Source organism: Marinobacterium marinum (assembly GCF_013868415.1).
GTDB lineage: Bacteria > Pseudomonadota > Gammaproteobacteria > Pseudomonadales > Balneatricaceae > Marinobacterium > Marinobacterium marinum.
In genome coordinates, this window is record NZ_JACEMT010000050.1 from 1 (window position 1) to 113022 (window position 113022).

Sequence of the window (113022 nt, forward strand, 5' to 3'; positions counted from 1 at the left end):
GCTGTCCGCGAATGTAAGTTGCTGATCCATCTTATGCGTCCTCGATCATGTTCAGTCAGCATTATCCCATGACGCGGACTTGATCACACCTTCCCAAGCCGCGTATGGACACTCTGCAGACACTTGGAACCAGACCGATCAGGGTGTGTCATACCCAACATTGAACTATGCTGACCTCAGGGCAAATTTGCTCCTCCCCGGTATCCCTTCATCCCCCGACAACCGAGAACATAACCATGAAGCTGGCCATACTCTCTCGATCTCTAAAATCCTACAGCACCCGTCGTTTGAAAGAGGCGGCGTTAGACCGGGGAATCAATGTAAAAGTACTGGATACTTTAAAGTTTGCCATCGACTTAAAGCGGGGTGCCCCGGATTTATATTTCCGAGGTAAACAGCTCAGTGACTATGATGCCGTGTTGCCCAGAATCGGCGCTTCCATTACCTACTATGGTACAGCGGTCGTCCGGCAGTTTCAGGAGATGGACGTCTTTTGCGCCAATACGGCTCATGGCATTGCCAACTCCCGCGACAAATTGCGCAGCCTTCAAATTCTTGCACGTCACCATATTGGTATACCCGAAACCACCTTTGTACGGGATAAACGGGATGTACTGCCGGCTATCGAACGCGTGGGGGGAGCCCCCGTCATTATCAAGCTCATCGAAGGTACACAGGGCATAGGCGTTTTACTGGCCGATACCGTTAAGGCAGCCGAGTCAATTATCGAGCTATTACAGAGCCAGAAACAAAACGTCTTGATTCAGAAATTTGTCGCAGAAAGCCGTGGCAGGGATATTCGTGCCCTGGTGGTGGGTGATCGCGTCGTTGCAGCGATGAGGCGTGTTGCCCAAGGCCAGGAGTTCCGCAGCAACGTCCACCGCGGCGGTGTCGCCGAACCCGTTGATCTTCCGGAAGAATATGTGGAAGCAGCCATTCGCTCAGCGCAGATCCTGGGCTTGCGAGTCGCGGGCGTAGATATGCTGGAGAGCGCCACCGGGCCACAAATCATGGAGGTCAATTCCTCCCCCGGACTGGAAGGTATTGAAAGCTGTACGCAGCTGGACGTCGCGGGCGCCATTATTGACTATATAGTGGCGCAGGTTGAATTCCCTGAAATTGACATTCGACAGCGACTGACAGTGAGCAAAGGCTACGGGGTCAGCGAAATCCTTGTTCCTGACGGCTCGGAATATGTGGGCAAGACCATATCCGATATCGACTTGTCAGCAAAAGACCTGAACGTTTTGACGCTTTACCGCGGGAACAAGGTAATACCCAACCCCAAGGCGGAGCGGCTTTTGGAGCCTGGGGATAAATTGCTGTGTTTTGGCAAGCTCGAGTCCATGCGCGGCATGGTTCCGGCTCGTACACAGCGCAGGCGCCGACCAAAAATTATGGACCTTCCGGATACCGAAGTAACCAACCCTGACTCTAACGGGAATGACGGGAATGACTAAAACTCTTGGATGGCGAGAATGGGTTTCGCTACCTGATCTGGGAATCGCCAAGATCAAGGCAAAGGTCGACACCGGCGCGAGAACCTCTGCTTTACATGCCTTTGATGTCAGCCTGGCAGAGGTTCGTGGCGTGAAGATGGTACGTTTTAAGCTCCACCCGCTGCAGCGGGACTCAGAAACGGTAATCGAGTGCGAAGCACCCTTGCTGGATGAACGTGAGGTGCGTGATTCCGGTGGACACAGCGAGATGCGCTACGTCATCGAGACCCGAATTGCCATAGGCACAGCCACCCACATCGCAGAAGTGACATTGACCAACCGCGATTCAATGGGGTTTCGCATGCTGATCGGTCGCACCACCATGAAGGGACATTACCTGGTTGATCCCGGCAGGTCCTATCTATTGTCCAGGCATTGATCAGCGCCTGTGACGGCGCCAGCCCCAATCACTTTGTGTGAACCTATATCTGTTCATGACAGATCGAGCGCCACTTTCTTGTACAACCGGTGGCGCTCGGCCATTAACGCTTCAATTCTGCCGGCGGCATTGAGCAGAGAGCTTTGAAAGTTGAAGTTCGGCTTCCTTCTGACCCGGGCGGCATCCCAATAAAGACTCAACGCAGCTACGGTCTGCCTTTCAAACCGCACCGGAACAGCAATCGCGGCAATGGCAAAAGGCTTGTCGAAACCATACTCCCAGGAATGGTCGACTCTCGCGCACACACCCTGCTGTTTCTCACTCTGCAGCGAATCAATCAGCAGGGCAGCAACGTCATCCAGCTCCTGCAAGTCATCCATGATGCGCTTGATGGTGGATGTGGGATAACCCGACAGAATATGCAGCGTTTCAAGACCAGCCGCATCCATATCCGTGGATGACAGCACCTCGCATTTAACCGGCGTGAACACCCTCCTTAGCATATAAAGTCTGTTGCGCCCAAGAAACTTATAAAAATGTAATTCCGGTAGTTTCAGTGAGCGGACGATCCGCTGCAACGCGCCTCCCGTTTTTAAGCTTGATATCAGCTACGCCCTGCAGAATAGCTCCATCTACGGAGGAACTTCTGCATGGCGAATCGATACCTGATTACGAGTCTCTTGGCGCTCCTGGCCCTGCAACTGGGCGTCTGGCAATGGAGTCTCAGTTATGAGCACTTTCTAACGCTCAGCGGCTTTCTGGCCATCAACTTCATGTCCATTACCATGTTCCTGGCCCTGCGGTCGCGATGGCTGGAGATCCCCTTGGGTGGGCTGGACAAGCAGTACCACCTACACAAGTGGACCGGTATTCTGGGGACCGTGTTTGCACTGACTCACTGGCTGATTGAAATGGCAGATGATGTCATCAAGGCCCTGTTTGGCAAGGACCGCAGTCTACGTGAAGCCGACTTTTCAGGCTTGCTTGGCAGCCTTCAGGGCCTGGTTGAAGACCTGGGAGAACCCGGCCTGTATCTTCTGCTGGCGCTGGTCGCCATAACACTGATTCGCTGGGTACCTTACCGCTTCTGGCGCTACCTGCACCGCCTCATGCCAGCGATCTACCTTGCCTTGGCCGCCCATTCCCTGTTGCTGGCACCGCTGACCTGGTGGCAACAGCCTACGGGCGGGTTGATGGCCGTTTTGATCGGCGCAGGTAGCACCGCCAGCCTGCTGTCACTGAGCGGCCGGATTGGCAAAGCCCGCCGCTGGCAGGGACTGGTACACAGAGTACGGCAACTCTCCCATACCACTACGGAAGTCGTGTGCGAGATGGGCCGGCGCTGGCCCGGCCATCGCGCCGGGCAGTTTGCCCTGGTGACCTTCAATCGCACCGAAGGCGCACACCCTTTCACACTGACAACAGCAGACCGACAGGATGGCCAACTCGGTTTTCACATTAAAGCACTGGGGGATTACACCCGCACTCTGCCAAACCGGCTGCAGACGGGTAATACTGTCACCGTTGAGGGACCCTACGGGTGCTTTAATCCCGAGAAAGGGCGTACCTGCGCCCAGCAAATCTGGATCGCCGGTGGCGTCGGAATCACGCCGTTTCTTGCCGCTCTGGAAAACCGCCTGATCCAGGCAAACCACCTTTTTCCCTCCGTCACACTGCACTACTGCACGCAAAGCACGGTCGATGACCCGAATGTGGAACGCCTACAGGCGCTGGCGCAACAGCTGCCCTCAGTCAGCGTACAAGTACATGCCAGCCAACAGGGAGAACGCCTGAGCGCTGATCGATTGCAGATTCAGGCAGCAAAAGTGGACATCTGGTTCTGTGGGCCTAAGGGCCTGGCCACGGCGCTGCGGCAAGGGCTGAAAAACCGAGCATTCTCCCTCCGCTTTCATCAGGAACATTTTGAATTCCGCTGAACATTCTGCATCCGGGCATTAATCAGTAGCCGATCCACCGCCCAGCCCTTGCATCCAGAGTTCATTGAGCTGCTCGGCAGACGGGCTCGGCATCACCGCCCGGACCTCGCCCGGCTGCGAAAAAAGACTCTCCGCTATCCGGCGCCCAATGGCCTGAGCCATGGTTGTCTTGCTGATGCGCTGTTGATAAAACATTTGCAAAACCCTTGCCGTCTCCTGTTGCTCTGCCAACAAACGCACCAGATGCCAGGCATCTTCCAACGCCTGGCAAGCCCCCTGCCCTGAAGTTGGCAAAGGTGCGTGCGCCGCATCGCCCAAAATCAGCACATTGTCCCGATGCCAATAGGGCAGAGGATCAAGATCATGTACGAAAATGCGATTGAGTGATGCCGACTCATGAGAAGCCAGCACCTGCCGTACCGGATCTGGCCAATGCATGAACCGCTGCCGCAGCTCTCGATACCAGTCCGCCAGAGGCCGTTCCCTATCGACAGGGGCTGCCCAGGCTCCAGCCCAATAACACAGCCCCGCGTGTACCGGCACAATACCAAAACGCTCTCCGGCACCACGGTATTCATGAATGGCAGGCTCGATGCCGCTCTCTTCCCGTCGGCTGATTCCGATAATATTGATGAAGCCCTGATAGACAGGGTGCACCCTGTCTCCGTACAAAGCCTGACGCACAACCGAGTTCATGCGACCATCGGCACCCACCACCAGATCATGCGTCTGCTTCAGACGGTCGATGCACTCCAGGGACACATTCTGACCGAAGCGGATTTCGACACCCAGTTTACTCAAACGACCAGCCAGCAACCGCATCAGGTCACGACGCAAAATCGTGATGCTGGGAAAGCCACTCAACGCATTGACCGCCTTGATGTCGAACTCGCCCTGCTGCCTGCCCTGTGAATCAAACTGCCGCATGAACCGCGGTGCACCTCCCTCCTGTCTGACCGCCTGTTCCAGCCCCATTTGTCGCATAACCCACATGGCATTGGGCCACAAGGTCACGCCGGCACCGATAGAAGATACTTCAGTGCCGCGCTCATACAAACTGACCTTATACCCCTGCCGGCTGGCCAGTATCGCCAGCGCCATCCCGGCGACTCCCGCCCCGACAATAGCTATTCGATACGGATCACACATGAACTCTGCCTCAACTGAATTTTATCGTTGAGGCGATTGTCACAAATCCATTATTCAGGATAAATTGGCCAATATTGCGTTATTAATCCCATTTAACGAATGAATACATGATTCATAACATCGAATTACGCTGGTTACTGAGCTTTCAGGCCGTCTACGAACAGTTGAGCTTCAAACGAGCCGCAGAGCAGCTCCAGGTGCCAACCTCCAATGTCAGCCGTCACGTCGCGCTACTGGAGCAACAGCTCAAGGTGCGTTTGCTGGAGCGCACGACACGCAAGATGATTCCGACAGCCGGGGGCAAGCAGCTGTATGCTTCCATCACGCCGCTTATTCAGGCCATGAAGGATTCGCTGGAGGAGGTTTCACTGCATGGCGACAGCCTGTCCGGGCATCTGAAAATCATAACCCCTGACCTCCCTTTCCTGGCCGACATCATCGCGGACTTCTGCCTCACCCATCCGCATGTGCAGCTCAGCTGCGATACTCAATTGAATCCAACGGAAGGACTGCTGGACGGGTTCGATCTGGTGCTGCGCTTTGGACGAGGTCCACTGGACGATTCAGGCTGGGTTGCCCGTGAGATTCTGCGCTGGCCCAGCTGCGTAGTCGCCGCCCCGGGACTGCTGGAGCGCCAACCCTTGCCAGCCTCTCTGGCGGACTTGAGCAAAGCCCCCTGCATTACCAGCCTGTCGGTGTTGCAGGGCATGCCCTGGCGATTCAAGCGGACACCAACTCTGCCCGTACGCTCCGGCTACAAGGTCAACAGCGGTCATATGGCCAAGGCTGCCGCCTTGAAAGGACTGGGATTTGCCCTGCTCCCCGTACATGCCTGTCAAACCGAACTGGACGCGGGAACACTGATTCGTGTTGTACTCGATGACGAACCCGAAGACCTGGTGCTGTATGCGTTCTACTCGGGTCGAAAATACCCGCTGGAGAAGGTGAAGGCGTTTCTGGAGCACCTGCAGGCACATCTGGCCAAACCGCCTCCCAAGGAGGAGCAGCCTGATCAGTCGTAATCGCATGCCAGGAGTACCTGATCAGAAGTTGAAATGATTTTTGCAATACAGTGTTGACTATTGATTCAACAATTGATCCCTCTTTGGGGGCTATGTATAATACTAAGGTCTAACACACATATTGGGGAGTGTTGTTATGAACAAAAAGCACTATACCGGTTTTCCAAACGAGGATCGTCGTATCCACCTGGAACTGGTCGCTATGGGCTATACCGAATGCTCTCAGGAGCAAGGCCCCGGTGCTTTTGCCCGCTGGTTCAAACAGGTTGGTGATTTGCTGACCTGGATGCGCTGGAAGGGCGAGATTGCTGTCAGTGGTCACCGTGTCGGTGCCCATGTGATTCGTCATATGGGAACGGTCAAGACCGTTTGACGCTTTCAGGTGTTGATGCCTAATCTGTTGTTTGTTGTTTAGACCCGCAAGGCCTTCCTTGCGGGTTTTTTTATACCCACTGGCTCAACATTATCGCAACAGAACTCCCAGACTGCCTGCTGGCAAGCTGTCTACAGGCTGAGCCAGGAAGGCCTCCAGCTGGCTCTGACGCAAGGATTCGGCCGTATCCAACGGCAGTCGTGCCGTCAGGTGCAAATAGCGCTCCACCATTTTCAAACGCTGTTCGCGTCGTTTCTCGCTATCACGCGCTGCTTCAAGGAAGAGTTGCGCCAGATTCAGCAGTGCCGCTGCATTACCCGGATTGTATTCGATGGCCAAACCGAAATACCGGGTGGCCTGTGGCATCTTGCCAGCCAGATAATGCTTGACCCCCAGCCGGTTAACCTTGTCACTCATGTTATGGTCACGCTGAACCGGTGACTTGCCACTCTCCGGAGTCCTTGCGACTGGCACCATCTGATCGCCGGACAGTATCCGCGCTTCGTGCTCCAGTTCAAGCGGCTGGTCCAGCGCCGCGTTGTAACGCTGGGCATCCTGCCGATATCGGTTTTCCTCTGCCTGCTCGCCCTGGTCCCGGCACACCCTGGCACGTAACAGCGCCGTCCTCACCTTCAGGCCCGCATCACTGGGAAAATCGTGCTCGGCCCTGTTCAGCTGCATGTCCAGGTCATTGCGCAGCTCAATCTGTCGGCGCGAGTCGGCTCCCTGCATCTCCAGGCGACGGATATTGGCCAACCTAAGATAGGGGTCCGGTGAACGGTAACAACTGTGCCGCCCCAGATTTATCGACTTGCGATAGGCTCCTTCCGCCAGTTCAAGCACATGGGTTCGCGTGGCCACCCGGCCCAGTTCCATTTGGCGCGGAATACCCAAGGGAGCCTTGCTGGTCGCCTGTTGCAGGATATCGCGTGCGCCCTCAAGGTCACCACTCAGCTCGCAGACCTGAGCAAGCAGATCGTGGGCTGCTATCAACAGAGGGTACTGTTCGATCAGGCTTTCCAGTACATCTTGTGCCTCCGCCAGACGCTGCATCGCGATTAACGCCTGCGCCATGCACAGTCCCAGCTCCTTGTCCGGCGTCTGCCAAAATGCGGGTTCAAGCACCGCGTAGGCCTCCTCGGGCCGCCCCAACCGCAGCAACAGATCGGCTTTCAGACAGCGCGCATCATCACGATTGGCATCCTGACGCGGCAGGTCATCACACGCCTGCACCGCCGCTTCCAGATCCCCCGCCTCCATCGCCTGCTCGACAGGCGCCAAAGCGATCTTGCGCAATATCAATTGGTCCAGCCGGCTCTTCAGCTCGTCAATGCTGAATGGCCTCGTCAACACATCATCCGGACGGCTGTCGATCGCATGCAACACCACGGCCTGTGAGGCATCGCTGGTCATGAAAATCCAGCCTGCCGTAGGCCGCATAAAACCGCGAAAACGTGCTTCTTCCAGCAGTTGCAGGCCGGTTACGGCATCACTGCTGTTGTGCCCCATCAGAATGACATCGAAAGCTTCTTCCCGAATCAGACTCAAAACCTTGTCGTTAACCGTTACCGCCTTGACGTTGCGTACACCCAGCTCGCGCAGCATATAAAAAATGGTCGAGCGCAAGTTACCGCTGCTGTCGATCAGCAGAACCTTTTTGTGGGAGTAGTCAATCGTGCGAGAAGCCACTGTGGCCGGTCCACCCTGAAGTCTGATACTGTTATAGGTTATATCCAGTATACAGAGCATGGAAAGCGGCAAGAAGAACAAGAAGGGGATAAAAAAACACCGGATATCGGGAGAGAGATCCGGTGCCAAAGACAGTTCTATGCTGTGCCGACCACTATAAAAGACCCCGTCTTCAAAGTTCATGACCGGGGTCAAATACCAATACACTGATCAGGGTTTTATGGCATTTAAGACCTTCGCCTAAGCCTCGGTCAGCCTTTTTTCCTCTAGAATGTCGACAATAGAGGAGCAGGCTAGCGCTATGACTACGGCATTTATCACGCACAAGGACTGTATGCTTCACAACATGGGGCCGGAGCATCCGGAAAGCCCCATTCGGCTGGCGGCCATCAACAAGGTGCTGCAACGCACCGGCCTGATCGATCAGCTGGATCAGGTCACGGCTGTTCCCGTCACAGAAGAGCAGATCAGTCTGGCTCATCACAAGCTGCATCAGAAACGCCTGGAAGCCAAACTGCCTCAGGAAGGGGTGGTCTATACCGATGACGACACCGCCATGTGTCCGGAATCACTGCATGCAGCCAGCCTGGCAGCCGGCAGCGTGATTCTCGCCACCAACCGGGTTCTGTCCGGCAAGGCCGACAACGCTTTCTGCGCCGTACGCCCGCCGGGTCATCATGCCGAATACAACTTGGCCATGGGCTTTTGCCTGTACAACAATATCGCAATCGGCGCGGCACACGCCTTGATGCAACCCGGCATTCAGCGCGTCGCCATCCTCGACTTCGATGTGCACCACTGCAACGGCACTGTGGATATCTTCAAGGACCGCCCCGAGGTACTGGTTTGCTCGACCTTCCAGCATCCCTACTACCCGGAGCGCTACCACGAGATTGACCGCCCCAATATCGTCAACTGCCCGATTGCGGCTCATACCGAGCCGCATATTTTCCATCGCGCCATTGAGGAACAATGGCTGCCCGCTCTACATGAACACAAGCCGGACATGATTTTCATTTCGGCCGGGTTCGATGCTCACAAGGAAGACCCCATGGCCGACCTGAATCTGGAAGAAGAAGATTTCCGCCAGGTGACTCAGGTTATCAAGACCTTTGCCGATCAATACTGCCAGGGGCGCATCGTGTCAGTGCTGGAGGGCGGCTATAACCCGGTTCCTCTGGCATTCAGCGTGCAAGCCCACCTGGAGGTTCTGGCCGGTTTCTAAACCGCCCAGAACCACTTCCCTCAGATCAGCGGTACTTCAGGAAAATCGATTTTCGGCTGGATCAAATTGTTGATCCAATTGCTGTAGTTGTTGATTCCCACCCAGCTGGTAATTTCCACCAGGGTCGCATCATCCAGCCCAAGAGTGCGAGCCGCAGTCAGGCTTTCATCCGATAAGTGTCCCTTCTGTTCCAACAGATCCATTGCAAAGTCCAGAATGGCCTGATCCTTCGGCTCAACGGCCTTGCCCTGCTGAGCCAGCCGTGCGGCCTCTGCATCAACGCCGACATGCTTCGCCGACAGGGTATGCCCACTGACGCAGTAGTGACAGCCATTGGCGTTGGCTACGGCCAGGGAAATCATTTCACGCTGAGCCGGACTCAGACGACTGTTTTCGGACAGCTGCTCTTCAAACGCCAGATAGCCATTCAATGAAGCGCCATGGTTGGCCAGGCCGGCAAAGAAGTTGGGCAGCATACCCAGTTGTTTACGAATCTGCGCCAGCGTGGGAGCCCCTTGCTCACAAGCGGTATCCGGGCAAAGCATAGGCATGCGTGACATCGTGAATATCCTCATCTCTCAATAAAAAAACAGATCTGTACACCCCTTAATAATAAGTGTACAGATCTGTAGCGTCAATCATTTTACCGAAACTGGTAAGATGTCTGCCTTTACCTTTAGCCATATTCACACCCGGATGCCCAGTACCATGCCTACGCCCAGACGCGACCTCCTCCTGGACACCGCCGAACAGCTGTTCTATCGAGGCGGCTTCCACGCAACCGGAATCGACCTCATCCAGGCCGAATCCGGTGTGGCCAAGACAACTTTATACAAACATTTTCCCTCCAAGGACGCCCTGATTCTTGCTGTTCTGGAACGCTCCAGCCTGCGTGTACGTCAGGCACTCGAAGCCCAGGCCCAGGCACTGGCCGGCACCGGGGTCGAGCGTATCCTTGCCCTTTTCAGAGACCTGCGCGGAATGTGCGAAGAAAGTGACTTTAACGGCTGCCTGTTCAATAACGCGGCGGCCGAATTCATGTACTCCAACCCGCCCATCCGGGCACTGGCTGCCGAACACATGCAATGGATGCTGGAATTTCTGGAGCGCTTGCTTGCAGAGGAGGGCTTTGAAACCGAAGCCGCGCTGGCCCTGCTGCCCATGTATGAAGGCCTGCTGACTCTGGGACGGGTTCAGGACAGCCACACGGCCATCAAGCACTGCCTGGGTGCCATTACTGCCCTGTTGAACCGCTAACGAAAAACGGAGCCATCAGGCTCCGTTTTGTTGGATCGGCGGGGAGTTAACCCACAAACTTGATCATCACGCCTGCCGCGACTGCCGAACCGATAACACCGGCCACGTTGGGCCCCATGGCATGCATCAGCAGGAAGTTCTGCGGGTTGGCTTCCAGCCCCAGCTTGTTGGAAACACGTGCCGCCATTGGTACGGCCGAGACCCCGGCCGAACCGATCAACGGGTTGATCGCATTGCCACCCTGCATCTTGTTCATCATTTTGGCCATCAGCACGCCACAAGCGGTACCGATACCGAAAGCCACAATGCCCAGTACCAGAATACCCAGCGTCTGAACATCCAGGAACTTGTCTGCAGACAGCTTGGAACCCACGGACAGGCCCAGGAAAATGGTCACCACGTTGATCAACGCATTCTGAGCCGTATCGCTCAAACGATCAACCACGCCACACTCACGCATCAGGTTACCAAAGCAGAACATGCCCAGCAGCGGTGCGGCATCCGGCAGCAACAGCGCCACCAGTACCAGCAACAGGATCGGGAACAGGATCTTCTCGGTCTTGGACACATGACGCAGCTGACTCATGCTGATCTTGCGCTCGGACTCAGTGGTCAGAGCACGCATGATCGGCGGCTGAATCAGCGGTACCAAGGCCATGTAAGAGTAGGCCGCTACCGCGATCGCACCCAGCAGGTGCGGTGCCAACAGACTGGCAACATAAATTGCCGTCGGGCCGTCGGCTCCACCAATGATCCCGATCGCGGCCGCATCCTGAATGCTGAAGTCCATCAGGCCGAAACTGCTCAGCGCCACGGCGCCCAACACAGTGGCAAAGATACCGAACTGTGCCGCCGCCCCCAGAAACAGAGTCTTCGGGTTAGCCAGCAACGGACCGAAGTCCGTCATGGCTCCCACACCCATGAAAATGATCAGCGGTGCGGCGCCCGAGGCAATGGCAACAGTATAAAAGTTATACAACATGCCATTGCTGTAACCGGCATCCTGAGCGGCCAAACCCGCCGCCGCATGCATGCTGGCATTTGAGTTGTTGTAGGCATGTGCCAGCTCCTGCACGTCGGTGCTGTTGACACCCAGCACACCAGCCAGACTCTGCAACACTTCTGGCTTGGCGAAATGCAGCGCATTTTCCACCGCCGACATGGCCAGCCCCGCTTCAGGGATGTTGGCCAAAATACCGCCGAAACCGATCGGAACCAGCAGGAGCGGCTCAAAGTTCTTGCGAATTGCAAGGTAGAGCAGCACCATGCCGATGATCATCATGGTCAGCTGGCCGAAGGAGATATTGTAAATCCCCGACGCCTGCCATAGATCAAGTAGCTTATCCATGCGGCTTTACCTTAGGCTAGAGTCACCAGGGCATCGCCGACCTGTACGGCGTCACCCTCTTTAACATCGACCGACACGATGGTACCCGCACGTGCAGCACGCACTTCGGTTTCCATCTTCATCGCTTCCAGGATCACCAATACATCACCTTCCTGAACCGCCTGACCGGCCGCTACCGGAACCTTCCAGATATTACCGGCCAGGGGAGCCGGGACCGGCTCACCGGAACCTGCCGCCGGAGCAGCTGCCGGTGCTGCAGCAGGCGCAGACTGAATGGAGGACACATCACCACCCTCGGTTACCTGAACCACATAGTTCTGGCCGTTTACATTGATGGTGTAGACTTCCGGTCCGTTGTTTTTCTTGGCTGTCATGGATTGTGCGTCCTCAAGCGTCGGTACAGGTTCAAAGGCGTCGGGGTTACCGCGGTTTTGCAGGAATTTCAGGCCGATCTGCGGGAACAGAGCGTAGGTCAGAACGTCGTCAATTTCGAGCTCATCCTGCTCCAGTTTGATTCCCTTTTCGGTTGCCAGCTGCTTCAGCTCAGTCGTCAGCTTATCCACTTCGGGCTGCAGCTGGTCTGCCGGACGGCAGGTCAGAGGCTCCTTGCCTGCCAGGACTCGAGCCTGGAGTTCGGCATTGTAAGGCGCCGGCGCTGCACCGTATTCACCTTTCAGAATGCCCTGTACTTCCTTGGAAATGGTCTTGTAACGTTCGCCCATCAGGACGTTGATCACCGCTTGGGTACCCACGATCTGAGAAGTCGGCGTTACCAGCGGGATATAGCCAAGATCTTCACGCACACGCGGAATCTCGGCCAGTACTTCATCAAACTTGTCCGCAGCGCCCTGCTCTTTCAGCTGGCTTTCCATATTGGTCAGCATGCCGCCCGGGACCTGAGCGACCAGGATACGGGAGTCGGTACCACGCAGAGAACCTTCGAAACGGGCGTACTTTTTCCGTACCTCACGGAAGTAGGCGGCAATTTCTTCCAGCGCATTCAAGTCCAGACCGGTATCACGGTCGGTGCCCGCAAGCGCCGCCACAACAGATTCGGTCGCGGTATGACCATAGGTCATGGACATGGAAGAAATGGCCGTATCGACACGATCCACACCGGCTTCAACAGCCTTCAGAATGGTCATATCAGACAAACCCGCAGTGGCGTGGGCGTGGAGCTGAACTTCCAGACCGGTCTGCGCCTTCAGGCGGGAGATCAGATCAAAGGCGTTGTACGGCGTCAGAATACCTGACATATCCTTGATGGCGATGGAGTCCGCCCCCAGGTCTTCCAGTGCCTTGGCGTAATCGACCCAGGTTTCAATGGTATGCACCGGGCTGGTGGTATAGGAGATGGTACCCTGAGCATGCTTGCCACAGTTTTTCACCGCCTTGATGGCACGATCCAGGTTACGCGGGTCGTTCATCGCATCAAAGATGCGGAACACATCCACCCCATTGGTCGCGGCGCGCTCAACAAATTTGTCGACAACATCATCGGCGTAATGACGGTAGCCCAGCAGGTTCTGACCGCGCAACAGCATCTGCTGACGCGTATTCGGCATAACCGCCTTCAGCTCGCGAATGCGAGTCCAGGGATCTTCGCCCAGATAGCGAATGCAGGAGTCGAAGGTAGCCCCCCCCCAGCTTTCCAGAGACCAGAAACCAACCTGGTCCAGTTTCTCGGCAATCGGCAGCATATCATCGAGCCGCAAGCGGGTCGCAAACAGAGACTGATGCGCATCACGCAGGACGACGTCGGTAATGCCTAGCGGTTTTTTTACGTCGGACATGAGTTAGCCTTTCCTATCAGAAGTTCTTGTTGTACACCGCGTCACTTGGCTCGGTACTTGTGCACCGCTGCAGTGATGACTGCAACCAGTTCATCATTGTTGTCTGCTGGTGCGCCGGCAACGGGTTGGGGACGAGACTTGGGTGCTGCAGCAACCGGCTCCGGGAAATAACGGGTAACCAGCCGCGACATGATGCCGGTGACAAACACCAGCAACGTCAGAAAGACGAAGACGAAACCCATGCCGAAAGCCATGAGAGTAAGGCCTTCCGAGAACAGATTATCCATCTTGTGGGTGCTCCTGTTGTAAATCGAAACCTGGGGTCTGCCAGCGGCTTTTGGCCGCACTCAACTCTCCTGGTATCAGAGCCGGGAGACAGACAAGCGATCAGACTAAACCAGTCCCCAACAAAAGCTATCAGTCGGAGCGGCATAATCGAACGAATCTATTCTACCGCAAACTCAGGGGGCGATTGCAAGATTGTCGACAATCTGTAATTTTTTTACATTTTGCCAATCAGACAACGCCAACTGCGACAATAGTGTCGACATTAGCACAGATAGGGATGATTAAAACAACAATTAGACATTAGCCTTTTGGCTAATTTACAAAGAGTGGGCATAAAAAAGCCACTCAAAGAGTGGCTGGACGGAACACTTTCACATTTTCATAGCCGAGCTCATGCAGATGCTGGGCATGCATTTGCGACATGACTCCCTTGTCGCAATACAGCAGATACTCGCGCTCCTGCGGCAATACCGGGAATTCGGACGCCAACTGATAAAAGGGCATAACCCGAATATCACACCCCGGCAGATTCAGCGGCTTGCGCTCCTGCTCACGCGGAGAGCGGATGTCGATCAGAGTCTGGTGTCCACCCACCCGCGTCATCGCTTCAATCTCGGAATTGATATTTTGATTTTCCACAATCTCATCAATCCGCATTACTTCCGTCTGCTCCAGAGCACGCTCCAAAACATCAAAGTCAAAGTGGCTTTCCTCTTCCTCGACACGCTCACGACGGGCACAGGTTGTCGGCTTGTCGGAAATGACACCGCAAAACTCGGGCATGGCGCTGGCAAACTCAAATGCACCAATCTGACGAGTGATGTCGATAATATCCGGCTTATCCATCGTCACCAGTGGACGCAGCACCAGATGCTCACAGCTCTCGTCAATCAGGCGCAGGTTCGGCAGCGTCTGGCTTGATACCTGAGCCACGCTTTCACCGGTCACCAGCGCATTCAGCTGCATACGATCGGCCACCTTATCGGCGGCTCGCATCATCATCCGCTTCAACACCACCCCCATGTGAGAATGATGTACCGACTGCAGAATCTCGCCCACAACTTCTTCAAAGGGCACCGTGATGAATTTGACTCGAGCCGAAGCGCCGTAACGCTTCCACAGGTACAGTGCCACCTGCTTCACGCCAATTTCATGCGCATGCCCACCCAAATTGAAAAACAGGAAATGCGTTTTACAGCCACGACGCATCGTCATGTAGGAGGCCACTATCGAGTCAAAGCCGCCCGAAATCAGTGACAGCACGTCTTCCTGTGTACCCAGCGGATAGCCGCCCAGGCCCTTATGGTTCGCAGTCACGACAAACAGCTTGTTGTCACGCACTTCCAGATCAACCCAGACTTCCGGCTGGCGCACATCCACACCGGCCGCTTCCGTGTGCTGACGCAGACCGCCACCGATATAGCGCTCCATCTCGACCGAGGTGAAGTCATGCTGTCCTGTCCGCTTTACACGCACTTTGAAGGTCTTTCCCTTCAGCCGCTCGGCATAGGCCTCGCGGGTCAACTGGAAAGCCTCGTCAAAGTTGCCCAACGGGTACTCCTGCACTTCCAGAAAGTTCTGGATACCGGGCACTCGGCGCATTTCATCAACGATCTGCCGGCTCAGTTCATCATTCTGTCCGGCAAAGCTGACTTCCACCTTGTCCCAGAAACCGCTGACCTTGATATCGGCATCCAGACGCTTCAACAGAATTTGCAGGTTACTTTGCAGACGCTGAATTAAACGGCGACGCACAGGACGACTTTTGATCGTGATTTCAGGAAACAGCTTGGCAATGAATTTCATGGTAGTTCCGGAATATTAAGAATCAGACGAAAGGTCCGGCTTGCGATGACGATATAAATCTGAGGAGGGAGGATGGCGCGCCCGAGAGGATTCGAACCTCTGACCGCCTGGTTCGTAGCCAGGTACTCTATCCAGCTGAGCTACGGGCGCACATCAAAATGGCGGTGAGTGAGGGATTCGAACCCTCGATACCTTGCGGTATACGCCCTTAGCAGGGGCGCGCCTTCAGCCACTCGGCCAACTCACCTTGTCAACAACGGCGCATATGTTACAAGACTGATTTTCAAAAGGAAAGAGAAATTTTAAAAAAATTAATCTTGTTCGTTGTCTTGTGACTTTTCACGCTGAATGCGCTGATAGATCTCTTCGCGATGCACAGATACATCCTTGGGCGCATTCACGCCGATGCGGACCTGATTACCTTTGACACCGAGTACAGTAACGGTGACGTCGTCACCAACCATGAGTGTCTCACCGACACGACGGGTTAGAATCAGCATGTGTGGCTCTCCTTAAGTTATCCTGTTGGGCGCTGAATTCCTGATTACTGAAGTACTCTTCTACCCACACCACCCTACGTCCTCAGAACATCCAGGTTACCACGGGCGGATAAAAAGCACCTCAAAACCGCTTTGAGGGGGCCTTCGACGGTACTATAGAACAGTTGTTAGCCCCCGTCATCCAATACCGTCGTTACTCGCTGACTGTATCAGATGCATCCAGGTCAAACGCCGAATGCAGCGCGCGCACTGCCAGCTCCAGATACTTTTCGGCAATCACCACCGATACCTTGATTTCGGAGGTGGAAATCATCTGGATATTGATGTTTTCCGCTGCCAGGGCGTCAAACATCTTACTGGCCACTCCCGCATGAGAACGCATTCCCACACCCACAATCGACACTTTGGCGATCTTATTGTTCCCGACCGACTCACGTGCGCCCAGTTCTTTTACGACCTGCTGCAGCACGCCTTGTGCCTTATCATAATCGTTCCTGTGCACGGTAAAAGTAAAGTCTGTTGTGTGATCGGCTGCGATATTTTGCACTATCATGTCGACTTCAATATTGGCACGGCTGATTGGCCCCAGTATTCGTGAAGCCACACCCGGAATATCCGGGACTCCCATGACGGTCAGTTTGGCCTCGTCACGGTTGAACGCAATACCTGAGATAACCGGCTTTTCCACGGCTTCATCATCCTCTATCGTAATCAGTGTGCCGGGGCCATCCTTGAAGCTGGACAACACCCGCAGCGGGACCTTGTACTTGCCTGCAAATTCAACGGCGCGAATCTGCAGTACCTTCGAACCCAGGCTGGCCATTTCCAGCATCTCTTCGAAGGTAATCTTTTCCAGGCGCCGAGCCCCCTCAACCACCCGTGGGTCGGTTGTGTACACACCGTCCACATCGGTATAGATCTGACACTCGTCCGCCTTCAGAGCTGCTGCCAGCGCCACACCGGTGGTGTCGGAGCCGCCACGTCCCAGTGTGGTGATATTGCCGTCGGTATCCACCCCCTGGAAACCCGCCACTACCACGACACGCCCCTGGTCCAGGTCCGTGCGTACTCGCTCAGTCTCAATATCCTGAATGCGGGCCTTGGTGTGGTACTTGTCGGTCAGTACACGTACCTGGGCACCGGTGTAGGAACGCGCGTCCACGCCGATTTTTTTCAAAGCCATGCACAACAGCGCAATGGTCACCTGCTCTCCGGTGGAGACCAGCGCATCCATTTCCCGTGGATCGGGCTGTGTTTGCATATCTTGAGCCAGGGCAATCAGACGGTTGGTCTCTCCGCTCATGGCCGACACCACCACTACAACATCATGTCCCTGCTGACGAAAGCCTTTCACTTTCTCGGCAACCGCCTGGATACGCTCCACCGAGCCTACCGAGGTGCCACCGTACTTTTGCACGTATAACGCCATTTTTCAGCTTCCATTCGGCTGCCGACACCAGAAGCATCGGCAGCGTCCGTCTCACTTACAGGCTTGCCGCAACCAATTCGGGCACCGCCTCCAACGCTGCAGGAACCGCAGCCGCATCGGTGCCGCCCCCCTGAGCCATGTCAGGGCGTCCACCGCCTTTTCCGCCCAGCCGTGCTGCCAGTTCACGTACCAGATCGCCAGCCTTCACCTGACCGGTCAAATCCTTGGTCACACCGGCAATCACGCTGACTTTCTCGCCCTGAGCGGTCATCAGTACCACAATCCCGCTGCCCAGCTTGCTCTTCAGCTGGTCCAGCGTGTCGCGCAGCGCCTTGGGTTCGATTCCTTCCAGACGGGCTGCCAGGACCTTGACGCCCTTCACGTCCTGAACCTGGCTCAGCAGGTCACCGCTCTGAGCACTCGCCAGCTTGGCCGTCAGGCGCTCAATCTCTTTTTCCAGCTGACGGGTACGCTCGTTCAGGCCCCGTACCTTGTCCAGAACCGTGTCACGCCCCCCCTTCACCAGGACCGCGATCTCACCCAATGCGCGCTCGCTGCCATTCACCCAGCTGAGTGCCCCGGCTCCGGTCACCGCCTCGATACGACGTACACCGGATGCAATGCCGCTTTCGGCCACAACCTTCAGCAAGCCGATATCGCCGGTACGCTTGGCATGAGTACCGCCACACAGCTCGACCGAGAAACCGTCGCCCATGCTCAGGACGCGAACTTCGTCATCGTACTTTTCACCGAACAGCGCCATGGCGCCTCGGGTTTTGGCCTCTTCCAGCTCCATCAGCTCGGTTTCAACCGCCGAGTTGGCACGAATCAGGTCGTTCACCCGCGTTTCAACAGCGGCAACCTGCTCATCGGTCATCGCTTCAAAATGCGCGAAGTCAAAACGCAGGCGCTCGGCATTGACCAAAGAGCCCTTCTGCTGAACGTGATCGCCCAGTACTTCACGCAACGCCGCATGCAACAGGTGAGTCGCCGAGTGGTTCAGGGCTGTTGCCTGACGGTTGGCCAAATCCACTTCGGTTACGACCTGATCGCCAACCTGCAGCAGGCCCTCGCTCATACAACCATGATGCAGGTGGTGGCCGCTTTCCTTGGTACAGTCGGTCACGTCAAACTGACCACGGTCCCAGCGCAGCGCGCCCTTGTCACCGGCCTGTCCACCCGACTCGGCGTAAAAGGCCGTGTTCTTCAACACGATGACACCGCTTTCGCCCGCCGACAGCTGATTCACCTGCTCGCCCGCGCGGTACAGGGCCACCACTTTCGAACGGTCTTCCAGATGCTCATAGCCGGTAAAGGCCGTGCGGCCTTCCAGCTTGATCTGTTCGTTGTAATCAACCGCAAACTGGCCAGAGGCGCGTGCACGCTGACGCTGCGCTTCCATCGCCTGTTCGAAACCGTCCATATCCAGCGTCAATTCATGTTCACGCGCCACGTCCGCCGTCAAATCCACCGGAAAACCGTAGGTATCGTACAGACGAAAAACGGTTTCACCCGGAATGACCTTGTCGTCCAACTCGGCAATGGCCTGGGTCAGCAACTGCATGCCGTGGTCCAGAGTCTTGGCAAACTGCTGCTCTTCTTTCAGCAGAATACGCTCAATCTGGGCCTGGGTTTTGGCCAACTCGGGATAGGCATCGCCCATTTCCTTCACCAGCGGTGCCACCAGCTGGTGGAAGAACGGCGCTTTGGCACCCAGCTTGTTGCCGTGGCGAATGGCACGACGCATGATGCGACGCAGTACATAGCCGCGGCCTTCATTCGACGGCACCACACCATCCGTGATCAGGAAGGCGCTGGAACGAATATGGTCGGCAATGACACGCAACGACTTGCTGTCGATGTTATCCAGTTCAAGTACGCTGGCCGTGGCTTTGAGCAGATTCTGGAACAGATCGATTTCGTAGTTGCTGTGCACGCCCTGCATGACAGCCGCTACACGCTCCAGCCCCATGCCGGTATCGATGCTCGGACGCTCCAACGGCTCCATGGTGCCATCGGCGGAACGGTTGTACTGCATGAATACCAGGTTCCAGATTTCGATGTAGCGGTCGCCATCTTCATCCGGACTGCCGGGAGGACCACCAGCCACATCAGGCCCGTGATCAAAGAAAATTTCGGTACAGGGGCCGCAGGGACCAGTATCTCCCATGGCCCAGAAGTTATCTTCATCCAGTTTGGAGAAACGCTCGGGGCTGACCCCCATCTCCTCTTTCCAGATTTTCTCGGCTTCGTCATCGGTGTAATGCACGGTCACCCAGAGACGCTCTTCCGGCAGTCCCAGGCGCTGAGTCAGAAACTCCCAGGCAAACTTGATCGCTTCGCGCTTGAAGTAGTCTCCGAAACTGAAATTGCCCAGCATTTCAAAGAAGGTGTGATGACGTGCGGTGTAGCCGACATTTTCCAGGTCATTATGCTTGCCGCCGGCACGTACGCAGCGCTGAGAGGTCGTGGCGCGGCTGTAAGGGCGCTTGTCCGATCCCAGAAAGACGTCCTTGAACTGCACCATCCCCGCGTTGGTGAACAGCAGCGTCGGATCATTGCCCGGAATCAGCGGGCTGGAGGCGACAATTTCATGTCCCTGCCGATTGAAATAGTCGAGAAATGCCTGGCGGATCTCCGCACTTGTCATGTAGTTCATATAAGGTCCGTTGCGTCTGTACTGATTGGCACGACAGACCGCTTTTTGGCTGTTAAAAAGCGGACATTTGTACGCAAAAATTAGCCGACAAGTATATAACGCGGGCAAAAAATGTACGATAGCTTTTGCGCGCGCGTTTGCCGCCGGCCACTTGCTTCAATCGGGCGCTTCCGCACCGTGGATAATGGCATAACGGGCATCCTCGAATGAAAACCCCCTGTTCACCAGAAAACGCATGCGTCTGGCATAGTCTTTAGGGTTACTCGATGTGGTCTCTCCGAAGCGGCGCTGATGACACTCACAGGCCAATTGGCGGCTATCCATTTCCTGCTCTTCCAGCACGCGTTCAATGCTGTCACGGTCAATGCCCTTGCGCTGCAGTTCCTGACGAATACGCATCTGTCCATATCCCGATCCCAGCCGACTGCGCACAAATACCTCGGTGAAACGCCGATCGCTCTGGTAGCCATCGTCCTGCAATTGATCCAGCGCCTGTTCCAGCATCCGAGGGTCGGCCACTCGCCCCCCCAGCTTTCGTTCCAGCTCGGCGCGACTGTATTCTCGCCGGGCCAGTAACGCGATGGCCGCGCTGCGTATTTCGGTCGATGTTTCCAGTTCTCTGGCCATTGCTCTCCCTCTGAAACAAAACAGGGGCCCCTGAGGCCCCTGTGGATAAAACATGCCGGATCAGAGATCCAGCTGTCCCGCTTCGTCGGTTTGTGCCGCATTCTCTTTAGGCTTGGGCACATTCAACAACCGGGCACGAATTTCGTTTTCAATCTCTTCCGCCACCTCCGGATGATCTTCCAGATACTTGGCAGCATTGGCCTTGCCCTGGCCGATCTTGTCACCCTTGTAGGCATACCAGGCACCGGACTTGTCCACCAGCCCCTGCTGCACGCCCAGGTCCACCACTTCGCCCATGTGGTAGATGCCCTGTCCATACAGAATCTGGAATTCGGCCTGACGGAACGGCGGAGAGACCTTGTTCTTGACCACTTTCACACGGGTCTCGTTACCGACCACTTCGTCACCCTGCTTGACTGCACCGGTACGACGAATATCCAGACGCACAGAGGCGTAGAACTTGAGCGCGTTACCGCCAGTGGTGGTTTCAGGGTTGCCGAACATGACGCCGATCTTCATACGGATCTGGTTGATGAATACCAGCAGGCAGTTGGACTGCTTGACGCTCCCCGTCAGTTTGCGCAGAGCCTGGGACATCAGACGTGCCTGCAGACCCACGTGGGAATCCCCCATCTCCCCTTCGATTTCGGCCTTGGGCACCAGGGCCGCTACCGAGTCAACGATGATGACATCCACCGCCCCCGAGCGCGTCAGCATGTCGGTGATTTCCAGTGCCTGTTCACCGGTATCCGGCTGGGACACCAACAGCGCGTCGACATCAACCCCCAGCTTTTCGGCATAGACCGGGTCCAGCGCGTGCTCGGCATCCACAAACGCACAGGTTTTACCCTGTTTCTGTGCTTCGGCGATCACCTGCAGCGTCAACGTGGTTTTACCGGAGGATTCCGGACCGTAGATTTCGACGACTCGACCAAACGGCAGGCCGCCAATACCCAACGCAATATCCAGACCCAGAGAACCGGTTGAAACGGCGGGAATCGCTTCACGGGGCTGATCCCCCATGCGCATGACGGCACCCTTGCCGAACTGACGTTCAATCTGTGACAGTGCTGCATCCAGCGCTTTTTTTCTGTTTGCGTCCATCGGGAAACCTTTCATTGGCCGAGGGTTATATACTGTATATCTGGACAGTATTATTCCACACCCTGATCAGATTGCAACCTCCTGTCAGGATTAACCCGGCAGGTAAGCCATAACCCCTTCCAGCGCCTGTTCCACAGCCTGCAGACGAATATCGTCACGATCGCCGGTAAAGAAACTCAGGCAGGTCACCGTTGGATGTCCGGTAATGGCCCAGGCAAGCCAGACCGTCCCGACCGGCTTGTCTTCACTGCCGCCTTCCGGGCCGGCATAGCCGCTGATGGCAACCGCAATATCGGCCTCGCTGTTACGCAGCGCACCCTCCGCCATTTGAGCAACAACCGGCTCGCTGACCGCACCACTGGTGTTAAGCGCCTCCGCATCGACCCCCAGCATCTTCTGTTTGGCCGTATTCGAATAGGAGACAAAACCACAATCAAACCAGTCTGAACTGCCAGGCACGGCCGTCACGGCCTGAGCCACCCAGCCGCCGGTACAGGACTCCGCCGTTGCCAGCTTCATTCCCTTGGCCGCCAACGTTTCTCCCACCTTCTGTGCCAGATTTTTCATTGTATTACTCCAAAGCCGCGAGTACGCAGGCTGTCATCTATTGACCAATCACATCTCCATTAGACCCTCGCGGCATCACGGCGGCAAGAGCCCAAAGTAAACGGGGGCGCCTAAGCGCCCCCGTTGAATCATCAGTCGATGATGATAATGCTGCTGGATACCTCCAGATACACGTCCCCTGCGCTGCTTGTTCCCGTATAGGTTGTATAGCCGTTTGCCGTACTACCTTCGGTCCAGGTACTACCGTCATCCAGGAGACTCAGCGAGTCCTCGGCATCGCCCGCAATACGAAGCGTGTTGTTGTCGTCCGTGATCGACAACACATCTTCGATCGTCAGCGAGGTAATCGCATTCGCGCCTTCCGTGCCAAGATCAATCACCTCGACATTGCTGAGGTAACCCCAATCGCTGTCACCCAGATTCTCCGTATAACGAAGCTGAATGGTGTCACTGCCCTCGCGGCCATCAACGGCTTTCCCCGTCCACAACAGGGCGTCATCGCCGTTGGTCGGCAGCTTGTCCGACACATTAATTTTGATTGTGCCGGTTGTTTCAGCCGAAACATCACCCACCGGGGTTCCATCCACAGCCGAGACTTCCTGAGTCCAGGCCGTTACCTCAACATCATTGATGCCCTCTGTTCCCAGATGCAGCATGCCCAGGTTATCCAACTCATCCTGAGTCAAGCCGGTCAGCGTATGGGCACCATCGGCAAAGGTTACTCGCCCGGCATCCAGTTCCACATCTCCGATGTAGAACACAACCTTTTCACCATCCGGCAAACCGGTCAGCTGCAGCGTGGTCTGCTCGACATGCGCATCAGCCACGGCACCCAAGTCGTTGGCTACCGGGTCCTTCATGGCCGCGTTCAGGTTCAGCTTGATCACATCCCCTGCATCACCAAAGCTCAGGGTCGGATTCAGGGTAATGCCGTCCGCAACCGGGTTGACCACCAGGTCAAAATCGATTTCGGTTGGCGTGGGCGCAAGACCGTTTTCACCGCTCATCACCGTCAGCTTCAAACCATCCAGTGTACCGCTCCAGTTTTTCGGCGGCACCACGGCAATGTAACCGGGCAGGCCACTTGGGTCGGTAATAGGCAGCGACCAGATGTTATTGCCATTTGCGTCTTTACCGGCGTTATTGGCAAGACCGGCAGTGGCTGCATCGGCACCCACATACACCACAAAACCCGGGGGCAGACCGTTAATAAAGGCGGCATCAATGACTTCATCGGTATCCACCAGCCCCTGACCTGCCAGATTGAGCTCAATGGGTGCAGGCGTTGTCAGATCCTGTGTCTGTTCATCACCTTCAGCGGTAATGGTCGCTTCAAAACCACTGTTACTCTTTTCAATAATGAGGGTGCCATTACCTTCTGACTTGATGATATTACTGGCACCGGTTTCCTGGTTATTTACCCAGGCATTGACTGTCAGGCTGCCGGTCTGATGGGGCTGATTAGAGTCCGGACGGAACGTCAGCGCCGGCGGCTGGCCGTTGGCCTCCAGCGGGATTTCATACACACCGGTAACATCATTCGGTTTCAGCGTGTTGCCATCGGCATCCAGTAACTCACCGGCAAGGCCGGTATCACCCAGCTGCACATACAGAATATCCCCCTCAACGTTGGAGAAACCGCCATCAGGCAGGTTTTCCAGGCTGATATTCAGGCTGATATCTTCACCTTCGCCTGCCGGAGCCGCTGCCACCGTAACCGTTGTTTCGTCGGTTGCCGGCGTCAGGCTGACACTGGGTTTCAGCTCCTCCTGCTTGCTCAGGCCATCGGCATGCACCGATACAGTGACATCCAGCGGCAGGCCACCGGGCAGGTTATTGTTGTTGGCATGTTCCGGTGCCAGTACCTTGATCTCATCCAGCAAACCAGCCAGTTTGGTGTCAGCATTGTCACCGGATGCCACATCCACAGACTTGGTCCAGAGCACCACGGTTTCACCGTTTTCAGTGACTTCTGTACGCGTCAGCAGATCACCAGAGGTATCCGTGAAGACGGTATCATCATCCGGGCTGGTACGCAGGGTCACCGTTATCTGATAACTATCCACATTTCCGCCGGTGATGGTACCAACCACCTGCTCAGCCAGTGAGAACCCTGAGTCCTCTGTTTGCACCGTGTTTTTATCACTCAGCTCAACATCAGGCAGTTCGGTATCCGGACCAGGTCCTTGATTAATATCGAGGTTAAAGCTGATTTCCGCCTGTTTCTGGCTGCTGGCACCGGTATCCTTGCTGTAACCGGTCACTGTAATGGCACTGGTGCCAGTACCCGCCAGGCCGGTCACGTTAAACACCAGATCCTTGGTGAGCGTATCGGCATTAAAGCTGTCACTGGTATTTATCAGCCACTGACCCGGAGCGGTTTGCACCGCACCTTCCACATTCACCCCCTGCGGCACGCCATCAATGACAATATGAGTGAGCTGCTCACTGCCGTCGGTATCGGTCTTGTTACCGGCATTGGCATCGGCCTGCTGGCTGATATCCACTTTAACCGTGACCTTGCCGGTGCCGTTAACAGTGGCAGTACCGGTTGTGTCATCAAAATTGAAACTGTCTTCACCACTTACTACCGCGGTAATGGTATTTAGCTCAGCTCCAATATTATCGGTAACCGCGCCGACAATCAGATCATGAGTCGCTGTACCCTTTTGCACCGTTACTTCATCAACATTGCCATCAGTGGACGGATCGGTCACCTTGTAATACTCAACCTCAAGTCGTTGAGTTCCGCTGAAGTTGGCATCAGCCTTGACATACACGCTGTTCACATCCGCGCCAGAGAACACATAGTAACCATCTGCACCGGGAATCAGCTCGGTCGTACCATCAGCATCGCTGTAGAAGGTAAAGCCATCCACCGCCTTGATTTTAGCTTCGGTAATAAACTCGTCGGTATCACCGTTCTGATGCACAGCACTCAGATCCAACTTGCCGATGGTGTCTTCTGTCAGATTGGAGCTGACACTAAGATCCGCCTCAGGCGAAGGCGTAACGGTAAAACCAATGTTTTCCGGATCAAAGAAGGTTTCCGAGTCATTATCGTTTTCGGTGACCACCGGCTGGGCGGTAAAGCTCACGCTGCCGCTGTAGTTGGGCGGCAGGGTAATTTTTACATTACCCAGCTGGTTTTCATCAATTACCCACACCCGGTCTGGGCCGCTGCCCCCCAGCACACTGCCGGCCCCGACCAGATTAAACCCTTCCGGCAGACCGCTCAGGCGCAGGGTAACGGTTTCAGAGCCATCACCGGTTGTTTCACCGCTGCCAAAGGAGGTGATCAAGTCACTCAGAGCAACCTGGTTGGGCTCGTCGGCATCGTCGAGATCCTGTTCGACATAAACCTTATCTTGAACAAGTTCCAACTTCGGCTCATCGGGTACCCCCTGCACCGTGATATTGATATCCAGCTCCTGAGAGAGTGATTCATCAACCGGGCTGTGGACCTCAACTCCATTTTTATCAATGTAAGTCAATGTATCCACGGAAACCGCTTCGACTTTCAGGTTGATCGACTCGTTGCTGTCTTTGGGCGGTGTCAGCGTAGGCTGCTTGCTGGCGTCAAAGTCCTCAATGATCAGGGAACCACCGGTGATATTGCCGTTGGCCTCACTATATTCCACCCCGTTATAAGTGATGGTGGCACCGGCAGGAATACCACTGATAGTGACATTAAAAGTTTCATCGCTGTCACTGCTGGTGGGGTTGATATTCAGCGCAACCGGCACATCTTCATCAGTGGTGATACGGGCATTTACCTTCAGGGTGACCTGATCCGCTACAGGGTGCACAATCACGTTGGTCAGCCAGGACTCACCGGATACGGCCATGTTCGTTGCTGCACCGGTATCCTCGTCGTAATCGACAGTACCTGCCTCAACCTTGATTTTGACCACGCCGCTGAAGTTAGCCGGCCCTTTAAACTCAAGGCTATCCAGATATTCCACCGGAATCTTCACCGGCTCGCCATTAAAGACCACTTCAAAGGTGTTGGTACCATCTGAATACCTGAAGACAGAACCATCCAGCGGGTTGCCGGTTTCGTTGATCTGGGCATTGTTGCCAACCACGTCATAAGGCGTTAACAGCGCAAAGGTCTCTTCGCTGCCGTCACCACCGGTGACACCGGTCCCCTCTCCGTTCGGAGCTTTTCCATCTTCGTTGCTCCAGCCAGTTTCGAGACTGAAACCCGCATCCTTGCCAAGCAACATAAACTCATCTTCGTTGCCCGCGGTGGTGTATTCATGACTCGGGTTAATGGTGACATCAACACCATTACTGCCATCAGAATCGGTGTTCGCATCCTCGGCAACCGGAGTCACCGTTATGTTCAAGTCATGTGCCCACTCCTGGCTTTCCGGGTTACCGGACGCGGTATTGGCTCCATCCTCTTCGGTGGTGATATACACCTTGATGGTGCCATCAGAAGAGCTGTGCGCCGGAGGCTGCAGGGTGAATTCCTTGATTTGATCCAGCGTGTACTCACCACCAGTACCTACAGTCAGTATCAGGCCGCCGCCAGACGCATCCCCACCGGCAGGTACAGTTACCGGGGCACCATTGTGGTCGTACAATGTCCAGGTACCACCCTCGGTCGGTAGTTCGGTAATACGTACCTGCGTAATGCTCTCGCTGCCGTCGGTATCGTTCAGCCCAAGTTTGTCGAGGAAAGCGACCGCCGTATCTTCCGGCGTTGCATCAGGGTTCTGGAGTTTAACGTCATCCGGCTTGGCATAAACACGCAGCTCCAGATCTACACTCACCGACTCGGTTGCGATCGTACCCGAACTGTCATTATCACTGTCTTGGGTGTTCAGCGTGATGGTGACCTTATCCGCAGTGCTGTTTGAGTAATCCTTCGGCAGCTTGATGCTGAAGCCCGGATTACCGCCGTTATTGGTGTTCATGTAATCCGCTTCCGGCATACTGATGTTACCTTCAGAGTCAGCGGTATATTTTTTGCCATTAATAGTGACAACCGTGCCTGCCGGCAGTCCGGAAATGTCGTACCAATAAGACTCGGAGCCGTCGGTATCCTTGAGGGTTTCTCCCAGCACGTCCTGCAAGTTCAGGGTGCCGTCTTCTTCCATGGATACGGTGATTTTGCCGTTATTTCCGCCAGATGCTTCAGTCACTGCGATGCTGGTCGCCCCGGTATTTCCGGCCTCAGTCAGTGAAATCTCAGGCGCGTCAGTCACCGCCTGCACATCCACGGTAATAGTCTGGGTGTTGTTGGCACCCGGCACACCGCTAAGCTGGACGCCGCTGTCATCCACCTCAAAGCTGTCGACGCTGACCACCACATCGAAGTTTTCATGGCGATCGGCCTCAGGACTGGCCTGAATAGCTTCATATTCAGCCCGGGTCAGGTAGTTGATAGTCGAATCACCCGATGGGAGGTCGCTGACATGTAAGCTGGTATCAATAGCGCCGGAAGCGTCCACAATCACGATGGTGTAGCCACCACTGCCATTCGGAATCAGGTCCGTGTACGAAACGCTATCACTCGTTGTACTCAGGGTCGGTACTGCAGCCGGTGTCCCTGACGACTGTACCGTCAGCGTAATCGCCCCCAGACGTTCCGGGTTGTCACCGGTGTCAACGGCACTGCCGTTTTGGTCCGTAGCGTCCGTAATCACCGGCGTTTTCAGCTCAAGCTTAACCGGAGTATCTTCCAGCGTATTGACCGACGCCGCATCCACATCCCCGGTATTGCTGCCATGTGGAATATCCGGCGCGTCGGAAACTGGCAGCACATTAACGGTCACATTGGTAACAGTGTCAGTTCCATCATCGTTAGACACTGTGACCTTAAAGCTATCCTCACTGCCGTCGTTACTGTAGTCCTTGTTCGGGTGATAGATAACCTTGCCGTTTTCATCCACCACCACAACACCATGACCAACGTTGTAGCCTGCGGTGCCAGCTGGGATCGCCGTCACTCCATCGGGCAAAGTGTTAGTGGTAATCGCATCAGTGCCATCGGCATTCTGAAGGCTGACATTATCCTTAGTGGAGTCGGCAGAGGTAGTAAAGGGCCCGAAGGGGGTATCTTCCGGTGTAGTAATGGAAATGTCCGATTTCGGCGCATCATCAATCACATTCACCTCAAACTTGCCTGGTGCGGTATCGCCGTCAGCGTCTTTGATCTCATAGTTAAAACTAAGATCAAAATTACCGCTAACCGCCGACGGGTGAGTCAAGGCCCCTTTCAGTTCAAAGGTATATTCGCCTGTGTCTTTATCCAAGGTAACGGTAAAGACCTCTTGACCATCGGCTCTGGTTGCCGTCAGTACATGACCATTAACAGAAATGGTAATACCGGTATTGCCTGTAGCATCGAGTGCATCTTGCAGGGCAGTCTGATCAGCAGCAAAGGTCAGGCTGCCGATACCGTCTTCACCCGCATCTACCGGCAGTGTTGCTGTGACAGTGGTTGAACCCTGCCCGGCCTCACTACCGGTGGACAGATATTTTTCATCCACAGTTGTTTTATCGGGCTCGCCGTTAACCGAAGGGCCATCGTCCTTGAACTCAAACTTGCCGCCAATATTAATGGATGCTGAAGCATTGTCGCCGTCTTTATCTTCAACTGTAGCGGTCAACTTGATGCTGTCTGACGGCAGGGTAAATGAATCATCTGGATCACTAGCATCGCTATGCTTCATGGGACGCTGCTGAGTCAGAGTGACCTTGCCATTTGCATCTACAGTGATGGTAAAGACGGTTTCACCGTTATCAGCGCCGCCTTCATTATCGACTAAGCCTTTAACCGTTCCGTTCTCAAGCACCAGCTTGATGGGTTTTCCGGTAGCAATGTCGATAACGTTGGTTAGATTAACAGTGCCTATTTCAAGGCTATATACAACGCTGTTGGCAGCTGCAGGGCCATCTGCACCAAAATCAGGCTTAAAGGCATTTGCGAACTCGCCTGTTGCCTCCGTACCAAGTGCCGTTTCATCCACAGTTACACTGCCCAGCTGCGTGTTATCAGCCGTGATGTCAGGAGTGTCATCAATGATGTTCACAACCAGCTGTCCCGTGCCGGTCTCGCCGCCCGCATCCGTGACTTCAAGCTCCAGCACTTCGCTGTTCTGACGCCCGACACTCGGGTCATTCGGATCGGCAGGGGTATTCTGCACGTTCTGCAGTTCATAACGGAACGTCAACGAGCCACCGGTCGGCACGCCGCCCACGTCTGCATCAGGCGTAAATCCGGTCAGGGTCAGCTCACCTTCGGGCGTCTCAATCGTGATCGGCTGGGAGCCAAGGTTCTGCAACTCGGACAGACTGACCACACGACCATGAACGGTTATGCTGGCGAGGCCATCTTCCGCGCTGATGGCGATGCTGCCGGTGTTGATCTGACTCTGATCACCGTCGACCAGTCCCTTTTCATACACGGTCACCTGGCCAAGCGTGGTGTTGTTGCCCGGATTATCGGTGCCATTGCCATCGTCGGGGGTAATGGTCGGCTCACCATCGGTTTTGCCATTGACGGTGATGGTGACCGTGGTGGTGCTCCAGTCGCCATCGGCATCCTTGATGGTATAGCTGAAGGTATCGGTCAGCGTCTGGCCGTCCTTCAGGGCATTCACATCTGCGTTGTCGCTGTCCAGGTTGTAGGTGTACGTACCATCCGCATTCAGTGTCAGGCTGCCGTACTGGCCGTTGACACTGCTGCCCACCTGACCGACCACTTCGCCGTTTTCGGTACCGGCAACCACACCGGTCACACTGGTTTCATCCGCACCCAGCTCATCCTGCCCCGTACCTGCATCGAGGATTACGTTGCCGCCTACACTCGCATCATTTTCGGTCAGGCTGTTGGTATCGGGGTTGGCAACAGGCGCTGTATCGGTGATCTCAACGGTCAGACTGCTGTCAGCAAAGTCACCACTTTTGTCGGTTACCGTGATGGCAAAGCTGTCCTGCACGCTGTTATCGCCGGAGGTGTGATCTTTGCTGGTACCGTTTTGCTGATATTCGTAGGTGATGGTACCGGTGACCGGGTCGTAACCGGTCAGGGTCAGAAGCCCCTCACTGCCGTTGATCGTAACCGGATTGCTGGCCAGATTTTCCAGCTGCTCAGGTGTCAGGGTTTCTGCGCCCAATTGCAGGCTTTTCAAACCGTCAGGGGCGGTGATCGTGAACTCACCATTCACTGGCACGGTCGCGTTCTCGGCAATACTGTGCTCGCCGCCATCGACCCCATTGTGATCCTTGACATCCACCCCCGGCGCCCCATCGGTGTTGCCATCAATGGTGATCGTCAGATCGGCTGTGCTGCGGTCATTGTCGGCGTCGGTGAGGGTGTAATTAAACACCTCTTCCAGCGTATCGTTATCCTTGAGCCCGTTAACCTCTGTGTTGGCATTGTCCAACTCATAGGTGTAGCGACCGTCAGGCATGATGGTCAAAGTACCGTACTGACCTTTGATGACCAGATTACCGTTCTCTTCATTCGCGGTATTACCGGCCATGTTGGTGCTGGTAATACCGGTGACAGTGGCACCATCCGCGCCCTGTATATCGGCCACATCATCGCTCGAACCGTTGGCAATCACGTTGCCTGTCACCAAAACTTCGTCTTCAGTGATGCGGTTGGCGTCGTCTTTGGCCAACGGCGCATCGTCCACGATTTTGATGTTCAAATCGGCACTGCTGTTGTCACCGTCAGCATCAGTGGCGGTAAAGGTGAAGCTGTCCTGAGTAGCATCACCCTCAATACCCGGAGCCTGCTGCAGGACATAGTCATAAGCAATGGTGACTTCACCCCCCTCGCCGAGGGTATAACCATTCAGCACCAGCTCGCCATACTGAGTCGCAATGGTTTTACCGACCGTACCCAGTGCTTCCACGTCCGCCTTACTCAGTACTTCAGTCTGCGCAACACCACTGGCATCGGTGTAACTGATGGTCAAGGCGCCGTCATCCGCCAAACCATCGGGTGCAGTCAGAGTAAAGTCACTTTTCACCTGAGTATCGGCGGGATTGGGGGCCGAGCCTGTGCTCAAACCGCTTTCGAAGACAACCTGATCCGCAATATTGCCATCCGGCTGATCAACAAGCTGCTCAACCGGAACATCAACCGTTACCGGCCAATCAATCGGCTTGTTGTCGGTATCGTCATCCGTGTTGCCGGCCGGGTCGGTCACTTTTGCGTTAACAGTGACATCCGCATCGCCCGGCTTAACCGGAACTTCAACCAGAACACCGTTGGTCAGATCATCTTCGGTGACCTGACGTTCCAGCAAAATCTCACCGTCCTTGTCGGTCACTCTGAGGGTATCCCCCACTTCGGTGCCCGGTTCCAGCGTCACCTGAGCCGTCACCGTGCCGTCCGGACCGATTTCGGCTTCGTTGTAGATACCGTCGTCACCGCTGCCTTGCAATTCAACGCTGACGGCAGGCGGCACCATATCGATGGGTTTGATATCGGTATCATCATCGGTATTGCCGGCCGGATCGCTCACCTTGGCGTTCACGGTCACATCCTCATCGCCCGGTGATACCGGCACGTCAACCAGAACACCGTTGGTCAGATCATCTTCGGTGACCTGACGTTCCAGCAAAACCTCACCGTCCTTGTCGGTCACTGTGAGGGTATCCCCCACTTCGGTGCCCGGCTCCAGTGTGACCTTAGCAGTGACACTGTTGTCCGGACCGATTTCATCAGCGTTATAGATCCCATCATCACCGGCACCCTGCAGTTCGACGCTGACGGCGGGCGGCACGTTGTCGATCGGTTTAGTATCGCTGTCGTCATCCGTGTTGCCGGCCGGATCGGTCACCTTGGCGTTCACGGTCACGTCTGTATCCCCCGGTTTAACGGGGACTTCAACGGAAACGCCGTAACGCAGGTCATTTTCGGTGACCGGACGTTCCAGCAAAACCTTACCGTCCTTGTCAGTCACTTTGAGGGTATCGCCCACTTCGGTGCCCGGCTCCAGCGTCACCTGAGCCGTCACCGTGCCGTCCGGACCGATTTCGGCTTCGTTGTAGATGCCGTCGTCACCGGTTCCCTGCAGCTCGACGCTGACGGCGGGCGGCACGTTGTCGATCGGTTTGGTATCGCTGTCGTCATCCGTGTTGCCGGCCGGATCGGTCACCTTGGCGTGAACGGTCACATCTTCGTCGTTCGGTGACACCGGCACTTCAACCCGTACGCCATTGCTCAGGTCTTCTTCGGTTACCGGGCGCTCCAACAGAACATTGCCGTCCTTGTCAGTCACCTTGAGGGTATCACCCACTTCAGTACCCGGTTCCAGTGTGACCTTGGCAGTGACACTGTTGTCCGGACCGATTTCCGATGCAACATAAATGCCGTCATCGCCGGCGCCTTCCAGCTCGACGCTGACGGCAGGGATGTTGCCGTCGATCGGCTTGGTATCGGTGTCATCATCCGTGTTACCGGCCGGGTCGGTCACCTTGGCGTTCACGGTAACGTACTTATCATCCGGGGAAACCGGTACTTCAACCCGCACACCGTTGTTCAGGTCTTCTTCGGTGACCGGACGCTCCAGCAGGACATTGCCGTCCTTGTCGGTCACCTTAAGGGTATCGCCCACTTCAGTACCCGGATTCAACGTCACGTCCGCCGTAACTGATCCATCCGGACCGATTTCTTCCGCGTTGTAAACGCCATCTTCACCGGCACCCTTGAGTTCAACACTGACCGACGGAGGAATACCATCCAACGGTTTGGTGTCCGTATCATCATCGGTATTACCGGCGGGATCGGTCACTTTGACATTGACGGTTACCTCAGTGTCGTCCGGGTGCACCGGGACTTCAACCAGAACACCCTTTTCCAGGTCTTCTTCGGTCACCGGACGCTCCAACAGGACATTGCCGTCCCGGTCGGTAACCTTGAGATCATCGCCCACTTCTGTACCCGGTTTCAGCGTCACTTCGGCTGTCACGGTACCGTCGGGACCGATCTCATTGGCGTTATACACGCCGTCTTCACCGGCTCCCAGCAGCTCCACTTCAACAACCGGCGGTACCAGGTCGGCCGGCTTGGTTTCATAATCGCGGCCACTGTTGTAGCGCTCTTCATCCAGCAAGGGATCCGCATCGGGCCATCCAATTGCCAGCGGCGTCAGTACTTCACGAATGGCGGCAACCGTCAGCGGCGTAATGCCGTCGGCTTCCACAATTTCCGCAATTTTAACCAGCTGTACAAAGCCATGTCCGTCGGACAGTACTTCGCCTTTGGGGGCCGAGTCATTAGAAGACGGTGTCGGCAGCACGATCACGGGCATATCGACAGACTGTACAGCAGCGTCTGTGCTCAACTCAGAGCCGACAAAGGCCAGTGACTGCTGGCCCCCGAAGTCCAGTTCCACACGAGTGGTCGGTGTCGTAACCAGGGATTCACCCGGCTGTATCTGATCGCCAGGTGTCAACAGGTAACGCTCACCGGATGCATTTTGCACCCATGCCAGACCACTCACAGAGATCACAGTCGCTACAGTATTCATATCCGCCTCTTTACTGTTGTGTATGCCTTGAACGGGTATCAGCCGGTTCCTTCCGGTCAGCGTTCACCCAGAGCATTGGCTTTGGCACGTAAAATGGGTTTAAGCAGGTAAGAGAGCACACTGCGCTCTCCGGTAATAATATCCAGCTGTGCTGTCATGCCCGGCATGACTTCCAGCGCATCCGACAGAGCCCTTTCATTGGTAATGGCCCGTACCAGATAGTAGGTATTGTCTCGTTTGTCCGTGATGGTGTCGGCACTGATGTGCTGCACCTCCGCAGGAATGCCGCCATAGATGGAAAAGTCGTAGGCATGCAATTTGATCGTGGCAGGCAGGCCCGGTCGCAGAAAGGCAATGTCTCGTGGCGCAATTTTGGCTTCGACCAGCAGGCGATCATCCGCCGGTACGATTTCGACCACGGCATCACCCTGTCCGATTACGCCACCGGTTGTGTTATACAACACACGCTGCACGGTTCCACTGACCGGTGCCCGCAACTCGGCAGCCTTGACTCTGTCCGCCAGGGCAACGGCACCTTCCTTTAGGCCACTCAGCTCGGCAGACGCATCACTCAACTCCGTGCGCCAGCGGTTACGTGCAGCATGGCGCGTTTCACCAATACGCGCTTCCGCCTCTTCCACAGCGGCGCGCTGACGTTCGGTTTCAGCTTCGGCCCGTCGCAATTCACCTGATGCAGCAGCCAAGTCGCGTTCCAGTCGCAGCAGATCCACTTCGGACACTGCCCCGGACTCCAGCAGGGGACGCGTCACTCGCAGCTCCTGACCCGACAGGCGTACTTCCTGCCGTGCGGCTCGTACCTTGGCCTGCGCTTCCTGCAAGCCGCGTTGCTGCTGACTAAGCTGCTCACCGGCAACAGCCTGTCCCTGCTGATATTCACTCAGGCTCTCGGCAAAGAAAGCCTTTTCACGTTGCAGGACAGCCCGTTGTTCCGGCGTTGCTCCCTGCTCCGGTTGCCAGTGTTCGTCATTCAGCAACGCATTAAGACGCTCGACCTTTGCCTGCAGGGCAAAGATGCGCACCTCGGTTTCCTGAAAATTGGCCACAAAGCGGGTCGGGTCGATTTTCACCAGCAAGTCACCGGCTTCTACCTTATCCCCTTCACTCACGTGCAGCTCACGCACCACGCCACCATCCGGCGACTGTACGATCTGCAGCTGCCGTGCAGGAATCACCTTGCCTTCCCCGCGCGTCACCTCTTCAATAGAGGCCATCGCCGACCAGACCAGCAACAGGACAAAGGCAATCAGAATGGTGTACAACAAACCACGCGCGCCCGGCTCTCTGGATTCAACAATGCTGAACTCCGCTTCCTTGCTCCAATCATGCGCGTCCTGCGGCAGGCGGCTCAGCAAGGGACGCATCAGCGCTCCTGCTATCCGTCCGGAGCGCTGCCCCGGAGCGGCCAGCCGCTCCAGCCCGGCAAAGCCCTTTTCTTCCGCGTGACGGCGCTCGCTCATGCTGCCGCCCTCTTCACACGCCCCTGAGCCAAGGCATCAAGCACGGTCTGCTTGGGACCGTCTGCCAAAATCTTCCCCTTGTCCATCACCACCAGTCGATCGACCAGCTGCAGCAGGCTGGTGCGGTGAGTGATCAGCAACAGTGTCTTGTCCTGACAATGCTCCTTGAGCTGCCGGCAGATATGCTGTTCCATCATGCTATCCATTGCGCTGGCAGGTTCGTCCAGCAACAGCACGGGGGCATCCATCAACACCGCTCGCGCCAGTGCCAGTGTTTGTCGCTGCCCGCCGGACAGTGACAGTCCCTGCTCGCCAACCTGACGGGACCAGCCATCCGCTTCGGGTCCGATCAGTGTATCCAGACCGGATACGCGCACCGCCTGCTGCAGCTGGTGCGGCTCCACATCATCCATGCCCAGGGTGACATTGTCGTATACGCTGCCATTGATCAGTTGCAGATCCTGCGGCAGGTAACCGATACTGCGACGCACTTCAGCCGGGTCCAGCTGGGTCTGATTCAGGCCATCCAACAGCACGCTGCCCTGAGTCGGGCGATACAGGCCCAGAATCAGCTTTTCCAATGTACTTTTACCGGAGCCGGCGGCACCAATAATGCCGATCTTTTCACCGGCCTTGATACGCAGGGAAATACCGTTCAGTGCCGCCCGCTCCTCACCGGGGTAGGTAAAGCTCACATTGCTGAATTCGATTTCACCGCGCAGCCCTTCATGGCTGATCGATTGCTGCCCCGGACTCCTCTCCTGCGGGGTTTCCATCACTTCATCCAGCATATTCAACGCCGAAGCCGCCTGATGGTACTGGGTCAGCAGCGCCGCCGTCTGTGACACCGGCGCCATCGCTCTGGAGCTGAGCATATAAGCCGCAATCAGCGCCCCCTGGCTCATCTGGCCATCTATTACCAGATACACGCCAATGATGATCATGCTTACCGCTACAGTCTGCTGCACCCAGGCCGCGCCCATGCTGACCGAGGTACCCAGCAGCCTCTGCCGGCTTCCGGTTCCGGACAGAAAGCGGGTCGCCTGCTCCCATTGCCGCTGCATGCGGCCAGTCGCATTGAGACTTTTCAACAACGGCAAACAGCTCAGGCTTTCAATCACTCCCGCCGTACGCTGTGCCGACGCCTGCCCGGATACATCCGCCAGGCGACGCATCTGCTGCTGTACCGACAGGGCATACAACAGCAGCAACAGAGCCCCCACGACGACGGGCACCGCCATCAAGGGAGCAATAATCAAAATAATCAGGAGAAACAGAAGGAAGAACGGCAAGTCAATCAGCGCCGTCACCACCATGCTGCCACAGAAAGCACGCACACTTTCAAACCCCTGAATACTACCCGCCAGGGCACCGATGGAAGTGGGCATATGCTCCAGGCGCATGCCCAGCACCCGTTCCATCAACCGTGCGGACAGCCGGTTATCGGCACGCCCCGCGGCCAGCTCGATAAACCAGCCACGCAACATGCGCAGGACAAGGTCGGCCACAATCACGATGCCAACCCCTGCTGCCAATACCCACAGCGTTGAGGTTGTCTGATTGGGTACGACCCGGTCATAAACATTCATCACAAACAGTGGCAGCGCCAGCGCGAACAGGTTGACGCACAGCGACGCCAGTAAAACATCGCGATAGATACGCCGATTGCCACGGATGACCGACCAGAACCAGTGCCCGCTATCGGAACTGGCCGCCTCTTCCGCTGCCACCTCACCCAGCTGCAGCAACGGTCGGCAATAGGCGACCACTCCCGCGTAATCGTCTTGCAATTCGTCCCATGTCAGGGTTTGCACCTCCATGCCCAGCTCGGGCACACGAACCCGTGCCTCGCCGGTAGACGAATCCAGATACTCAAGCACACAGGCCCGATTGCCTTGCAGCAACAGGATGCAGGGTAGCCAGCGGCCATTCAGGCGCGCCAGCGGCTGGCGCACCAGACGTGCGCGCATGCCGGCACGCTCTGCAGCCCTCGGCAGCAGCGACGGTGTCAACTGCCCACCCCGCAACGGCAGCCCTTCTGTCAGGGCCGCTCGTGTGCGGCGATTGCCACTGGCCTGTGCCAGCCACTGAAGGCACTGGCACAGAGAGTCGTCATGCATGGCGATGCCGGCGGTCATGATTAGCGCACGTCAAGCTGAACCAGCGCATCGGAAACCGCTGCGCAGTACTGTACAGGCAGATCCTGTGCATCCTGCCCTTCCGGTACGATATCAGTGATATCAGCCATGGCCGGTGCCATATCCAACGTATCCAGCAGACTGCCCATGCTGTTGAGCACCTGCAGGCGAGTCAGCATCAGGTCATACTGACCCTGAACATAGCTGCGCTCGGCCTGAAAGGCTTCGTTTTCGGAGTCCAGCACGTCCAGTAGTGAGCGACGCCCGATGTCGTACTGCTGACGATAGGCTTCCACGACATTGGAAGAGGATTCCTTGTGTTGCTGCAGCAATGTCAGTTTCTGCTTGAGGTTGCCCTGCTCGGCCCAGGCAATGGTAGCGGTCTGACGCAGATCAACGCAGGCCTTATCTCGCATGCTTTCGGCCTGGCCAATACGATGATGCGCAGCACGCTGAGTCGCACGATCACTGCCACCATTGAAGATGTTATATCGCATGCGCAGCTCTACCAGGCTTTCATCGCCGTAGCTATCCGGATCGGTACGATTATCAAAACCGTTGTTGTTCTGATACATACCATGACTCAGACCCAGCTCCAGCGTGGGGTAGTTGGTGGATTCAGCCACTGTCAGCGCCGAGCGAGCCGCATCAATATTGGCAAAGGCGGCATGGATGGAAGGATTGTTGGCGAAAGCGCTGTTCAGCACAGGCTCCAGCGCGGTCGGCATGCCCGCATCCAGTTCCGGTACCGCCTGCAGGGATTCACCCGGTGCACGTCCTACCAGACGCTGGAAGCGCGCCGTAACACTCTGCAGGTTGCTCAATTCAGTGCGCAGATTGGAACGTGCCAGCGCCAGACGGCCTTCGGCCTGGTACAGGTCGGCCCGATTGCCCACACCACGTTCGGTACGCTCATGCACCTGCTTGCGCACACGAACATGGTTGTCCACATTCGCCTGCGCCAGGCCGGCCAGATAACGATAGCGTTTCACATCCAGGTAGGCCTGAGCGACTTCCAGTGTTTTGTCTTCGGCTTCACCGCGCAAACGATAATACTGCTCGCGCATCTGATGTTCGGCTTCATCTACACGTCCCTGCACTTTGAAACCGTCGAACAGCATCTGCGTGATTGAGAGTTCCGCGTAGTTGCGGTCATAAGAGCCACGCTTGTCAAAGTCGCGTCGCGCCTGGCCCACCGAAACATCCAGATCAACGCTGGGCAGATAACCGCCCCGTTCTTTCCGTTTTTCCGCCTGCAGCACGTTCAGTGCCTCGGCCTCAAAACGCACTTCGGGGTTGCTATCGAGTGCTTCGGCCACAACCGACTGCAGGCTTTCAGCACTCGCTTGTGTACCAAACAGCAGAACCAGCCCTGTAGCTATTGATTGAGCCAGTCGTGCCGGTTTCAAACAAACTTTTACCGCGTCCATAATTCGCCTCTCCTTGTCAGGCCAAACAGCATGTATAGAGGAGTCTTCAGCGAATCGACACTGACCCTGCTGGACGAAATGGACGGCAGGCGGAATAAGGGCCGATCACTGAGCTGTGTGTGAAATAGAAAACAGTATTGTAAGGGGACGCGGGGGCGATAACCTGTGCCAGAAGGGCACAAAGCTTTGCTGGAACGAACAATTAATTCAAACGATTGATTCAACCATTGCCAAGCAGAATTCTAACCGGCAATAAAACTGTAATACGTGTTCCCTCATCCAGCTTACTATACAGTGAAATATCACCGGCCATCTTGTGCACCAGCTCTTTGACAATGGCCAGCCCCAGCCCCGAACCTGGAATATTGTGCTCACTTGCCGCACGGTGAAAGGGCTCAAACACTCTGCTTTGCTCGTGCAGACTAATGCCATGGCCGGTATCACTGACCGTCATATCCAAAATGGCGCCATCCCGAACCGACGTTTCTCGCAACTCGACGTCCAGTCTGACGCTCCCGGCTTCCGTGTATTTACATGCATTCTCCAACAAGTTGAACAGCACTTCCCGCAGCAGGGTTGCATCGCCCATCACCGTACACTCTGCCTCCGGCTGCAGACGCACACTGAAGTCCAACAACTTGTCGGAAAACTGAATGCTGACCACATGTTCCAGACTGGCAAAAAAGGCGGGGAGGTGAACTGGACACGGCTGACACTCAATGTCCCGGATACCCTGGGCATAGTTGATCAAACGATCGACAACCACCAGCATATGCCGAGCACTATCGTCGATAATCCGCCCCTTATGCGCAACGGTTTCTGACTGCCCTTCCAGCAGTCGAGCATACCCAAAAATCGCGCTCAGCGGCGACTTGAGATCATGCGTCACACGCCCCAAAAAGGCCGTTTTAGCTTCGTCTGCCTTGTGCGCCGCCACCAAGGCTTCATGCAATGCACGGGTGCGCCCGGCCGCTACGGCTTCAAGGCGAAGCCGAGCCTGGTGCTCTCGCTCATGCAACTGTCTTTCCAAAACGAAATCATGTTCGTTTTTATGCCGTGCATAGGTCAGCAGCAGTCCAAGCACGATTGCTGCACCCACCCCGATACGCAGCATATCGAATTCGGCGGTATAGCGAATCGCAAAAAAATACATGACGAAGAAAGCACTGAGACAGACCCACACGCCCCCCAATAATGCCAATAAGGTTTTTTGCCGGGGCTGATGATATTTCAGCGCTGTCGGCACCATAAACGGCCAAACAGCAAGCAGCAAGCAGCTGAGACCTGTCAAGAGCGAAAGGGATATGACCGTGTCCAACACAAAGGTCAACACCGAGTACAGCAACGTCAGCGCCAATACAGCCGGCGGTGCCCAACGCCACACCCTGTGCGTATGCAAACCGAGGATATACACCGACAAAACGATAAACAGTGCCTTGATTACCGCGCTGCTGATAAAGCGCAACTCGGCGGCATACTCTGTTGCCCCACCTAACACCAGGGCGGTGATATAGCCTTCTTTCTCCGATTCGCACACAAACAGCGCCAGCATCCAGATGCCAACCAGCAGGTACTTGAAATCACGTTGCGCCAGCAATAGCACGAATAACGTCAGGATAACGACCAGAGAGACCGAATGGAGTCGATAGCGCTGCAGTTCCTGCTGCTCAAAATGTTCCGGCTCCCAGCTTGTAAGTTTCAGGAAAGGACGACTGCTGGAATCGATTTGAACCAGAAAATCCACCTGTTGCCCGACCGGAATCGATACCGGTACCAGCGCCCTCACTCTGGCGATATCACGCACCGAAACAGGCGTATCCAAACCGACACTGTGGTGTTCTATTTGCGCACCGGTCAGCGGGTCACGCTGCCAAACCTTAATTGCCTGCAGACTCCAAGGGAAAAACTCCAGCCAACACTCTATCGGCTCCGCACCCGAGTTGGACAGCCGAGCACGCAACCATAGCGTAGAGGCCTGACGAGGCGCTTCCAACAACTCAGGGTGCTGCCGTACGGACACCCAGCTCGCCCCCGGTTCCATCCCCTGCATGGCCAGCGCGAGGTTATGATCACTTGATACTGCGGACAACTCGATCACCGGCCAGTCCTGCGACGATTCTCCCCTGGCAACCATCGCCACCAGCAGCCACAGACAGGCCAACCCGATCCGAGACAAGAACTTCAAAGACCCGTACTCGTCACTTGGCATACTGCATGCTCGCCAGCCCATGTATCCAGCAATGTCTGAAGTTCCACGAAATTGCCACTTTCAGCCGGGCGGCGCATCTGCCGAGCCAAATCGATATACTCCGGCAACTCCCGCTGCACTTCGTCACACCATTCAACCAGATCCGTCACGGCTCCCTGCTCAATCCAGGCATGTATCTTTTCGAGGGTTTCTGCACTCAAGTCATAGCGCTGCTTACAGGCCGGACAGTGACGATCACGCCCGCTACCCAGCACCGTTTCAAGTGACAGTGACAACACACGCGCAATCACACGCCGCAGCCGTACCAGATCAACGGGCTTACCCAGGCAAGCATCGTAGCCTTTTTCACCCGGTTGATTCTGCTCTGCCTGCAACCCCCAGGTCGCAGACAGCAGTATGACCGGAATATAGGTGCCTTCCGTGCGCATGGCCTGCAACACTGCATCACCGTCGCGACCCGGCAGGCAATAATCGGTCAGCACCAAATCCGGCAACCTGTCGGTTTCGGATAGAGCCGCAATGGCTGTTTCTGCACAGGCGAATGTACGTACCTCAGAACCGAGCGACTCCAGTTCCAGTGCCATCAGCGTACGAATCGCTTCCGCATCGTCCACCACCCAGGCCATATACCCCTGTGCATCAAATACCGGCAGCATGTGCTCGGGCATATTGAGCAATGCCGCATCCTCCTGCTCCTCTCCGACGTGCACCGGCAAGGATATCTGCACACGAGTGCCCATCCCGCTTTCATTCTGTAACCGAATCCTGCCCCCCAGCTTACCGACCAGGTCATGTACGATAAACAGCCCCGGCTCTGCCTCTTCCAGCAGACCGACCGACACCGAGTGTCCCGTCAGGATCGACAGCTCCTCGGGCGACAACCCCTTGCCGCTATCCGTCACCACACATGTCAGCCAGAGCGTCCCTGTCGCCGGATCAAAGTGACTGCTGACCTGCATGTCAATCTCGCCATTACGGGTATGCCGACAGCCACTGTCGACCAGATTCACAAGAATTTCCCGCAGAAAGGTTTCGTCACTGCGAATGGTCAAGCACGCCAGTTCTCCAATCGTCATAGTGAAACGATTGCCCTTTTTATACGCCAGTATCCTGGCTTCATATTCCAGGCTGTTGAGAAAAGCGTGCAAGTAGATTTCACCGGTGATTTGCTCAATGGTCGTAACATCTCGTGCATGGTCAATCAACCGAGTCACCATGTTCAACATATGCCGAGCACTGTTGTAGATGGCCAACCCCGTTTCACCAACCTTGTCCGGCTCGGCCCGCAGGTGCTGAGCATAGCCCATGATGGAGGTCAGCGGAGACTTGAGATCATGCGACACCCGACTGAGAAAGTTGCTTTTCTCGGCATCGGCAACCTGAGCCGCTCTTAAGGCCCGACTCAACTCGTCCGTACGTTCGGCAACGATACGTTCCAGATACTCACGTTCCTGCTGATCCTTTTGGCGCAGCCGTTGTTTCAGGTAACGGGCGTAACTGCGGCGCTGATGACTGCAAACCAGCAACAGCCCCAGCACGATCACGGCATAGGCAACGGCCGCCGTGGCTATCAACGCGGTAGAATCAGGCCGCTCAACCGTCAGCTTCGCCGTCACGATCTGCGTGGTCAGCCAACCGGCTATCAGCAGTCCGAATAACGAGCGCTGCCAACGATCTTGCGATTCGGACGCAACCGGCAACAGCAGAATCCAAACCACCATATAAAAGCCACTCAGGAGCAATCCGGCCGTACGCACATGGTCATCACTGATAAAAGGCATCAGCAGAGGTGTCAACAACAAGGCTGATACGGCAAAACCCGATACGCGGCGAAAAAAACGGTGTCGGTTCAGCCCCAGCAATACCGTCGACAGTATGATGAACAACGGCTTTTCCAACAGCAAAACAAGATAAAAGAGGTCTCTGGGTGGCCCGTCACGTGCGCCGAACAACAGTGCGGACAGATTGCCGCCCCACTCCGCCAGCAAGCAGAAAAGCACCAGCATCCACGCGCCCACCAATGCATAACGCACGTCGAACTGCGCCAATAGCACCACCAGCACAGTGACAATAGCAGCCAGCGCAAGCAGATAAACCATCTCCCCCGCCATTGGGTTCAGATGATCAATAGCCCCTGCCGGTGCAGTGAACAGCAAGCACAACAAGAAGACTACCGGCTTTCCCCTGCCCGACAGTGATGCCAGCCAGCCACCATTATTCAATCGGGCAACCCTGTCCTGACAACCTGAATTTCGACGGCGCCAAGCCAAATCGCTCGCGGAAAGCCGTCGAGAAATTCGCACCATTACTAAAACCGACCTGAGCGGCAATGTCATTGATCGACGTGTCGGTATTGCGCAGCAATTGCCAGGCTTCTTTCATCCGCTCTTCACGCAGGTATTCATATACCGTAGCCCCGGCACACTCTTTAAAGGCAGTGTTCAAACGCTTGGCGTTCGTCCCGACCAAACGTGCCAAATCCTGAACGCTAGGCGCCTCGTCCAGGTTACTCAACAAATGTATGCGGGCACTATGGAAGAGTACATGGCTCAAATGCGCCTCGCCGGAGCGCACGAGCACTTCCTCTGCTCCGCCCACGGCGTCCGTCATTGCAGCGTCGCCCGGTTCGTCCGAGCGCTGCCGATAACGCAAATGTACCTGTAATCGCAGACTCACCTCGTCAAAGTCGAAGGGCTTGCCGATAAAATCGACTCCACCCGCCAGCAGCCCCTGAATACGCTGCTTCGGAGCGGAAAAGGCAGACAGGAATATCACCGGAATACCGGCAGTAACAGGGTCGTTATTCAGCAGTTTACAGGCTGAATAGCCGTCACATCGCGGCATATCAACATCCATCAGCACCAGATCCGGCACAATCAAGCGAGCCTTGTGGATCCCATCCAGTCCATCCAGCGCATGGTACACCCGACACCCCTGATGTTGCAGATAGGTGGTAATCAGCAGGCGTTCTGCCTCTACATCATCAATGACAAGAACTCGTTTTCCGTTGAGTATTTCCATCAGCCCCGACCCATAAGGTTGAACAGCACATTCCAAACGCGAGTTCCAATAGCCACTCAATCATTGTGCATAGGGAAAATGATACCTGATAGGGGGACTTTTTGCTTCACGATACCCCCCAAGCAACCCGCTCAAAACAGCCAGCCGACAACACATTCCCAGCCGGATGGAATTTCACCGGTTCCATTTGCGTGGCAACTGTTTTTGCAGGGAGCGGTTTGTTACCCTGAGACGCTGTCATGACAAGACCTTCCTGTTGGCTCGAGAGTCTCGCTTTCTCGGCAAACACATCCAGCGCTTCCCGCCACAGGCATTGCTCCACTCCTGCCGTGGAACCCGAAACGGCAGTTGGGCTGCCCGGAGTGACTGACAGACACGCTTACTCAAAAGTTTACTTTTATTTCAATGAGTTATGATGAAGAAAAGCAAGCAGAAAACCCCCTCTGAGAGCATGCATACGCCGATGATGCAGCAGTATCTCCGCATCAAGGCCCAACACCCGGACCAGTTGCTTTTTTACCGTATGGGGGACTTCTACGAACTGTTCTACGATGATGCAAAAAAAGCGGCCACCCTGCTGGACATATCCCTGACCGCACGCGGGAAATCGGCGGGCGACCCTATCCCCATGGCTGGCATCCCCTACCACTCGGCGGAAGGCTATATTGCCCGCATCGTCAAGTCAGGGGAGTCCGTGGTGATCTGCGAACAGGTCGGGGACCCTGCTACCAGTAAGGGGCCTGTCGCCCGCGAAGTGGTGCGTATTGTCACGCCCGGCACTCTCAGCGATGAAGCTCTGCTGGACGAGCATCAGGACAACCTGCTGATGGGCATCGCACAACAGGGTGAACGGTACGGACTGGCCCTGATCGACATCAGTTCGGGCCGTTTCAGCCTGTTCGAAGTTGATGACGAAAACGCCCTGCAGGCGGAGCTGGAACGTTTGCGCCCTGCAGAGCTGCTGTACCCCGATGAGGCTGCCCTGCACGACAGCATTCGCAAGCGCCCCGGCAGCCATGCCCGCCCACCCTGGGAGTTCGAGTCCGATACCGCCGAGCGTCTGCTGTGTGAACAGTTCAACACCCATGATTTGAGCGGCTTCGGCTGCGAGCACTTGAGCCTGGCTATCTGTGCAGCTGGTTGCCTGCTGCAATACGCAAGAGACACTCAGCGCAGCGCTTTGCCCCACATTCGTCGCCTGCAGGTCGAGCAGCACGACGAAGCCGTGATCCTGGACGCATCCACTCGACGCAACCTGGAGCTGGATCTGAATCTGTCCGGTGGACGCAGCAACACTCTGGCTTCCGTGCTGGATAAGTGTCGCACTCCCATGGGAAGCCGCCTGTTGCGGCGCTGGCTGCACCGTCCTCTACGTGACCGTTCCACGCTGGAAGCACGGCAGGATGCGATTCGCTGGCTACTCACTCCGGACTGCAGTGACAACATTGCCGAACAGCTCAAGCTTATTGGGGACATGGAACGTATCCTGTCCCGTATCGCATTGAGATCCGCACGCCCCCGAGACCTCGAACGTTTACGCAATGCTCTGGTCTCCCTGCCCGCCCTGCAGCAGCTGCTGCAACGCAACGATTCCCCCCGTATCGGGGCGCTGGCAACCAGTATCACAACCTTTCCCGAACAGGCCGACCTGCTGAGCCGCGCCATCATTGATGCGCCACCGGTTGTCATCCGCGATGGCGGCGTTATTGCGGGCGGTTACGACGCCGAGCTGGATGAGCTGAGAGGGTTGAGTGAAAATGCCGGTGATTTCCTGCTGCAACTGGAAGCACGGGAGCGAGCCCGTACCGATATTGCCACCCTCAAGGTCGGATATAACCGGGTACACGGTTACTACATTGAAGTCAGCAAGGCCCAGGCCGTAGACATGCCGCCCGAGTATATTCGTCGGCAAACCCTGAAAAATGCCGAACGCTTCATAACTCCCGAACTCAAATCGTTCGAAGACAAGGCCCTCAGCGCCAAAAGCAAGGCTCTGGCCCGCGAAAAGCAGCTCTATGATGCACTGCTGGAACTGCTGGCTGCCCAGCTGCTGGCACTGCAGGAGTGCGCCGCCGCCTTGGCCGAGCTGGACGTTCTCAACACCCTGGCCGAACGCGCATTAACACTGGATTATCAACGCCCCCAACTGGTTGACGAACCCTGCCTGAATATCCAGCGCGGCCGCCACCCCGTGGTTGAGCATGTAATGGAATCCCCTTTTGTCGCCAACGACCTGGCGCTGGACCGCGACCGGCACATGCTGATCATCACTGGCCCCAACATGGGTGGTAAATCAACCTACATGCGCCAGGCTGCGCTGATTACGCTACTGGCGCACATCGGCAGCTATGTACCGGCCGAGGCGGCTACCATCGGCATTGTCGATCGTATTTTCACCCGTATGGGCTCATCCGACGATCTGGCCGGAGGGCGCTCAACCTTCATGGTGGAAATGACCGAAACCGCCAACATTCTGCACAATGCCAGCAGCCGCAGTCTGGTACTCATGGATGAGGTGGGACGCGGCACCAGTACCTTTGACGGCCTGTCGCTGGCCTGGTCCTGTGCCGAATTTCTGGCCCGAGACGTCAAGGCCTTCACCCTGTTCGCGACCCATTACTTCGAACTGACCCACCTGCCCGAGCGAGAGAGCGGCGTGGCCAACGTACACCTGACGGCGGTGGAACATAACGATCATATTGTTTTCATGCACGAAGTGCAGGATGGGCCGGCCAGTCAGAGCTATGGTCTTCAGGTCGCCCAGCTGGCCGGTATTCCGGCGGATGTCATTCGCAATGCCCGGGACAAACTGGTAGTACTGGAGCAGGACAGTCGTGACCAGGGTGATGTCGTGACCCGTAACCCGGCGCCAGTCTCGACTGCTGTTAATGAAGAGCCGATGCAGGCCGACCTTTTTGTCAGCCATCAGCCCTCGGCGGCAGAACGCCAATTGCAGGAACTGGACCCCGATGAACTGACACCTCGTCAGGCTCTGGACCAGCTGTACGCACTCAAGGCACTGCTGAATGTCTGATCAAAATGCCCGCGGGGCACTATACTGCACTCGGAACCAAGCCAATGGGGGGGCTGAGCGATGACCTACATCGTCACTGACAACTGCATCCGCTGCAAGTACACCGACTGCGTCGAAGTCTGCCCGGTGGACTGTTTTTACGAAGGGCCTAATTTTCTGGTGATTCACCCGGACGAGTGTATCGACTGCGGCCTGTGTGAGCCCGAATGCCCGGCCGAAGCCATTCTGCACGAAGACGACCTCAGTCCGGAACAGGACCGGTTCTACCAGCTGAATGCCGAACTGGCCGAACTCTGGCCCAACATTAGCGAACGCAAGGAACCCTTGCCCGATGCGGAAAAATGGGACGGCGTGCCGGACAAGCTCCAGTATCTGGAACGCTGATCCGGCTGCCGTCGAAGGCGGGGCCTGTTACTGCAGCAGGTCCTCGCCCGTCAGACCGTTTTTCTCAACGATCTCGCGCAACTTGCGCAGTGCCTCCACCTGTATTTGACGCACCCGCTCGCGGGTCAGGCCGATCTCCTGCCCGACCTGCTCTAGCGTACTCATCTCGTACCCGCGCAAACCGAAACGACGCGACAGCACATCGGCATGTTTCTCGGGCAGCATTTCCAGCCAGCGATTCAGGTTGCCGCTGATATTGTTGCTTTGCAGCAGCGTTTCCGGGTCGCCCGTCTCCTGGTCCGCAATGGTTTCCAGCAGCGGCTTGTCAGCCCCCTGTCCGGCCGGTACGTCCACCGAGCTGACCCGTTCGTTGAGACCCAGCATGCGCTGAACACTGGCCACCGGCTTGTCGACCAGTTCAGCGATTTCCTCCGCTGTTGGCTCATGATCCAGCTTCTGCGCCAGCTCACGTGCTGCCCGCAGATACACGTTCAACTCCTTGACCACATGGATCGGCAACCGGATGGTGCGGGTCTGATTCATGATCGCCCGCTCAATGGTCTGCCGAATCCACCAGGTTGCGTAGGTCGAGAAGCGGAAACCGCGTTCGGGATCGAATTTTTCCACGGCACGGATCAGCCCCAGGTTCCCTTCCTCGATCAGGTCCAGCAGAGTGAGGCCTCGATTGATATATCGACGTGCAATTTTGACCACCAGGCGCAAATTGCTTTCGATCATGCGTTTGCGGGCGGCTTCATCACCCTTCAGTGCCAGGCGGGAGAAATACACCTCTTCTTCCGCCGTCAACAACGGCGAAAAGCCGATTTCATTCAGATATAACTGGGTTGCATCCAGCGAACGCGCATTCACCAGATCCTTGTGCGCCATGGAACCACGCCCACGGCCACTGTCGATAAATTCAGGCAGTTCGGATGTCTCGTCGTCATCCGTGCTGTCTGCTGCGTCATCCCGGTCGTCATCCATGGCAGCCAGGTCGCGTTCGTCATCCAGTTCGTTTTGGCGACTGTGTGCAGAGTAACGGATCTCGTTTCCTGTGATTGCCATTGTCTTCACCCCCAGATTGCGGGAGGGCCACCGCCCGTCCCGGCAGGTTGTATTTATTATTGTTCTTATCGCTTGGGCAAATAGCGCAAGGGATCAACCGGGTTGCCATCGCGACGGATTTCGAAATGCAGCATCGAACGCGTTGCCCCGGTCTTACCTATTTCGGCTATTTTTTCACCAGCTTTAACCTTATCACCCTCTCGTACAAAGATGCGACTGTTATGTGCGTATGCGCTCAGATAACGCTTGTCATGATTCACAATCACCATATTGCCATATCCCAGCAGGCCGTTACCGGCATAGACAACCTCGCCATGCGCCGCGGCTTTTACCGCTTCGCCCTTGCGGCCGGCAATATCGATCCCCTTGTTGGCCGGTTGACCACGCCCAAACGCCAGCACGATCTTGCCGGAGTGCGGCCAATGCCAGCGAACCGCTCCAGCGGCGGGCTCAGCCTTGCCGTCACGGCCAGATGCCGGTTTGGCGGTGGTGGTGTTCGTACGGCCCGAAGATGGGGGTTTGGCAGGCGTAGCAGGAGCCCCGGGACGGGACGCAGTTTGCGTCGCAGGAGCCGAGGCTTTCAAACGCAATGTCTGCCCCGGATAGATGAAATAACGCTTATCGATACCGTTCAGACGCGCAACCTGACGGTAATCAAGCCCGTACCGAAACGCAATGGAGTACAGGGTGTCGCCCTTCTTCACCCGGTAGGTATTCGGGGCCGGTTCCTTGGCCCCTCCGCTCAGTGAGCGCTCGCTGACCGGCGCGTAACCGGTCGAGCAGCCCCCCAGCCAAAGGCTCAGGCAGGTCAATACAAGCAGCAGACGATAGGGCACTCGGGCCTCCTCTTCAGTGCTGCCGGCGATCCATTACCACTCCCAGCAGCGCTCCCAATAACATCAGTGCCGCAGCAGGCCAGAACCAGGCATTCAGTCCCGTCAGGACTTCATAGCTACCCGGCAAAAGATTATCCTGCAACAAAGGCACCTCTTCACCATGCCGGTTGATGGTATAGGCCAGTGTGTATTTCCAGGGCCATACCTTGTTCAGCGAGCCCAACATGAAGCCGCCAAGCAACGCCAGCGTCAGCATGCGATGGTGATGGAAAGCCCAGCTCAACACCCGTGAAAAACTCAGCAGGCCGACCACGCAACCACCGGCAAACAGCCCCAGAGTAGCCCACTCCAGACCCTTGATCGCGCCGAGTACTGGCGCGTACATGCCCATCAGCAACAAAATGAAACTGCCCGAGATACCCGGCAATATCATGGCGCAGATAGCGATCATGCCGGACAGAAATACCATCATCAAGGTCGGTTCGACCGCACCCGGTGCCTGTTCCGTAATGATATAAGCCAACATTGCGCCACTGATGAACATGGCAATGAGATTGCTGTTCCAGCCCCGAATATGCCGTACCACACTCCAGGTTGAAGCCAGGATCAGGCCGAAAAAGAACGACCACAGCAGAATCGGATACGTATCCAGCAGATAGAGTACCAGATGCGAGATCGACACCAGGCTCAACAACACGCCGCTGAACAGCGCCAGCAGGAAACTGCCGTTTACATAGCGCCAGCAGGATAGAAAGCCTTCACTGAACAGAATACGAACCGCTTCAGGGTTGAACTGCTTGAGCGTATCAATGAGTTCCTCGTAGATACCGGTAATGAACGCAATAGTTCCGCCGGATACCCCGGGTACCGCATCAGCGGCGCCCATCATCATCCCCTTGCCCGACAACAGGAGATAGTCCTTTTTACTTCGCACGCACTTTCCTCATCAATTAACGCACCGTGCCGCTCAGCAAGGGCACAAAGCGGACACTTTCCAGAATTTCGGTCTTGTACTCATCCTCATTGATCCGCACCACTCGTTTCAGAGTCTGATGCTCATCGCCCACCGGGATAACCAGACGACCGCCCACAGCCAGTTGTTCCAGCAGTTCGGCAGGAACTTCTCGCGGGGCCGCCGTGACCAGGATGCCGTCAAAGGGGGCCTGGTCCGCCCACCCCATGCTGCCATCCGTATGCCGCAGCATGACATTATGCATTTTAAGTCGCTGTAGCCGCTTACGCGCCTTTTCCTGTAACGGCCGGATACGCTCGATACTGAAGACCTGGTCAACCAGGTGCGCCAGTATGGCCGTCTGATAACCGGTCCCCGTGCCCACTTCCAGCACCTTGCCCAGCGGGCCACCTTCCAGCAGCAGTTCGGTCATGCGTGCGACAACATAGGGCTGCGAGATCGTCTGATTGTAGCCAATCGGCAGAGCCGTATCTTCATAGGCCCGGTGGGACAGGGCTTCATCAATAAAGATATGCCGAGGTGTCTCGATCAGGGTCGCCAGCACCTCTTCATTGGCGATACCCTGCTCGCGCAACCGCTGCACCAGACGTTCACGGGTACGGCGGGACGTCATGCCGATACCCTGCAGATCCCTGTCGATCACATCAGCCCCTCCAGCCAGCCTGCCAGGTTGTCCATGCCGGAATAATGGGTCATATCGATCTGCAGCGGCGTCACCGATACAAAGCCGTTTTCGACCGCATAGAAATCGGTTCCCGGCTCAGCATCCGCGGCCGCACCGGCACCGGCAATCCAGTAGCGAACACGTCCACGCGGGTCTTCGACCCGTACCGGAGGCTCGGCACTGTAACGGTGCCCAAGACGCGTTACATGAATGCCCTTGATCTGCTCCAGCGGCAGGTCGGGCACATTGATATTCAGGACTGTTCTCGGCGCCACCACCAGTGTCTCCAGGTGACGAACCAGTACCGCCACAATCTCGGCAGCGGTTTCATAATGCTGTGGATAAAAGCTGTGCATGGAAACCGCTATCGGCGGCAATCGACAATGACGCCCTTCGGTGGCGGCCGCCACCGTACCCGAATAGAGCACATCGTCACCCAGGTTGGCACCGGCATTGATGCCCGACACTACGATGTCCGGCTTTTGCCCCTCGGTGAATAGCCCTGAACCGCCCAAGTGCACACAGTCGGTCGGGGTACCATTGATGCCATAATAGCCACTGCTGTGGAGATGGGTTTCCAGGGGACGGTCCAGCGTCAATGAGTTGCTGGCACCACTGCGATTACGATCCGGCGCCACCACACAGGTTTGATGGTCCTGTGCCAAGCGCTCCGCCAGAGTCGCTAGTCCCGGTGCATACACACCGTCATCATTTGAGATCAGAGTCAGCATGTTCGTTCTTCTTGATTAAGTCTGCTCGTTGGCGGCGTTATGCCACTGACAAAGTTCACGCAATACACTGGTAGCAAAAGAGCCCGCCGGCAGCTCAAATTCCAGCCGCCACTGTCCTTCTGCCTCTTCATCGGCCGTCAAATCACGAGGCAGCAGCCTCAAAGCCCGACGTTCCTGATTCAGGCCCAGCCCTTCCAAACCTTCACGAATTGTCTGCCAGGGAGCCAGAGCCGCAATCTCAAACGCCTGTGCCTCATCCCGAGTCATCAGTTCGCCGCGCCCCCACATGGGACCGGTCAGGTGAAGATCACCCCGAGCCAACCGCTCGGGGAGGTCTGCCTCTTCTCCGGCCATGAAACAGCTTTGACTGCCGTTCAGCATGAGTACATCCCCAGGCAGTATGCTGTCCCAAAGTCCCTGGTCAATACGTGCACTGATCAGCTGGTTGAACAGCCAGGAACGCAGCGCCGAGATATACAGCCCCTTTTTGTGCCGTTGGCGTTCTTTCAATGTACCTGCCAGCAGCGCCTGGCCTTTCAACAGATTGCCGCCTTCCCGCCCAAAACGCTGCTCGCCGAAATAGTTGGGCACTCCCTGCCGTACCTGCTCGATACGTGCAGCCAGCGCCGCCCCGTCCGTCACCTGGCGCAGCCGGATCACGAAACGATTGCCTGACAACGCCCCCAGGCGGAGCTTGCGACTATGACGCTCGGCTTTCAACACCTCGATAGTATCACCACCGAACAGAGACCAGCTGAAAGTTCGCCCGATAGGCACCCTCACGCTGAACCACTGCTCGGCCACTGCGTGCCGGTCCTTTTTGCCCGCGTAGCCCACATCACGGGGGCTGACCTGACAAAAGCGTGCCAGTTGCCGCGCGACCCAATCGGTATTCTCACCGATTTTGCGGATATAAAGAAATAGGTGCTCACCCTCGCCATCCGGTTCAAAGGGCAGGCGCTCAAACACCTGGAAGTCATCGGCGGTGGTGCGCAGTACGGCCTTGGCTGAAGGTTCTCCATACAGCCAGCTACAGGCAAGATCAGGAATCAACGTCGGGGGATCTCCGGCTCGGGTTCAATTAACTGAAAGAAGGTTTCACCTTCACGAATCATGCCCATTTCACTACGGGCACGCTCCTCCAGGGCACTGACGCCCCGTTTGAGGTCCTGTACTTCGGCTTCCAGGCGCTTGTTACGCTCGGTCAGCTGTTGATTGACCTGCTGCTGATCCAGAATCTGTTGTTCCAGCTGCCAGACCTGGCGCAAATTGGCCTCTCCAAACCAGAGCCGATATTGCAGCCCGGCCAGCATAACCAGCAAAATCAACAACAACCAGCGGAACACGCGCTTCCCTCTTCGTCACGGGCCCAGGGTCAAAAAAGGGGGCCTAAAGCCCCCTTTTTAACATATTTTCAAGACTCAGGCCTGACCTTTGATCTCTTTCAGACCGTTATAAACCGCATCAGTGCCCAGCTCTTCGGCAATACGCAGCAAACGGTTGTACTTGGCCACACGGTCAGAGCGACACAGGGAACCGGTCTTGATCTGACCCGCAGCCGTACCGACCGCCAGATCGGCAATGGTCGTATCTTCGGTCTCGCCGGAACGGTGTGAAATCACGACCGTATAACCCGCATCCTTGGCCATCTGAATGGCATCCAGTGTTTCGGACAACGAACCGATCTGGTTGAACTTGATCAGAATCGAGTTGGCGATCGACTTGTCGATGCCTTCCTTCAGGATCTTGGTGTTGGTGACAAACAGATCATCGCCGACCAGCTGTACCTTGTCGCCGATCTTGCGCGTCAGGCTGGCCCAGCCGTCCCAATCGGATTCATCCATACCGTCTTCGATGGAGACGATCGGATAGTTCTCGCACAGTTGCGCCAGGTAGTCTCCGAAACCTTCGGCGTCAAACACCTTGCCTTCACCGGCCAGATCATACTTGCCATCCTTGTAGAACTCGGAAGACGCACAGTCCAGTGCCAGGGTGACATCGGTACCCAACTGGTAGCCGGCCTTATCGACCGCTTCCTTGATCACGACCAGCGCCTCTTCGTTGGAGCCCAGGTTCGGTGCAAAACCGCCCTCGTCACCTACAGCAGTGTTCAGGCCACGTGCCTGGAGCACGGATTTCAGCGCATGGAAAATCTCGGCACCACAACGCAGCGCATCCTGGAAGTTGTCAAAGCTCACCGGCTGAACCATGAACTCCTGGATGTCGACGTTGTTGTCGGCATGTTCGCCACCGTTGAGGATATTCATCATCGGAACCGGCATGGAGAACTGACCGGCAGTGCCATTGATCTCGGCGATGTGCGCATACAGTGGAATGCCTTTCTCGGTCGCAGCGGCCTTGGCAGCGGCCAGCGACACGGCCAGTATGGCATTGGCACCCAGGCTGGACTTGTTCTCGGTACCGTCCAGCGCCAGCATGGTGTCATCCAGAGCACGCTGATCCGTCGCTTCCAGACCGGTCAACGCTTCACGGATCGGGCCATTGATCGCCGCAACTGCCTGCTGCACACCCTTGCCCAGGTAACGGGACTTGTCGCCGTCACGCAGTTCCAGTGCTTCGCGGGAGCCGGTGGATGCGCCTGAAGGTGCACAGGCCGTTCCCACCACGCCTGAAGCCAGGATTACATCCGCTTCAACAGTCGGGTTACCACGAGAGTCCAGAACTTCGCGTGCCTTGATATTCGTAATTTGAGCCATTGTGTAGGTGTCTCCAATCAACTCGTATAAAGGTTACTGCTGCGCCTGTGCCTGACGTGCCAGCGCGGCCTTGATAAATCCGGTGAACAGGCCATGTCCGTCACGCGGCGTAGAGGTAAATTCGGGGTGGAACTGACACGCCACGAACCAGGGATGGTCCGGCGCTTCCACAACCTCTACCAGCTCACCGTCTACCGAGCGGCCCGTAATTTTCAGACCGGCTTCTTCCAACAATGAGACATAGTTGTTATTCACCTCATAACGGTGACGGTGGCGCTCACGCACTTCGGTGCTGCCGTAGGCCTCGGCAACCTGAGAGCCTTCGGCCAGGTGGCAGGTCTGCGCACCCAGGCGCATGGTGCCGCCCAGATCCGAATTTTCACCGCGCACTTCCACTTCACCACTGCGGTCGGTCCATTCGGTAATCAGACCAATGACCGGATGCTCGGACTGCTTGTCGAACTCGGTCGAGTTGGCACCGGCCAGACCCGCGACATGGCGTGCGTATTCAATGACCGCAACCTGCATGCCCAGGCAAATTCCGAGGTAAGGAACCTTGTTCTCACGAGCAAAGCGCACGGCTTCAATCTTGCCTTCAACACCCCGCTCGCCAAAGCCGCCCGGTACCAAAATGGCGCTGTAGCCTTCCAGAATCTTGCTGCCTTCACGCTCGACACGCTCGGAATCGATATATTCGATGCGCACTTTCTTGCGCAGCGCGATACCGGCATGGGAGATGGCTTCGATCAGAGACTTGTAAGCGTCCAGCAGCTCCATGTACTTGCCGACCATGGCGATGGTCACTTCGCCTTCCGGGTTCATGAAAGCGTCGGCCACGCGGCTCCATTCGCTCAGGTCTGCCGCCTTGCAGTTGATTCGGAAACGTTCGGTGACGATCTCGTCCAGATGCTGTTCCCACAACATCGCCGGGATGTTGTAGATGGTATCGGCATCCGGTAATGAGATGACCGCACGCTCGTCCACGTTGGTGAACATCGCCACTTTCTTGCGCGATGATTCATCCAGCGGACGCTCGGAACGGCACACCAGAATATCCGGCTGGATACCGATGGAGCGCAGCTCTTTCACCGAGTGCTGGGTCGGTTTGGTTTTGGTTTCACCAGCCGTGGCGATATAAGGCACCAGAGTCAAATGCATGAACATGGCGTGGGAAGCACCCACTTCCACTTTCAGCTGACGCACGGCTTCCAGAAACGGCAGAGACTCGATGTCACCAACCGTACCGCCGATTTCAACCAGTGCTACGTCAGCATCGCCTGCACCTTCGATTACGCGACGCTTGATCTCGTTGGTGATGTGCGGGATCACCTGCACGGTACCGCCCAGATAATCACCACGGCGCTCTTTGCTCAGCACATGCTGATACACGCGGCCGGTGGTGAAGTTGTTGCGACGCGTCATGGTGGTGCGGATGAAGCGCTCATAGTGCCCCAGATCCAGGTCGGTTTCGGCGCCGTCGTCGGTCACGAACACCTCACCATGCTGGAAGGGACTCATGGTGCCCGGGTCCACGTTGATATACGGATCCAGCTTTAACATGGTGACCTTGAGACCACGGGCCTCAAGAATAGCCGCCAGAGAAGCTGATGCGATGCCTTTGCCCAATGAGGACACAACACCGCCTGTGACGAAAATATAACGCGTCATGCGGAACCTGTCAGATCGAGATGTTGGGGAGGATAAAACGTACTCAAGATGGGGTTGCAGCTTAGCAAAAAGCACTCTTCAGGACAAACCAAAAGCGTCCCATTGAGGCAACCAGCCATTTTCAACCCAGTGCGGGTCACACAGACAAAGGCCGGGGACGGCGACAATCTGCCCATCCGACCATAAGACCGGATGAATCGGGCGTAACCAGGGCGGCACTCCGGCTTCCTGCAGCAATTGTTTGAGCGTTACCGATCCGCCTCGGCCCATCGGCCTCAAGCGCTCACCACCCTGCCGATAAGCCAATTGCAGTTCCAGCCCGTCCGGCAACCCCCGAGCCGCACGCTGCCAGCCAAGTCGCCCATGCGGCACATTCAGCGCCTGTCCCGCCCGCAGCCACACCCTGGTGTCCGGTTCAATCGTCGGCACGGGGTCCGGCAGCAAGTACAGACCCTGCCGATAACGGCGGAGCTGCTGCCCCTTCAAGCACTCGACCGGCTCGGCATCGGCACGCTCCGACAACATGCTATCCAGCAAATTCTGCAGCCGCTGTCGACTCAGACGCTGCCCTGCCAGCCGGTGCAACCAGAAATGCAGCAGATTACGCTGCCGTTCAGGGCCCAGCGCCCTCAGCCGCTCAATGTCGAGCCCTGATTCCCCCAGTCGGCACTGCGCCCAGTCCTCCTCCGCACGCTCGCGCAACAACACATCAGCATCATGCATCAGCTCCGTCGTATCCAGACAGCGCTGTAACACGGCGGGCCAACGCCCCTTCAGCAGCGGTAATACATGCAGGCGCAACCAGTTGCGAGCATAGTGATCCTGTGCATTGGTAGGATCGATTATGGGCACCAACCCCTGTTCGGCAGCCGCAATTTCAAGACGTGCGCGCGACTGATCCAGCAACGGCCGCAACAGCGTCCCCCGACCCAGCCCGCGTCGCTCAGGCATGCCCGACAGGCCGGCCACTCCCGCGCCTCTCAGCAGCCTCAGCAGCAGCGTTTCAGCCTGGTCATCAGCATGTTGCGCCAGCAGCAGGCAATCACCCTTGCCGAGCAGTGTTTCAAAGGCGGCATAGCGGGCACTGCGTGCCGCCGCTTCAGAAGAGGACTCGGGCGATACCTTCACAACCGTCAACGGGATATTCAGGCGCCGACAATGCTGCCGACAATGCTCACCCCAATCTGCCGACACCGCTTGCAACTGATGATCGACATACACGGCCAGCAGCGGCTGCGGCAACGCCAGACGCGCGCACAGTTCAAGAAGCAGGGAGGAATCCAGACCGCCGCTATAGGCAATCACCCAGCGGCGTACATCAGGCTCGGCTGCCAGGCGGGCAGCCAGGGTAGCGCAGAGTTCGGGCAGCACTGGGGCTGCCCCCTCAGGGTCAGTCTTCGAAGACACCATAGGACATCAGACGCTGGTAACGGCGCTCCAACAGCTCATCGCTCTCCAGACCCGACAGTCGATCCAGCGCATCCACCAGCGAAGCCTTCAGGCTGGCAGCCATCGTTTCGGGATCGCGGTGCGCGCCACCCAGGGGCTCGTTAATCACATGATCCACCAGACCCAGTTCATGGAGACGTTCGGACGTAATCCCCATGGCCTTGGCAGCATCGGATGCACGCTCGGCACTTTTCCACAGGATGGATGCACAGCCTTCCGGCGAGATCACCGAGTAGGTGCCATATTGCAGCATCAGCAATTCATCACAGACACCGATCGCCAGTGCTCCGCCCGAACCACCTTCGCCGATAACGGTGGAGATGATCGGCGTGTTGAGCTGAGACATTTTGGCCAGGTTAAAGGCGATCGCTTCGGACTGCCCGCGCTCTTCAGCGTCAATACCGGGATAGGCCCCCGGCGTATCGATAAAGGTCAGCACCGGCAGGTTGAAGCGCTCGGCCATTTCCATCATGCGCAGGGCCTTGCGGTAGCCTTCCGGGCGCGGCATGCCGAAGTTGCGGCGTACCTTTTCCTTCACTTCCCGTCCCTTCTGATGACCGATCACCATCACCGGACGACCGTCAAGACGGGCCAGACCTCCAACAATCGCCTGATCATCGGAAAAATGGCGATCGCCGTGGATTTCATCAAAATCGTCAAAGATATGCTGAATATAATCCAGGGTATAGGGACGTTGAGGGTGACGGGCAATCTGGGAAATCTGCCACGCCGACAGATCCTTGAAGATCGACTCGGTCAGGCTGCGGCTTTTTTCCTGCAGGTTTTCCAGCTCGTCACTCAAATTGAGCCCCGCCGTGTCCTCGTTGACATGGCGCAGCTCACTGATTTTGGCTTCCAGCTCTGCAATCGGCTGTTCGAAATCCAGGTAGTTCGGATTCATGCGTGTCTGCTTCTGTTATGTAACTTGGGGCCCAAAGGCACGAAAAATATTGGCACGATTCTACCGTCTGGCGACGCGGATCACCACCCTGTTCACTCGTAACAGAGCCGGACAGCATCATTGCCGAACTGCTCCTTGAGCTGCAACAGCAGTTCATCGGTCGGTGCCGCCGCCCACTGACTGTCCAGCCACAGTCGCGCTTCGGCATCTTCGCGCCGGAAACGCAGGGTAACCGCCAGACTCACCAGTGGGCTGCGATTCTGCTTCAGAGTATTGCTAAACTGGCGCAGGTGCTGCGGGTTCAACTGGCGGCGATCACAGCTCACTTCCACACAGCGCGCCGACTGCGCACGTACCTGGGCCATACTCGACACCTTGCTGCAGCGCACTTTCAGGCCACCGTTATAGTCGTCCTGGGCCACTTCGCCCTCAACTACCAACACCACATCCTTGTTAATCAGGCTGCGCGCTTCTTCATAGGTATCGCCAAACAGGGTCACTTCCATCCGGGCACTGCGGTCATCCAGCGTCAGGAAACACAGGTTATCGCCCTTTTTGGTCTTTTTCAGACGCAGATCGACCACCAGCCCCGCCATTTTCTGCTGACTGCCGCGACTGGGCTGAAGCTCAATCAGTTTGCGACTGACCAGGTGCTTGAGCTCAGTCTCGTATTCGTCGATCGGATGACCGGTCACATAGAGCCCCAGCGTATCCTTTTCACCCTTCAGACGCTCCTTGTCCGTCCAGTCCCGTGCCTTGCCAAACTCGGCATACGGGTCCGAAGGCGTTTCCGCTTCCACGGCTCCGAACATATCCATCATGCCCGCGTCCGCGTTGCGCGCACTCTGGTCCGCTGCCTTCAGGGCGGAACCGATCGCATCCCACAGAATCGCCCTGGAGGGCCCCAGACTATCCAGGGCACCACAGCGCACCAGTGCTTCCAGTACGCGTTTGTTGAGCTTGCCCACACCGACCCGTTCACAAAAATCGAACAGGTCCTTAAACGGGCCAGCCTTGCGGGCTTCCATGATCGCGTCCACCGGACCTTCACCCACCCCCTTGACCGCGCCCAAGCCGTATACCACCTCGTCGGCAGCATTGACGGTGAACATGTAATCGCTGTCATTGACATTGGGGAGACGTACGGTCAGCCCCATCTGGCGGCATTCTTCGATGAAGATCACCACCTTGTCGGTATTCTGCATGTCCGACGACAGAACCGCCGCCATGAAGGCGGCCGGATAGTGCTGCTTCAGCCAGGCGGTCTGATAAGACACCAGCGCATAGGCTGCCGAGTGCGACTTGTTGAAACCGTAACCGGCAAATTTCTCCACCAGGTCGAAGATGTTGCCGGCAAGATCCTTGTCGATTCCCTGACCGGCACACCCTTCCAGAAAGACCTTCCGCTGCTTGGCCATTTCCTCGGGCTTTTTCTTGCCCATGGCGCGACGCAGCATATCCGCGCCGCCCAGCGTATAACCCGCCATCACCTGAGCAATCTGCATCACCTGTTCCTGATACAGGATGATGCCGTAGGTAGGCTCCAATACCGGTTGCAGGCTGTCCAGCTGATAATCCGGGTGTGGCCACGCCAACGGCGCACGACCATGTTTTCGGTTGATAAAGTCGTCAACCATGCCCGACTGCAGCGGCCCCGGCCGGAACAGGGCCACCAACGCCACAATATCCTCAAAACGGTTCGGCAACAGGCGTCGGATCAGATCTTTCATGCCGCTGGATTCCAGCTGGAACACGGCAGTCGTCTGGGCGCTCTGCAGCAGCTTGAAGGTTGGCTCATCTTCCAGATCGATCGACTCGATCTCCAACGGCCCCTCACCCTGCTGCGCACGCTTGCGGTTGATCGTATCCAGCGCCCAATCAATGATGGTCAGCGTACGCAGCCCCAGGAAGTCAAACTTGACCAGGCCCGCTTCTTCAACGTCGTTCTTGTCGAACTGGGTGACCAGCCCCTGGCCTTCCTCGTCGCAGTATGTCGCGGCAAAGTCGGTCAGCTTGGTCGGAGCGATCACTACGCCACCGGCATGCTTGCCGACGTTGCGCGTCACCCCTTCCAGCTTGTAGGCCATCTCCATGATTTCTTCGGCTTCTTCGTTGCCATTGACGAAATCACGCAGGGCTGACTCCTCTTCCCAGGCTTTGTTCAGCGTCATGCCGACTTCAAAGGGAATCAGCTTCGACAAACGGTCGGCCAGACCGAAGGGTTTGCCCTGCACACGGGCCACATCGCGCACCACGGCCTTGGCGGCCATGGTACCGTAGGTGATGATCTGCGAAACGGCATCGCGCCCGTAAGTACGGGCCACGTAATCGATAACCTTGTCGCGGTTGTCCATGCAGAAGTCGATATCGAAGTCGGGCATGGAGACACGTTCAGGGTTAAGGAAACGTTCGAACAGCAGGTCGTATTCCAGTGGGTCCAGGTCCGTGATTTTCAGCACGTAGGCAACCAGCGAACCGGCCCCCGAGCCTCGTCCCGGCCCGACCGGTATGCCGTTATCCTTGGCCCACTTGATGAAGTCCATTACGATCAGGAAGTAGCCCGGGAAGCCCATCTGGATAATGATATCCAGCTCAAACTCCAGCCGTTCTTCATAGGGCTTGCGCTTTTCCTGATAGTCGTGCGCGTCACGATCAAGCAGGAACGCGAGACGCTCTTCCAGCCCTCTCCAGGATGCCTGACGGAAGAAATCATCCATCAGCATCCCTTCGGGAACCGGGAAACGCGGCAGGTAATAGGTGCCCAGTTCGATCTCGATATTGCAGCGGCGTGCTATTTCAACGGTATTCTCCAGCGCACTGGGAATATCGCTGAACAGCTCCGTCATTTCTTCGATCGAACGGAAATACTGCTGATCCGAATAGTTACGGGGACGCTGGGGATCCTCCAGCGTTCGACCCAGGTTGATACAGACTCGTGCTTCATGCGCCTCGAAGTCTTCCTGCTTGAGGAACATGACCTCATTAGTTGCCACCAGCGGGCATTGCATTTCGCCAGCCAGGGCAACACTGGCATGAACCAGCGCTTCATCCCCCGCCCGACCGGTGCGCTGAATTTCCAGGTAGAAGCTGTCGGGGAAGACCTGCCGCCACTCATCCAGAACCGCCCTGGCATGCTCGGCCTGCCCCGCCAACAGGGCTCGCCCGACCTCTCCCAAACGGGCACCAGACAAGGCGATCAGCCCTTCGGGCTTTTCCTTGACCCACTCTTTTTTGACCAGCGCCCACCCGGGAATAATATTCTGTCCTTCGGCATAGGCCCGCGACACCAGTTCCATCAGGTTGCGATATCCCTGCCCATTGCTGACCAGCAGGGTCAGCCGGAAGGGTTCCCCTTCCGGATCGGTCGGATTTTGCACCCACAGGTCGACGCCACAGATCGGCTTGACTCCGGCACCTAAGGCCGCCTTGTAGAACTTGATCAAAGCAAAGAGGTTGGTCTGATCGGTAATCGCCACCGCAGGCATCTGTTGAGCCGCCGCTGTCGCGACCAACGGCTTGATCCGCACCAGACCGTCAAACAGGGAATATTCGGAATGCACCCGCAGGTGAATAAAACGTGGATCAGACATTGTTTTCTCGTGCCAGACGCTCTTTTACCGGGCGAAAACTGCGTCGGTGTTCAGGCAGAGCGCCCAGCTGCTCCAGTGCGGCCAGATGCTCGGGCGTGGGATAGCCCTTATGGCGGGCAAAACCGTAATCGGGAAAGCGTCGATCCAGTTCGATCATCTGTCGGTCACGGGCCACCTTGGCCAGAATCGAGGCCGCGCCAATTTCCGCGACCCGCGCATCGCCCTTGACGACCGGCTCCGCCGGACAGGACAGCTCGGGGCAGCGGTTGCCATCGATCAGTGCATAGTCGGGCGTCAGGTGCAAACCCGCCACCGCGCGCTGCATTGCCAGCATGGTGGCATGCAGTATATTCAGCTGATCGATCTCCGCAGGCGAGGCCGAAGCGATACACCAGCCCAGAGCCTTTTCGCGAATTTCATCATAGAGACGCTCACGCCGTTTTTCGCTGATCGCCTTGGAATCCCCCAGCCCCTCGATCGGGTTGTCGGGGTCCAGTATCACGGCAGCAGCGACTACATCACCGATCAGTGGACCACGCCCGACTTCATCCACGCCCACGATCAGGCCATCCGGGCGAAAATCAAATTCAACGCTCTGCATCGCGCGCCTCCAACAGTTCTACAATGGCATCGGCCGCCCGCTCGCTCGCATTCTGGCGCAACTGTTCACCCAGGATACCGAACACTCGGCGCAGACGCTTGCGATACGGCTCATCTTCCAGGGCACGCAGCAGCAAAGGCCCCATCACCTCCGGCGTGACCTGCTGCTGCAGCACCTCCGGCACCATCTCCTCGTCCGCCAACACATTGGGCAAAGAGATCCAGCGACTTTTAATCATGCGCGAGTAAATACGATAGGTCAGCCCGGCCATCCGATATGCCACCACCATCGGTTTTTGCAGCAGACAGGCTTCCAGTGTCGCCGTACCGGAAGCGATCAGAATTGCATCCGCCACCGCCATGACTTCCCGTGATTGCTGCAGGACCAGCTGCACTCTCACATCGGGGAAGGCACTATCAATCAGCTGCTGCAGCTGCTCGTAGCGATAGGCGTTGGCTGCCGGCAGTACAAATGTCAGCTCCGGCCGCCGCTGCTGCAGCCAGCGCGCCGTTTCCAGGAATGGACGTGCCAGGTATTTGATTTCACTGCCACGGCTCCCCGGCAGAAGAGCCACCATGCCAACCGTTTCGTCGGTGCGGAACTGCCGCCGGGCGGCGTCCAGGTCAAGCCGGGAGGGAATCACATCGGCCAACGGATGACCGACAAAGCGCAGGTTTTGCTGCGTTGGACGATAGACTTCCGCTTCGAAAGGAAACAGCGTCAGCAGCAGATCCGTGCTCTGTTTGATCTTGAAAATGCGCTTGCGCTTCCAGGCCCATACGGAAGGACTGACATAGTGCACCGTCGGAATGCCCGCAGCCTTGAGCGCCCTTTCCATTGCCAGCGTAAAGTCAGGCGCATCGATACCGATGAATACATCGGGCGGGTTGTCCATGAAGTGACGGATCAGACGTTTGCGGGCACGCAGAAGTTCGGGTAGACGTCCCAACACTTCAACCAGCCCCATCACCGACAGACGCTCCAGGGGATAGAGCGACTGGCACCCCTCGGCGAGCATCAGCTCGCCCGCCACCCCTTCAAAACGGGCCTGTGGATAACGCTGTTTCAGAGCCCTGACCAGACCCGCTCCCAGAATATCCCCAGAGGCTTCACCCGCCACTATCCCTATCCGAAGGGGTTGCATATCGACCTCAACGAATGATGCCGCGGGTAGAGCTTTCCAGCGATTCGATCAGCAATTGCACCGCCGGCTGCGTCTGCGCCATGGCTCGCAACTCCTGCAATGCCAGATCCACTGTCAGCCCCTTGCGGTAAATGATTTTGTAGGCACGGCGCAGGGCACTGACCGCCTCGGCATCGAAGCCCCGACGGCGCAGACCCTCCTGATTAATGCCATAGGGGCGTGCACTGTTGCCCGTTGCCATCACGTAGGCCGGGATATCCATCAACACCACGGTTCCGGCACCACACATGACATGGGCACCGATACGACAGAATTGATGAACAGCAGTAAAGCCGCCCAGAATGGCATGATCACCCACACGAACATGTCCTGCCAGCGCCGCATTGTTGGCCAGAATGATGTGGTCGCCCATTACGCAGTCATGCGCAACATGGGCATAGGCCATCAACAGGTTGTGACTGCCAATGCGCGTGATTCCTTCATCCTGCACAGTACCACGATGGATGGTACAGCCTTCGCGAATCACGTTGTGATCGCCAATCTCCAGACGTGTGGGTTCACCGGCATATTTCTTGTCCTGGCAATCCTCACCAATCGTGGCGAACTGGAAAATCCGGTTCCCTTCACCAATACGCGTGGGCCCCTTGATCACTACGTGCGAGGCGATGCGGGTGCCCGCCCCGATCTCCACATCCGGTCCAATCAGAGTCCAGGGGCCGACTTCGACGTCCTCGGCCAAACGGGCCGAGGGATCTACAATGGCTTGCGGGTGAATCAATGTCACACCTTTCGATCAGCACACAAAATGGTCGCGCTGCTGACAGTGTCGCCGTCAACACTGGCACGCACATCAAATTTCCAGATACCGCGGCGCTCGGAAATCACCTTCGCATCCAGCTGCAACTGGTCGCCCGGCACAACCGGACGCTTGAAACGCAGATTGTCCGCACCGACAAAGTAGTAGATGGAACCGTCTTCCGGTGTCTTATCCATGGTTTTGAAGCCCAGAATACCGGCGGCCTGTGCCATCGCCTCTACAATCAGTACGCCCGGCATTACCGGGTAGTCTGGAAAATGTCCGTTAAAGAAAGGCTCATTCACGGTTACATTTTTGATTGCGGTGATCGACTCACCTGGCTCCAGAGCCAAGACCCGGTCCACCAGCAAAAACGGATAGCGGTGGGGCAGATAGTTCCGGATCTCTTTAACATCCATCATCTTTTTGACCTTCTGTAGAGTATAGTTCGACAGCCTGTTCGAGGGTACGCACTCGACGCGCCAGCTCATCGAGCTGACGAAAACGAACCACATTGCGCTTCCACTGCTGATGCGGTTCCAGACCTGTGCCCGAGGAGTATACACCGGGTTGACGAATTGACTTGCTGACCAGTGACATGGCGGTCACATGCGTATCGTCGGCAATTTCGAGGTGGCCCGTAATCCCGGACATTCCTGCAATCGTGCAGCGTTCGCCAATTTTAGTGCTTCCCGCAACTGCGGTACAGCCTGCAATTGCGCTATCGCGGCCAATTACCACGTTATGGGCAATCTGAATCTGATTATCCAGCTTCACGCCAGCTCCGATACGGGTATCATCCAGAGCACCCCGGTCGATGGTGACGCCCGCCCCCACTTCAACCCGATCCTCGACAACCACCCCTCCCAGCTGGCAGATTTTTTCCCATCCATCAGGAGTCGGTGCGAAGCCAAAGCCGTCACTGCCCAGTACCGCACCACTGTGTACCAGCACATCGGCTCCCAGATGCACATTCGGATACAGCGTTACATTCGCCTCCAGACGTGAACGATCCCCTACAGTGCAGCCCTCGCCAATGACCGTACCGGGTCCGATAACAACCGCTTGCCCCAGCTGTACTCCGGCTTCAACCACTGCCTGAGGACCAATTTGCACATCCACCGGCACCTGCACACCCTCGGCGATCACCGCTGACGGGTGGATACTCGCACGGGCCGGGCGTCGCCAGTCGAACAACTGGCTGGCACGGGCAAAGGCCAGGTAAGGGTCTGGAACGATTATGGCAGCATTGGGACAGTCGGCCTGATGAGCCGGAGCAATCAGTACCGCTTCGGCCGATGTGTGCAGCAATTGACGCAGATAGCGCGGATTGGCAAAGAACGACAGCTGATGCTCGCCGGCCGACTGCAGCGTCGCCAGCGAGCGTATTTCGCGGTCAGGATCACCCTGGAGCGTTCCGCCCAGAATGCCGGCAAGCTCTGCCAGGGTATAACAGGCGGAAACACTCATGGGCTTATTGCTTGTTCAACAGTTCAGTCACACGTTCCGTCAGATCAACACTGTCGGCCGCATACACGGTCGCTTGCTTGGTGATCACGATATCGAACTGATCCTTCTCGATCAGCTCACGGATGGCCTTATCCAGACGCGGTCGCATTTCGGCAATGAACGCCTGCTCGCGTTCCGCGCGCTGCTGCTGCAATCCCTGGCCACGGCGCTGAAACTCGGCAAAGGCCTTCTGAAACTGCAGGCGCATCTGCTTGAGGTCTTCTTCCGATGACAGGCCGGCATTTTTTTGCAGCTTGTCACGCAGTTCTCGTGCCTGTTTTTCCAACTCAACCAGCTGCTTTTCGTCGTCAGAGAACTCTTTTTTCAACTCTTCCCGGAAGCTTTCTGCTGCATTCGAGGTCAGCAGCGCTTCTTCCACGCTCAAGACGGCAATTTTCTGCGCCCAGGCGGGAGCACTAAACATCAACGCTGCCAAGGTTGCGGCTCGAGTAAAACGTTTCATCATATCTCCTTAGAAAGTCTGACCGAGCGCGAACTGGAACACTTCGGTATCATCATTTTCCTTGTCATTCAGCGGCATGCCGAAGGATACGGACAAAGGACCGATCGGCGTCAGCCAGCTGATGCCCAGACCCACCGAGTAACGCAGATCGCCCAGGTCCACATCTCCCGAACAGTTGGTCTGGGTGCTGTAACAGTCGGTCGAATAGACGTTACCCGCATCCAGGAATACCAGGCTGCGCCAGGCACTCTTGTCGTCCAGGAATGGCATCGGGAAAATCAGCTCGGCGCTACCGGTCAACATCAGGTTGCCACCAAACGGATCCCCCTCTTCATACGGTTCACGCGGATCGCCCGAGTCCAAAGGACCCAGTGAGTTGTTGGCATAGCCACGTACGGTTTTCAGACCGCCCGCGTAAAAGTGTTTGAAGAACGGGAACTGGTTATCACCCAGACTGTCGCCGTATCCGGCACGACCACGCAGGCTGAAGACCCAGGTCTCGTCGTCATTGAGCGGTCGATACCACTTGTTGTTGTACTGCGCACGAACGTAGGACAGGTCACTGCCGGGGATCGCCATTTCGATGCTGGCACCCTGAGCATAGCCGCGCGTCGGGAAGAAACCACGGTTCAAACGGTTGTCGCTCCAGCCTGCCGTCAGCTTCCAGTTCACGAAGCTGTCGCCCTCTTCCGAGATGAACTCGGTCACTTCTCGGGCCGTGCCCTCAAAGGTGTTAAGCTTGATGAATTCAAGGTCACCGCTGAAGCTCAGGCGCTGGTAATCATCGATCGGATAGCCAAAGGTTACACCGGCACCCGCCTCATCCGCCGTATAGGAACTGATGTCGTCCTTTTCGTAGTCTCGTTCACGGTAGTACACGTTGAAACCGCGGCTCACACCGTCAACCGTGAAGTAGGGGTCAAGGTAGTTGAAGCTGTATTCAGTACGGGTCGAGCTGTTGGAAATATTGAAGCCGACTTTTTTGCCGCTGCCCAGGAAGTTGTCCTGCTGCACCCCCAGGTCCAGGATCAGGCCGTCGTTCTGCGAGAAACCGACACTGGCCGAAAACTGTCCCGACTGCTGTTCTTCAATGGAGTATTCCAGATCAACCTGGTCGTCGGTACCCGGCACCGGGCGCGTTTCGACATTGACCGATTTGAAGTAGCCGGTCTTATCCAGACGAACCTTCGAACGCTCAATATCCCGACTGGAAGCAACGCCGGCCTCCATCTGTTCCAGCTCTCGGCGGATCACTTCATCGCCGGTACGCGTATTACCCTTGATGTTGATCCGACGTACATAGGTACGCTTGCCCGGCTCCACAAAGTACTTGATCGAGACCGTATTGTCGTTGTGCGGCTCGGGCACGGGGCTCACGTTGGCAAACATGTATCCCTCATCACCCAGCAGTCGAACCAGTTTTTCCTGACTCTGAGTCATATCCTTGCGCGAGAACACCGCACCGGGCTCCAGGGTCAACGCCTGCTGCATCACATCGGCAGGCACGACCATTTCACCGGCCACACTGACATCACGCACGGAGTACTGTTCACCTTCGGTAATGCCGACCGTGATATATACGTGCTGCTTGTCCGGGGTAATGGAAACCTGCGCCGAATCGATATTGAAGTTGATATAACCGCGGTCCAGATACAAAGAGCGCAAACGCTCCAGGTCACCGGTCATCTTCTCACGCGCATAGCGGTCGCTTTTGGTGTAGAACGACCAGAAGTTCGGCAATTGCAGTGCGAACAGATCCTTGATCTCTTCATCGCTGAACACGGTATTGCCGATAATATTGATATGCTGAATGATGGCCACCTGGCCTTCATTGATATGGATATTCAGCTGCACGCGGTTGCCGGACAACGGCTCCACTTCCGTGCGAATATCTGCACCGTAACGCCCCTGGGCAGTATAGACACGCAGCAGATCCAGACTGATCTGGTCCAGCGCAGAACGTCGGAAGACATCCCCCTCCTGCAGGCCGGACTGTTTCAGACCGTTGAGCAGGTCTTCTTCCTTGATCACATCATTACCTTCGATGTTAATCAGGGCAACCGATGGACGTTCCTGCAGTTTCAGCACCAGCACATCGTCGTCACGTTCGGCCTGCACATCGGCGAAATAGCCGGACTTGAACAGTTCTCGCACGGCATCGGACAGCTGATTTCGGGTCAGCGCATCGCCCGCGGCAACCGGGAAGTTGCGAAATACGATGCCGGGTTCAACCCGTTGCAATCCCTCCAGACGAATATCATTGACTTCAAACGGAAGCGCGGCAGCTTTCGCCTGCGCCATCCATAGCATCGATACAAAAAACAGACCCAGCTTGCGTTTCATGCAGTAATTCTTACGTTTATATGGCTGACTGATAGGAAAACTGGCTCAGATCAAAAGAGCCGGGCGATGTCATTGATGATTGCCAATGCCATCAGACTGAACAGCAAGGCCATCCCAATCCTGAGACCCAGCATCTGCACCTGCTCACTCACCGGGCGCCCGCGCACCAGCTCGACCACGTAATACAGCAGATGTCCTCCATCCAGCATCGGTATCGGCAGCAGGTTAAGCACGCCCAGACTGATACTGAGATAGGCCAGAAAACTGATAAATGATTCCAGCCCCGAGGCGGCTGAAGTCCCCGCCACTTTAGCAATGGTTATCGGGCCACTCAAGTTTTTTACCGAGATCACACCGGCAATCATCTTGCCGATCGAATCCAGAGTCAGGCCGATCATCTGGCCCGTCTTGTGGAAACCGTTGCTCAACGCCTCAACCGGACCATAGCTCAATGTGCGCTGCATGGCGGCCGGAATCTCGACCTCGGCCACACCGGCACCGACATAGCCCTGAACCTGGCCGCCATCCAACGTGCGCCTGGCCGGAGTCAGCGTCAAAGTGACCTGCTCACCGCCGCGCTCCACCGTCAATTGCAGCGTTTGCTCCGGCGACTTCCGAATCAGGCTGACCAGGTGTAGCCAGTCCTCGATCGGCTCGCCGTTGGCAGCCACCACCCGGTCACCGACTTGCAGACCATCCCGCGCCGCCGCGCCATCCGGCAACAGCTGTCCGATCACTGCCGGAAAATCCGGTCGCCAAGGCTCCAGCCCCAACGCTGCCAGTGGCGACTGACGCTCCAGGTCCACCTGCCATTCGTTGATTGCCACCTGGTAGCTGTGAGCATATCCGCGCCGGGCTTCGCCCATCAGCAACTCGATATTACCCGTTTCGCCAACACGCGCCGCCAGGCGCAAATTCACTTCGCTCCACGAACGGACTTTATGACCATCCACTTCCAGAATTTCATAGCCCGATTCAACACCGGCCTGCGCGGCAGGTGAATTCTGTGTAATACCTCCGACAACAGGCACGACCACACTGATCCCTGACATGAACAGGAACCAGTAAGCCACCACGGCAAACACCAGATTGACAATCGGGCCTGCCGCCACAATCGCGATCCGCTGCAGCACGGGCTTGTTGTTGAACGCCTGGTCGCGCAGCGATTCAGGCACATCGCCCTCGCGCTCATCCAGCATCCGCACATAACCGCCAAGCGGAATGGCGGCTACGGCATATTCGGTGCCATCAGCGGCGGTTCGCATCCACAACGGCTTGCCAAAACCGACGGAGAAACGCAGAACCTTGACGCCACAACGGCGCGCCACCCAATAATGTCCCCATTCATGGATGGTAACCAGCACGCCAAGCGCCACCAGCGTGGCCAACAGAGTCTGCAGCAGCTCCATGAGTTCAATCAGGCTCCTTGAAGGAAATAAAGTCCGGCCAGAAATACGGGGGCCGCTGCCGTCAGGCTATCGATTCTATCCAGCACACCGCCATGTCCCGGCAATAGCTTGCCACTGTCCTTGATGCCCCGCTCACGCTTGAACAGGCTCTCCAGCAGGTCACCCAGCACCGACACCAGCCCGGTCAATATCGACAGCAAAACCAAGTAGACCGATGCCATCGGCGCGAGTTCCAGTCCAATGGAGAAACCGATGCCAATCAATACACAGGCCGCCAGCCCGCCCAGCAGCCCCTCACGGGTTTTGCCAGGACTGACAGCGGGCATCAGCTTGTTGCGCCCAAACAGCTTGCCTGCGGCATAGGCACCAATATCAGCACCCCAAACCAGCATCAACAACATTAATAGTAGAGCAAAACCCTGCTCCTGCATGCGCAGGTTCGTCAGCGCATACCAGGACGGCACCAGCACCAGCGCCCCCATCAACAGGCCGAGCCGACTGCGACACCAGCTCGCCGACTGCGGATACCCGCGCACCAAAAGCAGCGCCAACGGCCAGAACACCAGTGCCGCGCCCAGCACCCAGGGCTGCAGCAGAGACAGCTGACTGACCAGCACCATCAGGGCCGCCAGCACCAATACATATACGGCACGCACAGCGGGGCGCAAACGGCACAGATTGCCCCACTCCCAGCCCCCATACAGAAAAACTGCCGCCACAACCCATTCAAACGGGCCCTGAGGCAGCAGAAACAACGCCGCCAGCGCCAAGGGCGCCAACAGCAAAGCGGTTATCACACGCTGTTTTAACATCGCGGATCGGCCTCCAACTGCTCGCTGGTACGTCCGAATCGGCGCTCCCGAGTCAAAAACGATTGCAACGCGTTCAGCAGTTCGTTTTTGTCAAAATCAGGCCAAAAGCGGTCACTGAAATAGAATTCGGTATAGGCAAATTGCCAGATCAGAAAATTGCTGATCCGCTGCTCCCCGCCCGTACGGATACACAGATCCGGTGGCGGCAACTCAGCCAGCGAGATATGTTCGTTAAACAGTTCTTCGGTGATATCGGCCGGATCCAGATCACCTTCGGCACATTGCTGTGCCAGTCGACGCGCCACTTGCACGACATCCCAGCGGCCACCGTAATTGGCAGCAATATTCAGCGCCAGCCCGGTATTCTCGGCCGTACGCGCCTCGGCCTCACGAATCCGCAACTGAAGCTCCGGACTGAAACGGCTCAAGTCGCCAATAATACGCAGACGAATGTTATGCCGGGCCAGCTTGCGCACTTCGTTCTCAAGCGCGCGCAGAAACAGCTGCATCAGCCCCTTCACTTCCAGCGCCGGCCGCTTCCAGTTTTCACTGCTGAACGCAAACAGGGTGAGGGCTTCAACCCCTTGCTCCACACATCCTTCAATCACCGCCCGCACGCTATCAACGCCCGCCTTGTGTCCGGCCAGCCCCGGCAGGTGCCGTTCTTTGGCCCAGCGGTTGTTGCCATCCATAATGATTGCGATGTGGCGCGGCAGGCTCCGCCCCGGAGGAATAGTCAGTTGGTGATCAGAAGTCATGCAGATCCGTTGCGGGACCGAAGTCCCGCTTGCCAGTTTAGATTTCCATCAGGTCCGATTCTTTCTGAGCGAGCAGCTTGTCCACCTCGGCAACAAACTTGTCGGTCAGTTTCTGTACCTGATCTTCACCGCGACGGCTGTCGTCTTCAGTGATTTCCTTTTCTTTCAACAGATCCTTAAGATCGCCGTTGGCATCCCGACGAATATTACGGATCGCCACGCGCGCACCTTCCGCTTCGTTGCGTGCCTGACGGATGTACCCCTTACGGGTCTCTTCGGTCAACGGTGGCATGGGAACGCGGATGATGTCACCATTGGTGCTCGGGTTCAGGCCCAGGTCCGATTTCATGATCGCCTTCTCGATATCGCCCACCACCTTTTTCTCCCAAGGGATGATGGTCAGTGTGCGCGCATCTTCAACCGAAATGTTGGCAACCTGCTGGATAGGCACATCGGAGCCGTAATAGGAAACCGAAACCGCATCCAGAATGCTCGGATGCGCTCGCCCGGTACGGATCTTCTTAAAGTTCTCCACCAGGGCATCAGCACTTTTCTGCATGCGGCTGCCCGCATCGCTCACAATTTCATTAATCATCGTGTTCTCCAGCTGTTGAACCGCTATCAATCAGAGTTCCTTCGTCACCACCGACCACCAGGTTCACCAGGGCACCATGCTTGTTCATATTGAACACGCGCACCGGCATATTGTGATCCCGGGTCAGGCAGATCGCCGTCATATCCATCACGCCCAACTGCTTGTCCAGTACTTCATCAAAACTCAGGCGCGTGTAGCGGGTCGCGGTCGGGTCCTTGACCGGGTCAGCGGTATAAACCCCGTCCACTTTGGTCGCTTTCAGCACCACATCCGCCTCGATCTCGATACCGCGCAGACAGGCGGCCGAATCGGTGGTAAAGAAAGGATTGCCGGTACCGGCAGCAAAAATAACCACATCGCCCTGGTTCAGATAACGCATGGCGTTGCGGCGGTCATACTGGTCTACCACACCGCTCATCGGGATCGCCGACATGACGCGGGTAGCGATATTACAACGTTCCAGGGCATCACGCATGGCCAGGGCGTTCATTACCGTTGCCAACATGCCCATATGGTCACCGGTCACCCGGTCCAGGCCGGCTGCACTCAGCGCCGCACCACGGAACAGATTGCCACCACCGATCACCATTCCAACCTGAACACCGATCCCTACCAGCTGCCCGATCTCGAGCGCCATACGATTCAAAACCTTGGGATCAATCCCGAAGTTTTCATCTCCCATCAGAGCTTCACCGCTCAGTTTCAGCAGGAGCCGCTTGTATCTGGACTGTTTTTCAGGGGCTGGCATGATTTGTCTCCGCGCAGACGAAATGGCAAAAAGTGTAGCAGGAAAGCAGGCGACTGGGCATGGAATGATGCCCAGTCGAGGGGTAGTTGCCGGATCAGCCTTTCAGCTGTTCAGCAACTTCAGCAGCGAAGTCTTTATGCTCGACTTCGATACCTTCACCAACAGCAACACGGACGAAAGAAACCACTTCCGCACCCGCTGCCTTGGTCATCTGTCCAACGGTCTGCTCAGGGTTCTTGACGAACGCCTGCTCGACCAGGCTGTTTTCAGCCAGGAATTTCTTGATACGGCCGCCAGCCATTTTCTCTTTGATTTCCTGCGGCTTGCCGTCCATGTCAGGCTGCGCCATGATGACTTCTTTTTCACGCTGCAGCTCTTCTTCCGGCATGTCTTCCGGACGCGCAACACGCGGGTTAACCGCAGTCACGTGCATGGCAACATCACGTGCCACTTCAGGTTCACCAGCGTTCAGCGCGACGATGGCAGCCAGACGGTTGGTGCTGTGCACGTAGGCATCAACATTGGTGCCTTCAACCAGCATCAGACGACGAACGGTGATGTTTTCACCGATTTTCTGTACCAGCGCTTCACGAGCCGCTTCCAGATCGCCAGCCATCAGTGCGGCAACGTCGGTCTGCTTGTCAGCGAATGCTTTTTCCAGCACGGTGTTAACAAAGCCAAGGAAGTTATCATCACGAGCCACGAAGTCGGTCTCGGAGTTTACTTCCACAGCCAGGGCATAGCTGTTGTCGTCAGCGACTTTGACAGCCACCACACCGTCAGCAGCGGTACGGCCGGCTTTTTTGGCAGCCTTCATACCGGAAGACTTGCGCAGATCGTCGATCGCTTTCTCGATGTCACCTTCGGCTTCAACCAGTGCTTTTTTGCACTCCATCATGCCCAGGCCGGTACGCTCACGCAGTTCTTTTACCATCGCTGCAGAGATATTCGCCATGTCGCTTTCCTCTCTATTAATGCTCTAATTCAAATTCAAAAAAGGGGAGCCAGGCCCCCCTTTCAAAATCCGGTCAAGACTATCGGATCAAGTTGTCAGCCCGATTACTGAGCGGCTTCTTCAGCGTCAACTTCAACGAACTCGCCCTTGTCGCCAGCGTTGGCAGCAGCGCCTTCCACGCAAGCATCCGCAACGGATTTCACGTAGATCTGAATAGCGCGCAGAGCATCGTCGTTACCCGGGATAACGTGATCGATACCGTCCGGGTTGCTGTTGGTATCAACAACGCCGATAACCGGGATACCCAGCTTGTTGGCTTCGTTGATGGCGATACGCTCATGGTCAACGTCGATAACGAACAGCGCGTCCGGCAGGCCGCCCATGTCCTTGATACCACCGATAGACAGCTCCAGCTTCTCCATTTCACGGGTACGCATCAGAGCTTCTTTCTTGGTCAGCTTTTCAAAAGTACCGTCCTGAGACTGGGCTTCCAGATCGCGCAGACGACGAATAGACTGACGGATGGTCTTGTAGTTGGTCAGCATACCACCCAACCAGCGGTGGTTAACATAAGGCATGCCTGCACGAGAGGCTTCCTCTTTGATCACCTTGGCCGCCGCACGCTTGGTGCCGACGAACATGATCTTGTTCTTGTTGCTGGCCATGTTCTGAACCACATCCAGGGCGTCATTCAGCGCCGGCAGAGTGTGCTCCAGGTTGATGATATGGATCTTGTTACGCGCACCGAAAATGAACTTGGACATTTTCGGGTTCCAGTAACGAGTCTGGTGACCGAAGTGAACACCTGCCTTCAGCAGGTCACGCATTGAAACTTTAGCCATTGTGGTCTTTCCTCTAACGGGTTATAACCTCCACATATCCCATCGCCCAACCGCATAACGGCACCCTGGACGTATGTGACGATACGTGTGTGTTTTCAGTTGATAAAATTCAGAGCCGCAAGAGCGCCTCTTTCGGGAGCGCGATTTATACCATAGTAAAGCCCCTTTTTGAAGCTCGCTTTGGCACCCTTGGTCCGCTTTCGATACAATAAGTGTTCAGTTGACTCTACACGCCCTTTGCGTGCGTCCAACCCATCTGTTCAGACAAACCGAGTACCTATGACTATCAAGATCAAGACCCCCGAAGAAATTGAAAAAATGCGCGTCGCCGGCCGCCTCGCGGCCGAGGTGCTGGAGATGATTGAGCCCTACGTCAAGCCGGGCGTCACCACCAACGAACTGAACCAGATCTGCCACGACTACATCGTCAACGAACAGGGCGCTACGCCGGCACCACTGAACTACCACGGCTTTCCCAAATCGATCTGCACGTCGATCAACCAGGTGGTTTGCCACGGCATTCCCAACGACAAGAAACTGAAAAGCGGCGACATCATTAATATTGATATCACCGTTATCAAGGACGGCTACCACGGCGACACCAGCAAGATGTTCTATGTGGGCGAAGTCGCTCCCCATGCCAAGCGTCTGTGCGAAGTCACCCGCGAGTGCATGTTCAAGGGGATTGAGCAGGTAAAACCAGGCGCGCGCCTGGGCGACATTGGTGAAGTCATCCAGAAACATGCCGAAAGCATGCATTACTCGGTGGTACGCGAGTACTGCGGCCATGGCATCGGTGCCGAATTCCACGAGGATCCCCAGGTACTGCATTACGGCAAGGCCGGCACCGGCGAAGTCCTCGAGGAAGGCATGATTTTCACCATCGAGCCGATGATCAACGCCGGCAAGCGCCAGGTAAAATTGAACAAGCGCGACGGCTGGACCGTTGAAACCGCCGACCGCCGTCTTTCGGCGCAGTGGGAGCATGAAGTTCTCGTCACCGCTGACGGTTACGAGATTCTGACCCTGCGCAAGGAAGAAATGTCCAACTGACTTCGGAAGCGCCTGCATGATACGTACCCCTCAAATGCTCGTCACCATCCCCGATTTTTTTAACCGCCGGGAGGTGGAAGCCGACCTTGCAGCCGGCAAACAGCCGGTCGTGAAGGTACTCAAGCAGGCGCTCAAGGACACCCAGGCCCGCATGGATGCAGCCTTTCGCCAGGGCGAGGATATTCGTCGTCTGATCTACGGACGCGCCTGGATGATGGACCAGATTCTGGAACTGGCCTGGCTGCAGTTTCCCTGGCCTCCTGCCCTGCAGGCATCTCTGGTCGCCGTTGGCGGCTACGGCCGCGGCGAACTGCACCCCTTTTCCGATGTGGATATCCTGCTGCTGTTCGACAAGGTTGATCCGGCCGACTGGCAAAACAGCATCAGCGGCTTTCTGACGCTGCTGTGGGATATCCGTCTCGATCTGGGCTCCAGTGTCCGGACTATCAGTCAATGCTACGATGAAGCCCGTAACGACATCACCATCGCCACCAACCTGATCGAGTCGCGCACCATTCACGGCAGCCCCGACCTGCAACAGGAGATGTACGATCGCGTCACCTCGGAAGGTGCCTGGACCGACAAGGAATTTTTCAAGGCCAAGCTCATCGAGCAGAAAGAGCGCCACGAAAAAACCAACAATACCGAATACAACCTGGAACCCAACCTGAAGACCTCTCCCGGCGGATTACGGGACATTCAAACCATCGGCTGGGTCGCCAAGCGCCATTTCGGTACCACCTACATCCGCGATCTGGTCGCCCACCATTTCGTCACCGAATCGGAACTGGATACTCTGAACAAGGGTGAGCTCTACCTGTGGACAGTCCGCTACGCCCTGCACATGTTGTGCAAGCGCCGCGAGGATCGTTTGTTGTTTGATCACCAACGTACCCTGGCTGACTACTTCGGCTACGAAGATCAGGAAGGCGCGCTGGCCGTCGAGCAATTCATGAGCAAGTACTACCGAATTGCCATGGCCATGTCCGAGTTCAACGATATGTTGCTGCAGCATTTCGACGAAGCGATCCTGCGCGTAGACGACGAACAGAGCATACGACCGCTCAACAACCGCTTCCAGGTCAGGAACGACTACCTGGAAACCGTCTACGACAAGGTGTTTGAGCACCACCCGTTCGCACTCATGGAACTCTTTGTACTGATGGCCCAGCATCCCGCCATCAAGGGTGTTCGCGCCTCCACCATCCGCCTGGTCCGCAATCATCGCCACCTGATCGATGATGACTTTCGCCATGATATTCGCAACACTTCCCTGTTCATGGAGCTGCTGCGTACGCCCGAAGGTGTTTCGACCGAGCTCAAACGAATGAATCGCTACGGTATTCTCGGCCGCTACCTGCCCGAGTTCGGCAGAATCGTGGGACAGATGCAACACGACCTGTTCCACATCTACACTGTCGATGCCCATACCCTGAAGGTCATTCAGAAAATGCGGCAGTTCCGCCATCCGGAGTACCGTGAGCAGTTTTCCATCGCGCACCGCATCGTCAACCAGCTGCCCAAAATCGAGCTGCTGTACATCGCCGGGCTCTACCACGATATCGCCAAGGGACGCGGCGGCGACCACTCCGAACTGGGGGCGGACGATGTCGTGGATTTCTGCCGTCGTCACCACTTGGGCAAGTGGGATACCCACCTGGTCGCCTGGCTGGTACGCAGCCATTTGAAAATGTCGATGACAGCCCAGCGCCGTGACATTTCCGACCCGGAAGTTATCCACAGCTTTGCGATGGAAGTCCGCGACCTGGTACACCTGGACTATCTGTATGTCCTGACCGTAGCTGACATCAATGCCACCAACAACACGCTCTGGAACAACTGGCGCGCCACCCTATTGCGCCACCTGTACATGGAAACCAAGCGCGCACTGCGGCGCGGCCTGGAAAACCCGATTAACAAGGAAGACCGGATCGAGCAGGTACAGCATGAAGCGATGCTGCTGCTGGCCCGCAAGGGCATCCGCGAACAGGCGGTACTGGACCATTGGTCACTGCTCGGCGATGACTATTTCCTGCGCGAGGACGCCCACAATATTGCCTGGCATACCTGGGCGATCCTGGAACATGGCGACAGCCCGCTGCCGCTGATCCTGATCCGCAAGACCTCCTACCGGGTATTCGAAGGGGCTACCGAAATTTTCATCTACAGTGAAGACCTGCCCACGCTGTTCCCGGCAACCGTTGCTGCCATGGATCAGCTCAACCTGAACATTCAGGATGCCCGCATCATTCTCACGGACCATGGCCGCTCGCTGAACACCTACACCGTATTGGCCGAAGACAACCAGCCGCTGTCCGAAAACCCCGAGTATCTGGCGCATATTCAACAGCACCTGCTCGAGGAATTGGATGACCCTGAAGACTATCCCGAAATCATTCAGCGCCGCGTGCCACGCCAGTTGAAACTCTTTACCACCCCCACGCGACTGACGCTGAGCAACGATCCGGCTTCGCAGCAGACCATCCTGGAGGTGATTACCCCCGACCGGCCGGGGCTGCTGGCACGGATCGGCCGCATTTTTGTCGAATATGACATTTCAGTGCGCAAAGCCAAGATATCCAGCATCGGCGAGCGGGTGGAAGACTTTTTTTTCATTACCGACAGCCAGAACCAGCCCATCAGTGACCCCGAGCTTTGCCGCCACCTGCAGCAGGCCATTTGTGACCAGCTGGACAGGCATATGCATTGATGCTGTCGCCAAGAGAAAACAACACGGTCGCCATTTTTTGCTAAAGTAGCACTGCTGATCTGCCGATACAGGATCACAATGCCGTTCGGATACGGCCACCTCAGACGTCGACAAGGATTTTTGGGCTTATGAACACCCTTTTTAAGCTATCCGCCACAGCAGGCCTGGCACTGACTCTTGCGGGCTGCGCCCATTATTCGCCCTACTGTGACCCCTGCCTGGCGCATACCTACGAGGCCCGGCCGGTTCCGCCGCCCGTAACAGTGCAGCAGACACGTGTTGTCACCCAGGTCGTGCCGGCTGCAGATGACATCATGGTCATCAATGTTACCGGTTATGGCGCACCCAAGAATACCTTTGAAAATCTGGCCCAACGCCGCCTTATGGCGCTGCGCGCCTCTGAGGTCGACGCCTACCGCAAGCTGGCTGAGCAGGTATCGGGCCTGCACGTCGTGGGCGATACCCGCGTCAACGACTACATCGCGGATCGCGACCGTCTGCGCACCTACCTCAACAGCTTTGTTCAGGGTGCCGCCATTACCGCACAGGAGTTTGAAGAGGACGGCATGGCCGTTACCACCATGTCGCTGAAGATCAGCCGCAGCCAGATGCGACAGCAACTGGAACAGGCTCGCCGCTGGCATGCTGCCGGTGGTCATCTGCCGCCTGGCGGTGCCTATCACGATCATACCTTCGCCCCTCGTTACTGAGCGACACGCAGCTCGTTATCGCCACAAGGAGCCTGTATGCGGGCGTTACCATTTCAGGTCGGAGTGTTATCCGTGCTGCTGGCGTTGCCGACCACGCCAGCGCTGGCGATACCCACCGACAACACCTATACCGTGCGACCCGGTGACACCCTGTCATCCATCGCCGCACACACACTGGGAGATGGCCAACGCTGGCGCGAGATCTGGTCACTGAACCCGAATATCCGCACACCGCAGCAACTGCACGTAGGCGTGCAGCTAAAACTGCCCTCCGTTCAGCCCACCCTCCAGCAGCCGTCTGTCGCGCTCTCGTCCCCGTCACGGCCGCAACAGACCGGCGCAGCTCTGCTCATGGCACAGGACCTGCAACGCAGTGGTCACCTTGATCGCATCCGTACCGACTATCGTTTGCTGGACACTCGGGCGCCCTCCGCACGGCAACGCATCCAGGCCGTTCATCCAGGTCCCGACGCCCTGTATCTTGAACTGCCGCCCCTGTCACCCGCCATCGGGGCGCTTTATGGTCTGTTCAAACCGACTCAGGGCGGGACCGGCAAGGATTCCCTCAAACTGATGCGAGTGGGCACCGCCACCAGCGTACCGCCCCTGTCGGGCCATTCTCGCCTGAGAGTCATCGACCACCAACCGCTGTCACTGCAAGGACTGTATGTCCTGCCGCTGAACAAGCAGCCGGCACTGGACATTCAGTACCCGCCTGCCCCGGTCAACGCCCGTATTCTCAGCGCTCTCTATGAGCAAGCCGGCGGTTATCTGCTGTTGCTGGATCAAGGGCAACAGGCGGGCATCAGACCCGGCCACCTGCTCAGTTACCATAAACCGACAGCCGTACAGACCGCTCCCGCAAGCACAACACAGACGGGAGGATGGATCTTAATACTCGACAGTGGCCGCGAAACCAGCCTGGCGCTGGTCCTTCAGGCCCGTCAGGTTCCAGCCGTAAACGACCTGGTACGCTGACCAGCTTCAGGGCGCTGCTCTGACTACTCGGGGCTTCCCCCCTGCAAAACGGGCACACCACAGGGTTCTCTGCAGGCGGGGGCCACCCGTCAAACGCAACTGCCCGGTTTCGCCCTCAAAGTACCCGGGCGTCCCCGCGCTCATGGTCGGCAAGGCCCGATAGACCGACCCGGCATCCAGCCCCAGCGCAAAGAAACGGCTGGACGGCATCTGTCCCGATGATTGCCGCAGACGCCAGGGCATATCGCAAAACACTACACCATCCAGATCCCGATCACTCACCGGGTCGATCCTGCCCGAGAACAGATAGGACCCTGCATAAACCGGCCAGCCGGATGCCCCCTGATAATCCAGTATCGGCTTGACCTGCCGGGCTTCCTCGGGTCGGGCTATCAGCAGCACCGCGTCGATATCCTGCCTCAGCAGCGGCTCATGCTGCCCCGGCTCTTCCGCTCGCTGCCGACTGGCAGCTGCACTCAAGACTCGGCCCAGCTGCTCACGCAACCGAGCAGGCGCCGCGCTGTAACGCATCCGGGCCTGAATCACGAGCCCCCGCTCTCGGCCAAGCCGCTCAAGTTCCTGCAGCAGCGGCTCAACCCAACGCTCCTGCTCCGGTGCCAACAGCAGCACTCGACGGTGTCCGTCCTGCCAGACACGGTCGAGCAACTGGCGCAGCTCCTGATCGGACGCCAGGTCCAGCTGATAGCCATTAAACGCGCCCTGTCCCACCCGGTTCAGCGCCAGAATCGGCAGACGATACGCCAGCATCAACTGCCGGCTCAGGTCAGCGCGCAGAGGACCGACCAGAATATCGGGAGCCTCCTGACCAACCAGAGTATTCAGAAAAGCAGGCAGACTTTCCACCGTTGCGCTGTCGTACACCTGCAGCCGGGGAGTCGCAAACCCGCGCTGCCGATCCTGCTCCAGCGCAGCACGCACGCCTGCCAGCACCTCCTGCCCCTGCTCTGCAAATTCACCCGTCAACGGCAACAGCACGCCCAATCGCCGAGCCTCGACCGGCACGCTGGCCGTTGCCGCGCTTGTCTGCAAATGTGGCAACCAGTGCATGGCCGGATGATGGAACCAGCGTTGCCGCCAGGCTTCCAGCTGCGGTTGCGGCTGTCCCGATGCAACCCGGACATCCCGCGCCAGTTCAAACCAGCCCTGCTCGTAATAATTGTTGCTTTCATGACGGCTCAACGCCACCAGCTTTGCCGTTGGCAACTGCTGCAGACTTTGCCAGGTTCGCTCCAGCGCCTGAACCGACGGCCGCTCTCCCAGGCTGCCAAGCTGCTGCCGCAACAGGGCCACATCCGCTTCAGTAGCAACTACCCACCCTGGCAACAGCAGCAACAGTCCCCACAACAGCTTCTGGAGCACCCTTTTCATTCCCCCGCCACCCATCCTGATCCACAGCCTGTAATATGGTGTTTTTCCCCGCTACAATCCAGAGACCCCTAGCCCGACAGCCCGGATGATCCTGTATGAAACAGTCTGCCTTTGCCCTGCTCCATTATATGTTGCTGATACTGCTTCTGCTGCCCGGCAGGGTCTCCGCTCTGGCCGTCGAAGCCACGGGGCAGGCCCCTTACAATGTCGAAGACCCCGGCCTGTCACGCCAGCAGGCTCTGCAGCGAGCGATGGAACAGGCCTCGATTCAGGCATCCGTCTGGCTCAGCGGCACACGCCAGGCTCACAACGGTGCACTGGAAATTGATACCCTGCGCCTCAACACCCTGGGGCGTGTCAGTAACGTCAGGGTCATCAACGAACAGGTCCGGGACGGCCAGCTCCAGGTCAGCATTATCGCCGACGTGGATATCGCCCAAGGCTGCAAAGACAGCCGCCCCGAAATCGCCTATCGAAAATCCCTGGCCTTGACCCAGTTCCCGCTGGAAAACCCGGCCGATGCCAACAACGGCTATCTGCATGATATTCAGCAGGGCCTGGCCACCCTGCTCGCCTACGAATTGCGCCAAAGCAGCACCTTCTCCGCACTGGATGCCGGCAGCCTGAACATCATCGGTGATCCGACCCAGGCCCCCGTGCGACTGTTGCCCGAAGGCTCTCTGACCAGCCTGATGCACAACAGTGAACAGCACCAGGTACAGTATCTGGTCAGCGGCGTGATTCGCAGCCTGATGCCACACTATCCGACGCAGCCACGAGAACCCAACGTACTGGTCGACCTGTACCGCAAAATGGACTCGACAACAGGCTACCGGCAACGGGATTTTGTCTTGGACCTGTTTATCCACGATGCCTTCACCGGTGCTCTCAAGCACCAGCAGCGCTACCATATGAGCGCCGACTGGGATGCTGACAGTCACGCAAAGGTCGGTTTCGGCACCCCTGAATTCTGGCGTCAACCCTTCGGACAACAGCTACGCGCGGTGATCCGCGCCATCAGCAACGATATTCAACTACAGCTGACCTGTGAACCTTTCACCGCTCGCATTACCCGCACCCAAAACCGGGACGTCTGGATCAGCGCCGGCAGTCTGGACGGTCTCAAGGCCGGTGACCGGTTGAGTGTTTACCGGCGCCTGACCCACTACGACAGCCAGATGCGCCCGGTCCACGAGCTTATCAATACCGAACAAAGCCTGACCATTACTCACACCCAACCGGTTTTTTCACGGGGGCGCCTCGCCGTGGACAGTGAAACGTTGAACATTCAACAGGACGATATTGTAATTGCGCATTAAGCGGCTTAGTCTTGATCCCTTTGATATACGCTACAGGAGCACACATCATGCAGAGCGGACTCTTTACCGAACTGGAAACCAAAATTGAAAGCTTGATCGAAGAGGTCGAACTGCTGCGTCTTGAAGTCAGCGAACTGCGTCAGGCCAAACAGGGGCTCGAAGAGGGACGCTCACAGACCGAACAGGGTCTGCAGCGCCTGCTGGGCAAGTTTGAACGCCTGCAGGAAAGCGAAAATCTTTAACCGCCCATAACGGCCGGAACAAAAACAGGGCACCTGACCAGGTGCCCTGTTTGCGTATTGGCAAGGCGGACAGTTGCCCTCCGCCGACCGCAACCTTAACGCTGAGTGCCGCGAATTTTCACTTCAACGCGACGGTTGGCAGCCCGCCCTGCAGCCGAATCATTCGTGGCTATCGGATAACGCTCACCATAACCGCGCGCATCCAGGCGCAGGCCGTCAACACCGACCGAAGACAGATAACGCGCCACACTATTGGCTCTGCGCTCTGACAATTTCTGGTTGTGTTCGAATGAACCGGTGGAATCCGTAAAGCCCTCTACCGCCACCTGGGTCTGGTCAAACTTGATCAACACCGTTGCAACCGAGTCCAGTACCGAATAAAAGGACGGTGAAACCCGGTCGCTGTCGGTGGCAAAGGTGATGTTGCCCGGCATGATCAGGCGAATGTCTTCACCGACACGCTCCACCCGCACTCCGGAGCCTTCCAGTTCCTGACGCAATACCATCTCCTGGCGATCCATGTAGTATCCGACGCCACCGCCAAGCGCTCCTCCTATGGCAGCACCGGCCAGAGCACCCTCGTTGCGATCGCCCTTATCCGCAACCGCCGCGCCCAGTACGGCGCCGGCCAGCGCACCAAAGCCCGCCCCCTTGGCAGCGTTGGATGTTTTGGACTCCTGTGTATAAGGATCCAGGGTACTACACCCCCCCAGCACCAGGGTCCCCATGACGACTGACAACATAAGTTTTTTCATGTGCTCTCCTGAATTCACCTGCCCAAATTCCGGCACATACCGGAAAATGCAGTCTATGTAACCCGGAGTAGCTGAATCCTGGATGAAAACAGCCACCTATCCGGAGATTAAAAAAGTGTACAGAGCTGGTCAGTTTTGCCCTCAGGCGATAAAATGTGCTGTTATCTTTTTCTGTCACTCGCATCACCATCCCGAGGAGTAACTCTTGTCTCAGCTGCCTGTCATTGTCGGTTTTGGTGGTATCAGCCCCGCTGGTCGTTCCTCTTTTCATCATGGCTATCGTCGGCTGGTACTCGACCAGTTGGACCCTCGCAGTCGACAGGAAACCCTCACCGACCTTGCAACCCTGACGGGTATTGCCGCCCACGAAGACGGCCATTACCGGGTCGGTGAACAGTTTTACCCCGACCGGAATGCCCTGGCTGACGCCGTTGCCCAAGAGGTGCGTGACAACACCCTGATCCGCCGGATCCACCCGGACTGGTTCGATATCAATACGGTCATGTTCAATCGACCGGCCACTGCCAAAAGCGGCGACGAGCCCCTGCGTTTTCGTCTGCGCAACCGCCATCTGCCGCACGTCGTTCCGGATAACTGGACACTGGAAGATATCGGCGGCGGGCAAACAGAAGTGACCGTGGACGGCAGCTGTGAACTGATTTTCCCGGACAGCAAAACCGCACTGGTACAAAGTGCAGGAATGCTACCGACCGGTTTTGAACCTGGCAAGCTGTACCAGTCGCGCAACCACCCCCGTGGTCTGCAGATGGCCGTCTATGCCGCTTCCGATGCCCTGCGCTCGGTCGGCATTGACTATGACAGTATTCTGGACCGTCTGGCGCCCGACCAAATTGCGGTTTTTGCCAGCAATTCGATCGGACAAATGGACGATCTCGGTTTCGGCGGACTGACCAAGTTTCCGGCACTGGGTAAACGTACCACCTCCAAACAGATGCCACTGGGCTACGCCCAGATGCCGGCAGACTTTATCAATGCCTACCTGCTGGGCAATGTAGGTGCCACCGGCGGAGCATTGGGCGCCTGCGCGACCTTCCTGTACAACATGAAAAGCGGTGTCGACGCCATCCGCAGCGGCCAGTGCAAGCTGGTACTGGTTGGCGGCAGTGATGCACCGGTGACGCCGGAAATCATCGAAGGCTTCCGCGCCATGGGAGCCCTGGCCGAAGACAAGCAGCTGGCGGCACTGGACAAGCTGACCGAGCTGGCGGAAGAACACTACCGCCAGGCCTGCCGTCCTTTCGGCAACAACTGCGGCTTTACCATGGGCGAATCCAGCCAGTTTCTGGTACTGATGAGCGACGACCTGGCGCTGGAACTGGGTGCCGACATCCACGGCGCCGTTGCCGATGTTTTCGTACACGCCGACGGTCACAAGAAGTCGATCTCGGCACCGGGTATCGGCAACTACATGACGCTTGGCAAGGCCGCTTCACTGATCAGTAGCCTGCTCGGCGAAGAATCTCTGCGTGAGCGCAGTTTTGTACAGGCTCACGGTACCAGCACACCGCAAAACCGCGTCACCGAATCCCACGTAATCAACGAAACCGCCAAGGCCTTCAACATCCCGGCCTGGCCGGTCAGTGCCGTCAAGGCCTACCTGGGGCACTCTCAGGGCACTGCAGGCGGCGATCAGCTGTTCGCCTCACTGGGCGTATGGAAATACGGCATCATACCGGGCCTGACCACCACTCCTGAAATCGCCGAGGACGTCCATAGCTCCAATCTGAAGCTGCCGCTGGAACACCTCAATGTGGGCTCTCAGGGCATGGACTCCGTGCTGATCAACGCCAAGGGATTTGGCGGCAACAACGCCAGTGCCGCCATTCTGGCACCGCACATCGTGGAACAGATGCTGAGCAAACGTCATGGCGACACCGCGATGAACGCCTGGCGTAAGCGCCGTGAGCAGGTCCGCGAGCAGGCCGAAGCCTACAACCAGTCGGCCATTAACGGCGAGGCACGCCCGGTGTACCGTTACGACTATAATGTACTCACAGGCGAAGACCTGCAGATTTCGGCCGACGAAATCCGCCTGCCGGGCTACGCCCATCCGATTTCGCTGAAAGTCGATAACCCCTACGAAGACTTGTGCTGAAGGCACCGGTCTCTGTACCGGAGGTCCGCACGATGAGAATTATGCCCATCACCGCCCTGCTTCTGCTGCTGGGCGGCTGCGCAAGCCTTGATCAACCACGTTTTTACACGCTGGATCTGGACGGAACACGCCTGTGCCGAGGCAGCAGTGGTCAGTGCCAGAACCTGGAATTGATTGGCCCCTCCTACAACGAGCCCCGCATCGCTCAAGCCTATGGCATACCGGTGACCGCTCGGGGCTGGTCGGTTGAAGAACTGGTCCAGCTGATGCTGTCCCCGCCCGAGCAACTGTATGACGTACAGCAATCAGGCCCGGCAACCTATCACCTGCCCGCCAACCGGGCTACCGACACTGTCTTCCGCTATCTGGAGCTGGAAGAACGGCAACTCTATGGTGGCGGACACAAACGCGATGATTAGGCTGAGCCGCGCGCCCCTGAGACGCCGTTCGATTTTCTGCTACACTCGCACCTCATAAATCCACTGATCGAAACAGGACGTTGCCATGAAGCGTTTAGGTCTACTGGCCGCCATGCTGGCCCTGGGAGGATGTGTCAACCTGTCAGGCGCGCTGAAGGAGGCTCCCGGCGTCAATGAATTTTATACGCTGGATACCCGCTACTACCTCTTCTGCCAGGGGGAAAGTGCCCGTTGCCAAGACCTGACTGCTATCGTGTCGGTACGCAGCCAGCTGAAACCGATCGAGCAGATCTACGGCCGCTCGGTGCAGGGCCCCAATTACCCGACGGACCTGGCTCGCATGATTCTGACCCCGCCGGACAACAGCTATATCAGCACCGCTGTCGACAGTGAAAACCGCTATTTCCGCGTGCCGGTCAACCGTCATACCCGCACCGTCTGGGAAACCCTGGACAAGGCCTATCACAGCATTTATCAGTAAGGCGGGAGGCGCAGCAGCTGCTGCGCCGTGCTGCCCGTCACCCGGATAACCTCCGCCACCGATAGCCCTCTCAGCTCTGCCAACACCGCTGCAACTTCTGCCACCCGTGCCGGTTCGTTGGGAAGATCGCGGTAATCCGCCAGTGGCATATCCGGCGCATCGGTTTCCAGTACCAGCCATTCCAACGGCAATTCGGCGGCCAAACGACGCTGCTTGCGCGCCCTTGTATGCGTGATGATGCCGCCGATTCCCAGTTTAAACCCCAAGGTCGCATAGGCACGCGCCTGCTGCTCGCTGCCGGAAAACGCATGGATGATGCCCCCCCGCTCCGGCCGGTAACGGCGCAGCAGGGCAAGCACTTGATCATGCGCCTTGACCACATGCAACAACAGGGGCAACTCATGCCGACAGGCCAGTTGCAACTGGCGCTCAAGCAGGGCTCGCTGCCGATCGGCCGCCATCTGTCCCGGTCGATAATCCAGTCCCGCTTCACCGATCGCTACCACTGGATGGGCCACAAGCGCCGCCGTCAACGTAGCCAGATCCGGCTCGGCGTCGTGTGAGAAACAGGGGTGCAGCCCGAGGGCCGGGTACAGGTCGGACGCTTCGGCACACAGGGCCAGCACAGACTGAAAGTTATCCACATCCACTGCTGGCACCACCATCCGCTGCACACCCGCCAAGCGGGCGCGTGCCAGCACGCCCGGACGATCGGCAGCAAACACAGGGAAGTCCAGATGGCAGTGGGTATCGATCAACATGGGAACAGTATGGCACAGACCCGAACGGCCCGTGCCGACAAGAGAGATCAGTGCTCGCGGGTAGCGCGGAAACGGATGTCCGGCCAGCGCTCTTCGGTCAACGACAGGTTGACCCGCGTCGGCGCCAGATAGGTCAGCAGCCCCGCACCGTCAATGGACAGGTTGTCGTAGCCCTTGCGACGGAAGTCATCCAGCATCTTCTGGTCATCGCATTCCACCCAGCGGGCGGTCTGTACGCTGATCGGCTCGTAAATGCACTCGACCTTGTATTCATCCTTGAGACGGAATACCACCACATCAAACTGCAGCTGTCCCACCGCACCCAGAATCAGATCATTATTTTTGAGCGGTTGGAACAACTGTACGGCCCCTTCCTCCGACAGCTGCTGCAGCCCCTTCTGCAGCTGCTTCATTTTCAACGGATCAGTCGGACGCACACGACGGAACATTTCCGGTGCAAAGTGCGGAATACCGGTGAATTTCAGTGTTTCTCCGGCGGTAAAGGTATCACCAATCTGGATGGTGCCGTGATTGTGCAAACCGATAATATCGCCGGACCAGGCTTCCTCTACGTTCTCGCGATCTCCGGCAATAAAGGTCACGGCGTCGGCAATACGGATATCCTTGCCGATACGCACATGCTTCATTTTCATGCCCCGGGTATATGAACCGGAACAGATACGCATAAAGGCGATACGGTCACGGTGTTTCGGGTCCATATTGGCCTGAATCTTGAACACGAAGCCGCTGAATGCTTCTTCACCGGCCTCTACCTCACGGGTTTCGGTTGCACGCACCGGTGGAGCCGGTGCCCACTCGACAAAGTTGTCCAGCATTTCCTTGACGCCAAAGTTGCCCAGTGCGGTGCCGAAAAACACCGGGGTCATCTTGCCGGCCAGATAGGCCTCCTGATCCCATTCGTGGCATGCTCCCTTGACCAGCTCGATTTCGTCAACGAAGTCATCGTATTCGTCCTCCAACAGAGCTCGCGCCTCATCGGAATCCAATCCCTGGATGCACTTGTCTTCCGGCAGCTTGTGCCCCTGTCCGGGGGTAAACAGGTGAATGGTGTCGGTATACAGGTTGTACACGCCCTTGAACCATTTGCCCGAACCAATGGGCCAGTTGATCGGCGCCGCTTCAATTTTGAGGACCTCCTCAATTTCGTCCAGCAGCTCGATCGGGTCACGAATGTCACGGTCCAGCTTGTTGACGAACGAGAAGATCGGCGTGTCACGCAGGCGACAAACATCCATCAGTTTGATGGTCCGATCCTCGACGCCCTTGGCACCATCCACCACCATCAGGGCGGAATCCACGGCGGTCAGCGTGCGATAGGTATCCTCGGAGAAGTCTTCGTGTCCCGGCGTATCCAGCAGGTTTACCGTGCGCTCGTTATACGGAAACTGCATCACCGACGAGGTAATGGAAATACCTCGCTCCTGCTCCATGCTCATCCAGTCAGAGGTCGCATGGCGGTCACTGCCCCGCCCCTTGACTGTACCTGCCACCTGAATCAACTGACCCAGCAGCAACAGTTTTTCGGTGATGGTTGTCTTACCGGCATCGGGGTGGGAAATGATGGCGAAGGTACGGCGTTTGGATACTTCCTGGGCAATGGACATGAATTCGCGTCTTATGTTTTGGACAGGGACCGGGCCTTGCGCCCCGTGTGTACCGTTGATCATGGATTAGGGCCTATTCTCGCTGATCAGACCCGCTTAAACAACGGCTTTCACAGGTCCCGTTACCTGTCCCCAAACCCTACCCATAGCTGAGCTAATAAACGCCCGCAGGCCTGTCCCCTAACGCCACAATTCCGATATCGGCGTATCCGGCCCGAAACGGTCTGCCACCTGGGCCAGCAATAACTCGCCACAGGCGATGGCATCCGTCATCGCATGATGTGGACGGTAGTATGGCAGGTTATACCGCTCGCGGCTCTTCGCCAGCCGGATGGAGACCGGCTTTTTCCCCAGCAACCGCGCCCAGAACCCCAGTGGCTTTTTGCGGTGCAACCGCGCTTCCAGCTCCATGGTATCGATGACCGGAAACTCAATCCCCTCGCGCAACCGTGCCTTGAGCGCCGCGTTCAGGAACCCCCGCTCAATCCCCCGGTGATGAACCACCACGATCTTGCCCTGCAGCTGGGCCAGCAGCTCGTCAAGAATACGGCTCAGATCAGGCGCCGATTCTATTTCCGAATGCGTAATTCCATGCACCACCACCGATTCACTGCTCAGCGTGGCTCTGGGCTTCAATACCCGATGCTTGGCCTGGGCACAGTAAATACGGTTGATGGTCATGGGCACCAGCCCGATGCTGACAATCCCGCCCTTGCGCGGATCCAGTCCCGTGGTTTCGAAATCCATCGCCACCAGGGGCACCTCGGACAGCGGCGTATCGGGCGCGACCACTCCGGCCTTGTAGAAGGCTTTCAGCGCCGGATAGCGGGCCGATTCCGCCAGGGTTTTAAAGCGCTCAGGCCAGTCACTGATCACCGTATCCTGCTCTTCCATTGACGGTTCGTTCTGCAGCTTGTCCCGATCCAGGTAAAACATCAGTTGCTGCGCCCCGGCTGATAACGGTACTTCAGGAATTTCTGCGCGTTGGACAGAATCTGGAACGCATCCTTCAGGTTCTTGCGCTCAAAATCGGACAGATTTTCCGGCTCGATATTATTATCCGGCTCATTGCCGGCTTCCAAGTCCAGCGCCTGATGTCGAATACGTACCATGGCGATCAGTTCCAGCGCATCGCGCAGGTCGGGCCCCCGCCCGCGAGGCATGACGTCCGCTTCAATCAGATCCCTGAGCCGATCAAAGGTGTTGTGCTCACGTGACCCGATCGCCAGGGCGTGAACCCGTACCAGATCCGCCAGCGGGGCCGTACCGCGACGTTTCATGTTAATCGAGTTGCTGTGCCGTCCGTCGGTTTCCATCACGAAATCCTTAAAGAAGCCCAGCGGCGGCGTGCGCTGCAGCGCGTTACGCGCCATGCAGGCCAGGAAGCGCGGGTTGCGTTGCGCCTTGCGCCGAATCAGGTCATTCAACATGCCGGCCCAGCGTACCTCGCCCCAAACGCCCTCCAGGTCAAAGAAGATTGAACTGTTCAGCAGAAACTCCGGCGTCGGCTTTTCAATCCAGTTGGTGAAATACTGCTCCCAGACCCGCAGCGGCTGACGCCACTTGGAGTTGGTCGCCATGATGTCACCGGTGCAGTAACTGTAACCACAGGCATTCAGACCGTCGCACACAAAGGCGGCCAGATCCTTGAAATAGGCGTTATGCAATTTGGGATCGTATCGGTTATCCAGGATCATGGCATTGTCCTGGTCAGTCACGATCAGTTGCTCTTCCCGCGCCATGGACCCAAGCGCCAGGAAACAGTAGGGAACCGGTGGCGGGCCCAGTTTTTCTTCACCCAGTTCCAGCAGCCGCTGTTTGAAACTGCGGCCGATCACGGACATCGCAGTCCCGATCATCTGCGAATTCGCGTCTTCATTGACCATGCGGCTGAAGCACGCACTGACATCCGTCCGCAAAGCCACCAGCTCTTCTACACTTTGCGCACGGAAGATACTGCTGACAACAAACAGGCTGTTCTGCGATTCGTAACGGATAATATCGGAGATGGCGACCACACCCAGCGGCTGCTGACGTCGCAGGACCGGCAGATGATGCACGTTGTGCCTCAACATCAACAGCATCGCTTCAAACACGAACTGGTTATGCTCAACGGAAATCAGTTCAGATGTCATGATATCCGTCGCGGGCGTGTCAAAACTCAGCCCCGGCGTCACCAGACGATTGCGCAGATCACGGTCGGTAATAATACCGGCGACCTGTGTCTCATCACTCGTTTCATCCAACACCAGCACAGAGGAGACCCCCTCTTCGCTCATGCCGATGGCGGCATCCCGTGCCGTTGCACTCATCGGCAAGGTCACGGCCGGGCGTTTGATCAGGGTATCGATCTTGGCCGTCATCAGTTCATTGGCATCTTCACGGCGTCGCGCCACGGCCTGGCGCAGGCGCGTCCGGTCTTCCACTTCGACAATATCGGCAAACGCCTCGTTGTTGTCGAACAGCTCATTGAATACCGCTTCAGGAATCAGGTAAACCAGCGTGTCTTCCAGCGCCACGATTGGAAACCGCACTCGGCCATTGCGCAGCAGACCGAATTCACCGAAAAAGCCCCCTTCGCTCAAACGGTTGTAGAGATCGCCGTTACGGCGATAGATTTCCACCGAACCACTGCGAATCACGTACCAGTCATGGATGTCTTCACCAAATTCCAGAATCCGGCTATCCGCCTTGAAATACGCAATTTCGACCTGGGTCGCCACTTGGGCCAGCTGTTCTGCGGACAACTCGCTGAAGGGCTGGTGCCGCCCCAGAAAATCCACGATTTCTATATGTTCCGCTTGCATCGACTGAGCTCACATCAGTATAGGAATCAAAACGGGCGGAGCGGCCTGCGCCACTCCGCCCGTAGCAACATGGGAGGTATCAGAGCCTTGGCTCGGACGCCAGCCCTTTGACCATCGAGAACGCGGCCATCAACAATACCAGCGTAAACGGCAAACCGGTCGAAACCGCCATCGCCTGCAAGGCGGCCAAGCCCCCCCCCAGGATCAGGGCAATAGCCACCAGTCCTTCGAAGGTACACCAGAACACGCGCTGCGGGGTTGGTGCATCAACCTTGCCGCCGGCTGCAATCACGTCGATCACCAGCGAGCCGGAGTCAGACGAGGTGACAAAGAACACCACGACCAGCACGATCGCAATAAAGGATGTAATCTCCGCCAACGGCAACACATCCAGCATGGTGAACAGCTGCAACGGCAGTGCGGCATCCTTGATCGCGCTGTAACCTTCGGCAAAGTGCAGGTTGACGGCAGTACCGCCAAAAACACTCATCCAAAGTACACAGGCAGTGGACGGAATCAGCAACACCGAAATCAGGAACTCACGGACGGTACGACCACGTGATACCCGAGCGATAAACATGCCGACAAACGGGCACCAGGAGATCCACCAGGCCCAGTAAAAGGCCGTCCAGCCAGACACGTAATTGATATCTTCACGACCCACCGGATTGGACAGCTCGGGCAGATAACTCAGGTACGCCCAGAGGCTCTCGAAAAAGCCGGTCAGCAGCAGCAGGGTCGGACCAACCAAAATCACGAAGACCAGCAACAGGACAGCCAGGATCATGTTGATCTCGGACAACCGCTTGACCCCCGCATCCAGTCCGGCCAGCACCGAGATCAGAGCAATGGCCGTAATGCCGATAACCAGCAGTATCTGTGTGGTATCACCCAGGGGAATACCAAACAGATAGTTCAGGCCAGACGTTGCCTGAGCGGCACCATAGCCCAACGACGTCGCCAGACCAAACAGCGTGGCCAACACGGCCAGAATATCAATAATATGGCCCGGCCAGCCCCAGACCCGTTCACCCAGCAAGGGATAGAACACCGAGCGAATGGTCAGCGGCAGCCCCTTGTTGAACGAGAACAGTGCCAGTCCCAACGCCATTACGGCATAAATGGCCCAGGGGTGCAGAGCCCAGTGGTAAATGGTAGCCGCCATACCCAGACGACGGGCAGCCTCCACGTCATCAAGGGCTGCACCCAGGGGCGCCCAGTCAGTTCTCACCCCCTCTTCAAGGCTGGGACCGCCAAACGCGCTCAGCGTATGCGACAAAGGCTCGGACACACCGAAAAACATCAACCCGATACCCATGCCGGCCGCAAACAGCATCGAGAACCAGCCCAGGTAGGTATAATCGGGCTGGGCTTCCGTGCCGCCCAGACGCACCTTGCCCAGCGGGGTAAAAATCAGCACCAGACACAGCACCACGAAGATGTTGGCTGCACTGATGAAGAACCAGTCCAAATTGGAGGTCAGCCAGCCACGCAAACCGCTGAACAGCGGTTCAACCTGGTTCTGGAATGCCAGTGTCAAAAAAACGAACGCGATGACGGCAAGGCCCGAGATCGCGAAGACCCGGTTATGGATATCAAGCCCAAACGGGCCCACGTTGACAACAATGTTATCCTGACCGATCTGATAATCCGTATCGATAGGATTGACATCACCATCGGGGATCATAGGATCTTTATTGTCAGCCATTATGGACTGTCTCCCTCAGGTTGTTAGTACAGAAGTATTCCGCCGGGGTCTGCGTAAACGCTTACACCGGCACATCCTGTATTAGTATGTTTGATCCTTTACGCGTTTATCAAGTTGCATATATGCGACAATCATGCTGCGACACTCGGTCGCAGTCCGTACGGCAGCGGCACAAGGCTATACTGCTCTCCCCCGATCTTGAATGGAGACATCTTCTGAACGGCTACCATGCATCTCTGCTGCAGCTGACGTACATCCGCACACTGGTGCTGTTTGTCCACAGTGGCGCGCTGATCTTCGCACTCTTCATCCTGCATCTGAATCTGGATGCCTGGCTGCTGGGTTCTGTTCTGGCAGCCCTGCTGTTGCTCAACCTGATGACCTTCGCCCGCCTGCACTCGCCGCTTCCGGTCACCGACTGGGAGCTGTTCAGCCAGGTCTGCGCCGATATGGTGCTGTACGGCTGTCTGCTCTACCAGTCCGGTGGTGCCACCAATCCGTTCATTTTTACCCTGCTGGTTCCGCTGCTGATCACGGCGGCCACCTTGCCAAAGCGCTTTACCCTGTTGATGGCCCTGATGGTCGTAGCGCTCTACAGCATCCTGCTGCGTCATTTTCAGCCCCTGATTGTTCCCGGTGACAGCCACCAGCACCGGCTGCTTAACCTGTTTGATCTGCATATTATCGGCATGTGGGTGAATTTTCTGTTTACCGTGCTTCTGGTCACCTGGTTCATCAGCCGCATGCAGCGCTCACTGGAAACCCAGGCCCGCGCCCTGCAACAGGAACGGGAGCGACACATCCAGGATCAGCAACTACTTTCCCTGGCGACCATGGCCGCCGGTACAGCGCATGAACTGGGTACGCCGCTCGCCACCATGCAGGTAACACTGAAGGAAATGACGCTCGACTACCCGAATGAACCCGACCTGCAGGACGATATCGCCCTGCTGCAGGAGCAGGTTCAGCTATGCAGTCAGCGCTTGCGCCAGCTGAGCCTCAAGGTGCGCGACGAACCAGACCGAGCCGCACCGATCGCACCGGATCAGCTACTGAACAGCGTGATCGAAGAGTGGACGCTGATGCGTCCAGGCATCAGCTATACGCTGACTCTCGCCACACCCGATCAGGCCCGAATCGATGACTCGACGGCACTGCGTCAGGCGTTGCTGAATCTGCTCAACAACGCCGCTGACGCCTGCCCCGAGCACATCAATATACGGCTGTTCAGCCCGACCCCAGACCAGGCACAACTGCACATTCGGGATAGAGGTCCCGGCCTGCCACTGGAGCAGGCCGATCAGCTGGGCAAACCCTTTGTCACGACCAAAGGACGCGGCCTCGGTATTGGTCTGTTCCTGACCACTTCTACGCTGGCCCGTCATCAGGGTGAAGTTCGCCTGTACAATCACCCGGAAGGCGGCACGCTGACCGAAGTCAGCCTGCCACTGTTGCCGCCCGTCACACCTTTTCATGCCAAGGAATCACCACATGTCCAAGCAACTGCTGATCGTTGACGACGACCCGACCTTTACCCGCGTTCTGGCCAAGGCCATGACACGGCGCGGACTGGAGGTCAACGTAGCCCGTGACGTGCCGGATGCCCTCAGACAGGCAAAAGACTGCCCACCCACCTATGCCACCGTCGACCTGAAAATGGAGGGTCCTTCAGGACTCGCCCTCATCCCCGAGCTGCGTGCACTCAATCCGGACATGAAGATTCTGGTTCTGACCGGCTATGCCAGCATCGCCACCACCGTGGATGCAATCAAATCGGGAGCCGACAACTATCTGCCCAAACCGGCCGATGCCGACCAGATTTTACGCGCACTGGACGACACCACGGTCGGAAAGGAAGCCGAAACGGAAATCCCCGACACACCAATGTCGGTCAATCGTCTGGAATGGGAACATATCCACAAGGTACTGCAGGAGCATGACGGCAACATTTCGGCGACAGCTCGTGCACTGGGCATGCATCGACGCACCCTGCAGCGCAAGCTGGCCAAACACCCGGTACGCCGCTAATCTGGCCTCGTTTGGCTACTGCTCATCGATATAAAGGCGGGCATCGAATGTACGGATCCAGTCGGGATGGAAAACCATCATGGCAGTCATGATAATACCGTTGAGCAGGCCTTCCGGAAACATGATCAGCGGCAACAGACGCACATACTCAAGATAGATCCGGGTCCAGCTGTAAACACCATCGGCCCAGAGCAGAACGCCCATCACCAGACCGGCTACGGCCGTTGATATGCCGGCACCGAAAAAGGCACACAGAAACAGGTACACAAAGAAATTGTGTGGCAGGCGCGCTTCCACCAGACGCAACACGCCCAAACTGGTCAGGGCCGGCACAACCACCGAACAGAGTATGTTGATACTGAAGGTATCCCAGCTTTCCTGTCCGATCAGCGTCATGCCCAGCATGGCCAGCGTACCCGAGATGATCGCCAGATCCAGGCCGAACATTAGCGTCAACGTTGTCATACCCAGAAAGTGAATGCTCAGTCCCGGCGAAAGCCCGGCCCTTAACGTCCACATCGACATCAACGCGACCGTCGCGCCAAACAGCAAATGCTGCAACCGCCGCTCCCGTATCAGCACCCCCCAAGGGGCATATCTCAGTGCCAGCAGCAGCGCCAATACCGCGCACAGGGCCGAAGCCCAGAGCCATCCACCACTGATCAATCCTTCAGTCAGACTCACAGGTTCACTCAATCAAGTCTACATAGAACTTCACAACGTACGTTGATAAATCAACGCATCCTCGTACCCGTCCGGGTGCGGATAATAATCCTTGCGCCGCGCAATCGTCTGCCAGCCGAGCTTCTGGTACAGCGCCTGCGCCGACCGGTTGGACTGCCTGACCTCCAGCAACAGACGCTCGATCCCGTCAGCCCGCAACGCCTGCTCGGCGTGTTGCAACAGCGCTATTCCAACACCCTGACGGCGTGCGGCCGGTGCCGTTGCGACGCGCAACAGTTCAGCCTCATCCAGTACTCGACTGAACAGGCAGTAACCCGCCAGTTGCTCACCACGCCAGCACAGCCAGGCAGCAGCTCCCCGCTCATCAACCGCCTTGTGCCACCAGGCCGAGGCAAAGGGCTCATCTGCAAAACAGCTTTCATCGAGCGTCTGCACACTGGACAAAGCGGCGGTATTCAGAGAACAGATATCAGTCATGGTGTGGCCTCGGTGTGCGCCTGAACGGCTGCAAGTCTCGCCAGGCTTCCGCTTTACGCTCGGGGAGACTCAGCAGCTCGCTCAGGCTCAATGTCACCAAGGCCTGGCAGCGCTCATTCAACGTCAACACCTGCCCCTGCAGAGCGTCAAAACCTTCGGCTTGATCAGTCACCCAATGACAGGCCGCCTCGCCCAACAGCAGCACCCGGCAAATCTCGGGTTTGAAGGCTAGTGTGTTGTTCAGTTTGCGCGCAACAGCCCGCCGTGCCTCTTCCGGCCCCTGGTCCAGATTTTTACCGGCCAGCATGGGCCAGGGCAGCATGAAAGGCGTCGACAATTCTGCCGTCGTCGCCATACCCAAGGCGTTGGTCATACCCTGCAGCAAACGTCGATGACGACGACTGAACCCCTCCGCCTGGTGCGGCGGCAGAGAATCAATAATCAGCAGATCACCACGTACCAGATACGCCAGCTTGAAACGCGGGGCCGGTTCCGGTCGTGCAGTCGCAACACGCCTGGCAGCGGCTACAGCTTGAGTGGCAGGCCTGGTGATTTCGGACACCCCAGTCTCGGGCGGACGTCCTGCCGAGGCCGACGGCTGAGCCAGCAGTGCCGCCGTATCGATACGCTTGCCGCCCGAGCGTGTTCCGGCCATGGCCGGCATCTCCGACACCTCGACCGGTGCTTCCGCCTGCCAGGAGGGTTCTACCTCCGGATAGGTGAACCCTGCCACCCATGCGGGTGAGGGCGCAGCACCGGGCAGCGACTGACGGGGCAACCAGCTATCAATGCCAATCGCGTCCAGCCACTGGTGGCGCTGCTGTTCCTGAAGCTCTACCGACATCGAACGCTCTTAGACCTGGGGATGCGCTTTCTGGATATTGGCATCCAGCATGTTCAGGGCGTGAATGTAGGCCTTGGCAGACGCGATGATAATATCCGTATCGGCACCCAGGCCATTCACGATACGACCAGCCTTTTCCAATCGCACGGTCACTTCACCCTGAGAGTCGGTGCCACTGGTAATGGCGTTCACCGAGTACAGCTGCAGGTTGGCACCGGAATGTGCCAGTTGTTCCAGCGCCTTGAACGCCGCATCCACGGGGCCGCTGCCAGACGCCTCTACCGAGTGCTCTTCACCGTCCACGGACACCACCAGGCTGGCCACCGGTGTCTCGCCGGTCTGTGAGGTGACATTCAGGCTGCTCAGGCGGTATTTTTCGTGATCGGCCGAAGCACGGGCATCACTGACCAGCGCCACCAGATCGTCATCAAAGATTTCGCTCTTCTTGTCCGCCAGCTCCTTGAAACGGGAAAATGCCGTATTCAGCTCGGCATCGGACACAAAAGTGGTGCCCAGCTCTTCCATGCGGGTACGGAAGGCGTTGCGGCCGGACAGCTTGCCCAGCACCATGCGGTTGGTGTTCCAGCCCACATCCTCGGCGGTCATGATTTCGTAAGTTTCGCGGTGCTTGAGCACGCCGTCCTGGTGAATGCCGGACTCGTGCGCGAAGGCGTTGGCGCCCACGATCGCCTTGTTCGGCTGCACCGGGAAACCAGTCACGCTGGACACCAGACGCGATGCCGGCACGATCTGCGTGGTATCGATGCCGGTGCTCAGGCCCAATACGTCTTCGCGGGTGCGCAGCGCCATGACGATCTCTTCCAGCGAGGCGTTACCGGCGCGTTCACCCAAGCCGTTGATGGTACATTCCACCTGACGGGCACCAGCATTGACCGCCGCCAGCGAGTTGGCCACCGCCAGGCCCAGATCGTTGTGGCAGTGCACGGAGAAGATCGCCTTGTCGGCGTTGGGCACGCGCGCGATCAGCTGAGCGATGGTGTTGCCGTACTCCTGGGGCACGGCATAGCCGACGGTGTCCGGGATGTTGATGGTGCGGGCACCGGCATCGATCACCTGCTCGATGATGCGGCACATGAAGTCCAGTTCGGAGCGGCTGGCATCTTCCAGCGAAAACTCCACATCATCGATCAGATTACGGGCACGCTTAACCGCGCGTACCGCGTTTTCCACGACCTGATCCGGTTCCATCTGCAACTTGTACTGCATGTGAATCGGCGAGGTGGCGATAAAGGTGTGGATACGACCGGAGTTGGCACCGCGCAGCGCCTCACCGGCACGGTCGATATCCGCATCCAGCGCACGGGAAAGCGAGCATACGGTACTGTCCTTGATAGTATCGGCAATGGTTTTGACCGATTCGAAGTCGCCCGGACTGGCAATCGCGAATCCCGCCTCGATCACATCCACACGAAGCTTTTCCAACTGCTTGGCGATACGCAGCTTTTCATCACGCGTCATCGACGCGCCCGGGCTCTGTTCGCCGTCACGCAAGGTGGTATCGAAAATAATCACGCGGTCATCATTGCGGCTCATGCTCACTACTCCCGTCGGGTCCGGACCCCAGCTGCCCGGATGTGGATAAGTCTGCCGTGAGGATCGATCAATTGGTCGGCAGCTACAAATGGGCTTATTGTATCATCAAGCCGCAATACCCAACATGTTATCGCGAGTAAGGAGTCGAGGAGATGAACGCTATCCGTTTTGACCAACTGATCGATCGCCGCGCCACATCCAGTGAAAAATGGGAAAAATATGCCGACCGCGAGATTCTCCCCATGTGGGTCGCGGATACCGATTTCATGGCGCCCCAACCCGTGATCGAAGCACTGCATCAACGTATCGATCACGGCGTCTTCGGCTACACCTGTACGCCCCCCGAACTGAACCGGCTGGTCATCGAGCGCATGCAGGCACTATATGACTGGCCGATCGAGGTAAACGATCTGGTCTGGCTACCTGGCCTGGTGTGCGGGTTAAATCTGGCCTGCCGCAGCGTCGGCGACAACAACTCCGCCGTAATCACCCCGGCACCGGTATATCCGCCATTCATGTCCGCGCCGCGCCTGTCCGAGCGCACCCTGATCAAGGTACCGCTCACTCGCAACCAAAACAACCGCACCCTGCTCGACCTTGCAGCACTGGAAGCCGCCATTACACCCGATACGCGACTGCTGCTGTTCTGCAACCCCCACAACCCCGGCGGTACCCTGTACCGTCGCGAAGAACTTGAAGCGCTGGCCGATATTGTGGTCAGACATGACCTGATCATCTGCTCGGACGAAATCCATTGCGACCTGATCCTCGAACCCGGTCTGGTCCACACCCCGATCGCCTCGCTGAGCGAAGCCATCGCAGCACGCACCATTACCCTGATGGCGCCCAGCAAAACCTATAACATTGCCGGTCTCGGCTGCTCTTTCGCCATTATTCAAAACCCGGAACTGCGGCAGCGTTTTCAGCGCGTCCGCAAGGGCATCGTTCCCGATGTCAACCTGCTGGGCTATACCGCCGCCCTCGCCGCCTACCGCGACGGCAATGAATGGAATCGCAGTCAGCTCGATTACCTGCGCGCCAATCGCGATTATCTGGTAGCCGCCATCAACGCCATCCCCGGCCTGAAGCTGGACCCGATCGAAGCAACCTATCTGGCCTGGATTGACGTTTCCGGTGCCTGCCTGAACAATCCACCGCTCTTTTTCGAACAGGCCGGGGTCGGCATGTCGCCAGGCCGTGATTTTGGTGATGACCGCTTCATGCGATTGAACTTTGGTTGCCCCAGAGCCCTGCTGGAGCAGGCGGTTGAGCGGATCAGAAGAGCTATCTTGACCGAGTTGCCGGCCTGATCATCTTCGACCTGAGCGGCTGCAAACGACAACAGGGGCCATACCGGCCCCCGTAGCGAAAAATGCGCCCGTTCATAAACCTGCTCAGGCGGCAACCGGATCCGATGCCGGAGCAGTCACAGCACCTTTTTCAAGGTCGCGCTGTCCGTATGTGGAAAGGCCTGACCGTAGATATTCAACTGCGTATTTTGCGAATAGGTCAGCGTATTCTCGCCAATATCCATGGTCATGGAGAATGACTCGGTCGTCGCATTCTCGGTCATGAACGACGATTCGGCCACTCCTCGCGGCGCAGACGTCAGGGTCATTTTCGCGGCAGCCTCACCCTCGGCAACCACACAAGCCGCTCTAGGGATGCAGAACGTGTTGTATACCATCTGATTTTCCTTGTCGTAGATCAGATAGCCACGCTGATCGTGGAACTTCACATCATCCTTTTCGCGAAAGACCTCCTGCTTGTAATACACCGCCACCAGATTCTGGCTGCTGGCATTCACCGCATCGGCAACCGCTTCAAACGTCCTGATTTCATAAAAGGGTTCAACCGCCGAGACTCCCTTGCCAACGGCAGACCCTTCCTTGCCGGGAGCGACATCCACGCCAGATGCTTCAGTTTTCCAGGTGCCTATTAACGGCTCCAACGGTCCAAGATCCATCTCCGCAGCCACAGCGTGATTCGCGACCGGCCATAACAGGGAAAGAGAAGCGGCAACACATGCAAATATACGGTCCGTTTTTTTCATTGATCATCCACCACTGTTCACACTTTAAGGCTGATTAAACAAGTCCCCCGAGGCATCACGCCTGACGATCGGGAAAGTCTGGAGGATGCTAGAGCGCACGGCAGAAGGAGACTATGGGAGCCTTGTCCCATGATCCCGAAAATGAACTTTTAAGGGGCCTCTGGGTCGCATGACCCATAGCCATATCAGGACTGAACCGGGGCAAGGTACGGAAACATGATCAACGACAGGAAGTTTATCCTTTGGGTCAGAACATTCTTTATTCTGATAATTGTCACCAGCATTTCCGACGTTTTTTTTGATATCAAACAGGGGGCCAGCCACCTTCATGTGCTGCTGGAATGCCTGATCGGAATATTGGCTCTGGCCATGCTGCTGGCCCTGTTTATCAATACCCGTATGCAGGCACGGCACAATACCGAGCTGCGGCATGAGTTGACGGACGTAATGGACCGATCGGCCAAGGCGTCACTGAAACTGGCGGTTGCCAAACGCACCTTTGGGGAAGAAATCTGGAAACAGTTTGCGGACTGGGCCTTCACCGACAGCGAAGCAGAAGTGGCCTTTTTTACTCTGAAAGGGTTTAACGCGAAAGAAATTGCCGGACTGCGCAACGCATCCGAGAAAACCGTGCGCAACCAGCTCACCAGCGTCTACCGGAAATCCGGTACAACCGGGAAGCCGGATTTTATTGCCTGGTTCATGGAAGGACTCATTTCGCCTGAAAAGCCGGAAACCTGACGCCCCCGGTCACGAGAACCGGGGGCGGTGTTTCAGCTCCGCAACTTAGAGCAGGTTGGTGTTGTATTCCGCGATCAGGCGAACATCATTGATACGCGGCACAACGGCATCATCGCCATTGGCATGCGCCACCCGCAGCCGCAGGTCCAGCCCCTTGGCGGCCCCGCTCTGCAGGGTGTACTTGGCATCAAAATTGGTTTCGCGCCGCTCGCCATCATCTTCACCCAGGTAATCGATATCCCAGGACTCCGTATGACGTGCCATCAGGTGCAGTCCGGGCACGGATGGCACGTCATAGTCGACACGTACCTGCAGGGATTGCTCATCCTTCGCATTGAAGTCCAGCAACTGGACCGCTCCCCAGGTAAAGAACTGGGTGTTGTCGGCCCCGCCCCACTGCTGGTCATAGCCATCACTGCCGCCTATCGCCTGATAGGCCAGCGTATACGCCCAATTGCCCGTGGACAGACGCCCCGTCAAACCGGTCAGATGGCTGTCATAATCGGGGTTGGCATACAGATTGCCATCCGCTTCACCCCTCATGTGCGTCACGTCCAACATCAGATCCTGTCCGGCCAGCTGAGTCGAGTAATTGGCATTCAGGTACCATTGCTCCTGATAGTCATCAGCTACCGCATACTGCAGCTGAGTGCTCAGCCCGTTATCAAACGCATAGGTTGCCCCCAATGACTTGATGTCATAGGTTTGGCCCTTGGCCCGGTATTTTTCGAACTTCTCGCTGTTATTCATGGACGCACGGTCGGAATAAATCGCATACAGCTTGCCACTGCCCAGCGTCGCTTCGGCATAGGCGCCCTGAGTGCTGGGCGCGGAAATACGCGAAGTAATATCGTTCAACAGCGGCGTCATCAGGATCATGCGACCTATTTTCAATTCCGCCTGTTCGATTGGACGCAGCTTCAGGTAGGCCTGCTCAAGCTTGGTGTAGCCATCCCCTTCCGGAGTCAGGACATCGGACGAATTGAGCGTTTTGTCCCCCACCAGCTTGGCGACGTGAACCGCCGAAACATCGACCCCAATCATGTCATTCCAGTAGGGCGACAGCACTTCCAGACGGAACGCCTGCCCCCCCGCGATGGTGTCGGGAATCCCGGCATCGAAGTCACGGTTCATATAGAAGGTACGCAACCCCAGATTGATCTGCAGCTCGTTATCGGAATTCGCTGCCGTGACGGGTGTGGCCGAAAGGGCACTTGCGGCTGCAACAGCCAGCGCCAGTGTTTTTATTTTCATAAACGCTCCTGTTTCCCCCATACAAGATGAATGGTTATGGATACAGGCACAGCTCCCTCGATGGGGAAACGGGTACCGAAGAAGTCATGCCGCATTGTGTTACCGGGTGCTTGTCACGCCGTTATGCCGGCACTATCTGCCGGGCCAAGCATGACCGCCTTGAACAGCGCCACCGATGAGCCGCATGGGCAGCAAGACACATCCCGAGTCGGGATGGGGCACAGGAGGGGAAATGGGGAGACAACGCTCGCTTGCGATTCATGCTGTACCTCGGCATCACTTGTTCTTGTTATAGCGGTCCAGATGTATTCACTACGCAACAATAAATGGAACAGAAAGCAGTCTACCCCGCTCTCAATGAAAGGTGCTTCGAATTTTTCAGTTCAAACGCGTACTATTTGAAATAAAATTTCACAAAACTGAATTTAACGAAATAATAATTCAAATTCTCCTGAACCATAGTGACACTGTAAACGGTCCGGCGACAGACGGAGCGCAGGCGAATAACCACCCGCAGTAGCACAACCCTCGAAATCTGAGGCCCTCTGGCTTTCTCGTTGCGGCTCCCTGTCTTCTGTCAAATGGCAACACTTACTCACGCCAAACCATTAAAAAACCGTCACTGTATGATGACCAATTTTGAATTTTGTTTAATTAATCGCAACTCTCTGTTTGGCATGGGCGCGGGAATGTTGCTAAGATGTTCTCGAGCTTGGCCCTGATGTCAGGCTTACCACTTTCCAGCGAAGAGTCTCTCTCGAAAAGGCAACAACCGAATGCGACATCCGGTTGACGCAAAGCTCAGGGCCCATAATGGAAACGGCTGCCGGGTTACCGAAGGAGAGATTCGCTCCTGTATCAGCCGATGCAGGTATCTGCGTAGCGGTGCTCATCTGCACCCTGCGCAGATATTTTTTTGATCCAGCCCCGGTAATTTTCCCTTCGCCACCTCCACGCAGACCGGCCTCAGCCGCTATAATACCCGCCTGTTTCATCATCTGTTCAGCCGATAAACGGCAACATCCACACATGATCAATTCCCTCCCGTGGACGCAACCATGCCGGGATTCTGCGCTATGGAGACTTGTAATGCATAAACGCTCCCTCAAGCGGCTTCGCCCGTTCCTCGTACTGGTGCTGGCAGGCCTCAGCACAGCCTGCAGTCATGATCGCTACCTGTTTCTTGAACGTGCTGAACTCGATCAACTGAACCAACAACTGCATCAGCAGCAGAGCCGACTGGATACTCTGACTGCCGTCAATCAACAGCAGTTTGACTCCCTGAGCCAGGCCCAGCACTTCCAGCGCCAGGAACTGCGTAATGCACTCCAGGAGCAAAGCCGGAAACTGGACAAGCTGGAACCCGCGCGTAACCGCATTCTGCAGACCACCGCCATCCAGAGTCCGCCGGACATCTCGGGCCGTTATCAGGGCAAACTGGTGGTGGGTGAAGTCGAAAAACTCCACCTTGCCGTGCCCGGCCTGACCTTGGAAGCCCGCATCGACAGCGGTGCTACCACCTCTTCCATCCACGCCAGCAATATCCAGCGCTTTGAACGCGATGGCGAAAACTGGGTGCGTTTTGAGCTCAAGGACCCACAATCCGGTGACAATGTCACGGTCGAGCGAGAGTTATCGCGTAATGCCAAAATCATCCAGGCCAATACGGAAGATGCTGAACGCCGCCCCGTAGTAGAGCTCCCCTTTATCATTGGCGACCATCGCCAAAGTGCCGAGTTTACACTCAGCGATCGCAGCCACCTGACCTATCCTGTACTGATCGGCCGCAATATTCTGCGCGATGTCATGCTGATCGACGTGGGCCGGGAATACGTTACCACACTGCCCGATACCCTGACCCGGCCTGAGGCTACAGGAGAAAAACCTTGACCCAGCATTCCAAAACTCCGTTTTACCTGGCCACTCTGCTGCTGATTGCGGCTGGCCTGCTGCTGGCCGTTTTGCGTCATGTCCAGATGGGCGTCCCCTGGCTGCCGGGCGAGCAGCAGCCCGTCTGGCTGGTGGAAGCCCGTATCGACTTTCAAGCCTGGGGGGACCCGGTCAGTGTCAATCTGAATATCCCCGATCAGCCACCCGGTTTTTATACCCTGACCGAACAGGCGGCTTCGCCCGGCTATGGGTATGCCATTACCGAACACCAGGGTAACCGCCGTGCCGAATGGAGCATCCGTGAAGCGTCCGGCCCGCAAACCCTGTATTTCAAAACACGTCTGATCCCCGATCAGTATGCCAGTGAGCCCCTGTTGGCTCCGGGTCCCGTCAAACCGGCCGAGGTTTTTCTGGAAGAGCCCGATGCCACTGCCGCACAGGCGCTGCTGGAACAGGCCAAGGCACGTTCCAGTGATGCCAGCAGTCTGACCCGAGAACTGATTGCACTGCTGAACAGCTCCACACCCGATCAGAACACACGCCTGTTACTCGGCAATGCCGCCCCGGCCACGACCCTGTATCAGCTCCTCAATTTTGCCGGCATTCCGGCACGCATTGCCGACGGCCTCCAGCTGGAAGATGCGCGTCGTCAGCAAAGCCTGCAGCCCTGGCTCCAGATTTATGACGGTGATCGCTGGCTGACATTCAACCCGCGTACCGGCACTCAGGGCGTTCCAGCCGATGTACTCCTGTGGCGACAGGCTGTGGGCTCCTTACTGGATGTCACCGGTGGCAGCAACTCTGTCGTACGCTTTTCCATGCTGCGTCAAACGGTTCCGGCATTGCAGATCGTCCGTGCCGAAGCCAATGAACGTGCCTTTGGCGCACTCAGCCTCTACCAGCTGCCCGTTGAGCAGCAGGGCATGTTCCGCATGCTGCTGCTGCTGCCCTTCGGTGCATTGGTCGTCTGTCTGATGCGCATTCTGGTCGGTATCAAGACATCAGGCACCTTTATGCCAGTCCTGATTGCCGTGGCCTTCGTACAAACCTCGCTGTTGCCCGGACTCGCGGCCTTCATCAGCGTTGTCACTCTGGGACTGCTGATGCGCGGTTACCTCTCCAGCCTTAACCTGTTGCTGGTTTCGAGGATCTCGGCCCTGATCATTCTGGTGCTGTTCATTACCGCCGGCATCAGCATTATCGGGTACCAGATGGGTTTCAGTACCGGCATGACCGTTACCTTTTTCCCAATGGTCATTCTGGCCTGGACCATTGAACGCATGTCGATCCTGTGGGAAGAAGAAGGTGCCCATGAAGTGCTGATCCAAGGTGCCGGCAGCCTCACCGTGGCCGTACTCGCCTACCTGGTCATGCGTGCCCCGCTGGCCGAACACATCAGCTTCAACTTTCCGGAGTTGCACCTGGTCGTTCTGGGCATCATTCTCCTGCTGGGCCAATACACCGGCTACAAGCTCACCGAGCTGCGCCGCTTTGCCCCCATGAAGAGGTATCAGTGATGTTCGACTGGATACGTCCACGCGACTTGAACCAACTGGGCATGCTCAGCATGAACAAGCGCAACATCGACTATATCGCCCGCTACAACGACCGCCGCGCTTACCCACTGGTCGACAACAAGTTGAAAACCAAACTGGTCGTCGAGGAGTACGAAGTCGCCAGCCCCAAATTGCTACAGGTTGTCAGCGAACAACACCAAATCGGTCGTTTTCGGGAAAGGGTCGCCAACCTGGACGGCTTTGCCATCAAGCCCGCCAAGGGCTCAGGCGGCAAAGGCATCCTCGTGATCACGGGGCGTGAGGGCGACAGTTTTATCAAGCCGTCGGGCAGCAAGGTCAGCCTGGAGGAGATTGAACGCCACCTGTCCAACATCCTGGCCGGCCTGTATTCACTGGGCGGTTCACCGGATGTTGCCGTCATTGAAGACCTGGTACGCTGCGACCCACGGCTGGCCCGCTATTCGCATGAAGGTGTGCCCGACATCCGCATCGTGGTCTTCAAAGGCTACCCGGTCATGGCCATGCTGCGACTGGCCACCCATGCCTCGGACGGCAAGGCCAACCTGCATCAGGGAGCCGTGGGCGTCGGCCTCAACCTGGCCAACGGCCAGGCCCTGAATGCGGTGCAATTCGACCGCCCACTGGAACAGCACCCCGACAATGGCCTTAATCTCGCCGATATCCGTATCGACAACTGGCACTACCTGCTGAACATGGCCAGCCGCTGCTATGAAGCCACCGGGCTGGGCTATATGGGCGTAGACCTGGTCGTGGATGAACAGTACGGCCCCCTGCTGCTGGAGCTCAACGCCCGTCCCGGACTGGCCATTCAAATCGCCAACGGCCAAGGACTTCTCCCCAGGCTCAAGGCCGTTGAAGCGCTGAAACGAGCCCATCTGACCCCGGAAGAGCGCGTACACTGGGCCATGGTGCAGGCTGGTGCCGAGAACATACCCGCTCCACAACGCACCACCCCCGTTCTGGAACCCGCCTTTCAGGCCTGCTGATCTGCGGTCGCTCCAGTCCTCAGGACTGGAGCAGTCGAGCCACGCGTGTCACCAGCAACGCACCCAGTACCGACAGGCAACCCGTTGCCAGCCAGGTCAACTGCCACCCACCGGCCCACGCGGCCAGAGCCCCGATCATGGGCGGAGTCACCAACTGTCCCAAAGCCGACAGCTGCAACATCCACCCCACTGCTGTCGAAATCACGCTACTGTCTGGCGCCAAGCGCACCGCAAGAGAAAACAGCACACCGGGGATGATGCCTCCCACCGCAGAAAAAATCACCACGGCAACATAACGCAGCCAGGGCATTGCAACCGTCCAGTTTGAAAACGCGACCCAGGTCGTCAGCGTCATCACGGCAAAACCGCTATACAACAACTGCCGTACGCCAACACCGGCATGCAGCAAACGCCCCGACATCACATTGCCGATCACATTCGCCGCAGCCGCAATCGCAGTCAATACCCCAACCAGCGCCCCATCCAATCCTGCTTCCGTATAAATGGAGGGCAAAAAACCAATCACCGATAACCACTGCCCCGAATAGGCCGCGAAGATCAACGCGACCAGCCAGGGACCGGGGCTGCTCAGAGTTAACGCCAAACGACTTAGCAGCACCCTTAACCCCGACAACGGCGACCCGCCATGCATGCGATCTCCCTGCGACAGCACGGGTACCGACAGCCCGACCCAGACCAGCATTAGCGCCGTGATAACCGCACAGAGCCACCACCATCCCTGCCAACCGAGCTGCTGGATCAGCCAGGGCCCGACCAAGAGTCCACCACCGGTGCCAAAGCCCATGTAACAACCCCACCAGCCCAACCTCAGGCTCAATTTTTCAGGCATCACCAGCTGCCGAATCAACCCAGGCCCCGACAGAGTCACCAGCAGAAAACCGCCTCCCTCTAGTGCACGCAGCACCAACAATGCGGCCGCTGAGTCGGCCAGCCCACCCAGCATACTGGTCAACGTCAGCACCGCCAGGCCCGTCACAATACTGCGTTTCAATCCAACACTATCCGCCAGCACACCAATGAGCGCCCCGCCCAGCATTCCGGCCAGCTGTACCAAAGACAGCAGAAATCCGGCCTGCACCAGGCTCACGCCCAATTCTGCCTGTAACACCGGAATGGCCGGAGGCAATTTCCCGATATGTAACGCGGCGACAATACCCGCCAGCATAACAACCACTTCCGGGGCGACACCCCCACGCCTGAATTCGGTTACACTCACCTGGCTATCCTTGTGCTGCCCAAAAAGATCCATTCTACGACCACCAAGCCAAAACCCCCACCCAACATTGGAAGCCGCCGAAAAACTCACTCCGGCAGTTTGGAAACCTCACCATTACGCGCTATCGAATAGGTGTCAAAGTCCTGCCCCAGATGCAGCCGGCCGGAATAATACTGCTCGGCCTCATCGCGCAAGGATTCAATTGACAGGTCTTTCGGACGTTTCGGATGTAAAAGATAACGCGGACTGAAATGTGTCAGCAGCAAAGCAGGCAGGCCCTGCGTCTCGGCAAAACGTGCGACTTGGGCCGCACAACTGTGCCCTGGTCCTGGCCCCACACGCTGCAATACAGCTTCGGTATAAGTTGCCTCATGTACCAGCAACTGCACACCGCAACATGCCTCTGCCAACAACTCGGGGCGATCATTGTCTCCGGCCACCACCACCGCCCGTGCCGCATGCGCAGGCATCCAATAGTCCCGTCCCTCCAGTTCACGCCCATCGCCCAAACGCACTCGCTCTCCCCTGTACAGGCGACTATAGCAAGCGGAAGGTTCTATTCCCTCTGCATTGAGGCGCACCGTGTCCAAACGCCGAGTAACCGCCACCTCTTCCAGGCGATACCCCCAGCACTCGGTTCGGTGACTCAGGACGGCTGCCGTAATATCAAACGGCCCGCATGGCAGCTGTAATTGATCCGATACCTCGACAAATTCCAGCGGATATTCAAGGTGCAACTCTGTCAGCTCAATCACGGCCTGTATATAACGCCACACGGCGGCAGGCCCCACCAGTGTCAACGGTGCCGTACGACCATTCAACTGACAGGATGCCAGCACCCCCGGCAAGCCATAGCAATGATCACCATGTACATGGGTAATCAGAATGACTTTCAGCTGAAGCAGAGACAGTCCCGTGCGCAACAACTGATGCTGCGTCGCCTCACCACAGTCAACCAGCACCCAAGCCTTCCCCCTCTCCGGCTGCACAGCAGTAGCACTGACATTTCGTTGTCGCGTCGGCGTACCTGAAGAGGTACCCAAGAGGGTGATTTTCATTTTTATAACTCACTATAAAATTCACCAGTACACATAACATTTATCCACAGCAGTAGAAAACTGCCTGTGCGGCAGCGGACAGAGCATTTTGGGAGTAATTCAGGTCTCTGCGTTTCTCAGCTGCCTGTGCGGCAGCGAACTCAGGCGGTGCTGGTTGATGGCCGCAGCCCTGTTTCTCAGCTGCCTGTGCGGCAACGAACGCATTGCAGGCGCGACTGTCGAAGATGCAGGATTTCTCAGCTGCCTGTGCGGCAGCGAACATTGCAAGACTTCATGTGGGCTCACGGCCAGTTTTCTCAGCTGCCTGTGCGGCAGCGAACGAGCCGACGCTGATCCAGCGGATTGCCCACCTTTTCTCAGCTGCCTGTGCGGCAGCGAACTGGAGCACCAATAAAAACCCGCATCCCAATCCTTTCTCAGCTGCCTGTGCGGCAGCGAACGGCCTGCATTGCTCGTGCCAGAGTGTCAGCCATTTCTCAGCTGCCTGTGCGGCAGCGAACTCCGACGACCTGACCCTTTGTTTGCACTATCCTTTCTCAGCTGCCTGTGCGGCAGCGAACAGTGCGACAGAGCTGATGGACTCAGCCAGGGCTTTCTCAGCTGCCTGTGCGGCAGCGAACAGGAGTATGGTGATGGTGGCGATTCATCTTCTTTTCTCAGCTGCCTGTGCGGCAGCGAACGTCATCTTCCAGCAGGAGAACGCGACGATTACTTTCTCAGCTGCCTGTGCGGCAGCGAACTGTCACCGGAGCCAATTTTACCGCTTCTTGCATTTCTCAGCTGCCTGTGCGGCAGCGAACAAGCATGACGGCGCAGAGCGATCAGCATTGTTTTCTCAGCTGCCTGTGCGGCAGCGAACTTGCTGAGCATAGACACCAAGTCGATGTTTCCGTTTCTCAGCTGCCTGTGCGGCAGCGAACGCACGTGATGCAGCCCGTGCAGAGCGAGAGTTTTTCTCAGCTGCCTGTGCGGCAGCGAACGTGTCCCGTATCCGCAAGGTGTGGGGCGATCTTTTCTCAGCTGCCTGTGCGGCAGCGAACAAGAAAACTAAAGGGACGCCTTCGCGCCAATTTTTCTCAGCTGCCTGTGCGGCAGCGAACTCGAAGAAACAGGGCTGCCGCGAAAGCATAGCTTTCTCAGCTGCCTGTGCGGCAGCGAACCGTCAGGTCAAAAAGTTACTAACTGCCCGGCTTTTCTCAGCTGCCTGTGCGGCAGCGAACCCTTCCGCATCTTCTCGGCTCAGCAGCAGACCTTTCTCAGCTGCCTGTGCGGCAGCGAACAGCAGGCGCTGGGAGACAAAAACGACCATGCGTTTCTCAGCTGCCTGTGCGGCAGCGAACGTCCCAGACTTCAGCTCGCTTGCGTTCAGGTTTTTCTCAGCTGCCTGTGCGGCAGCGAACACGGTATAGTGTCGGAGCTGGGTGGTGATGATTTTCTCAGCTGCCTGTGCGGCAGCGAACTAGCGGCACATGCCGATATCCGGGTTGACGGTTTTCTCAGCTGCCTGTGCGGCAGCGAACGCATGAATGCAGTCATGGAAAAACTGCTGTCCTTTCTCAGCTGCCTGTGCGGCAGCGAACCTGTCGGAACACCGCCGCAAGCTTTGCTACCGTTTCTCAGCTGCCTGTGCGGCAGCGAACAAAGACAAGATCGCCAACAGCACCGACCCGATTTTCTCAGCTGCCTGTGCGGCAGCGAACGCGTGGTGCAGAGGGCACTGCGCCTCAAGATTTTTCTCAGCTGCCTGTGCGGCAGCGAACTTGTATTCTCGAAAAATGCGACCGCCTCAATATTTCTCAGCTGCCTGTGCGGCAGCGAACCCAACCACTCCCACCCGGCGTACTTATCTACATTTCTCAGCTGCCTGTGCGGCAGCGAACGGACGGCACGGTGATCAATGCTGTGCCAGATGTTTCTCAGCTGCCTGTGCGGCAGCGAACACCGCGACAATACATACGACGCGCAGCTGTCCTTTCTCAGCTGCCTGTGCGGCAGCGAACGTGCCAGCCTGACGATCAGCAGTGTAGAGCGCTTTCTCAGCTGCCTGTGCGGCAGCGAACGGACAGGACGCCGCCGAGTCTGCGCTTGCGATTTTCTCAGCTGCCTGTGCGGCAGCGAACGAGGGCGTTAGCCACCTGTTCGAACTGGGCTGTTTCTCAGCTGCCTGTGCGGCAGCGAACAAGTCGC

The 113022-nt window shown here is 57.0% G+C and carries 87 protein-coding genes, 2 tRNA genes, 1 pseudogene, 1 CRISPR repeat array and 1 riboswitch; of the genes and pseudogenes, 26 read left to right on the forward strand and 64 right to left on the reverse strand.

Features of this window, described 5'->3' with window-relative positions:
- Window positions 1-236 precede the first annotated feature (236 nt).
- From H1S06_RS10330 to H1S06_RS10335, 3 genes and pseudogenes are all read left to right on the forward strand, one after another.
- Window positions 237-1115, forward strand: a pseudogene (locus H1S06_RS10330) (ATP-grasp domain-containing protein); the annotation flags it as partial.
- Window positions 1116-1142: 27 nt separating this feature from the next.
- Complete coding sequence (locus H1S06_RS15590) at window positions 1143-1460, forward strand: cation:proton antiporter regulatory subunit (RefSeq protein ID WP_328515335.1); 318 nt, start codon at window positions 1143-1145, stop codon at window positions 1458-1460.
- Window positions 1453-1878, forward strand: a complete 426-nt coding sequence (locus H1S06_RS10335) for an ATP-dependent zinc protease family protein (protein ID WP_220183849.1) — start codon at window positions 1453-1455, stop codon at window positions 1876-1878. The genes H1S06_RS15590 and H1S06_RS10335 overlap by 8 nt, the downstream gene beginning before the upstream one ends.
- A gap of 53 nt (window positions 1879-1931) precedes the next feature.
- Here H1S06_RS10335 and H1S06_RS10340 read toward each other — a convergent pair whose 3' ends face one another.
- The gene (locus H1S06_RS10340) at window positions 1932-2456 is read right to left on the reverse strand and encodes an IclR family transcriptional regulator (protein WP_181739872.1); all 525 of its coding nucleotides are present in this window, start codon (window positions 2454-2456) and stop codon (window positions 1932-1934) included.
- A 72-nt stretch (window positions 2457-2528) separates the two neighbouring features.
- Here H1S06_RS10340 and H1S06_RS10345 point away from each other — a divergent pair, with 72 nt between their 5' ends.
- On the forward strand, window positions 2529-3815 hold the full coding sequence (locus H1S06_RS10345) for a ferredoxin reductase family protein (protein WP_181739875.1): 1287 nt from the start codon (window positions 2529-2531) through the stop codon (window positions 3813-3815).
- Between the two features lie 18 nt (window positions 3816-3833).
- Here H1S06_RS10345 and H1S06_RS10350 read toward each other — a convergent pair whose 3' ends face one another.
- Complete coding sequence (locus tag H1S06_RS10350; protein ID WP_181739877.1) at window positions 3834-4964, reverse strand: FAD-dependent monooxygenase; 1131 nt, start codon at window positions 4962-4964, stop codon at window positions 3834-3836.
- Between the two features lie 107 nt (window positions 4965-5071).
- Here H1S06_RS10350 and H1S06_RS10355 point away from each other — a divergent pair, with 107 nt between their 5' ends.
- Window positions 5072-5986, forward strand: a complete 915-nt coding sequence (locus H1S06_RS10355; protein WP_181739879.1) for a LysR family transcriptional regulator — start codon at window positions 5072-5074, stop codon at window positions 5984-5986.
- Window positions 5987-6122: 136 nt separating this feature from the next.
- Entirely contained in the window at window positions 6123-6359 is a 237-nt protein-coding gene (locus H1S06_RS10360) for a hypothetical protein (RefSeq protein ID WP_181739880.1), read from the forward strand.
- Between the two features lie 90 nt (window positions 6360-6449).
- Here H1S06_RS10360 and H1S06_RS10365 read toward each other — a convergent pair whose 3' ends face one another.
- Entirely contained in the window at window positions 6450-8048 is a 1599-nt protein-coding gene (locus tag H1S06_RS10365; protein WP_328515331.1) for a response regulator, read from the reverse strand.
- A 301-nt stretch (window positions 8049-8349) separates the two neighbouring features.
- On the opposite strand from H1S06_RS10365, the gene H1S06_RS10370 reads away from it, so the two are divergent.
- The gene (locus tag H1S06_RS10370) at window positions 8350-9273 is read left to right on the forward strand and encodes a histone deacetylase family protein (RefSeq protein WP_181739882.1); all 924 of its coding nucleotides are present in this window, start codon (window positions 8350-8352) and stop codon (window positions 9271-9273) included.
- Between the two features lie 20 nt (window positions 9274-9293).
- Here H1S06_RS10370 and H1S06_RS10375 read toward each other — a convergent pair whose 3' ends face one another.
- The gene (locus tag H1S06_RS10375; protein ID WP_181739884.1) at window positions 9294-9833 is read right to left on the reverse strand and encodes a carboxymuconolactone decarboxylase family protein; all 540 of its coding nucleotides are present in this window, start codon (window positions 9831-9833) and stop codon (window positions 9294-9296) included.
- Between the two features lie 148 nt (window positions 9834-9981).
- Between H1S06_RS10375 and H1S06_RS10380 the strand changes: the two genes are divergently transcribed.
- Entirely contained in the window at window positions 9982-10530 is a 549-nt protein-coding gene (locus H1S06_RS10380; RefSeq protein WP_181739885.1) for a TetR/AcrR family transcriptional regulator, read from the forward strand.
- Between the two features lie 46 nt (window positions 10531-10576).
- Here the strand turns inward: H1S06_RS10380 and H1S06_RS10385 are convergent, their stop codons facing one another.
- The 19 genes from H1S06_RS10385 to H1S06_RS10475 form a co-directional block, all read right to left on the reverse strand.
- Complete coding sequence (locus H1S06_RS10385; RefSeq protein WP_181739887.1) at window positions 10577-11878, reverse strand: sodium ion-translocating decarboxylase subunit beta; 1302 nt, start codon at window positions 11876-11878, stop codon at window positions 10577-10579.
- A gap of 11 nt (window positions 11879-11889) precedes the next feature.
- On the reverse strand, window positions 11890-13671 hold the full coding sequence (gene oadA, locus H1S06_RS10390) for a sodium-extruding oxaloacetate decarboxylase subunit alpha (protein ID WP_181739889.1): 1782 nt from the start codon (window positions 13669-13671) through the stop codon (window positions 11890-11892).
- Window positions 13672-13712: 41 nt separating this feature from the next.
- Window positions 13713-13958 (reverse strand): OadG family protein, encoded by a 246-nt coding sequence (locus tag H1S06_RS10395; protein ID WP_181739891.1) that lies wholly within the window; start codon window positions 13956-13958, stop codon window positions 13713-13715.
- 346 nt (window positions 13959-14304) lie between these two features.
- A complete protein-coding gene (gene thiI, locus H1S06_RS10400) occupies window positions 14305-15765 on the reverse strand; it encodes a tRNA uracil 4-sulfurtransferase ThiI (RefSeq protein ID WP_181739893.1) in 1461 nt (486 codons plus the stop codon).
- 73 nt (window positions 15766-15838) lie between these two features.
- A tRNA-Arg gene (locus H1S06_RS10405) sits at window positions 15839-15915 on the reverse strand.
- 9 nt (window positions 15916-15924) lie between these two features.
- Window positions 15925-16012, reverse strand: a tRNA-Ser gene (locus H1S06_RS10410).
- Window positions 16013-16076: 64 nt separating this feature from the next.
- On the reverse strand, window positions 16077-16265 hold the full coding sequence (csrA, locus tag H1S06_RS10415; protein ID WP_181739895.1) for a carbon storage regulator CsrA: 189 nt from the start codon (window positions 16263-16265) through the stop codon (window positions 16077-16079).
- Window positions 16266-16458: 193 nt separating this feature from the next.
- The gene (locus H1S06_RS10420; RefSeq protein ID WP_181739897.1) at window positions 16459-17694 is read right to left on the reverse strand and encodes an aspartate kinase; all 1236 of its coding nucleotides are present in this window, start codon (window positions 17692-17694) and stop codon (window positions 16459-16461) included.
- Window positions 17695-17749: 55 nt separating this feature from the next.
- Entirely contained in the window at window positions 17750-20344 is a 2595-nt protein-coding gene (gene alaS / locus H1S06_RS10425; protein WP_181740049.1) for an alanine--tRNA ligase, read from the reverse strand.
- A gap of 165 nt (window positions 20345-20509) precedes the next feature.
- On the reverse strand, window positions 20510-20980 hold the full coding sequence (locus H1S06_RS10430) for a regulatory protein RecX (protein ID WP_181739899.1): 471 nt from the start codon (window positions 20978-20980) through the stop codon (window positions 20510-20512).
- A 60-nt stretch (window positions 20981-21040) separates the two neighbouring features.
- Window positions 21041-22084, reverse strand: coding sequence for a recombinase RecA (gene recA / locus H1S06_RS10435; protein WP_181739901.1), 1044 nt, complete (start codon window positions 22082-22084; stop codon window positions 21041-21043).
- A 90-nt stretch (window positions 22085-22174) separates the two neighbouring features.
- Window positions 22175-22651: a CinA family protein gene (locus tag H1S06_RS10440; RefSeq protein WP_181739904.1), complete on the reverse strand. Its 477-nt coding sequence runs from the start codon at window positions 22649-22651 to the stop codon at window positions 22175-22177.
- A gap of 131 nt (window positions 22652-22782) precedes the next feature.
- On the reverse strand, window positions 22783-34155 hold the full coding sequence (locus H1S06_RS10445; RefSeq protein WP_181739906.1) for a DUF5801 repeats-in-toxin domain-containing protein: 11373 nt from the start codon (window positions 34153-34155) through the stop codon (window positions 22783-22785).
- Window positions 34156-34211: 56 nt separating this feature from the next.
- A complete protein-coding gene (locus tag H1S06_RS10450) occupies window positions 34212-35633 on the reverse strand; it encodes an HlyD family type I secretion periplasmic adaptor subunit (RefSeq protein WP_181739907.1) in 1422 nt (473 codons plus the stop codon).
- Window positions 35630-37771: a type I secretion system permease/ATPase gene (locus H1S06_RS10455; RefSeq protein WP_255483010.1), complete on the reverse strand. Its 2142-nt coding sequence runs from the start codon at window positions 37769-37771 to the stop codon at window positions 35630-35632. Before H1S06_RS10455 ends, H1S06_RS10450 begins: the two co-directional genes overlap by 4 nt.
- A 2-nt stretch (window positions 37772-37773) precedes the next feature.
- On the reverse strand, window positions 37774-39201 hold the full coding sequence (locus tag H1S06_RS10460; RefSeq protein WP_181739908.1) for a TolC family outer membrane protein: 1428 nt from the start codon (window positions 39199-39201) through the stop codon (window positions 37774-37776).
- Between the two features lie 220 nt (window positions 39202-39421).
- The gene (locus H1S06_RS10465) at window positions 39422-41386 is read right to left on the reverse strand and encodes a sensor histidine kinase (RefSeq protein WP_181739909.1); all 1965 of its coding nucleotides are present in this window, start codon (window positions 41384-41386) and stop codon (window positions 39422-39424) included.
- Complete coding sequence (locus tag H1S06_RS10470) at window positions 41383-43509, reverse strand: hybrid sensor histidine kinase/response regulator (RefSeq protein WP_181739910.1); 2127 nt, start codon at window positions 43507-43509, stop codon at window positions 41383-41385. Before H1S06_RS10470 ends, H1S06_RS10465 begins: the two co-directional genes overlap by 4 nt.
- Window positions 43510-43624: 115 nt before the next feature.
- Window positions 43625-44431: a response regulator transcription factor gene (locus H1S06_RS10475; protein WP_181739911.1), complete on the reverse strand. Its 807-nt coding sequence runs from the start codon at window positions 44429-44431 to the stop codon at window positions 43625-43627.
- Between the two features lie 415 nt (window positions 44432-44846).
- Here H1S06_RS10475 and mutS point away from each other — a divergent pair, with 415 nt between their 5' ends.
- Window positions 44847-47465, forward strand: coding sequence for a DNA mismatch repair protein MutS (gene mutS, locus H1S06_RS10480; RefSeq protein WP_220183850.1), 2619 nt, complete (start codon window positions 44847-44849; stop codon window positions 47463-47465).
- Between the two features lie 60 nt (window positions 47466-47525).
- On the forward strand, window positions 47526-47849 hold the full coding sequence (gene fdxA / locus H1S06_RS10485) for a ferredoxin FdxA (RefSeq protein ID WP_181739913.1): 324 nt from the start codon (window positions 47526-47528) through the stop codon (window positions 47847-47849).
- Between the two features lie 27 nt (window positions 47850-47876).
- Here the strand turns inward: fdxA and rpoS are convergent, their stop codons facing one another.
- From rpoS to rpsB, 26 genes are all read right to left on the reverse strand, one after another.
- On the reverse strand, window positions 47877-48914 hold the full coding sequence (rpoS, locus tag H1S06_RS10490) for an RNA polymerase sigma factor RpoS (RefSeq protein WP_181739915.1): 1038 nt from the start codon (window positions 48912-48914) through the stop codon (window positions 47877-47879).
- A gap of 65 nt (window positions 48915-48979) precedes the next feature.
- Window positions 48980-49750 (reverse strand): peptidoglycan DD-metalloendopeptidase family protein, encoded by a 771-nt coding sequence (locus tag H1S06_RS10495; protein WP_181739917.1) that lies wholly within the window; start codon window positions 49748-49750, stop codon window positions 48980-48982.
- A 13-nt stretch (window positions 49751-49763) separates the two neighbouring features.
- Window positions 49764-50684 carry a DUF368 domain-containing protein gene (locus H1S06_RS10500; RefSeq protein WP_328515332.1) on the reverse strand — a complete coding sequence of 307 codons (921 nt, stop codon included), beginning with the start codon at window positions 50682-50684 and terminating at the stop codon, window positions 49764-49766.
- A 16-nt stretch (window positions 50685-50700) separates the two neighbouring features.
- Window positions 50701-51336: a protein-L-isoaspartate(D-aspartate) O-methyltransferase gene (locus H1S06_RS10505; protein ID WP_181740057.1), complete on the reverse strand. Its 636-nt coding sequence runs from the start codon at window positions 51334-51336 to the stop codon at window positions 50701-50703.
- A gap of 26 nt (window positions 51337-51362) precedes the next feature.
- Window positions 51363-52118 carry a 5'/3'-nucleotidase SurE gene (surE, locus tag H1S06_RS10510; protein WP_181739919.1) on the reverse strand — a complete coding sequence of 252 codons (756 nt, stop codon included), beginning with the start codon at window positions 52116-52118 and terminating at the stop codon, window positions 51363-51365.
- A gap of 15 nt (window positions 52119-52133) precedes the next feature.
- Window positions 52134-53171, reverse strand: a complete 1038-nt coding sequence (gene truD, locus H1S06_RS10515) for a tRNA pseudouridine(13) synthase TruD (RefSeq protein WP_181739921.1) — start codon at window positions 53169-53171, stop codon at window positions 52134-52136.
- A complete protein-coding gene (gene ftsB / locus H1S06_RS10520) occupies window positions 53168-53464 on the reverse strand; it encodes a cell division protein FtsB (protein WP_181739923.1) in 297 nt (98 codons plus the stop codon). Before ftsB ends, truD begins: the two co-directional genes overlap by 4 nt.
- Window positions 53465-53539: 75 nt before the next feature.
- On the reverse strand, window positions 53540-54835 hold the full coding sequence (eno, locus tag H1S06_RS10525; RefSeq protein ID WP_181739924.1) for a phosphopyruvate hydratase: 1296 nt from the start codon (window positions 54833-54835) through the stop codon (window positions 53540-53542).
- A 33-nt stretch (window positions 54836-54868) separates the two neighbouring features.
- Window positions 54869-56503: a CTP synthase gene (locus H1S06_RS10530; RefSeq protein WP_181739926.1), complete on the reverse strand. Its 1635-nt coding sequence runs from the start codon at window positions 56501-56503 to the stop codon at window positions 54869-54871.
- Window positions 56504-56581: 78 nt separating this feature from the next.
- Window positions 56582-57874, reverse strand: a complete 1293-nt coding sequence (gene tilS / locus H1S06_RS10535) for a tRNA lysidine(34) synthetase TilS (RefSeq protein ID WP_181739929.1) — start codon at window positions 57872-57874, stop codon at window positions 56582-56584.
- Between the two features lie 19 nt (window positions 57875-57893).
- Window positions 57894-58853: an acetyl-CoA carboxylase carboxyl transferase subunit alpha gene (gene accA / locus H1S06_RS10540; protein ID WP_181739931.1), complete on the reverse strand. Its 960-nt coding sequence runs from the start codon at window positions 58851-58853 to the stop codon at window positions 57894-57896.
- Window positions 58854-58945: 92 nt separating this feature from the next.
- Window positions 58946-62443 carry a DNA polymerase III subunit alpha gene (gene dnaE, locus H1S06_RS10545; RefSeq protein WP_181739934.1) on the reverse strand — a complete coding sequence of 1166 codons (3498 nt, stop codon included), beginning with the start codon at window positions 62441-62443 and terminating at the stop codon, window positions 58946-58948.
- On the reverse strand, window positions 62436-63044 hold the full coding sequence (rnhB, locus tag H1S06_RS10550; protein WP_181739935.1) for a ribonuclease HII: 609 nt from the start codon (window positions 63042-63044) through the stop codon (window positions 62436-62438). Before rnhB ends, dnaE begins: the two co-directional genes overlap by 8 nt.
- On the reverse strand, window positions 63031-64188 hold the full coding sequence (gene lpxB, locus H1S06_RS10555) for a lipid-A-disaccharide synthase (protein ID WP_181739937.1): 1158 nt from the start codon (window positions 64186-64188) through the stop codon (window positions 63031-63033). Before lpxB ends, rnhB begins: the two co-directional genes overlap by 14 nt.
- Before the next feature lie 7 nt (window positions 64189-64195).
- Complete coding sequence (gene lpxA / locus H1S06_RS10560; protein ID WP_181739939.1) at window positions 64196-64966, reverse strand: acyl-ACP--UDP-N-acetylglucosamine O-acyltransferase; 771 nt, start codon at window positions 64964-64966, stop codon at window positions 64196-64198.
- Between the two features lie 2 nt (window positions 64967-64968).
- Entirely contained in the window at window positions 64969-65406 is a 438-nt protein-coding gene (gene fabZ, locus H1S06_RS10565) for a 3-hydroxyacyl-ACP dehydratase FabZ (RefSeq protein ID WP_181739941.1), read from the reverse strand.
- Window positions 65393-66454 carry a UDP-3-O-(3-hydroxymyristoyl)glucosamine N-acyltransferase gene (gene lpxD / locus H1S06_RS10570; RefSeq protein WP_181739942.1) on the reverse strand — a complete coding sequence of 354 codons (1062 nt, stop codon included), beginning with the start codon at window positions 66452-66454 and terminating at the stop codon, window positions 65393-65395. Before lpxD ends, fabZ begins: the two co-directional genes overlap by 14 nt.
- A gap of 4 nt (window positions 66455-66458) precedes the next feature.
- A complete protein-coding gene (locus H1S06_RS10575; protein ID WP_181739944.1) occupies window positions 66459-66956 on the reverse strand; it encodes an OmpH family outer membrane protein in 498 nt (165 codons plus the stop codon).
- A gap of 9 nt (window positions 66957-66965) precedes the next feature.
- On the reverse strand, window positions 66966-69299 hold the full coding sequence (gene bamA / locus H1S06_RS10580; RefSeq protein ID WP_181739945.1) for an outer membrane protein assembly factor BamA: 2334 nt from the start codon (window positions 69297-69299) through the stop codon (window positions 66966-66968).
- Window positions 69300-69349: 50 nt separating this feature from the next.
- A complete protein-coding gene (gene rseP / locus H1S06_RS10585) occupies window positions 69350-70708 on the reverse strand; it encodes a sigma E protease regulator RseP (protein WP_181739948.1) in 1359 nt (452 codons plus the stop codon).
- A gap of 8 nt (window positions 70709-70716) precedes the next feature.
- Window positions 70717-71520 (reverse strand): phosphatidate cytidylyltransferase, encoded by an 804-nt coding sequence (locus H1S06_RS10590; RefSeq protein ID WP_181739950.1) that lies wholly within the window; start codon window positions 71518-71520, stop codon window positions 70717-70719.
- Complete coding sequence (gene uppS / locus H1S06_RS10595) at window positions 71514-72278, reverse strand: polyprenyl diphosphate synthase (protein ID WP_181739951.1); 765 nt, start codon at window positions 72276-72278, stop codon at window positions 71514-71516. The genes H1S06_RS10590 and uppS overlap by 7 nt, the downstream gene beginning before the upstream one ends.
- Window positions 72279-72315: 37 nt before the next feature.
- Window positions 72316-72873, reverse strand: coding sequence for a ribosome recycling factor (gene frr / locus H1S06_RS10600; RefSeq protein ID WP_181739953.1), 558 nt, complete (start codon window positions 72871-72873; stop codon window positions 72316-72318).
- Window positions 72866-73621 carry a UMP kinase gene (pyrH, locus tag H1S06_RS10605; protein WP_181739955.1) on the reverse strand — a complete coding sequence of 252 codons (756 nt, stop codon included), beginning with the start codon at window positions 73619-73621 and terminating at the stop codon, window positions 72866-72868. Before pyrH ends, frr begins: the two co-directional genes overlap by 8 nt.
- 94 nt (window positions 73622-73715) lie before the next feature.
- Window positions 73716-74576: a translation elongation factor Ts gene (gene tsf / locus H1S06_RS10610; RefSeq protein WP_181739957.1), complete on the reverse strand. Its 861-nt coding sequence runs from the start codon at window positions 74574-74576 to the stop codon at window positions 73716-73718.
- Between the two features lie 104 nt (window positions 74577-74680).
- Entirely contained in the window at window positions 74681-75418 is a 738-nt protein-coding gene (rpsB, locus tag H1S06_RS10615) for a 30S ribosomal protein S2 (protein ID WP_181739959.1), read from the reverse strand.
- Between the two features lie 237 nt (window positions 75419-75655).
- Between rpsB and map the strand changes: the two genes are divergently transcribed.
- From map to H1S06_RS10635, 4 genes are all read left to right on the forward strand, one after another.
- Complete coding sequence (map, locus tag H1S06_RS10620) at window positions 75656-76471, forward strand: type I methionyl aminopeptidase (protein ID WP_255483017.1); 816 nt, start codon at window positions 75656-75658, stop codon at window positions 76469-76471.
- A gap of 16 nt (window positions 76472-76487) precedes the next feature.
- Entirely contained in the window at window positions 76488-79181 is a 2694-nt protein-coding gene (locus H1S06_RS10625) for a [protein-PII] uridylyltransferase (protein WP_255483018.1), read from the forward strand.
- A 128-nt stretch (window positions 79182-79309) separates the two neighbouring features.
- The gene (locus H1S06_RS10630) at window positions 79310-79891 is read left to right on the forward strand and encodes an LPP20 family lipoprotein (protein ID WP_181739963.1); all 582 of its coding nucleotides are present in this window, start codon (window positions 79310-79312) and stop codon (window positions 79889-79891) included.
- A 36-nt stretch (window positions 79892-79927) separates the two neighbouring features.
- Window positions 79928-80869 (forward strand): LysM peptidoglycan-binding domain-containing protein, encoded by a 942-nt coding sequence (locus tag H1S06_RS10635; RefSeq protein ID WP_181739965.1) that lies wholly within the window; start codon window positions 79928-79930, stop codon window positions 80867-80869.
- A 6-nt stretch (window positions 80870-80875) separates the two neighbouring features.
- Here the strand turns inward: H1S06_RS10635 and H1S06_RS10640 are convergent, their stop codons facing one another.
- Window positions 80876-82258, reverse strand: coding sequence for a penicillin-binding protein activator (locus H1S06_RS10640; protein WP_181739967.1), 1383 nt, complete (start codon window positions 82256-82258; stop codon window positions 80876-80878).
- A 95-nt stretch (window positions 82259-82353) separates the two neighbouring features.
- Between H1S06_RS10640 and H1S06_RS10645 the strand changes: the two genes are divergently transcribed.
- Window positions 82354-83577 (forward strand): flagellar assembly protein T N-terminal domain-containing protein, encoded by a 1224-nt coding sequence (locus H1S06_RS10645; RefSeq protein ID WP_181739969.1) that lies wholly within the window; start codon window positions 82354-82356, stop codon window positions 83575-83577.
- Between the two features lie 47 nt (window positions 83578-83624).
- Window positions 83625-83819, forward strand: coding sequence for a cell division protein ZapB (gene zapB, locus H1S06_RS10650; RefSeq protein WP_181739971.1), 195 nt, complete (start codon window positions 83625-83627; stop codon window positions 83817-83819).
- A gap of 95 nt (window positions 83820-83914) precedes the next feature.
- On the opposite strand, the gene H1S06_RS10655 is transcribed toward zapB, so the two are convergent.
- Window positions 83915-84574, reverse strand: coding sequence for an OmpA family protein (locus H1S06_RS10655; RefSeq protein WP_181739973.1), 660 nt, complete (start codon window positions 84572-84574; stop codon window positions 83915-83917).
- Window positions 84575-84779: 205 nt separating this feature from the next.
- Between H1S06_RS10655 and H1S06_RS10660 the strand changes: the two genes are divergently transcribed.
- From H1S06_RS10660 to H1S06_RS10670, 3 genes are all read left to right on the forward strand, one after another.
- Window positions 84780-86690 (forward strand): beta-ketoacyl synthase, encoded by a 1911-nt coding sequence (locus H1S06_RS10660; RefSeq protein WP_181739975.1) that lies wholly within the window; start codon window positions 84780-84782, stop codon window positions 86688-86690.
- A gap of 32 nt (window positions 86691-86722) precedes the next feature.
- On the forward strand, window positions 86723-87109 hold the full coding sequence (locus H1S06_RS10665) for a hypothetical protein (RefSeq protein WP_181739976.1): 387 nt from the start codon (window positions 86723-86725) through the stop codon (window positions 87107-87109).
- Between the two features lie 85 nt (window positions 87110-87194).
- On the forward strand, window positions 87195-87590 hold the full coding sequence (locus H1S06_RS10670) for a hypothetical protein (RefSeq protein ID WP_181739978.1): 396 nt from the start codon (window positions 87195-87197) through the stop codon (window positions 87588-87590).
- On the opposite strand, the gene H1S06_RS10675 is transcribed toward H1S06_RS10670, so the two are convergent.
- The 5 genes from H1S06_RS10675 to H1S06_RS10695 all read right to left on the reverse strand — a co-directional run bounded on the left by H1S06_RS10675 (window position 87584) and on the right by H1S06_RS10695 (window position 94491).
- The gene (locus H1S06_RS10675) at window positions 87584-88351 is read right to left on the reverse strand and encodes a TatD family hydrolase (protein WP_181739980.1); all 768 of its coding nucleotides are present in this window, start codon (window positions 88349-88351) and stop codon (window positions 87584-87586) included. The two genes, H1S06_RS10670 and H1S06_RS10675, sit on opposite strands and share 7 nt — an antisense overlap.
- Window positions 88352-88398: 47 nt before the next feature.
- On the reverse strand, window positions 88399-89976 hold the full coding sequence (locus H1S06_RS10680) for a peptide chain release factor 3 (RefSeq protein ID WP_181739982.1): 1578 nt from the start codon (window positions 89974-89976) through the stop codon (window positions 88399-88401).
- A gap of 180 nt (window positions 89977-90156) precedes the next feature.
- A complete protein-coding gene (locus tag H1S06_RS10685; RefSeq protein WP_181739984.1) occupies window positions 90157-90912 on the reverse strand; it encodes a 3'-5' exonuclease in 756 nt (251 codons plus the stop codon).
- Window positions 90912-92783, reverse strand: a complete 1872-nt coding sequence (locus H1S06_RS10690) for a putative nucleotidyltransferase substrate binding domain-containing protein (RefSeq protein WP_181739986.1) — start codon at window positions 92781-92783, stop codon at window positions 90912-90914. Before H1S06_RS10690 ends, H1S06_RS10685 begins: the two co-directional genes overlap by 1 nt.
- A 79-nt stretch (window positions 92784-92862) precedes the next feature.
- The gene (locus H1S06_RS10695) at window positions 92863-94491 is read right to left on the reverse strand and encodes a BCCT family transporter (protein ID WP_181739988.1); all 1629 of its coding nucleotides are present in this window, start codon (window positions 94489-94491) and stop codon (window positions 92863-92865) included.
- Window positions 94492-94613: 122 nt separating this feature from the next.
- Between H1S06_RS10695 and H1S06_RS10700 the strand changes: the two genes are divergently transcribed.
- On the forward strand, window positions 94614-96008 hold the full coding sequence (locus tag H1S06_RS10700) for an ATP-binding protein (RefSeq protein WP_181739990.1): 1395 nt from the start codon (window positions 94614-94616) through the stop codon (window positions 96006-96008).
- Complete coding sequence (locus tag H1S06_RS10705) at window positions 95983-96519, forward strand: response regulator transcription factor (RefSeq protein WP_181739992.1); 537 nt, start codon at window positions 95983-95985, stop codon at window positions 96517-96519. Before H1S06_RS10700 ends, H1S06_RS10705 begins: the two co-directional genes overlap by 26 nt.
- Window positions 96520-96534: 15 nt before the next feature.
- Here H1S06_RS10705 and H1S06_RS10710 read toward each other — a convergent pair whose 3' ends face one another.
- Genes H1S06_RS10710 through H1S06_RS10725 form a run of 4 tightly spaced genes read right to left on the reverse strand, consistent with a single transcriptional unit; the run spans window position 96535 to window position 100078 of the window.
- A complete protein-coding gene (locus H1S06_RS10710; protein ID WP_181739994.1) occupies window positions 96535-97203 on the reverse strand; it encodes an energy-coupling factor ABC transporter permease in 669 nt (222 codons plus the stop codon).
- 30 nt (window positions 97204-97233) lie between these two features.
- Window positions 97234-97680 carry a ribosomal protein S18-alanine N-acetyltransferase gene (rimI, locus tag H1S06_RS10715; protein WP_181739996.1) on the reverse strand — a complete coding sequence of 149 codons (447 nt, stop codon included), beginning with the start codon at window positions 97678-97680 and terminating at the stop codon, window positions 97234-97236.
- On the reverse strand, window positions 97673-98524 hold the full coding sequence (locus H1S06_RS10720) for a uracil-DNA glycosylase family protein (protein WP_181739998.1): 852 nt from the start codon (window positions 98522-98524) through the stop codon (window positions 97673-97675). The genes rimI and H1S06_RS10720 overlap by 8 nt, the downstream gene beginning before the upstream one ends.
- Window positions 98525-98533: 9 nt before the next feature.
- Window positions 98534-100078 (reverse strand): 2-isopropylmalate synthase, encoded by a 1545-nt coding sequence (locus tag H1S06_RS10725; RefSeq protein WP_181740000.1) that lies wholly within the window; start codon window positions 100076-100078, stop codon window positions 98534-98536.
- Window positions 100079-100230: 152 nt separating this feature from the next.
- Between H1S06_RS10725 and H1S06_RS10730 the strand changes: the two genes are divergently transcribed.
- Window positions 100231-101388 (forward strand): MalY/PatB family protein, encoded by a 1158-nt coding sequence (locus H1S06_RS10730; RefSeq protein WP_181740002.1) that lies wholly within the window; start codon window positions 100231-100233, stop codon window positions 101386-101388.
- Between the two features lie 116 nt (window positions 101389-101504).
- Here H1S06_RS10730 and H1S06_RS10735 read toward each other — a convergent pair whose 3' ends face one another.
- Window positions 101505-102131: a heme-binding beta-barrel domain-containing protein gene (locus H1S06_RS10735; protein WP_181740004.1), complete on the reverse strand. Its 627-nt coding sequence runs from the start codon at window positions 102129-102131 to the stop codon at window positions 101505-101507.
- A gap of 216 nt (window positions 102132-102347) precedes the next feature.
- Here H1S06_RS10735 and H1S06_RS10740 point away from each other — a divergent pair, with 216 nt between their 5' ends.
- On the forward strand, window positions 102348-102872 hold the full coding sequence (locus H1S06_RS10740; RefSeq protein ID WP_181740006.1) for a helix-turn-helix transcriptional regulator: 525 nt from the start codon (window positions 102348-102350) through the stop codon (window positions 102870-102872).
- A 45-nt stretch (window positions 102873-102917) separates the two neighbouring features.
- Here H1S06_RS10740 and H1S06_RS10745 read toward each other — a convergent pair whose 3' ends face one another.
- Window positions 102918-104126 (reverse strand): OprD family outer membrane porin, encoded by a 1209-nt coding sequence (locus H1S06_RS10745; RefSeq protein WP_181740008.1) that lies wholly within the window; start codon window positions 104124-104126, stop codon window positions 102918-102920.
- Window positions 104127-104880: 754 nt separating this feature from the next.
- Window positions 104881-104965, forward strand: a riboswitch (cyclic di-GMP riboswitch).
- Between the two features lie 250 nt (window positions 104966-105215).
- On the opposite strand from H1S06_RS10745, the gene H1S06_RS10750 reads away from it, so the two are divergent.
- From H1S06_RS10750 to H1S06_RS10760, 3 genes are read left to right on the forward strand one after another with little or no spacing between them, the layout of a single operon-like run.
- Window positions 105216-106016 (forward strand): ATP-dependent zinc protease family protein, encoded by an 801-nt coding sequence (locus H1S06_RS10750; protein WP_181740010.1) that lies wholly within the window; start codon window positions 105216-105218, stop codon window positions 106014-106016.
- Window positions 106013-107533: an inactive transglutaminase family protein gene (locus tag H1S06_RS10755; RefSeq protein ID WP_181740012.1), complete on the forward strand. Its 1521-nt coding sequence runs from the start codon at window positions 106013-106015 to the stop codon at window positions 107531-107533. The genes H1S06_RS10750 and H1S06_RS10755 overlap by 4 nt, the downstream gene beginning before the upstream one ends.
- On the forward strand, window positions 107533-108540 hold the full coding sequence (locus tag H1S06_RS10760; RefSeq protein WP_181740014.1) for an alpha-L-glutamate ligase-like protein: 1008 nt from the start codon (window positions 107533-107535) through the stop codon (window positions 108538-108540). Before H1S06_RS10755 ends, H1S06_RS10760 begins: the two co-directional genes overlap by 1 nt.
- 19 nt (window positions 108541-108559) lie before the next feature.
- On the opposite strand, the gene H1S06_RS10765 is transcribed toward H1S06_RS10760, so the two are convergent.
- The gene (locus tag H1S06_RS10765; protein WP_328515333.1) at window positions 108560-109777 is read right to left on the reverse strand and encodes an MFS transporter; all 1218 of its coding nucleotides are present in this window, start codon (window positions 109775-109777) and stop codon (window positions 108560-108562) included.
- 86 nt (window positions 109778-109863) lie between these two features.
- A complete protein-coding gene (locus H1S06_RS10770; protein ID WP_181740016.1) occupies window positions 109864-110835 on the reverse strand; it encodes a ribonuclease Z in 972 nt (323 codons plus the stop codon).
- Window positions 110836-110947: 112 nt separating this feature from the next.
- Window positions 110948-113015: a CRISPR direct-repeat array (repeat unit 28 nt; unit sequence TTTCTCAGCTGCCTGTGCGGCAGCGAAC).
- Window positions 113016-113022: the final 7 nt, after the last annotated feature.

Bases quoted from the DNA above. Each gene is read 5' to 3' on its own strand.
- H1S06_RS10430 (WP_181739899.1), bottom strand. From the start codon at position 20,980: ATGGCCAGAGAACTGGAAACATCGACCGAAATACGCAGCGCGGCCATC.
- H1S06_RS10345 (WP_181739875.1), top strand. From the start codon at position 2,529: ATGGCGAATCGATACCTGATTACGAGTCTCTTGGCGCTCCTGGCCCTG.
- H1S06_RS10505 (WP_181740057.1), bottom strand. From the start codon at position 51,336: ATGACGTCCCGCCGTACCCGTGAACGTCTGGTGCAGCGGTTGCGCGAG.
- H1S06_RS10360 (WP_181739880.1), top strand. From the start codon at position 6,123: ATGAACAAAAAGCACTATACCGGTTTTCCAAACGAGGATCGTCGTATC.
- H1S06_RS10675 (WP_181739980.1), bottom strand. From the start codon at position 88,351: ATGTTGATCGATACCCACTGCCATCTGGACTTCCCTGTGTTTGCTGCC.
- H1S06_RS10375 (WP_181739884.1), bottom strand. From the start codon at position 9,833: ATGTCACGCATGCCTATGCTTTGCCCGGATACCGCTTGTGAGCAAGGG.
- H1S06_RS10770 (WP_181740016.1), bottom strand. From the start codon at position 110,835: ATGAAAATCACCCTCTTGGGTACCTCTTCAGGTACGCCGACGCGACAA.
- H1S06_RS10635 (WP_181739965.1), top strand. From the start codon at position 79,928: ATGCGGGCGTTACCATTTCAGGTCGGAGTGTTATCCGTGCTGCTGGCG.
- H1S06_RS10725 (WP_181740000.1), bottom strand. From the start codon at position 100,078: ATGAGCCGCAATGATGACCGCGTGATTATTTTCGATACCACCTTGCGT.
- H1S06_RS10730 (WP_181740002.1), top strand. From the start codon at position 100,231: ATGAACGCTATCCGTTTTGACCAACTGATCGATCGCCGCGCCACATCC.
- recA (WP_181739901.1), bottom strand. From the start codon at position 22,084: ATGGACGCAAACAGAAAAAAAGCGCTGGATGCAGCACTGTCACAGATT.
- frr (WP_181739953.1), bottom strand. From the start codon at position 72,873: ATGATTAATGAAATTGTGAGCGATGCGGGCAGCCGCATGCAGAAAAGT.
- H1S06_RS10455 (WP_255483010.1), bottom strand. From the start codon at position 37,771: ATGACCGCCGGCATCGCCATGCATGACGACTCTCTGTGCCAGTGCCTT.
- H1S06_RS10690 (WP_181739986.1), bottom strand. From the start codon at position 92,783: ATGCAAGCGGAACATATAGAAATCGTGGATTTTCTGGGGCGGCACCAG.
- H1S06_RS10670 (WP_181739978.1), top strand. From the start codon at position 87,195: ATGAAGCGTTTAGGTCTACTGGCCGCCATGCTGGCCCTGGGAGGATGT.
- H1S06_RS10530 (WP_181739926.1), bottom strand. From the start codon at position 56,503: ATGACGCGTTATATTTTCGTCACAGGCGGTGTTGTGTCCTCATTGGGC.
- H1S06_RS10380 (WP_181739885.1), top strand. From the start codon at position 9,982: ATGCCTACGCCCAGACGCGACCTCCTCCTGGACACCGCCGAACAGCTG.
- dnaE (WP_181739934.1), bottom strand. From the start codon at position 62,443: ATGTCTGATCCACGTTTTATTCACCTGCGGGTGCATTCCGAATATTCC.
- rseP (WP_181739948.1), bottom strand. From the start codon at position 70,708: ATGGAGCTGCTGCAGACTCTGTTGGCCACGCTGGTGGCGCTTGGCGTG.
- rpsB (WP_181739959.1), bottom strand. From the start codon at position 75,418: ATGGCTAAAGTTTCAATGCGTGACCTGCTGAAGGCAGGTGTTCACTTC.
- pyrH (WP_181739955.1), bottom strand. From the start codon at position 73,621: ATGCCAGCCCCTGAAAAACAGTCCAGATACAAGCGGCTCCTGCTGAAA.
- H1S06_RS10640 (WP_181739967.1), bottom strand. From the start codon at position 82,258: ATGAAAAGGGTGCTCCAGAAGCTGTTGTGGGGACTGTTGCTGCTGTTG.
- H1S06_RS10750 (WP_181740010.1), top strand. From the start codon at position 105,216: ATGCATAAACGCTCCCTCAAGCGGCTTCGCCCGTTCCTCGTACTGGTG.
- H1S06_RS10370 (WP_181739882.1), top strand. From the start codon at position 8,350: ATGACTACGGCATTTATCACGCACAAGGACTGTATGCTTCACAACATG.
- H1S06_RS10665 (WP_181739976.1), top strand. From the start codon at position 86,723: ATGAGAATTATGCCCATCACCGCCCTGCTTCTGCTGCTGGGCGGCTGC.
- H1S06_RS10655 (WP_181739973.1), bottom strand. From the start codon at position 84,574: ATGAAAAAACTTATGTTGTCAGTCGTCATGGGGACCCTGGTGCTGGGG.
- H1S06_RS10350 (WP_181739877.1), bottom strand. From the start codon at position 4,964: ATGTGTGATCCGTATCGAATAGCTATTGTCGGGGCGGGAGTCGCCGGG.
- uppS (WP_181739951.1), bottom strand. From the start codon at position 72,278: ATGACTTCTGATCACCAACTGACTATTCCTCCGGGGCGGAGCCTGCCG.
- fdxA (WP_181739913.1), top strand. From the start codon at position 47,526: ATGACCTACATCGTCACTGACAACTGCATCCGCTGCAAGTACACCGAC.
- H1S06_RS10470 (WP_181739910.1), bottom strand. From the start codon at position 43,509: ATGGTTTATCTGCTTGCGCTGGCTGCTATTGTCACTGTGCTGGTGGTG.
- H1S06_RS10645 (WP_181739969.1), top strand. From the start codon at position 82,354: ATGAAACAGTCTGCCTTTGCCCTGCTCCATTATATGTTGCTGATACTG.
- H1S06_RS10440 (WP_181739904.1), bottom strand. From the start codon at position 22,651: ATGAAAAATCTGGCACAGAAGGTGGGAGAAACGTTGGCGGCCAAGGGA.
- H1S06_RS10420 (WP_181739897.1), bottom strand. From the start codon at position 17,694: ATGGCGTTATACGTGCAAAAGTACGGTGGCACCTCGGTAGGCTCGGTG.
- eno (WP_181739924.1), bottom strand. From the start codon at position 54,835: ATGGCTCAAATTACGAATATCAAGGCACGCGAAGTTCTGGACTCTCGT.
- rnhB (WP_181739935.1), bottom strand. From the start codon at position 63,044: ATGCAGAGCGTTGAATTTGATTTTCGCCCGGATGGCCTGATCGTGGGC.
- thiI (WP_181739893.1), bottom strand. From the start codon at position 15,765: ATGAAATTCATTGCCAAGCTGTTTCCTGAAATCACGATCAAAAGTCGT.
- zapB (WP_181739971.1), top strand. From the start codon at position 83,625: ATGCAGAGCGGACTCTTTACCGAACTGGAAACCAAAATTGAAAGCTTG.
- oadA (WP_181739889.1), bottom strand. From the start codon at position 13,671: ATGTCCGACGTAAAAAAACCGCTAGGCATTACCGACGTCGTCCTGCGT.
- H1S06_RS10335 (WP_220183849.1), top strand. From the start codon at position 1,453: ATGACTAAAACTCTTGGATGGCGAGAATGGGTTTCGCTACCTGATCTG.
- H1S06_RS10630 (WP_181739963.1), top strand. From the start codon at position 79,310: ATGAACACCCTTTTTAAGCTATCCGCCACAGCAGGCCTGGCACTGACT.
- H1S06_RS10590 (WP_181739950.1), bottom strand. From the start codon at position 71,520: ATGTTAAAACAGCGTGTGATAACCGCTTTGCTGTTGGCGCCCTTGGCG.
- surE (WP_181739919.1), bottom strand. From the start codon at position 52,118: ATGCTGACTCTGATCTCAAATGATGACGGTGTGTATGCACCGGGACTA.
- H1S06_RS10460 (WP_181739908.1), bottom strand. From the start codon at position 39,201: ATGGACGCGGTAAAAGTTTGTTTGAAACCGGCACGACTGGCTCAATCA.
- rimI (WP_181739996.1), bottom strand. From the start codon at position 97,680: ATGACTGATATCTGTTCTCTGAATACCGCCGCTTTGTCCAGTGTGCAG.
- H1S06_RS10695 (WP_181739988.1), bottom strand. From the start codon at position 94,491: ATGGCTGACAATAAAGATCCTATGATCCCCGATGGTGATGTCAATCCT.
- fabZ (WP_181739941.1), bottom strand. From the start codon at position 65,406: ATGATGGATGTTAAAGAGATCCGGAACTATCTGCCCCACCGCTATCCG.
- mutS (WP_220183850.1), top strand. From the start codon at position 44,847: ATGAAGAAAAGCAAGCAGAAAACCCCCTCTGAGAGCATGCATACGCCG.
- lpxB (WP_181739937.1), bottom strand. From the start codon at position 64,188: ATGCAACCCCTTCGGATAGGGATAGTGGCGGGTGAAGCCTCTGGGGAT.
- H1S06_RS10475 (WP_181739911.1), bottom strand. From the start codon at position 44,431: ATGGAAATACTCAACGGAAAACGAGTTCTTGTCATTGATGATGTAGAG.
- H1S06_RS10740 (WP_181740006.1), top strand. From the start codon at position 102,348: ATGATCAACGACAGGAAGTTTATCCTTTGGGTCAGAACATTCTTTATT.
- rpoS (WP_181739915.1), bottom strand. From the start codon at position 48,914: ATGGCAATCACAGGAAACGAGATCCGTTACTCTGCACACAGTCGCCAA.
- H1S06_RS10685 (WP_181739984.1), bottom strand. From the start codon at position 90,912: ATGTTTTACCTGGATCGGGACAAGCTGCAGAACGAACCGTCAATGGAA.
- H1S06_RS10395 (WP_181739891.1), bottom strand. From the start codon at position 13,958: ATGGATAATCTGTTCTCGGAAGGCCTTACTCTCATGGCTTTCGGCATG.
- H1S06_RS10680 (WP_181739982.1), bottom strand. From the start codon at position 89,976: ATGTCCATTGCCCAGGAAGTATCCAAACGCCGTACCTTCGCCATCATT.
- H1S06_RS10450 (WP_181739907.1), bottom strand. From the start codon at position 35,633: ATGAGCGAGCGCCGTCACGCGGAAGAAAAGGGCTTTGCCGGGCTGGAG.
- accA (WP_181739931.1), bottom strand. From the start codon at position 58,853: ATGAATCCGAACTACCTGGATTTCGAACAGCCGATTGCAGAGCTGGAA.
- H1S06_RS10745 (WP_181740008.1), bottom strand. From the start codon at position 104,126: ATGAAAATAAAAACACTGGCGCTGGCTGTTGCAGCCGCAAGTGCCCTT.
- H1S06_RS10720 (WP_181739998.1), bottom strand. From the start codon at position 98,524: ATGTCGGTAGAGCTTCAGGAACAGCAGCGCCACCAGTGGCTGGACGCG.
- csrA (WP_181739895.1), bottom strand. From the start codon at position 16,265: ATGCTGATTCTAACCCGTCGTGTCGGTGAGACACTCATGGTTGGTGAC.
- H1S06_RS10625 (WP_255483018.1), top strand. From the start codon at position 76,488: ATGATACGTACCCCTCAAATGCTCGTCACCATCCCCGATTTTTTTAAC.
- alaS (WP_181740049.1), bottom strand. From the start codon at position 20,344: ATGACAAGTGCGGAGATCCGCCAGGCATTTCTCGACTATTTCAATCGG.
- tsf (WP_181739957.1), bottom strand. From the start codon at position 74,576: ATGGCGAATATCTCTGCAGCGATGGTAAAAGAACTGCGTGAGCGTACC.
- lpxD (WP_181739942.1), bottom strand. From the start codon at position 66,454: ATGAGTGTTTCCGCCTGTTATACCCTGGCAGAGCTTGCCGGCATTCTG.
- H1S06_RS10445 (WP_181739906.1), bottom strand. From the start codon at position 34,155: ATGAATACTGTAGCGACTGTGATCTCTGTGAGTGGTCTGGCATGGGTG.
- H1S06_RS10355 (WP_181739879.1), top strand. From the start codon at position 5,072: ATGATTCATAACATCGAATTACGCTGGTTACTGAGCTTTCAGGCCGTC.
- H1S06_RS10760 (WP_181740014.1), top strand. From the start codon at position 107,533: ATGTTCGACTGGATACGTCCACGCGACTTGAACCAACTGGGCATGCTC.
- H1S06_RS10385 (WP_181739887.1), bottom strand. From the start codon at position 11,878: ATGGATAAGCTACTTGATCTATGGCAGGCGTCGGGGATTTACAATATC.
- H1S06_RS10735 (WP_181740004.1), bottom strand. From the start codon at position 102,131: ATGAAAAAAACGGACCGTATATTTGCATGTGTTGCCGCTTCTCTTTCC.
- H1S06_RS10575 (WP_181739944.1), bottom strand. From the start codon at position 66,956: ATGAAACGTTTTACTCGAGCCGCAACCTTGGCAGCGTTGATGTTTAGT.
- bamA (WP_181739945.1), bottom strand. From the start codon at position 69,299: ATGAAACGCAAGCTGGGTCTGTTTTTTGTATCGATGCTATGGATGGCG.
- H1S06_RS10700 (WP_181739990.1), top strand. From the start codon at position 94,614: ATGCGACAATCATGCTGCGACACTCGGTCGCAGTCCGTACGGCAGCGG.
- H1S06_RS10705 (WP_181739992.1), top strand. From the start codon at position 95,983: ATGTCCAAGCAACTGCTGATCGTTGACGACGACCCGACCTTTACCCGC.